General features: G+C 59.7%; 102 protein-coding genes, 5 tRNA genes and 4 rRNA genes (2 of these 111 cut by a window edge). 67 read left to right on the top strand and 44 right to left on the bottom strand.

Annotation, left to right across the window (positions count from 1 at the left end):
* The 11 genes from E2N92_RS10045 to E2N92_RS09995 all read right to left on the bottom strand — a co-directional run.
* Positions 1 to 850 carry the 5' portion of a flippase-like domain-containing protein gene (locus tag E2N92_RS10045; RefSeq protein ID WP_220681037.1) on the bottom strand. It extends 176 nt beyond the left edge of the window, so 850 of the gene's 1,026 nt are visible here — the first part of the coding sequence; its start codon is at positions 848 to 850; its stop codon lies off the left edge, out of view.
* Positions 851 to 994: 144 nt separating this feature from the next.
* Positions 995 to 1,561, bottom strand: coding sequence for a DUF357 domain-containing protein (locus tag E2N92_RS10040; RefSeq protein ID WP_220681036.1), 567 nt, complete (start codon positions 1,559 to 1,561; stop codon positions 995 to 997).
* A complete protein-coding gene (gene dph5, locus E2N92_RS10035) occupies positions 1,558 to 2,307 on the bottom strand; it encodes a diphthine synthase (RefSeq protein WP_220681035.1) in 750 nt (249 codons plus the stop codon). Before dph5 ends, E2N92_RS10040 begins: the two co-directional genes overlap by 4 nt.
* 7 nt (positions 2,308 to 2,314) lie before the next feature.
* The gene (locus tag E2N92_RS10030) at positions 2,315 to 3,490 is read right to left on the bottom strand and encodes a GTP-binding protein (protein WP_220681034.1); all 1,176 of its coding nucleotides are present in this window, start codon (positions 3,488 to 3,490) and stop codon (positions 2,315 to 2,317) included.
* A complete protein-coding gene (locus E2N92_RS10025; RefSeq protein ID WP_220681033.1) occupies positions 3,487 to 4,197 on the bottom strand; it encodes an RAD55 family ATPase in 711 nt (236 codons plus the stop codon). The genes E2N92_RS10030 and E2N92_RS10025 overlap by 4 nt, the downstream gene beginning before the upstream one ends.
* A 1-nt stretch (position 4,198) precedes the next feature.
* Positions 4,199 to 6,055 (bottom strand): ferrous iron transport protein B, encoded by a 1,857-nt coding sequence (gene feoB / locus E2N92_RS10020; protein ID WP_220681032.1) that lies wholly within the window; start codon positions 6,053 to 6,055, stop codon positions 4,199 to 4,201.
* The gene (locus E2N92_RS10015) at positions 6,055 to 6,723 is read right to left on the bottom strand and encodes a metal-dependent transcriptional regulator (protein WP_220681031.1); all 669 of its coding nucleotides are present in this window, start codon (positions 6,721 to 6,723) and stop codon (positions 6,055 to 6,057) included. Before E2N92_RS10015 ends, feoB begins: the two co-directional genes overlap by 1 nt.
* 1,012 nt (positions 6,724 to 7,735) lie before the next feature.
* Positions 7,736 to 8,326 (bottom strand): undecaprenyl diphosphate synthase family protein, encoded by a 591-nt coding sequence (locus tag E2N92_RS10010; protein WP_220681030.1) that lies wholly within the window; start codon positions 8,324 to 8,326, stop codon positions 7,736 to 7,738.
* Positions 8,323 to 10,008, bottom strand: a complete 1,686-nt coding sequence (polX, locus tag E2N92_RS10005; protein ID WP_220681029.1) for a DNA polymerase/3'-5' exonuclease PolX — start codon at positions 10,006 to 10,008, stop codon at positions 8,323 to 8,325. Before polX ends, E2N92_RS10010 begins: the two co-directional genes overlap by 4 nt.
* 395 nt (positions 10,009 to 10,403) lie before the next feature.
* Complete coding sequence (gene uppS / locus E2N92_RS10000) at positions 10,404 to 11,093, bottom strand: polyprenyl diphosphate synthase (protein WP_343222878.1); 690 nt, start codon at positions 11,091 to 11,093, stop codon at positions 10,404 to 10,406.
* Between the two features lie 71 nt (positions 11,094 to 11,164).
* Positions 11,165 to 12,181 carry a radical SAM protein gene (locus E2N92_RS09995; RefSeq protein ID WP_220681028.1) on the bottom strand — a complete coding sequence of 339 codons (1,017 nt, stop codon included), beginning with the start codon at positions 12,179 to 12,181 and terminating at the stop codon, positions 11,165 to 11,167.
* A 108-nt stretch (positions 12,182 to 12,289) separates the two neighbouring features.
* On the opposite strand from E2N92_RS09995, the gene E2N92_RS09990 reads away from it, so the two are divergent.
* From E2N92_RS09990 to E2N92_RS13725, 3 genes are read left to right on the top strand one after another with little or no spacing between them, the layout of a single operon-like run.
* Positions 12,290 to 13,195, top strand: coding sequence for a hypothetical protein (locus E2N92_RS09990; protein ID WP_220681027.1), 906 nt, complete (start codon positions 12,290 to 12,292; stop codon positions 13,193 to 13,195).
* A gap of 11 nt (positions 13,196 to 13,206) precedes the next feature.
* The gene (locus tag E2N92_RS09985; protein ID WP_220681026.1) at positions 13,207 to 14,307 is read left to right on the top strand and encodes a type IV pilin domain-containing protein; all 1,101 of its coding nucleotides are present in this window, start codon (positions 13,207 to 13,209) and stop codon (positions 14,305 to 14,307) included.
* 25 nt (positions 14,308 to 14,332) lie between these two features.
* On the top strand, positions 14,333 to 16,309 hold the full coding sequence (locus tag E2N92_RS13725; protein ID WP_281425775.1) for a PKD domain-containing protein: 1,977 nt from the start codon (positions 14,333 to 14,335) through the stop codon (positions 16,307 to 16,309).
* Between the two features lie 1,409 nt (positions 16,310 to 17,718).
* On the opposite strand, the gene E2N92_RS09970 is transcribed toward E2N92_RS13725, so the two are convergent.
* The 4 genes from E2N92_RS09970 to E2N92_RS09955 form a co-directional block, all read right to left on the bottom strand.
* Positions 17,719 to 18,840: a KamA family radical SAM protein gene (locus E2N92_RS09970; RefSeq protein ID WP_220681025.1), complete on the bottom strand. Its 1,122-nt coding sequence runs from the start codon at positions 18,838 to 18,840 to the stop codon at positions 17,719 to 17,721.
* A 174-nt stretch (positions 18,841 to 19,014) separates the two neighbouring features.
* Entirely contained in the window at positions 19,015 to 19,407 is a 393-nt protein-coding gene (locus E2N92_RS09965; RefSeq protein WP_220681024.1) for a Zn-ribbon domain-containing protein, read from the bottom strand.
* Positions 19,408 to 19,413: 6 nt separating this feature from the next.
* Positions 19,414 to 19,788 carry a DUF2073 domain-containing protein gene (locus E2N92_RS09960; protein ID WP_220681023.1) on the bottom strand — a complete coding sequence of 125 codons (375 nt, stop codon included), beginning with the start codon at positions 19,786 to 19,788 and terminating at the stop codon, positions 19,414 to 19,416.
* Between the two features lie 5 nt (positions 19,789 to 19,793).
* Positions 19,794 to 20,435, bottom strand: a complete 642-nt coding sequence (locus tag E2N92_RS09955; RefSeq protein WP_220681022.1) for an Era-like GTP-binding protein — start codon at positions 20,433 to 20,435, stop codon at positions 19,794 to 19,796.
* Positions 20,436 to 20,642: 207 nt separating this feature from the next.
* Here E2N92_RS09955 and E2N92_RS09950 point away from each other — a divergent pair, with 207 nt between their 5' ends.
* From E2N92_RS09950 to E2N92_RS09790, 33 genes are all read left to right on the top strand, one after another.
* Complete coding sequence (locus tag E2N92_RS09950) at positions 20,643 to 21,206, top strand: CBS domain-containing protein (RefSeq protein WP_246589173.1); 564 nt, start codon at positions 20,643 to 20,645, stop codon at positions 21,204 to 21,206.
* On the top strand, positions 21,203 to 21,961 hold the full coding sequence (locus E2N92_RS09945) for a CBS domain-containing protein (RefSeq protein ID WP_220681021.1): 759 nt from the start codon (positions 21,203 to 21,205) through the stop codon (positions 21,959 to 21,961). The genes E2N92_RS09950 and E2N92_RS09945 overlap by 4 nt, the downstream gene beginning before the upstream one ends.
* A gap of 4 nt (positions 21,962 to 21,965) precedes the next feature.
* Entirely contained in the window at positions 21,966 to 22,907 is a 942-nt protein-coding gene (locus E2N92_RS09940) for a CBS domain-containing protein (protein ID WP_220681020.1), read from the top strand.
* Positions 22,908 to 22,912: 5 nt separating this feature from the next.
* The gene (locus E2N92_RS09935; protein ID WP_220681019.1) at positions 22,913 to 23,752 is read left to right on the top strand and encodes a CBS domain-containing protein; all 840 of its coding nucleotides are present in this window, start codon (positions 22,913 to 22,915) and stop codon (positions 23,750 to 23,752) included.
* Positions 23,749 to 24,537 carry a CBS domain-containing protein gene (locus E2N92_RS09930; RefSeq protein ID WP_220681018.1) on the top strand — a complete coding sequence of 263 codons (789 nt, stop codon included), beginning with the start codon at positions 23,749 to 23,751 and terminating at the stop codon, positions 24,535 to 24,537. The genes E2N92_RS09935 and E2N92_RS09930 overlap by 4 nt, the downstream gene beginning before the upstream one ends.
* A gap of 1,719 nt (positions 24,538 to 26,256) precedes the next feature.
* Positions 26,257 to 26,784, top strand: a complete 528-nt coding sequence (locus E2N92_RS09925; RefSeq protein ID WP_220681017.1) for a hypothetical protein — start codon at positions 26,257 to 26,259, stop codon at positions 26,782 to 26,784.
* 43 nt (positions 26,785 to 26,827) lie between these two features.
* On the top strand, positions 26,828 to 31,150 hold the full coding sequence (locus E2N92_RS09920) for an RHS repeat-associated core domain-containing protein (protein WP_246589172.1): 4,323 nt from the start codon (positions 26,828 to 26,830) through the stop codon (positions 31,148 to 31,150).
* Between the two features lie 71 nt (positions 31,151 to 31,221).
* Positions 31,222 to 31,926 (top strand): hypothetical protein, encoded by a 705-nt coding sequence (locus E2N92_RS09915; protein WP_220681016.1) that lies wholly within the window; start codon positions 31,222 to 31,224, stop codon positions 31,924 to 31,926.
* 50 nt (positions 31,927 to 31,976) lie between these two features.
* Positions 31,977 to 33,257 carry an RHS repeat-associated core domain-containing protein gene (locus E2N92_RS09910; protein WP_246589171.1) on the top strand — a complete coding sequence of 427 codons (1,281 nt, stop codon included), beginning with the start codon at positions 31,977 to 31,979 and terminating at the stop codon, positions 33,255 to 33,257.
* A gap of 555 nt (positions 33,258 to 33,812) precedes the next feature.
* On the top strand, positions 33,813 to 34,787 hold the full coding sequence (locus E2N92_RS09905) for a deoxyhypusine synthase (RefSeq protein WP_220681015.1): 975 nt from the start codon (positions 33,813 to 33,815) through the stop codon (positions 34,785 to 34,787).
* 96 nt (positions 34,788 to 34,883) lie between these two features.
* A tRNA-Ser gene (locus E2N92_RS09900) sits at positions 34,884 to 34,968 on the top strand.
* A 28-nt stretch (positions 34,969 to 34,996) separates the two neighbouring features.
* Positions 34,997 to 35,449: a 30S ribosomal protein S13 gene (locus tag E2N92_RS09895; protein ID WP_220681014.1), complete on the top strand. Its 453-nt coding sequence runs from the start codon at positions 34,997 to 34,999 to the stop codon at positions 35,447 to 35,449.
* A 16-nt stretch (positions 35,450 to 35,465) separates the two neighbouring features.
* Positions 35,466 to 36,005, top strand: coding sequence for a 30S ribosomal protein S4 (locus E2N92_RS09890; protein WP_220681013.1), 540 nt, complete (start codon positions 35,466 to 35,468; stop codon positions 36,003 to 36,005).
* A gap of 2 nt (positions 36,006 to 36,007) precedes the next feature.
* Positions 36,008 to 36,403 (top strand): 30S ribosomal protein S11, encoded by a 396-nt coding sequence (locus E2N92_RS09885; RefSeq protein WP_220681012.1) that lies wholly within the window; start codon positions 36,008 to 36,010, stop codon positions 36,401 to 36,403.
* On the top strand, positions 36,403 to 37,227 hold the full coding sequence (locus E2N92_RS09880) for a DNA-directed RNA polymerase subunit D (RefSeq protein WP_220681011.1): 825 nt from the start codon (positions 36,403 to 36,405) through the stop codon (positions 37,225 to 37,227). Before E2N92_RS09885 ends, E2N92_RS09880 begins: the two co-directional genes overlap by 1 nt.
* A complete protein-coding gene (locus E2N92_RS09875) occupies positions 37,228 to 37,596 on the top strand; it encodes a 50S ribosomal protein L18e (RefSeq protein ID WP_220681010.1) in 369 nt (122 codons plus the stop codon).
* A 5-nt stretch (positions 37,597 to 37,601) separates the two neighbouring features.
* On the top strand, positions 37,602 to 38,024 hold the full coding sequence (locus E2N92_RS09870; protein ID WP_220681009.1) for a 50S ribosomal protein L13: 423 nt from the start codon (positions 37,602 to 37,604) through the stop codon (positions 38,022 to 38,024).
* Between the two features lie 12 nt (positions 38,025 to 38,036).
* Complete coding sequence (locus tag E2N92_RS09865) at positions 38,037 to 38,438, top strand: 30S ribosomal protein S9 (protein WP_220681008.1); 402 nt, start codon at positions 38,037 to 38,039, stop codon at positions 38,436 to 38,438.
* 31 nt (positions 38,439 to 38,469) lie between these two features.
* Positions 38,470 to 38,658, top strand: a complete 189-nt coding sequence (locus E2N92_RS09860; protein WP_220681007.1) for a DNA-directed RNA polymerase subunit N — start codon at positions 38,470 to 38,472, stop codon at positions 38,656 to 38,658.
* Positions 38,659 to 38,733, top strand: a tRNA-Pro gene (locus E2N92_RS09855).
* Positions 38,734 to 38,762: 29 nt separating this feature from the next.
* Positions 38,763 to 38,933, top strand: a complete 171-nt coding sequence (locus E2N92_RS09850; protein WP_220681006.1) for a DNA-directed RNA polymerase subunit K — start codon at positions 38,763 to 38,765, stop codon at positions 38,931 to 38,933.
* A gap of 4 nt (positions 38,934 to 38,937) precedes the next feature.
* Positions 38,938 to 40,125 (top strand): phosphopyruvate hydratase, encoded by a 1,188-nt coding sequence (eno, locus tag E2N92_RS09845; protein ID WP_220681005.1) that lies wholly within the window; start codon positions 38,938 to 38,940, stop codon positions 40,123 to 40,125.
* A gap of 2 nt (positions 40,126 to 40,127) precedes the next feature.
* Positions 40,128 to 40,739, top strand: coding sequence for a 30S ribosomal protein S2 (rpsB, locus tag E2N92_RS09840; RefSeq protein WP_220681004.1), 612 nt, complete (start codon positions 40,128 to 40,130; stop codon positions 40,737 to 40,739).
* Positions 40,740 to 40,752: 13 nt separating this feature from the next.
* The gene (gene amrB / locus E2N92_RS09835) at positions 40,753 to 41,544 is read left to right on the top strand and encodes an AmmeMemoRadiSam system protein B (RefSeq protein WP_220681003.1); all 792 of its coding nucleotides are present in this window, start codon (positions 40,753 to 40,755) and stop codon (positions 41,542 to 41,544) included.
* Position 41,545: 1 nt separating this feature from the next.
* Complete coding sequence (mvk, locus tag E2N92_RS09830; RefSeq protein ID WP_220681002.1) at positions 41,546 to 42,415, top strand: mevalonate kinase; 870 nt, start codon at positions 41,546 to 41,548, stop codon at positions 42,413 to 42,415.
* A complete protein-coding gene (locus E2N92_RS09825) occupies positions 42,408 to 43,163 on the top strand; it encodes an isopentenyl phosphate kinase (RefSeq protein ID WP_220681001.1) in 756 nt (251 codons plus the stop codon). The genes mvk and E2N92_RS09825 overlap by 8 nt, the downstream gene beginning before the upstream one ends.
* 62 nt (positions 43,164 to 43,225) lie before the next feature.
* Complete coding sequence (fni, locus tag E2N92_RS09820; protein WP_220681000.1) at positions 43,226 to 44,260, top strand: type 2 isopentenyl-diphosphate Delta-isomerase; 1,035 nt, start codon at positions 43,226 to 43,228, stop codon at positions 44,258 to 44,260.
* 19 nt (positions 44,261 to 44,279) lie between these two features.
* Entirely contained in the window at positions 44,280 to 45,617 is a 1,338-nt protein-coding gene (locus tag E2N92_RS09815; protein ID WP_220680999.1) for an RNase J family beta-CASP ribonuclease, read from the top strand.
* 17 nt (positions 45,618 to 45,634) lie between these two features.
* Positions 45,635 to 46,609, top strand: coding sequence for a polyprenyl synthetase family protein (locus E2N92_RS09810; protein WP_220680998.1), 975 nt, complete (start codon positions 45,635 to 45,637; stop codon positions 46,607 to 46,609).
* 1 nt (position 46,610) lies between these two features.
* A complete protein-coding gene (locus E2N92_RS09805) occupies positions 46,611 to 48,293 on the top strand; it encodes a glutamate--tRNA ligase (protein ID WP_220680997.1) in 1,683 nt (560 codons plus the stop codon).
* Positions 48,294 to 49,160: 867 nt separating this feature from the next.
* Complete coding sequence (locus tag E2N92_RS09800; protein ID WP_220680996.1) at positions 49,161 to 49,706, top strand: hypothetical protein; 546 nt, start codon at positions 49,161 to 49,163, stop codon at positions 49,704 to 49,706.
* Positions 49,707 to 49,732: 26 nt separating this feature from the next.
* Positions 49,733 to 51,034 (top strand): PEGA domain-containing protein, encoded by a 1,302-nt coding sequence (locus E2N92_RS09795; RefSeq protein WP_220680995.1) that lies wholly within the window; start codon positions 49,733 to 49,735, stop codon positions 51,032 to 51,034.
* Positions 51,035 to 51,180: 146 nt separating this feature from the next.
* Positions 51,181 to 51,498 (top strand): hypothetical protein, encoded by a 318-nt coding sequence (locus E2N92_RS09790; protein WP_220680994.1) that lies wholly within the window; start codon positions 51,181 to 51,183, stop codon positions 51,496 to 51,498.
* A gap of 371 nt (positions 51,499 to 51,869) precedes the next feature.
* On the opposite strand, the gene ppcA is transcribed toward E2N92_RS09790, so the two are convergent.
* The 11 genes from ppcA to E2N92_RS09735 form a co-directional block, all read right to left on the bottom strand.
* Positions 51,870 to 53,306, bottom strand: a complete 1,437-nt coding sequence (gene ppcA / locus E2N92_RS09785) for a phosphoenolpyruvate carboxylase (RefSeq protein ID WP_246589170.1) — start codon at positions 53,304 to 53,306, stop codon at positions 51,870 to 51,872.
* A 183-nt stretch (positions 53,307 to 53,489) separates the two neighbouring features.
* A 5S ribosomal RNA gene (rrf, locus tag E2N92_RS09780) occupies positions 53,490 to 53,611 on the bottom strand.
* Between the two features lie 289 nt (positions 53,612 to 53,900).
* Positions 53,901 to 54,022: ribosomal RNA gene (gene rrf, locus E2N92_RS09775) — 5S ribosomal RNA — on the bottom strand.
* 6 nt (positions 54,023 to 54,028) lie between these two features.
* A tRNA-Cys gene (locus tag E2N92_RS09770) sits at positions 54,029 to 54,100 on the bottom strand.
* Between the two features lie 76 nt (positions 54,101 to 54,176).
* A 23S ribosomal RNA gene (locus E2N92_RS09765) occupies positions 54,177 to 57,094 on the bottom strand.
* Between the two features lie 110 nt (positions 57,095 to 57,204).
* Positions 57,205 to 57,276 (bottom strand) — tRNA-Ala (locus tag E2N92_RS09760).
* 61 nt (positions 57,277 to 57,337) lie between these two features.
* Positions 57,338 to 58,804, bottom strand: a 16S ribosomal RNA gene (locus E2N92_RS09755).
* Together the 16S, 23S and 5S rRNA genes with 2 tRNA genes alongside form the textbook arrangement of a ribosomal RNA operon.
* A 905-nt stretch (positions 58,805 to 59,709) precedes the next feature.
* On the bottom strand, positions 59,710 to 60,192 hold the full coding sequence (gene scpB, locus E2N92_RS09750) for an SMC-Scp complex subunit ScpB (RefSeq protein WP_220680992.1): 483 nt from the start codon (positions 60,190 to 60,192) through the stop codon (positions 59,710 to 59,712).
* On the bottom strand, positions 60,170 to 60,889 hold the full coding sequence (locus E2N92_RS09745; protein ID WP_220680991.1) for a segregation/condensation protein A: 720 nt from the start codon (positions 60,887 to 60,889) through the stop codon (positions 60,170 to 60,172). The genes scpB and E2N92_RS09745 overlap by 23 nt, the downstream gene beginning before the upstream one ends.
* Positions 60,882 to 64,322 carry a chromosome segregation protein SMC gene (smc, locus tag E2N92_RS09740; RefSeq protein WP_220680990.1) on the bottom strand — a complete coding sequence of 1,147 codons (3,441 nt, stop codon included), beginning with the start codon at positions 64,320 to 64,322 and terminating at the stop codon, positions 60,882 to 60,884. Before smc ends, E2N92_RS09745 begins: the two co-directional genes overlap by 8 nt.
* A gap of 11 nt (positions 64,323 to 64,333) precedes the next feature.
* Positions 64,334 to 64,900 (bottom strand): DUF7518 family protein, encoded by a 567-nt coding sequence (locus tag E2N92_RS09735; RefSeq protein ID WP_220680989.1) that lies wholly within the window; start codon positions 64,898 to 64,900, stop codon positions 64,334 to 64,336.
* A 923-nt stretch (positions 64,901 to 65,823) separates the two neighbouring features.
* On the opposite strand from E2N92_RS09735, the gene glyA reads away from it, so the two are divergent.
* Genes glyA through cofE form a run of 4 tightly spaced genes read left to right on the top strand, consistent with a single transcriptional unit; the run spans position 65,824 to position 69,501 of the window.
* Positions 65,824 to 67,068, top strand: coding sequence for a serine hydroxymethyltransferase (gene glyA / locus E2N92_RS09730; protein WP_220680988.1), 1,245 nt, complete (start codon positions 65,824 to 65,826; stop codon positions 67,066 to 67,068).
* Positions 67,065 to 67,910: a bifunctional methylenetetrahydrofolate dehydrogenase/methenyltetrahydrofolate cyclohydrolase FolD gene (gene folD, locus E2N92_RS09725; protein WP_220680987.1), complete on the top strand. Its 846-nt coding sequence runs from the start codon at positions 67,065 to 67,067 to the stop codon at positions 67,908 to 67,910. Before glyA ends, folD begins: the two co-directional genes overlap by 4 nt.
* Entirely contained in the window at positions 67,892 to 68,701 is an 810-nt protein-coding gene (gene folP / locus E2N92_RS09720; RefSeq protein WP_220680986.1) for a dihydropteroate synthase, read from the top strand. The genes folD and folP overlap by 19 nt, the downstream gene beginning before the upstream one ends.
* The gene (gene cofE, locus E2N92_RS09715; protein ID WP_220680985.1) at positions 68,698 to 69,501 is read left to right on the top strand and encodes a coenzyme F420-0:L-glutamate ligase; all 804 of its coding nucleotides are present in this window, start codon (positions 68,698 to 68,700) and stop codon (positions 69,499 to 69,501) included. The genes folP and cofE overlap by 4 nt, the downstream gene beginning before the upstream one ends.
* On the opposite strand, the gene cofC is transcribed toward cofE, so the two are convergent.
* Entirely contained in the window at positions 69,427 to 70,071 is a 645-nt protein-coding gene (cofC, locus tag E2N92_RS09710; RefSeq protein ID WP_220680984.1) for a 2-phospho-L-lactate guanylyltransferase, read from the bottom strand. The two genes, cofE and cofC, sit on opposite strands and share 75 nt — an antisense overlap.
* Before the next feature lie 141 nt (positions 70,072 to 70,212).
* On the opposite strand from cofC, the gene cofG reads away from it, so the two are divergent.
* The 5 genes from cofG to E2N92_RS09685 all read left to right on the top strand — a co-directional run bounded on the left by cofG (position 70,213) and on the right by E2N92_RS09685 (position 73,866).
* Positions 70,213 to 71,196, top strand: a complete 984-nt coding sequence (gene cofG / locus E2N92_RS09705) for a 7,8-didemethyl-8-hydroxy-5-deazariboflavin synthase subunit CofG (protein WP_220680983.1) — start codon at positions 70,213 to 70,215, stop codon at positions 71,194 to 71,196.
* Positions 71,193 to 71,903, top strand: a complete 711-nt coding sequence (gene purC, locus E2N92_RS09700; protein ID WP_220680982.1) for a phosphoribosylaminoimidazolesuccinocarboxamide synthase — start codon at positions 71,193 to 71,195, stop codon at positions 71,901 to 71,903. The genes cofG and purC overlap by 4 nt, the downstream gene beginning before the upstream one ends.
* Positions 71,904 to 71,907: 4 nt before the next feature.
* Positions 71,908 to 72,153, top strand: a complete 246-nt coding sequence (gene purS / locus E2N92_RS09695; RefSeq protein WP_220680981.1) for a phosphoribosylformylglycinamidine synthase subunit PurS — start codon at positions 71,908 to 71,910, stop codon at positions 72,151 to 72,153.
* Positions 72,150 to 72,851 carry a phosphoribosylformylglycinamidine synthase I gene (gene purQ / locus E2N92_RS09690; RefSeq protein ID WP_220680980.1) on the top strand — a complete coding sequence of 234 codons (702 nt, stop codon included), beginning with the start codon at positions 72,150 to 72,152 and terminating at the stop codon, positions 72,849 to 72,851. The genes purS and purQ overlap by 4 nt, the downstream gene beginning before the upstream one ends.
* A 721-nt stretch (positions 72,852 to 73,572) precedes the next feature.
* Positions 73,573 to 73,866: a ferredoxin-thioredoxin reductase catalytic domain-containing protein gene (locus E2N92_RS09685; protein WP_220680979.1), complete on the top strand. Its 294-nt coding sequence runs from the start codon at positions 73,573 to 73,575 to the stop codon at positions 73,864 to 73,866.
* A 322-nt stretch (positions 73,867 to 74,188) separates the two neighbouring features.
* On the opposite strand, the gene E2N92_RS09680 is transcribed toward E2N92_RS09685, so the two are convergent.
* The 7 genes from E2N92_RS09680 to ppsA form a co-directional block, all read right to left on the bottom strand.
* On the bottom strand, positions 74,189 to 75,370 hold the full coding sequence (locus E2N92_RS09680; RefSeq protein WP_220680978.1) for an MFS transporter: 1,182 nt from the start codon (positions 75,368 to 75,370) through the stop codon (positions 74,189 to 74,191).
* Positions 75,364 to 75,981: an METTL5 family protein gene (locus E2N92_RS09675; RefSeq protein WP_220680977.1), complete on the bottom strand. Its 618-nt coding sequence runs from the start codon at positions 75,979 to 75,981 to the stop codon at positions 75,364 to 75,366. The genes E2N92_RS09680 and E2N92_RS09675 overlap by 7 nt, the downstream gene beginning before the upstream one ends.
* Positions 75,982 to 76,041: 60 nt before the next feature.
* Positions 76,042 to 76,434 (bottom strand): hypothetical protein, encoded by a 393-nt coding sequence (locus tag E2N92_RS09670; protein WP_220680976.1) that lies wholly within the window; start codon positions 76,432 to 76,434, stop codon positions 76,042 to 76,044.
* Between the two features lie 99 nt (positions 76,435 to 76,533).
* Positions 76,534 to 77,490 (bottom strand): diphthamide biosynthesis enzyme Dph2, encoded by a 957-nt coding sequence (dph2, locus tag E2N92_RS09665; RefSeq protein ID WP_246589169.1) that lies wholly within the window; start codon positions 77,488 to 77,490, stop codon positions 76,534 to 76,536.
* Entirely contained in the window at positions 77,474 to 78,025 is a 552-nt protein-coding gene (gene hpt / locus E2N92_RS09660; protein ID WP_220680974.1) for a hypoxanthine/guanine phosphoribosyltransferase, read from the bottom strand. Before hpt ends, dph2 begins: the two co-directional genes overlap by 17 nt.
* Entirely contained in the window at positions 78,018 to 79,121 is a 1,104-nt protein-coding gene (gene mfnA, locus E2N92_RS09655) for a tyrosine decarboxylase MfnA (protein ID WP_220680973.1), read from the bottom strand. The genes hpt and mfnA overlap by 8 nt, the downstream gene beginning before the upstream one ends.
* Positions 79,099 to 81,414 carry a phosphoenolpyruvate synthase gene (ppsA, locus tag E2N92_RS09650; protein ID WP_281425774.1) on the bottom strand — a complete coding sequence of 772 codons (2,316 nt, stop codon included), beginning with the start codon at positions 81,412 to 81,414 and terminating at the stop codon, positions 79,099 to 79,101. Before ppsA ends, mfnA begins: the two co-directional genes overlap by 23 nt.
* A gap of 199 nt (positions 81,415 to 81,613) precedes the next feature.
* Here ppsA and serA point away from each other — a divergent pair, with 199 nt between their 5' ends.
* From serA to E2N92_RS09590, 12 genes are all read left to right on the top strand, one after another.
* Positions 81,614 to 83,236 carry a phosphoglycerate dehydrogenase gene (serA, locus tag E2N92_RS09645; protein WP_220680972.1) on the top strand — a complete coding sequence of 541 codons (1,623 nt, stop codon included), beginning with the start codon at positions 81,614 to 81,616 and terminating at the stop codon, positions 83,234 to 83,236.
* 125 nt (positions 83,237 to 83,361) lie between these two features.
* Positions 83,362 to 83,435 (top strand) — tRNA-Val (locus E2N92_RS09640).
* 347 nt (positions 83,436 to 83,782) lie between these two features.
* Positions 83,783 to 84,145 (top strand): NUDIX domain-containing protein, encoded by a 363-nt coding sequence (locus tag E2N92_RS09635; RefSeq protein ID WP_220680971.1) that lies wholly within the window; start codon positions 83,783 to 83,785, stop codon positions 84,143 to 84,145.
* Between the two features lie 413 nt (positions 84,146 to 84,558).
* Positions 84,559 to 85,635, top strand: coding sequence for a YIP1 family protein (locus E2N92_RS09630; protein ID WP_220680970.1), 1,077 nt, complete (start codon positions 84,559 to 84,561; stop codon positions 85,633 to 85,635).
* A 665-nt stretch (positions 85,636 to 86,300) separates the two neighbouring features.
* Entirely contained in the window at positions 86,301 to 86,828 is a 528-nt protein-coding gene (locus E2N92_RS09625) for a hypothetical protein (RefSeq protein WP_220680969.1), read from the top strand.
* A complete protein-coding gene (locus E2N92_RS09620) occupies positions 86,825 to 88,243 on the top strand; it encodes an ABC transporter ATP-binding protein (protein WP_220680968.1) in 1,419 nt (472 codons plus the stop codon). The genes E2N92_RS09625 and E2N92_RS09620 overlap by 4 nt, the downstream gene beginning before the upstream one ends.
* Complete coding sequence (locus tag E2N92_RS09615; protein WP_220680967.1) at positions 88,192 to 88,809, top strand: energy-coupling factor transporter transmembrane component T family protein; 618 nt, start codon at positions 88,192 to 88,194, stop codon at positions 88,807 to 88,809. Before E2N92_RS09620 ends, E2N92_RS09615 begins: the two co-directional genes overlap by 52 nt.
* Before the next feature lie 166 nt (positions 88,810 to 88,975).
* Positions 88,976 to 89,461: a hypothetical protein gene (locus tag E2N92_RS09610; RefSeq protein ID WP_220680966.1), complete on the top strand. Its 486-nt coding sequence runs from the start codon at positions 88,976 to 88,978 to the stop codon at positions 89,459 to 89,461.
* Positions 89,462 to 89,497: 36 nt separating this feature from the next.
* Positions 89,498 to 91,327 (top strand): YgiQ family radical SAM protein, encoded by a 1,830-nt coding sequence (locus E2N92_RS09605; RefSeq protein ID WP_220680965.1) that lies wholly within the window; start codon positions 89,498 to 89,500, stop codon positions 91,325 to 91,327.
* 593 nt (positions 91,328 to 91,920) lie between these two features.
* Positions 91,921 to 92,961 (top strand): DUF2117 domain-containing protein, encoded by a 1,041-nt coding sequence (locus tag E2N92_RS09600; protein ID WP_220680964.1) that lies wholly within the window; start codon positions 91,921 to 91,923, stop codon positions 92,959 to 92,961.
* The gene (locus E2N92_RS09595; protein ID WP_220680963.1) at positions 92,961 to 94,109 is read left to right on the top strand and encodes a hypothetical protein; all 1,149 of its coding nucleotides are present in this window, start codon (positions 92,961 to 92,963) and stop codon (positions 94,107 to 94,109) included. Before E2N92_RS09600 ends, E2N92_RS09595 begins: the two co-directional genes overlap by 1 nt.
* Positions 94,110 to 94,167: 58 nt before the next feature.
* Complete coding sequence (locus E2N92_RS09590) at positions 94,168 to 95,004, top strand: hypothetical protein (protein WP_220680962.1); 837 nt, start codon at positions 94,168 to 94,170, stop codon at positions 95,002 to 95,004.
* On the opposite strand, the gene E2N92_RS09585 is transcribed toward E2N92_RS09590, so the two are convergent.
* Positions 94,991 to 96,631, bottom strand: a complete 1,641-nt coding sequence (locus E2N92_RS09585; RefSeq protein WP_220680961.1) for an ATP-dependent DNA ligase — start codon at positions 96,629 to 96,631, stop codon at positions 94,991 to 94,993. The two genes, E2N92_RS09590 and E2N92_RS09585, sit on opposite strands and share 14 nt — an antisense overlap.
* Positions 96,632 to 96,633: 2 nt before the next feature.
* Complete coding sequence (locus E2N92_RS09580) at positions 96,634 to 97,401, bottom strand: MBL fold metallo-hydrolase (protein ID WP_220680960.1); 768 nt, start codon at positions 97,399 to 97,401, stop codon at positions 96,634 to 96,636.
* Positions 97,402 to 97,944: 543 nt separating this feature from the next.
* Here E2N92_RS09580 and E2N92_RS09575 point away from each other — a divergent pair.
* The 6 genes from E2N92_RS09575 to E2N92_RS09550 all read left to right on the top strand — a co-directional run bounded on the left by E2N92_RS09575 (position 97,945) and on the right by E2N92_RS09550 (position 104,874).
* Positions 97,945 to 100,155, top strand: a complete 2,211-nt coding sequence (locus tag E2N92_RS09575; protein WP_220680959.1) for an ABC transporter substrate-binding protein — start codon at positions 97,945 to 97,947, stop codon at positions 100,153 to 100,155.
* 79 nt (positions 100,156 to 100,234) lie between these two features.
* Positions 100,235 to 101,239 (top strand): radical SAM protein, encoded by a 1,005-nt coding sequence (locus E2N92_RS09570; RefSeq protein WP_220680958.1) that lies wholly within the window; start codon positions 100,235 to 100,237, stop codon positions 101,237 to 101,239.
* The gene (locus E2N92_RS09565) at positions 101,236 to 102,396 is read left to right on the top strand and encodes a hypothetical protein (protein WP_220680957.1); all 1,161 of its coding nucleotides are present in this window, start codon (positions 101,236 to 101,238) and stop codon (positions 102,394 to 102,396) included. The genes E2N92_RS09570 and E2N92_RS09565 overlap by 4 nt, the downstream gene beginning before the upstream one ends.
* The gene (locus E2N92_RS09560) at positions 102,393 to 103,049 is read left to right on the top strand and encodes a class I SAM-dependent methyltransferase (RefSeq protein ID WP_220680956.1); all 657 of its coding nucleotides are present in this window, start codon (positions 102,393 to 102,395) and stop codon (positions 103,047 to 103,049) included. The genes E2N92_RS09565 and E2N92_RS09560 overlap by 4 nt, the downstream gene beginning before the upstream one ends.
* On the top strand, positions 103,046 to 104,092 hold the full coding sequence (locus E2N92_RS09555) for a FecCD family ABC transporter permease (protein ID WP_246589168.1): 1,047 nt from the start codon (positions 103,046 to 103,048) through the stop codon (positions 104,090 to 104,092). Before E2N92_RS09560 ends, E2N92_RS09555 begins: the two co-directional genes overlap by 4 nt.
* The gene (locus tag E2N92_RS09550; RefSeq protein ID WP_220680955.1) at positions 104,089 to 104,874 is read left to right on the top strand and encodes an ABC transporter ATP-binding protein; all 786 of its coding nucleotides are present in this window, start codon (positions 104,089 to 104,091) and stop codon (positions 104,872 to 104,874) included. Before E2N92_RS09555 ends, E2N92_RS09550 begins: the two co-directional genes overlap by 4 nt.
* Positions 104,875 to 105,670: 796 nt before the next feature.
* Here the strand turns inward: E2N92_RS09550 and E2N92_RS09545 are convergent.
* Positions 105,671 to 106,483, bottom strand: a complete 813-nt coding sequence (locus E2N92_RS09545; RefSeq protein ID WP_220680954.1) for an amino acid kinase family protein — start codon at positions 106,481 to 106,483, stop codon at positions 105,671 to 105,673.
* Positions 106,484 to 106,570: 87 nt separating this feature from the next.
* On the opposite strand from E2N92_RS09545, the gene E2N92_RS09540 reads away from it, so the two are divergent.
* Entirely contained in the window at positions 106,571 to 106,804 is a 234-nt protein-coding gene (locus E2N92_RS09540; protein WP_220682991.1) for a hypothetical protein, read from the top strand.
* An 18-nt stretch (positions 106,805 to 106,822) separates the two neighbouring features.
* Here the strand turns inward: E2N92_RS09540 and E2N92_RS09535 are convergent, their stop codons facing one another.
* Positions 106,823 to 107,587 (bottom strand): amino acid kinase family protein, encoded by a 765-nt coding sequence (locus tag E2N92_RS09535; protein WP_246589167.1) that lies wholly within the window; start codon positions 107,585 to 107,587, stop codon positions 106,823 to 106,825.
* Positions 107,588 to 107,725: 138 nt separating this feature from the next.
* On the opposite strand from E2N92_RS09535, the gene E2N92_RS09530 reads away from it, so the two are divergent.
* Together E2N92_RS09530 and E2N92_RS09525 are read left to right on the top strand one after the other, a co-directional pair.
* Positions 107,726 to 107,950: a hypothetical protein gene (locus E2N92_RS09530; RefSeq protein ID WP_220680953.1), complete on the top strand. Its 225-nt coding sequence runs from the start codon at positions 107,726 to 107,728 to the stop codon at positions 107,948 to 107,950.
* Between the two features lie 16 nt (positions 107,951 to 107,966).
* Positions 107,967 to 108,317: a hypothetical protein gene (locus E2N92_RS09525; protein ID WP_220680952.1), complete on the top strand. Its 351-nt coding sequence runs from the start codon at positions 107,967 to 107,969 to the stop codon at positions 108,315 to 108,317.
* 219 nt (positions 108,318 to 108,536) lie between these two features.
* Here the strand turns inward: E2N92_RS09525 and wtpC are convergent, their stop codons facing one another.
* From wtpC to modA, 4 genes are read right to left on the bottom strand one after another with little or no spacing between them, the layout of a single operon-like run.
* A complete protein-coding gene (wtpC, locus tag E2N92_RS09520; RefSeq protein WP_220680951.1) occupies positions 108,537 to 109,583 on the bottom strand; it encodes a tungstate ABC transporter ATP-binding protein WtpC in 1,047 nt (348 codons plus the stop codon).
* A gap of 11 nt (positions 109,584 to 109,594) precedes the next feature.
* Positions 109,595 to 110,431, bottom strand: a complete 837-nt coding sequence (locus E2N92_RS09515) for an ABC transporter permease (RefSeq protein ID WP_246589165.1) — start codon at positions 110,429 to 110,431, stop codon at positions 109,595 to 109,597.
* On the bottom strand, positions 110,380 to 110,916 hold the full coding sequence (gene tsaA / locus E2N92_RS09510) for a tRNA (N6-threonylcarbamoyladenosine(37)-N6)-methyltransferase TrmO (RefSeq protein WP_220680949.1): 537 nt from the start codon (positions 110,914 to 110,916) through the stop codon (positions 110,380 to 110,382). The genes E2N92_RS09515 and tsaA overlap by 52 nt, the downstream gene beginning before the upstream one ends.
* 47 nt (positions 110,917 to 110,963) lie before the next feature.
* Positions 110,964 to 111,770: a molybdate ABC transporter substrate-binding protein gene (modA, locus tag E2N92_RS09505; protein ID WP_220680948.1), complete on the bottom strand. Its 807-nt coding sequence runs from the start codon at positions 111,768 to 111,770 to the stop codon at positions 110,964 to 110,966.
* 111 nt (positions 111,771 to 111,881) lie between these two features.
* On the opposite strand from modA, the gene E2N92_RS09500 reads away from it, so the two are divergent.
* Positions 111,882 to 113,018, top strand: coding sequence for a putative sulfate/molybdate transporter (locus tag E2N92_RS09500; RefSeq protein WP_220680947.1), 1,137 nt, complete (start codon positions 111,882 to 111,884; stop codon positions 113,016 to 113,018).
* 813 nt (positions 113,019 to 113,831) lie between these two features.
* On the opposite strand, the gene E2N92_RS09495 is transcribed toward E2N92_RS09500, so the two are convergent.
* Both E2N92_RS09495 and E2N92_RS09490 read right to left on the bottom strand, forming a co-directional pair.
* Positions 113,832 to 114,914 (bottom strand): ABC transporter ATP-binding protein, encoded by a 1,083-nt coding sequence (locus tag E2N92_RS09495; RefSeq protein ID WP_220680946.1) that lies wholly within the window; start codon positions 114,912 to 114,914, stop codon positions 113,832 to 113,834.
* Between the two features lie 5 nt (positions 114,915 to 114,919).
* On the bottom strand, positions 114,920 to 115,343 hold the 3' portion of the coding sequence (locus E2N92_RS09490; protein WP_220680945.1) for an ABC transporter permease. It continues 299 nt past the right edge of the window; the window shows 424 of its 723 coding nt (coding positions 300-723); the start codon falls outside the window, past its right edge — the gene reads right to left on this strand; it ends in the stop codon at positions 114,920 to 114,922.

Here is a 115,343-nt window from a genome sequence, read left to right as displayed (position 1 = left end):
GCGTGAGCGGGATCATCATCAGGAGGGCGATGAGGATCTGGGCGATGAACGATTCCACAAAGTACGGCTGCTCCCCCAGACCCATCAGGATGACCGAGGCGATGACGAACTCGATGATCCAGAAGAGTGCGGTGCAGACCATCCCCAGGAAAAGCCCGAACTTCCCGCGGCTGACAAACATGCCCAGACTCCCGTGGAAGTTGTCGACCTCGCTGTCGATCTTGCCAAGAAACGCGGCCAGTTTTTCGGCATTCCGTTTTCTCTTCCTCTTATCAAGCCAGAGCGAGATCCTCTTCAGCCACTCCTTCAGCACATGGGGGTTTCTGAACAGATAGAGCAGGAGCAGGACAAAGGCGGCGATGAGCACCCACGACGCATAGATCAGACCTGCCTGGCCCGAACCGATACTCTGCCACTGCTGGCCCAGCAGGACCATCGAGACAATGCTGATGGCCACCAGCACCACAGCGTCCAGGATCCGTTCCATGATCACCACCGCCGTGGCATCGCCAAGTTTGACGCCTGAACGGTAGAGTTCGTGAACACGCACCGGTTCGCCGCCTGCCTGTGAGGGGGTAATCCCCGCAATGAGCAGGTTTGCGAAGACGGCGTTGAGACATCCGAACAATCCGACCCGATATCCAAGCGAACGGGAGAGGAGTTTCATCCTGAGTGCCCAGATCCCGAGGGCCGCGATGTGGGCAACCAGAGCAAGGGCGAGATACCAGGGGTTGAGCCTGGAGAGATAGGTCAGTGTCCTCTCGTCAAAGGTGAAGTAGAGAACCAGAATGAGTACGATACTGCTGAACCCAAGCGAAACGGCAAGCCACTTCCACTGCGATCTCTTCATCTGGCACCCTTGCACCCGGCGGAGGACCGGGTGCGTTCTGTTCCACTAAGGTTATGGACCATAGTATAAACCCTTTGAGTATCGGGAATAGGAAGAAGAGGAGATATGAATATATTCTCTCGAAAAAATGGGGAAAAAGCCTATTCAGACCGTAAAAATATCCCGTCTCCCCACAATTCCAAAAACTCCGGCCTGAACCCCGGCGTCAAGCCAGCCGTAGCCGTACGAATACCAGCCGAGCGCCTCTTCCAGCTGCAGGTCGGCGGCACACTCCTGTCCCCGTACCAGCGCGGCCCGGCCCTCATCGGCGATCCGGCATGCCGCCCGGTACATCGGGGTCTCGGGATCGGGTGCCGGGGAGACCGACGCGGTCGCCTCGGCCAGGAGCCGTTCGTACCGGGCCGTCTTCTCCTCCAGATGGGCGCGGAGGTCCGGGCCGGTCGAGGCGGAGAGGTCATAGTCGCCCGGAACCGTCCTGCCATGATAGAGCCCGAGGAAGGCGCCGGCGTCCAGCCACCCGTAGGCATAGGCAAAACTGGCATGGGCATTGACCAGATCGCCCCCATCGGCAAAGACCGTCCCGTCAGAGAGATAGGACGAGACCATCCGCAGGACACAGGCACAGACCCCTGCAAGGGCCGAACCCTCCGGAGGAGCGGGAGCGACCGCGGAGAGATCGGCGGCAAGGGCGTCGCGGAGCGGCAGTGTCATAGGCCGGCAAAGGTCTCAAGATATTCCCGTTCCATATGGTGCAGGTCGGCGGGCACGACAAGAATATGAAGCGGCCCGCCGAAGTCCACGGTCGCCAGGTCGCCGGCGGTCCCGGCCGCGACCATCGGTTCGGCCGACCCGGCCCTGGCCACCCCCACATAGACCGGGACCGAGAGACCGCGTTCGGCGGCCATCTCCTCGAGGAGCGCCACCGCTTCAGGAACCCGCATGTACCGGTCAGGCTGGATGTCCAGATAGACGAGAGTGTGCAGGTTCTCGGCCATGTTGTGCTCGATCACCTCGATCGGAGTCTTCGGCGCCCATTTCCCATACGGGAACGGAAGAGAGCACGACTTCCCGAACCGGTAGTTCTGCAAACCGGTAAGGCCGCAGACCGCACTCACGATCGAGGCTCCATGGATGATCTCCGTCCTGACCCCCATGCCCGCGGCCCTGATCCGCAGGTCGATATGGGTCGTCGAGACCATGGGATCGCCCGCGGTGAGAAACGCCACGTCCGAATCTTTTGCAAGCCCGAGAAAATCTTCAGGATGCCCCTCGACGTCGTCCCGGCCAAGCGTCTTCACTTCCTTCCCGAAGAACTCCTCCATCCGTTCAATGGTCGTCCCGGTCAGGACCGAGGTATAGCATTCAAGAAACACATGGTCGGCCCGCCGGATCCGCTCCAGCCCCTTGACCGATACGTCGTTCTCATCAAAGAGACCAAGTCCGATAAATGTCAGCATCACTCGTTCACTCCGTAGATTGTCCGTGGACGATCAGTCCCACGAGGGCGTCGACCACCGCCGTCGCCTCGTCCCGCTTCCGGGCCGAGAACGAGATGACCGGCACCCCTTCAGGGATCCCGATCCTCTCCCGCACCACTTCTTCGCCGATCTCCCCGGGGCGGTCCTTTCGATTCACACCCACGACAAAGGGGACGTCCAGGGCCAGCACATGCGCCAGCATCCCCTGCGCCCCATCGAGGCCCCTGGCGCTGGAACCGTCCACCATGAAGACCACCCCCGTCGCATTGGTGAGCAGGTGCCTGATGATCGGCCCGAAGTGTTCCTGTCCGGGCGTGCCGAAGAGATTGATCTCAAAACCACTGCAGGTAACCGCAGGATTTCCAAAGTCCATCGCGACCGTCGTCGGGGTGCCTGAAAGCCCTTCATGATCCGAGGAGACCCACATCTTCGAGACTGTCCTGATGAAGGTGGTCTTGCCGGCGTCCATCGGCCCGGTGACGACGATCTTCGGGATCTGAGGGACGAGACGGCCGTCTTCATGGACCACGAAGGGGAGAGGACGGGACGGGATATCCATCCATGATACCTGTTCCACCCTGAAATAGTTCAGGAACATATGGTTCCCGAACCCCTCGCCGGCCGTCACCACCAGGTCGAAGGGGACGGTGGCCCTGATCTCCTCGAGATGGCGGTCGTCATAGAGGTTGAGATACTCCACAAAGAGTGTCACGCCTCGCGCTGCGCAAAGATCGACAAAGAGCCGGAGGGCCCGGCATGTCCCGAGAGCGTCACAGAGACGGTTGGAGTACAGGAAGACCGCGTCGATGGCATGCTCCTCCAACACCGTATCGACCCGTTCCTCCCAGATCCCGGCCTCGCTCTCCGGGGTGGCGGCGCGTCCGGCGTCGATCTCCTCGAAGACCGAAGCGTCAAAGAACTCGATCCCCGTTCCCGCCTCGACACGGTACGGTGTCCCGGCAAACCCGGCAAGGAACGCATCTCTGGTAGCGTGGGGAACCACCACCAGGCAACGTCGTTCCTGCCGCCTGGCGCTCTTGAGGGCGCTGAAGAGAAACTGCTGCCCTTCCACCCCAAGCCCCAGCGAGAAGAGGGCCCCTTTTCCCTTCGGTACGCCCCCCCCGATCATTCTGTCGAACGCAAGGATACCGGTCCGGATCATGGTTCCACCACAAGTTCGTTTCCTGCAATGTGGTAGCGGACGTCCCGAACGACGACACCACCCTTCGTCCTGAGGTCCAGCGATCTCACCCCGTCGCCGCGGTCATCAGCCGAGACCTCGATGACCCCGTTCATCAACTGTTCAAGGGTCGAGATGGTCTTCTCGTCGACCGCGGTGGGGTTGAGCAGATAGACGGCAAACCCGTTCATCCGCCTGACCCTGGCGGAGAGAATATGGAAGAACCGGTAAATCGCCTCGAGTTTTGAATAGATGAGAAAACTCGAGAGAGAGTTGACACAGAACCGCACCCGCGGCACCCCGCCGGTGCCCCCGGCCGCTTCTTCAGCCTTGATCTCCTCCAGGATCCTGGTGAACTTGATCCCCATGCCAGTCAGGTCCACCGGACTCGCCACGTACTTCACCCGGTCGCTGTCGGTAGCGGTGGGCTCCATCGTCCTGGTGATGCAGTCGATGATCCAGAGGCGGCGGCGTTCCTCTTCAGAGAGATCGAATGAATCCTCGACATCCAGCGCATCGCCGTCGGCAGAGATGACGACCGTATAGTCGCTCTCTCCGGGCTGGGCCAGATGATATGCCAGACGATCGGCACCGGCAAAGGGAGGAGCAAGAAGAAGCAGATTGGAAGCCGGAGGGATCCCTCCTGTGGTCTCGTCGATCGCCTGGATGCCTGTCTTGAACGGATCCATATCAGACCATACCTGTGATCAGGTGTATGATCCCGCCCACCAAAAAACCGAGCATGATCGTGTATGCCGAAACGGCAAGCGTGATCTTTGTCCCCACCTGTTTGAGGAGGACGGCGATGGTGGATATGCAGGGAACGAAGAGAACGCTGATCACGGCGAAGGTGTAGAGCTGGACCGCGGTCATCGCCGATCCAAGGTCGGTGGTCCCGGCCAGGACGGCGAGGGTCTCGAAGGCCATCTCCTTCCTGAGGATCCCGAAGAGGAGGGCGGTGGAGGCGTAGGCGGGGAGGCCGAGCAGCCCTTCGGAGATAGGGGCGACCGCCCGGGAAAAGGCTTCCACGTAGCCGAAATAGTCCAGCGCGCCCAGGACGACGCTGCCGACCAGAAGGAGCGGCATGGCGATGAAGAGAAACTCCTTGATCCGTTCCCATGACTTGCGTAGCACCAGGACCGGGTCAGGGCGGCGCAGGGGGGCCATCTCCAGGATCATGCCGTACTGTCCTCCGGGAACGTACCTGGCAATGACATACCCGGTGAGCAGGATGAGAGCGAGGACGATGAGGTACACCGAGAGGGCCGCGCCGATCCCCACAAACGCAGCGACGATCCCGGCGATGATCACCGTTCTGGCCGAGCAGGGGACCATCGTGATGAGGAAGGCGGCGATGGTCCGTTCCCTGCCGCTCCGCATCTGCCCGGTCGCCATGACGGCAGGGACATTGCACCCGAACGCCATCACCATCGGGATGAGGGCCCCGCCGTGGAGGCCGAGGTGATGCATTGAGCGGTCGGCGAGGAAGGCGGCCCGGGTCATATAGCCGGTGTCTTCGATGATCGAGAGGAGGATGTAGAAGATGAAGACGAACGGGAAGGCGATCCCGAGCCCTGCCACCACCGCAAGGAGCGCGGCGTGACCGAGGGTCTCGGCAAGCGGATGGAGGGAGAGGGCCAGGAAGGGTTCGATGATATAGAGGTTGAAGTTCTCGACGATCAGTTCTTCGAGAAACGAGCCGGCGATGAAGACGGTGACCAGCATCGAGAGGAGGACCAGCGCGAGGATCGGGATACCGGGGAAGGCCCGGGTCAGGAGGCGGTCAAGAGAGAACCGGTGGTCCGGTTCCTGGGCACCGATGACGGCCTCGATGATCCGCCGGGCACAGAGATAGCGGTTGGCGGCGACGATCTGGTGGGGGGCCATATGATTCCTGGCCTCGATCTCTTCCGCGATCGTCTGGGCCCCTTCGAGGAGTTCGGCATCGTCGCCGATCCCCTGCAGGGCCTGGAGAGCCCGGAGCCTGGAGGCACCATAGAGTTTCTCCAGACTCCTGATCCCGGCCTCGACCTGGGGGTTGTACGGGACCGAGAGCGTCGCGGTCTTCGTCGCGGTCAGGACCGCCGGGATGATCTCGCCGATATTCTGTCCCTGGGAGGCGGCGGTCTCGATCACCGGCAGGCCGAGGAGTTCGGCGAGGCGTTCGCGGTCGATGGCGATCCCCTGGGCCGCCGCTTCGTCGATCATATTCAGGACGACGACGGTCGGGATCCCATACTCGGCCACCTGGAGGAGAAGGTAGAGGTTGCGCTCAAGCCGGGTGGCGTCGAGGACTGCAACGATGACTTCCGGCGCATCGGTCATCAGGTACGTCCGGACCAGTTCCTCTTCGGCCGAATCGCCGTCCAGAGAATAGATGCCAGGGAGGTCGACGACCTCAATCGAGGAACGCTGGTAACAGAGCGTCCCCTGCATCAACTCGACGGTCGTGCCAGGATAGTTGCTCACCTCGACGCCGAGGCCGGTGAGCTGGTTGAAGATGAGCGACTTGCCGACGCTCGGGTTCCCGACAAGCGCGCACCTCATCAAGTCCTCTCCACAAAGATGATCGATGCGATCTCTGGAGAGAGTGCGATGTCGGCACCCATCACGCCGACCACCAGGGCGTTGTTATGGAGCTTGCGCCGGATCGTGATCTCTCTGCCCGGAAGGATCCCGAGGTCGATGAGCCGACGGTTCCGGCCGATGCACCGGATCATCGCGACCTTCACCGTCGCCCCTTCGGAAAAGTCCAGGAGCGGGCGGTGGCCGTTGTGGATGGGATCCATCGGGCAGTCGGCCGGGGGAGCGCCATGTCGCCGCAGCCCTCCCCGTCCCCGTGCCCGGCTGCGAGGGTTCCCCATATAACTGGAGAGCCGATCGATGGCTTCGTCCGAGACGGTATGTTCAAGGATGCAGGCCTCTTTCGAGGCGGTGTTCTCGTCCATCCCGAGCATCTCATGCAGGAAACACTCGAGCACGCGGTGCTTCCTTAAAACAGCCTCTGCTGCACTTCTCCCCCGAGGCGTCAGCAGATATCCTCCGTCCTCACCCCTGAGGCACCCTTCCTCGACCAGCGCCTGGACCGATGTCGTGACCTCGGACGCGGTTGCCTCCACCGCTTCGCCGATCTCCATGGCGCTGACCGGGCGCTCGTGCTCCTGCACCAGGGTCAGGATCGCCTCAAGACAGTCTTCCCGGACGGAAGAACTCATACCTACATTGTTTGGGGTTTCCAGTCTTATGGATTTGGTTCCCTGCAGACCGCGACGGGTCCGCCCTTCCCCCGGACTCTCCTTTAATGAGGATCGGCGAGGACAGCACTCCCTTCTTCACGCTCATCTCCTTGCCTTCCCGTTACGACGGCTCTCCCCCAAATACGGCCATATCGCCGCCGGATCCCGGGACAGACCCCCCGATCCGGGCCCGTATCGGGCGTCTTTGGGGATATAGGCATAGAGACCGTATTTACCTCAATGCATGGAAGAAACCGGGCCTCTCAAGGGCCGCTGAGCGTCGGTATGACCCAAGGTAATATGATGGGGCCATGAACTCCAGGTACGCCCCTGAAAAGGGCGGAAGAGAAGCCCAAATCGAGGGGCAATTTATGGGGCGCACACCGTGTAGAATTGCTCATGAGGTGAAAGCACGCCTCAAGCACACGGGATGAACATTTTCCGTCGCTTGTTTTCTCTCTCTTTTCAAGACAGAAGAATCGGTGGAGACTTCGTTCAACCGCCGCCCCTGCCTATCCTCGCCGTGGGGGGGGTTCGGGGGCAACGCCCCCCGGCGCGAGACGACGGTGAAGATTCAACGATTGGAGGCGGCCGATCACTCTGAAGAATGTTCTATCATCTGTGTATCATCTTCAAAGAGATCTGGTGAGTGCACATTCTCATGCAAACCCGGAGAGATAATCTTCGGGATCATTTTCATGGAGGTCATCCCAAAACTCCCCTGGCCCTGACAGGTGAGGGGAATGAAGGCTCTGAAGTACGGTTTCGTTCAAGAGCGTGCTGCCGCCCCACCCCTATCTTCGTCGTGGGGGTCCAGGGGCAACGTCCCCGGCGTGAGCATGAAGGAAGGCGATGGATTCGCGGTTCACAGGGGGGTTGAGATGATGAAAAGGGGGATGCTTTCTACAGGGCCCGATTTTGCCTTTCCGGCCCAATCGCCATCCCGGGGATCCGGGGCACCCCCCGGCAACCCTGCCGCCCCGCGCCCTGTTCAGGTCCCGAACCGACGCGCCCTGGACTGGTAGTCCCTGAGGGCCCTGAGAAAGTCGACTTTCCTGAACCACTTCCAGTTCACATCAAGGAAAAAGAGTTCAGAGTAGACGGACTGCCAGATGAGAAAGTCGGTGAGATAGTTGCCGCCGGTCTTGATCACCAGGTCGGGCATGCACCTGAAGGTGAGGTGGCGCTCGATCGTCTCCTCGTCGATCTCCGCAGGGTCGACCCCTTCTTCGGCGATCTTTCTGATACATGCGGCGATCTCCTCCCGGCCGCTCTTTCCGACGGCAACGGTCACCTCCATCCCCTCGCCGGCCGTCTCGACGTTCTCGGCATAGTAGAGGTTGAGGCTGGCGATGTCTCCGACCTTCCGGATCGCCGGGAGACATGCCCTGATCTCGTCCGGCCGATCGGTCGAGATATGGAAGGTCGCCCCGCTGAGCCCGACCTCCCGGCACCACTCCGTCGTCTCGACGATCTGGCGGGGCGCTTCGATCATGTCCTCGCCGGTGATCATGAAACAGACATGGTGAGGGAGTTTATCCAGGTTCCTGAGGAGGAGCCGCTCGTAGAGCCAGTGGATCATCCGTGCCGCCCCGTCAGGTCCGCAAGTGACCGGGTATTGAGAATGTCGCCGGGCCCGCACCACCCCCGGCGTGCGAGGGCGAGACCATATCTGATATTCGCGAGTTCAGAGGGGGCGTGGGCATCTGTTCCGATTGCAAGTCTCACGCCCCTTTCATGGGCCTGCTTAATATAAATATCATCCAGATCCAGGCGGCCGGGGGAGGCGTTGATCTCCAGGGCCGTTCTGTTTTCGGCTGCGGCGCCGATGACTCGCTCCATGTCGACGGCCACCGGCGGCCGCCGGCCGATGATCCGCCCGGTCGGATGGCCGATGATATCGACGCGGCGGTTCTCGATGGCGGCGATCACCCGCCGGGTCATCACGTCTTCGTCCTGGCCGAAGGCCGAGTGGACCGATGCGATGACCAGGTCACAGCCCTCCAACGCCTCGTCGGGGAGGCCGAGCCTCCCGTCGGCAATGATGTCCACCTCCACCCCGGCAAGGAGCGTGCACCCTGCAGTGCGGTTCACCTGCTCGATCGCCGCCTGTTGCCGTGCAAGCCCCGGGGCGTCGAGGCCGCGGGCGATCCCGAGGCTTGCCGAGTGGTCGCTGACCAGGACATACTCGTAGCCCCTCGCCTCCCCGGCGGCGGCGATCTCCTCCAGGCTCATCGAGCCGTCGCTCCAATCTGAGTGGACATGGAGGTCGCCCCTGACCTCCTGCACGTCCACGAGGGAAGGAAGAGCCCCTTCGAGGGCCAGTTCCACCTCTCCCCGGTCCTCACGCAGTTCCGGCGGGACCGGACTCATCCCAAGCGCCGCAAAAACCTCATCTTCGGTCCTGAACCGCCTGAGTCCGCCGGTCTCCTGGTCGGTCAGCCCGTACTCGTTCAGGCGCATGCCAGCGGACCGGGCGACCTCCCTGAGCCTGATGTTGAAGGCCTTCGAGCCGGTGAGATACAGGAGCATCGCCCCGATCTCGTCGGGAGCGGTGAACCTGACGTCGGCCCGCCGTCCGCCGATCCTGACCGAGACCTTCTTCTCCCCGGCGTCAATGACCTCGTCGGCGACCCCGGCCAGGGCCAGGGCGGTCTCGGCGGCTGGTGCGAGGGTGACGATATCGATGTCGCCGATGGTGGACCGGCCGCGCCGGAGGCTGCCGGCCACCCGTGCCTCCCCGGGGATGGCGGCGAGCAGCAGGTCTGCCAGCGGTTCGGCCTCGGTCAGGCTCATCCGTTCGGAACCCCTCCTGGCGACGCCGACCGCCCTGAGGATCTCATGCTCCTTCTTCTCGCCAAAGCCCCTGAGCGTCCGGATCCGGTGCCCCCGTGCCGCGGCCTCGAGGTCGTCGAGCCCACCGACCCCGAGATCTTTCCAGAGTCTGCGGACGGTCTTTGGGCCTACACCCTGGAGGTCCAGCAGCGCCGGTAACCCGGGCGGCATCGCCTCGCGGAGACGTTCCCGTTCCCTGCAGGTGCCGGTCTCGACGATCTCGGTGATCTTCTCTGCAATTGCCTTCCCGATCCCGGGAAGCACCTCGAGTTCGTCTCTGTCCATCCCCGCGACCGACCGGCCCAGGTGCCCGACCACCTCGGCGGCCCTCGCATAGGCCCGCACCTTGAAGGGGTTCTCGCCAAGGATCTCGAGCAGGGCGCCGATCTCCGCAAGCACCTCTGCAACCTGCCGGTTGGTCGCGTCCATAGATGGGAGTTGTGTCCTCGATATTTATCGGTGTGGGGCTCCGGAAAAATTGTATCGGAAAAAGCCCTGGAGTATCGAGCACGAAGCAGAAACACGCTTCAGGTCCTATTATGATAATGATCCAGAATGTCGGCCTCCGCGATTATAATGGGGATTCGGGCTTTGTTGCAATCATCTGGATTGCTCTCTCTGCGGGGGGCTTTGCCCCCCGGACCCCCCACGACGAAGATAGCCGAGGGGCGGCATGGTGCTTGACTTCGATTCACTCCTCGAACGCAAGGATGAAGGTCAAGAATCGATCCAGATCTGATCTGATATTTTCATCCCGTATGCTTGAGGCGGGCGTTCGCCTCATGCAAAATTCTACACAGCCACCATTCAGGACCAGGAAAAGGTTACCGGCGTCTCCGCACCCGCTGGTCGTACACCCGGATCGCCCGCAGCAGGTCGATCTTCCTGAAGACCGGCCAGTACGGGGCGCAGAAGTACACCGCACACTCGTTCCCGTTTGCCATCCAGGGCAGGAAGTTCGAGGTCCGCCGCTCGTTCCCGGTCCGCACGATGAGGTCGACCGGGGGGAGATGGATCCCGTCGTACAGGTAGTACTCGACCGTCTTGGGGGTGATCGCGTCGGCCTTCACCGTACCCTCTCTCACCCCTGCCACGACTCCCCGGGCGGCATGGACGATCTCGTTGCGCCCGCCGTACGCCAGGGCGATGTTGAGGAAGTACCGGCTATAGTGGCGGGTGGCGTCCTCCGCAGCCTCGATGATCTCGAGGAGATCATGGGGTAGCATCGAACGGTCGCCGATCATCTGGACCCTGATCTGGTTCCGGTGCACCCGGTCGTCCTCACGGATCTCCGCAAACTTCCTCTTGAAGAGTTCGAAGAGATAGTCGACCTCGGCAGGATCGCGCTTAAAGTTCTCGGTTGAGAAGGAGTACAGGGTGATCGTCCTTATCCCGAGATCCTGCGCCCACTCCAGGACGCGCTGGGTGGTCTCCGCACCCGCCCGATGCCCGTCTATGGTGCCGACGTTGTTGAGCCTTGCATATCGCCGGTTGCCGTCCTGGATGATGGCGATATGGGCAGGAATATGTTTGCACTGCCAGTTGAGATAGCGCTCGTAAAGCGGTTCAATCTGGCCTCTGAGATTCAGAGTGGCGTCACCTCCAGGACTATCCCGCCATTGGGATACCGCTCCACGACATATTTGCGCCCGGGCAACTGGTCTCGCATCTCAGCAAGCATCCACCACGCCATCTCGACCTGATTACCAGAGACTTCGATCTCATATATATTTTCCTGAAGGAGCAGCGGAAGATCGCCGTCTTCCAGTTCGAGAACCCCATATACGACCGTTCCGTCTTCGGTAATCTCATCGAAAGGTCTGGCCGTGTTGGCCGCGATTCTTTTGAGCCTTTCCCGCAGCTGGACCGAGTCCTTGAAGGCCGAGGAGCAGAAGTGGACCTTCGGGTCGTCAAGAAGAGGAGCGGCCCAGGCCTCTGCCCCGCCGACGGCATTGTGGAGACCGTCCTCAAGGTCGAGGTTCCGTTCCCGCATGGCCACGGCATTGGTCTCGCTCCACTCGAGTTCGTTGATGTTGAGAAAATCGAGTTCAGGCAGGATCGCGGCGAGGGCTTCGATGCCCGGGAGAGACGGAACCTCGATCCCGATGGAAAACCCGAGATCGCGGGCGGTCCGCACCGAGGCAGCGTACGGACCGGCCAGGATATCGGCCCAGTGTTCCTGCGGCGGGTGGAGACGGACCTCGTCCACGAGCCCGCGGAGAGGTTCGAGCTGCGCCTTCGTGGGGGCGATCCCGGTATAGAGGTGGATATGATGGTCGGGCCCGAAATGCTCCTTGAGAAGACGGCAGTACGAGACGACCTCGTCCAGCACCAGGAAGGGTTCGCCGCCGGTGACGCCGGTGCCGAGCGCGCTCATCATCTCGGCCTCCTCAACGATGTCGTCTGGGCTCTTCACCAGTCGGTCGTTCGCGTAGACCACCTCCCGTCCCCGGCGCGTCTCGGAGAGCGGACAGTACCAGCAGTCTCTCCCGCACACCCCGGTCACGAAAAGAACCATCTTCGCCCCCTCATAGCAGAGGACACACCCATCAGAGAGATGCGGCCCGCAGCCGCCGGTACGACCCGTTTCGTCTGTGTTCATAGAACCCGTCCACCGTATATGTACGTACGGTCATCCTTAACCATATCCTAGACGGCATGGCAGGCCCATTTGAAAAACATAAATATCGCACCGATGTACATCGGTACCATGATTCGGGCACAGGACGATGAAGGACTCTCTGAAGTAGTGGGTTTTGTCCTCCTCCTCGGCGTCCTCGTGCTTGCACTCTCGGTTTATCAACTCTATGCGGTGCCGGCAGCAGGGCGGGAGAACGAGATCGCGCATATGAACCAGGTGAAAGACCGGTTCACCGACTACAAGATCGCGCTCGATTCGCTCTGGGTGAACCACCTGAACGGCGTCACTCTCTCGACGGCCTTCGACCTCGGGTCGGGCACGGCGGCGACTGAGGGCGGAGGGATCGCTCTTCCCGTCCTCGCGCCGGTGGGGTCGTCGGGCGCGGTCGAGGTCAGGTCCGACGCAGGGGCCGTCACCATCGCCACCGGCGACAACCCCGGCGGGGTGAGGATCCCCCTGGGCCTGGTGCAGTACGTCTCCGGGAACAACTACTGGGTCGATCAGACCTGGACCTACCAGATGGGTGCGGTCTTCCTGACACAGGAGGGGGGAACGACCGTCCGGGTGGCCCCCCCGCTCTCGGTCTACAACATCAACAATACCACGGCCGCCGTGCGGTTCACCCCGGTGAACATCACCGGTTCGGCCCTCTTCGCCGGGTCAGGTCCGGTGCGGATCGAGTCGCGGCTGCGGGACATGCCGCCGTACGACCTTGACGGCCTCTACGAGAATGTGACGATCACCGTTGAGACCGGAGATGCCGGGAAAGCGCAGGCCCTTAAACAGGTCTTCCGTGAGGCGACCAGAAACGGCGGCGTGCCCGCGGAGTGGTACTCGGTCGGCACCGACGCCGGGGGAACAGTATCCATCCGGGTCGACGGCCCCGGGCCTGAAGGAACCCCCGACGTCGCCCTCAGTGTCACGACGGCAGATTATGCAGTGACGGTCTTCAATGCGGCATCCCTGATCGAGTGAGGCGAACAACGATGGCATACCTGCAAAGACCAGACGAGGAAGGCGTCTCTGAGATCATCGGGAGCGTCCTGTTGATCGCTCTGGTGGTGCTTGCGGTGGCGATCGTGGTGGTGACGCTCTTCTCCCAACCCCATGTGGCAGAGGTGCCGCACGCGAGCATCGTCGCGGGAAACTCCAGCAACGGTTCATTTATCCTTTTCCATGAAGGCGGCGATCCCCTTGCCGAGGGGAAGTACCGGGTCTATGTCGATACCGGCGCCGGACTTGAGGACAGAACGGCCGCGTTCAACCTCACCGGGAACGACAGCCTCTGGTCGATCGGCGAGACCCTCACCTATACGGGCCAGGGCAGACCCGAAAGGGTCGTTGTCTCGGCCGTCGATACCAGAGGCGGCGAGATTGTCATTGCCGAACCCTCCTACCAGAGAGATCGAGGCGGGGCGGACGGCGGGGGGTCACAGGCGGACGCCGGGGGTTCGGGCACGGTACCGACCGTGAGACCAACGACGATCCCGACCACGACGCCGACGACAATCCCGACGACGATCCCGACCACAATACCGACAACGCCGCACCCCGTCACAGGCCACGACATCACCCTCATAACAGAGCACCCGAAAGAGGGGGTAATCAACGGCGGCGGCACCTTTGCATTCAGGGTCACCGGTCTGTGGTCCTCCATCAACGTCGACGGACAGTATCAGGCCCTCTCCCCTGGCGACCGGGTCGAAATCACGTTCTTAAGCGACCAGAAAGGCCTCATCCATATCGGCATATCTTCGATCAGTACCTTTGAGTTTCCTGACGTCAGGGTCAGCGTCAACGGCGAACTCCTCGGCGAGGGTGCGATCGGTTTCGGCGACATCTGGATCGGCGGCTACGACGACCTGAACTCCACTCTCACTCTCTCGGTCGAGCCGAAGAACAAATGGACCTACTTCGAAGTCGACGACGAGGTCGTCGTCGAGGACTGGAAAGACAGGAGCGGGTTTGTCCTCACCCACCTCATCCCCGACTCATTCGGTGTGATGAACCTCGACCTCATCAGCATCAGCCATGTTGGCAAATCCGTGTACTATGACGGCGGGGCGGAGAGTTACACCATCCTCTAGCCAGAGAAACAATAAGGACAGAACGATGCAGACCGACACCGCCGCCAGCGAACTCGTCGCCGTCATGGCCCTCATCGCCATCTTCGTAACCGCGGCGGCGGTCGTCGGCGTCGCCATCCTCTCCCACCCTCCAGGCGATCTGCCCCCCGCGATGCTCGCCCACATCGAGACCGAGGACGAGACCGTCTCCGTCTACCACGACGGCGGCGACCCTCTCGAACGCGGCCATTTTCTGATCCTCATCAACGGTGTTGACCGGACGGGCGACGCCGTCCTCATCAACGCCTCAGGCGTCGAGGAGCACGACTGGACGTCATGGGCGACCGGACAGACCCTCGTCCTCCGCGACGTACCGGCAACCGAGAGTCCCGACATCCGGATCGTCGCCGAAGGTGTGGAGGGCACCGGCACCGATTGGCTTCTCCACGACCTCGGGAACGGCACGGCGATCGAACCGACGGTGACACCGACCGCCGACCCGACGACCATACCGACGACCGAACCCACCCCGGAGCCCCTCACGGCAGACTTCACCGCCGAGCCGACGACAGGCACCGCACCCCTCACCGTCCGGTTCACCGACCGTTCCGTCGGCGGCCCGACTGCATGGTCCTGGGACTTCGGCGACGGCACGCACTCGACCGAGCGGCACCCCCTCCATACCTATACTGAGCCGGGGATCTACACCGTCAGCCTCACCATAGCCAATTCCGGCGGCTCCGACGATCTCACCAGGACCGGATACATCATGGTCTACCGGTGTTCCTCCCCGGGCATCACAGGAACCTATTACCCGACCAGAGACTTTACCGGCACGTCAGTCCAGAGACTCGACCGGAGGATCTGGTTTGCAGACCGGAAAGCCAACACGACACCCTGGATCCGGGCCGAGACCGACGAATATGACTGGCCCCAGTCAACGCTCGGGAAACAAGACCAGTTCAGTGTGATCTACGAGGGATACCTCGTCGTGCCGGCAGACGACACATATACGTTCTACCTGTCCTCTGACGACGGTTCGAAACTCTGGGTGGATGCAGTCGCAGAGAGCAACGAACCCCTGATCGACAACTGGGGCTACCACAAGGTACAGGAGAAGACAACATCGGTCCATCTCACTGCAGGGCCCCACCCGATCCGGGCAACCATGTTCGAGAACGAAGGGGAGGCCGTCTTCCACCTGGAGTGGTCCTCCTCCGCCTTTGAAAGACGGCCCGTCGAATCCTTCTGCCAGGGCCCACCCGCGATCGAGACCAACTTCACCGCCGATCAGACATCAGGAGAGGTACCCCTCACCGTCCGGTTCACCGACCGCTCCGTCGGCGACCCGACCGCATGGTCCTGGGACTTCGGCGATGGTGAGACCTCGACCGAGCAAAACCCGGCACACACCTACGACGCACCGGGCACCTACACGGTCAGCCTCACCGCCACCAACCTCTTCGGCTCACACACGACAGCCAAGACAGACTATATCACCGTCACATCCCCTCCGACGGGATACGAGGTCAGGCTCAACACGGCAAACGGCAAAGCCGGCCATCTCATCCCGGGTACGTACCTGGAATTCAGAGTAACAGGGGCCGACTCCTCTGTGAACATTCAGAATGAACACTACGATCTCGAGATCGGCGACATGGTGCGACTTGAAATCAGAGAGAATGGTTATGGCCACATCGATATCAACGGTCCGATGATCTCACAATTCGACTACGACGATGTGACGCTGTACATCAACGGAGACGAGAAACAAAGAGGAAATATCAGAGGGATCTATATCAGGAGCCATGACTCCCTCACCTCGACCCTGACACTGAACGTCCCGTCAAAACAAAAGTGGACAGATCTCAGAGTGGATGACAGATCCATTGTCTATGGAACAGACAGCCAGGAGATTGTCCTCTACAACCTGGTGCCGGCACAGGACGGCAGAATGAATCTGAACAACCCATCCAACAGCATCTGGTTCACCGGATCGGTCAGCCATTACTCCCTCCGCTGATTCTCTCCGGGGGCTTGAACATCCCTTCGAACCGAAGTGCTTTTTTTTCTGGGCTTGTAGAATTGGACATGAGGTGAGAGGACGCCTCAAGCATACCACATGAAAAGTTTTTCATGGTAATTCACCATAACCCCCAGTTCAAGCATACGCGATGAAAATTTCATACCAAATTTGATCAATTCTTGACCCTCATCCTTCCGTTCGAGGGGTGAATCGAAGTCGAACATCGTGCCGCCCCTCCGCTATCTTCGTCGTAGGGGTCCGACGGGTGCAACCCCCCGGTGCGAGACGACAGTGGAAGTTCTACAATGAGAGCGGCATGTCGGATCATCATGCCTTCCCATACCATACGCGCCTGGGGCCCTGCCCCCGGATCCCCGGGATGAAGATTGGGGTGGAAGGCGGAGCAATGAATATGAAAGGGGGGTTGCAGTCCCCCGCCTATCGCTCGCGCGGGGGGTTCGGGGGGCGGCACGCTCCCCGTCGAAGAGAACCATCAAGATGATTTACCATGAAAATAATCCTGACGATCCTCTCTTCAGGTTTTCATGAGAGTTTGAACTTGCCATATCCCGTTGAAGCCGATACGCAGAGGATAGAATATTCTTCTGATGGATCGGCCGCCCCCATCGACGAGATTTCCCTGCCATCTCGCGCCGGGGGGAAACCCCCCGGACCCCCCACGACGAAGATAGCCGGGGGGCGGCGATGGAACACGATCCCCCCAGATTCTCCTGTCTTGAATAGAGAGAGAGAGCAAACGACGAGAAATGTTCATCCCGTATGCTTGAGCCCAGGGTTCATGCCCGATTCTACAAAGCCGAAAAAATCATTTATTCTCTCTGCGGGCGGCACGTCAGATCGGTCTGCCTTCCTCCATCAATCACGCCGGGATCGCCGGCACCGAAACCCCCAGGATGGCGATTGAAGCGGCGAAGGAAGAGAAATGGCCGGGAAGACTCTTGATCCTGAGGATTGATCGAGACCAGAATACTTTCGGGATATGCTCAGAGGTCATTCCAAAACTCTCCGGCCTTGCTATGTGACCTGAAGATTTTTCTGAAGTACGGCTTCGTTCAAGAGATTGCTGCCGCCCCGTCCCTATCTTCGTCGTGGGGGGACCCGGCGGGTCTCCCCCCGGCGCGAGAGAGCAAGGAAACACTCTTTATCTCTCTGTGGGCGGCAGATCGATCATCATGCCTTCCTCCATTCATCACAATGGGGGCAGCGCCCCAGGAATCCCCGGGATTGTGATTGAAGCGAGGAAGGCAGAGGAATAATGGCTGAGAAGAGTCTCGATCTCTCGATCGATCGAGCCCCGGATACATTTGGGATATGCTCATGGTAATCGCTCTTGAGGCGAAAGGACGCCTCATGCCCAATTCTACAAAGCCCAAAAAAGAGAACGATCAGATCGGACAGGTCAGTCCCGGCAGATCGACACGCTCCTTCACCGGTTCGGTGTAGTCATCGAACCAGAGTGCGGCCGGATTGCGCTTGAACGCCATGAACCGCCCGATATTTGCCGGGTCGGCCGCCTGATGATACTTGAAATACACACACTCGTCGGTCAGACCCGCAATCTCGATCTTCCCGCTCATATGGGACATCACCAGCTTCGCCCGCTTTGCAAGCCCCGAGACCTGTGCCTTTGCTTCCTCAAAGATCTCATAGGTCTCCTCGATCGGGACCTGAAACATCCCGTTCCCTCGCGTCGGACGGCACTGGAAGACATAGTACGGCGGCACCCCGATGAACGAAAGTTTTTTGAACAATTTCGCGAGCACCTCCGGGTCGTCGTTGACCCCGCGCAACAGAGGCGTCTGGTTCACCACCACCGCCCCGGCCTCCATCAGAAGAGAGAGCGCTTCCACCGCCTGGGTGGTGAGCTCACGCGGGTGGTTGAACTGGGCCATGATATAAATCCGCTTCTCCGGTGTCGAGTAACGCCGGATCATCTCCAGCAACGCAGGGTCCTCCGTGATCCTGAACGGATTGAAGGCCGGCATCTTGGACCCGATTCTGATGATCTTCACATGCTCGATCGCCCGCACCGCGCGCACGATCGGTTCGAGCTTCGACGTGGACATGATCAGCGGGTCTCCTCCGGTCAGGAGGACGTTCGTGACCTCAGGATGGTCCCTGATATAGGCAAGTTCCTCGGTCACGTCCCGCGTCACCTCGGCGCCCCTCTCGATGAACAACCGTTTTCTGAAGCAAAATCGACAGAACGACCCACAGACATCCGAGACCAGGAGCAGGGCTGTCTCCCGGTACTTATGCTGGAGTCCCCTGGCCACCGTGTAATTCTTCTCCTGCGAAGGGTCGAGGACGCCCCGATCATCCAGCTCCATCGGGTCGGGAACCGCGATCCTCCGGATCGGATCCACCGGGTCATCCCAGTCGATGAGAGAGAGATAATATTCGTTTGAGCGGAAGGCAAACGTATCTTCGACCTTCTTGAGGCGGGTCTTTTCTTCAACATTCAGGGCATCGATCTGGTCAACTCGTGTCAGGTATCGTGGTTTCATCTCCATTCACCTCCGTTTACCCGGATCTGTCCTGGACCAGCCAGGAAAGGTACATTTCACTCAAAAAACCGGGCTCGGACAGCATAGAGCACCCCCATACTCATGCCGTCCGGGTATAGCACAAGATCCTATACCCCCGATGATATAAAAAGATATAGACAATCGGAAAGATGGTTAGTCCTTCCAAAAACGTCGTTTCCGACGCTCTCGACCCATAGAGAGGATATCGACCATGTACTTCCCTTCATTCCCCAGACCGACCACCATATCATCGCTCTGGGCGAGTTTCTCGATATTCAGTTCATAAGACCCAGGGCCGACGATACGGATCGACTCGACGCGCTCATAACAGTCTACCGGCCCGGGCGCCTCGTCCCTGACCTCAAGCGCCTCTTCACCGGTTTCTTCGGCGATCTCTTCGACCGACTTCTCCTCCAGCACATCATCGTGCCGTCGCTCATCCCTGACATAGAGGAACTTCTTGCCTCCACAACTGGGACAGCCCTTCAGGATCTCGGTCGAACCGTCTTCAAATTCCCGTCCGCACCTGGTACACTTATGTGGCATTTCACCTCACCGTGAGGAGACCCATGCACTGATCAGGCCCTCGTCCTTTTTCAAGGTTTTGAGCTGGTTTGCCGGCCCGATCACCGTGAGCCTGGACTCTTCAGGTTTCCTCCCTACAAACCTGGATAAAAAGCCTCCGAACCCTTCGCCCCCATCCTTCGCCGGATAGGTCTCGATTTCTATCCCTGCAAAACCACCGGGACTGATCTCCATCATCGTCACTTCGATAAGCTTGCTCTGCTCCTCAGGGGCAAGCCCGCGCTCGAGCACGACGATCCGGCCGGCCCTGACATTGTCGAGGATCAGCCTGATCTTCTCCATCACCCCCAATCTCTCCATTCTATCCGCAGAGACAAAATCGATCTGGACTCCCTGGATCATCTGAATCACCCGAAGACCTGAGTCATCGTTTCATAGAGCGATTCGACATTCTTCCCCTCCATCCCTGAGATCTGCACCACCGGGTGCTGGGGGAAGGCGGACCTGATCCGTTGCGGCGCAGCGTCCGGGAGATCGATCTTGTTGGCGACGATCACGACCGGGAGTTTCCTGCTCTCGACGATCCCGATCATCATGATGTTCACCTGCATGAAGGGATCCTGCGTGGAGTCGAGCATATAGATGACGCCGTCGAGATCGCCGCGGAGCCAGTGCATCGCCTCAGCGACACCTTCGGTCGCTTCCCTGGCCCGCCTGACCGCCTCGTCCTTCTCCAGGCCATACTCCAGGAACTCATGATAGTCGATCTTGGTCGTCACGCCGGGGGTATCGACGATATCGATTGAGATTGAACTCCCGTTCGTCCCGGTGATCGTGATGTCCTCTTTGCGACGGGCCCGCCGGGTCTCGTGGGGTATCTCGCTCACCGGCCCGACCGCGTCGCCGCTCCAGTCTCTCACGATTCTATTGGCAAGCGTGGTCTTCCCTGCGTTGGGAGGGCCATAAATCCCGATCCGTGAGTGTTTCTTTCCGAAGAACGTCCGGAAGAATTTAGATGCCTTCGCTTTTGCCCGAAACAGAAAATTCATTACTCCATCCCCTATACAAAAATTACCATCTATTCATTAGAAGATTGCTCACCTCGGTATAAATAATACCCTATATTGGCGAAGATATCACCGAGGAGCATACGAACACGATTTCCGAAATATCCTCCAGTATTCTTTTATAGGGGAATCTCATAGTAGTGTTTTGTCTGGAATTATCCAGAGAACAGCGACCCTCGGGGTGAACTCATGTCAAATGGACGAGACACGATGTACCTTGAAACAAGAGTTCCACTGAAGGAAATAATGAGGGTCAACCCCACCACCATCGAGGCTGAGGCAACGGTCGCAAAAGCCGCAGCCCACATGTGCCGTGATGAGGTCGGGAGTTGCATCGTTCTTTCAGGGAACATTCCCACCGGAATCGTCACCGAGCAGGACATCAACTGCAAGGTCGTCGCAAAGGATCTCAAACCCAGTTCAGTGTATGTCAAGGAGATCATGAGCACGCCTCTGATCACTATCGAGACCAGACAAACGGTTGGGGAAGCTGCACAGATGATGATTCAGCACCGGGTGAGAAGACTGCCGGTGGTCGAAGACGGGAAAGTGACCGGGATCGTCACGGTCAGGGACCTGCTTTCCGTTGCAAACGAACTCAACGAGGTGATGTCCGACCTGATCGTCATCAACCGCGACGAGAACTTTGCCATGGGCGTCTGCGACCGGTGCGGGCAAATGAGCGACAACCTTATACAGGTGGACTCAATGCTGCTGTGTGAAGACTGTCGGGAGGAGGAGCGCTTGAGATGAAGGTGGCTGAAGATATGATGGTGAAGACCCCGGTCCTCACCACAGGCGACCCCATGACCAGGGCACGCCAGGTGCTGCGCGACGATATCTTCCGTGAGATCCCGATCACCAATGCCAGAGGGCGTTATGTCGGGTATATCGACATCACCGATGTGCTGAAGATCACCGAGACAAAGTCCGATGTGCTCATCGAGGGTTTTGTCCGCGAAGGGACCACGGTCCCATCCGACCTGCCTCTCATCCGGGTCGCCCAGGCGATCCGGGAGAACGGGACCGACACTGCCACCGTCGTAGACGATGATCGGAACGTGCTGGGAAGTGTGATGCTCTCAGAGATCTTTCCGGTTCTCTGCACGCGTGAGAACCTCCGCGGCGAGATCGGAGACTATATGCTCCGACCCCCGCCGGTCTGCGAGGCCTCGGAAACCGTCGGCAGGGTCTATGCACAGATGCTCGACAGAAACATCACCGCCTTCGCAGTGATGAAGAACAATACCCTCACCGGGATCATCTCGAGGAGGGACATCTTAAATAACGGCAGGGTACGAAAAAGCCTTGAACGGGGGGGGAAGGTGCCGGTCGAGAGCGTCATGGTGACGCCGCCCATCACGATCGACATTGCAGAGCAGATCAGAGCAGCAGCAGAGCGCATGGTCGAGCACGATCTATCGCAGATGCCGGTCATGGACGGCAAAAACCTTGTCGGGATGATCGACAGGCATGGCGTATTGAAAGGGCTCAACGTGAAGGAATGATGCTATGCACCAGAACTGGCAGAACACAAAGCAGGGCGACAAACTCTTGAAAATGCCCGGAAAACTGGACCGCGGCCCGATCGATTTCAAGTCTCGCGTCTTTGAGACCGATGGAGAAGTGATGGGCGTCGCGACCAGAGATGTGATCTCGGCCCCACCAACCACCCGCATCATCGATGCCGTCGAGATGATGACAAGTTACGGGTTCCGCAGGCTTCCGATCACCGACGCCGGAACCCACCGTCTGCGCGGGATCGTCACCGCACGGGACATCATCGACCTCCTCGGCGGAGGAGACCACTACAACCTCGTGCGGGTCAAACACCACGGTAACCTCATCGCCGCGATCAACGAGAGCGTCCGGTCGATCATGACCCAGCGGGTCAGGACCATCCCGGACTCGGCCTCGGTCGCCGAGGTCACCGAGACGATCGTCACTCAGAAGATCGGTGGTCTGCCGATCGTGAACGACGAGGAGGTTGTCGTCGGGATCGTCACCGAGCGCGATGTCATGAAGGCACTCGCCACCGAGGAGACCGACGTCGTGGTCGAAGAGGTGATGAGCGCCGGCCTGCGGGTCACCGGTCCCGACACACCCATCGGTACCGTCACCAGGGAGATGATCGCACACGGGTTCAGGCGTCTTCCCATCGTCTCCGACGACGTCCTTTTCGGGATTGTTACGGCATCGGACATCATGAAATATCTCGGGAACGGCGAGATTTTCAACAGACTCTCCACCGGCGACGTGGGTGAAGTGATGGCCCTGCCGGTTCGCACGCTCGTCTCAGGCGACCTGTACACCACGGTCCCTGAGACCAACATCAATGATGCGGCACTGAAGATGCTGCAGAAAAAGGTCGGTGCACTCCCGGTCATCGAAGACGGGAAACTGATCGGCCTGATTACCGAATTTGATCTGGTAAAAGCGTTTTCCCAGGAGTGAATGAGATGAAGGCGGAGGAGGTGATGTCATCACCGGTCAGAGTGGTCGCGCCAGATGACACGGCCGCGTATGCGAGAAACCTGATGATCAAACACAAGATCTCTCGCCTTCCGGTCATGGAAGGGGACCACATCGTGGGGATCATCACCAAAAAGGATCTTGGCCATCGCCTCCGTCAGACCGAACCGGTCTGGCGGAGAAGGCCGATCGACCGCATCCCGGTCTCCATTCTGATGACCCACGAGCCCATGACCATCGGGCCGGAGACCGGGATCCGGGACGTCGCCGCCATCATGATCGACCGGATGGTCAGCGGCCTGCCGGTGGTCAAAGAGGGAGAACTCCTCGGTATCGTTACCAAGGCAGATGTCCTCAGGTCGGAGGCGGCGGGCACCCTCAGCGTGCCGGTCACCGGTCTGATGGAGGAGGCCGTGATCGTGAACCGTTATCACTCCCTCGACCACATCATCGACCTCCTCTCAGAGCGGGATGAAAAACTGGTTGTTATCAACAACAACGGAACCCTCGCGGGTATCATCACCGAAACCAACCTCGCATTCTTCGAATACGCGAACGAGTCCGGGGGCATACCCGAAAAAGATATAAAAATGCTGAGGAAAGAAGCATCTGGTGGAAGAAAGGCATTCAGGTATGTAGCTGAAGTCTCGGCAATCGCGGAGGACTTCATGACCCACCCGGTCCTGACCGCTCCCCCCGAGACCACCGCCGCCGAGGCGGTGCAAATGATGGTCGACCACCGCATCAACAGCGTGGTCATTACTCGAGGAAACGAAATCCTCGGTATCGTGAAACGGGACAATATCTTACAGGAAGTGGCAAAATGAGCGAAGACATGTACATCTACATCAAGGACGTGATGACCAAACCAGTCACCATCGCCAAGTCCGCACCCATCACCGATGCTCTCGAAAAGATGCTGGACGAGAATGTCGACCCCCTCATCGTCACCGACAACGGGTCGGTGATCGGCATCATCTCACGGGAGGCGATCGCCGACAAACTCGGGAAGAAACGGAACTCCGACATTTCACCCACCAAGATCCACGTCGCAAACACCGTTTCAGTCGAGTACACTGCCGCCTACCCGGACCAGGGCATCGAAGTCCTCCCCGCCCTCCTGCAGCACGCAAAGATCGTGGTGGTCTTCGATAGCGACCACAAACTCATCGGCCAGGTGAGTTACGGCGATCTCCTGCGGGTTCTCCAGCCCTCGACTTCTCTCAAGGAGGTGACCGAACCGGTCTTCTCCATCAACGCCGAGGAGCGGGTCGTCCATCTCCGCCGCCGGATGGTGGACGAGGGACTCTCCAGGTTCATCGTCTCCGACGAGAACGGCGACCCGATCGGGATCGTCACCGAGACCGATGTGGCCAGGTCGATGCAGGCTTTCCGTCAGCTCGTCGAGGGGAAATATCAGGACCACCGGATCCGGAACCTCCTGGTCCGCGACATCATGTCCGCACCCCTCATCTCGGTCGGCTCAGAGCAGTCGCTCTCTGCGATCATCGACCTGATGCTCAAGAAGAAGATCAGTTCGGTGGTCATCTCCGACGGGAACAACCGGGTCGCCGGCGTCGTCACTCGTTCGTCGCTGATCCGGGCGCTCTGAGAAAACAATAATTGTACCCTTTTTTTTCGTAACTTTATGAGGCATCAAGAACGAAAGGTCGGCACAGGAGAGCAACCTGGCTGACAGAACTCTCTTCCGCCTTCCCGCCTCAATCTTCATCCCGGGGTTTCGGGGACGGCGCCCCGGCACCGAGGTTTGGGAAGGCATGGTGGAATGATCAGGTGTGCCGCCCCCAATTGCAGAATCTTTCCTGTCATCTCGCGCCGGGGGGCTGCACCCCCCGGACCCCCCACGACGAGGATAGCCGAGGGGCGGCAATGAAGTGGCGGTCCCATGTGGTTCATGCTCCGAAGAGGGAACAAGAATCCACCCACCAGAGACCACCAGGAAATTTTCATCCCATATGCATGAGGCAAGAGCCCCATGCTGAACCGATGAAAACCTACACATTGAATTCTATTTCTGATTTCAATGGGGTTTTCATGGAAATATGATCCCGATGATCGGCTTTCCACGTCTGGATGATGACTTACCCTCTTCAGGATCCCTCAAGGACGATACGCAGAGAAGAAATACACCCTCTGAATGATTCTGTCTTCTGCCTTCCCGGCCCAATCGCAATCCCGGGGGTTCCGGGGGCAGAGCCCCCGGCGTGAAGATGTGGGAAGGCGTGATGATCCGACGTGCCGCCCCGATCATAGAATCTTCCCTGCCATCTCGCGCCGGGGGGCCGCGCCCCCCGGACCCCCTCGGACAGAAGATAGGTGGGGGCGGCGATGGGGTGAGGTTTCCACGGGTTCTCCTGTCTTGAAAAGAGAGCGATCAAGCGACGAGAAATTTTCATCACGTATGCTTGAACCTGGGGTTCATGAAAAATTACCATGAAAATCGTCCCGGAGATCCGGCGCGTATGGTGTGAGAAGGCGTGATGATCAGACGTGCCGCCCTCAATTGCAGAAACTTCCCTGCCGTCTCGCGCCGGGGGCTCTGCCCCCGGACCCCCCACGACGAGGATAGGGGGGCGGCGATGAAGCGACGAGAAATTTTTCATCCCATATACTTGAGCCCAAGGTTCATGCCCGATTCTACAGAGCCCAAAAAACTGTTTTTTCCGATGATGCACCTTTGAGAAAACACCTTTCTCTCATATGAAGAGGAGGGCGTCAATTCTGTTAAAAGGAAATCAACCATGCGTACACTCCGTACCTCTTTGAACTCAGAGTGATACTCGGTAATACGCTGATTTTGAAACGGAGGGCGCCGCCACCCCGTCGCCGGAGTGATGTTCCCGGGCTGCGAGGTCTCGTACCGGCCGTTTTGATTTGATCCGGAACTCCGCAAGATGGGCGATGCCGTTGAACGGTTACTCCCGCTGAATTGAGGCGTTCAAGATGATTCTCCCGGGCATGAACGCTCTGAGTCCTCATTCTTTGGCCTGATCACCCGGCATGCACCATGATGGTCCAGTGAATTATGGGATGAGCTCGCTATAAAGGGGGGTCGGGCGGTCCGTTCCGGATGAGCGGTCATGTCGCGGACGACACTTTTACACCAACGGTCGTGAGGCGACGCCTTCACAGATCGTAAAATTAAATTAATTTGAGATATAACAAAACAAATTGTTGACGAGTCCGCCACGGCATCATACACCGGAGGCGATTATCAGCCCCCAGACAGTTATCCCGCACCATAATGCCAGAACGGACAGTCCGTTCGGATTCGCATGCCAGATCAGCAAAAAATTGGAGGAAGTACATAATGAAAAAAGCAATGTTGCCGGCACTGCCACCCATCCTGCCAGCGGGAGCGGCAGGAAGCTGCCCGCAGATCGGGCAGTTCGTGACCTACGATAATGATCTACAGGAGGAAACCCACGTTTCTAACTGTGAAGAGTATCCTTGTTGCAATCACCAACGTCTTTTCAGTGCCGATCTCAGGAAGACAACGATACCTTCAACCGACATACGTCTTCGAGGGACTCGTCCAACGGGGGACTCGATCGATGAATTCAAACATGCCACTGATGTGGTCATATCCCTTACTACCAGGCCTTATCCCATTATGGGTAGCACCTTGAATTTCCGGGTCCCGTCCGATATTATAGGGAAGGAGGGGTGCCCTGTATCGCTGCCGGCGCGCTGTGCACTCGCCACCGAGAAGGCGACGGGAAAACTGACCTGGCAACAACGTGCATCGCCATCTGAGATCCTAGCATCGCCTAAGGTGCAGCGTAGGATTGCAATACTGCGTGACCAGAACGATGAGGAGTGTGAGGGCGATGATTGAGGGGTCAGATAGGGCCAGGGGGGAGGATGCCCCGCGGGCCCTTATGCTCGATCACTACGCCACAATTGCAACAACGCTTCTTATAGCACTTCTTCTGGCGATTACTCCTGTTTCTGCTGTTTCCTTTTGGGACCACGAGAGTCTTATTTATGATCCTGATAAGGGCGCCACTTACTATACTGTCCCGGCTCCAGGTTATTACAACAAGTTTACTGTTCAACACTCTATGGTGGCTGTTAACGTTGATTCTGGGATCAACCCGTATCTCACTGACGATGGTTGGGTGTACGGTCCTTCAGGGCTGGGTGGTCAGAGTATGGTGGAGTGGGCGGCGTATTCGGAGACCAGTGACTCTATGCCATATTCTGAGTTTGTTGATTGGTTGGTAGCGGTGTATGATCTGGATCCCTTTGTTGTTCATCAGAATTCTGTGCAGTTGCAGGCGTGGTACGATGCGTTTACGGCTGCTGGTACAGGTCAACTGTGGTATGATGAGACTCATTATTCACTTAACGGTGGATGGTTCATCGATGCCGGTCATCCCAATGGACCTCCTCAGGGCAAGTATCTGATAGGCGATGGTTTGCCTATTGGTGGGCGATCTATTCCGCTTGAACTTTATGATGACGGTTTTGGCTTGTATAGTTACTTCTGCAAGTTCGAGATTGGTAATACGGTATCTTCCGGGACGTATACGTATGTTATAGGTAACTCCGCCTGGGAAGAGTATATTGCCGACCTGCAGAATCAATCGTCAATATTACCAATATTCGAAAATCTTACTGAGTCGTGTTTACTGAATATGAGCACTTCCGGCACTCCAGGATCCAACCCATATGTCGCTTATTCCTTTGAGCCGGTAAATCTCGCAACCGGGAATTATGTTTACCAGTATCAGGATCTCTTCATTGAGGGGCGTGGACTACCCCTGGCAATTACCCGTTCTTACAATTCTCTGAATCCCCTGAGCGGGCCATTCGGTTCCGGTTGGACATTTAATTACAACGTGAAACTGGCAGGAATCAACGGCAGTGAAGATATACTGGTGATCAGGGAAGACAGTCGCACGGATGTGTATAATGCCAGTTCCAACGGCACCTATTCTCCACCCCCGGGAATCTTCGATATATTGACCAGGAATGCAGATGGTTCCTACACTCTTGAACGAAAAGATCACATAACGTATCTCTTTACCCCGACAGGTCAGCTGATCAATATCGCGGATACCAATGGGAATCAAATAAATCTTACGTATACCGGCAATAATCTCACTCAGGTGACAGATCCCTCCGGGAGAGAACTGACCTTCACCTATGATGCAGCAGGACGGATCATTTCAATCACCGATCCCATAGGCAGGATTTTGAGGTATACCTATGATGCGGATGATAATCTGGTCCGGTATACCAATCCTGATGGCGGAAATTTCGATTATACGTACGATGAGAACCACTGGCTGACCTCAATAACAAATCCCAGAGAAATCCAGATCGTGACCAATACGTATGATGGCAATGGGCGCGTTGTCAGCCAGAGCAATGCTCTGGATGCGGCAACCACGTTCAGTTATGATACAAAGAACCGGATAACGACCGAAACCGACCCGTTAGGAAGGAGTACCCTGTACACCTATAACGACCTCTTCTGGGAGCTCAATGAGACTGATGCACTGGGCAATATCATTTCTTACGCATATGACGGGAACGGAAACAGGATCAGCGCAACCGATGCGAATGGCCATACCACTACATCCTCCTATGATGCGAACGGGAACATCATCCAGGTTACCGATCCATCAGGTCACAGCTCCACCCATACCTACGATTCAAAGAATAACCTCCTGAGCAGCACGGATGCATTGGGGCGCCAGGAAACATTCGACTACGACGCAAACAACAATCCCGTTCAGATTACCGATGCGTTGGGATCTGTTACGACTTTTACGTATGACCAGTACGGACAGGTGATAAATGCCCAGGATGCCAACGGGCATGGTACCACCCATACCTATGACACCTATGGCAATCCGATTGACATCACCGATGCCGTTGGGAATACAGAAACATTCTCCTATGATCTTGTCGGGCGCCAGGTTGGTGCAACCGATGCCAGAGGCAAGACCAGTTCGTTCAGTTACGATGCACTCGACCGGCTTCTCAGTATTACCGATCCATTAGGCCATAGCGCGACCTCTAGCTATGATGGTGTCGGGAACCGGATCAGCTCTACCGATGCCATGGGGAGCACGACACGTTACACCTATGATCCCCTCAACCATCTCACTGAAGTCACCGATCCCCTGAGCGGGACGGTGAGTTACACCTATGACTCCGTGGATAACCTCGTTTCGATGAACGACGCGAACGGCCACACCACGCAATACACGTATGATCCCGTGCACCGCCTGACCGCCGTTACTGATCCCCTGGGACATATCACGAATTACAACTACGATGCAGCCGGCAATACGATCAGTTCCACGGACAATAATGGAGACACAACCCACCTCACGTATGATTCGTTAAACCGGCTCACCGGAATAACGTACCACGACCTGACAACGGTTCGTTATACCTATGACGCTGTCGGGAACCGGCTGGCGATGACTGACAGTTCCGGGACGACGCGTTACGCATATGACGAGCTCAACCGGCTGACAGGCGTTACCGGTCCCGGCGGTCAGCTTGTGGAATACGGCTATGACCCTGTCGGCAACCGGATCGGGATGACGTATCCCGATGGCAGGACGGTTTCGTACGCATATGATAACGTTGACAGGCTGAGTGGCGTGACCGACTGGACCGGCAACACGACCAGTTATGGTTACGATGCGAACGACAATGTGGTGAACATGATGTATCCCAACGGGAGAGAGACGGGATACACGTATGATAACGGCAACCGTTTGATTAACCTGGTCAATAAGGATGGAGCGAGTGTAGTCTCCGGGTACGCGTATACGCTGGATGCCGTCGGGAACCGCCTGCAGGTCACGGAAACCGGGCCGGACAACTCATCCCTGACTACCGCATACGAGTATGATGTACTGAACCGCCTGCACACGGTGACGTACCCCGGTACAACAGTGACCTACACGTACGATCCCATGGGCAACCGCCTGAGTATGGCCACAAATGCCGGTAACGCGAGCTCGACAATTTCCTACACGTACGATGCAGGTGACCGGTTGCTGAGTGCCGGCGGGACCACCTACACCTATGACAACAACGGCAACCGTATTGAAAAGAATGAAGCCAATGGGACAACGTCGTATGGGTATGATGCTGCCGGCAGACTGGCCAGCGTATCAGTGCCGGGAAGTACCTCACTTACCTTTGCATACGACGGAGATGGCAACCGTCTCAGCAAAACCGTCACCAGCGGGAATACAACAGAAAGTAACCAGTATGTATGGGACGTCAGCGCTGGCCTGCCACAGGTTCTTACCGAAACCGATGGACAGGGTACATCTCTTTCCCTGTATGGCCTGCAACGGATCTCCACGACTGATCCTCCGGGAGGACAGATCTATTATCAGTACGATGGGCTGGTAAGCGTACGCGATCTGAGTGACAGCAGTGGATCCACCGTAAATTCGTATTCGTACGATGCCTTTGGCGAACCGGATCTTACAACCGATCCGGTGGATAACGATTTCCTGTTCACCGGCGAACAGATGGATCCTGAAACCGGATTGATCTATCTCAGGGCACGGTATTATGATCCGGAAACCGGGCGGTTTATTTCAAAGGATCCGTTCACCGGGTTTGCTTCAGTCCCCGCGAGCCTGAACAGGTACACGTACGTTCACAATAATCCTGTCCGGTTTACGGATCCGAGCGGAAAAGTGGTCTGGTGGGTCCCGGGTGTTGCCGGCGCTGCTGTTAACGATGCATGGTATATAGGGGGGGTGATCGGAACCTATGCAGCAACTGGTGAAAACACGTTTAGTTGGTGCACATTAGCAGGTCGTACAGCGGGTGGATTTGCCGGGGGATCGGCGGCTGCACTCGCAGCGGGATCATTAAACCCCGTTGCTGTTGGTGCTGCATGGGGTGCAGTTGAGTATGGTGTTGATACTTATACACAAAACAAGCTTTCTTCAATAGGAGTTCCAGGAAGTACGGAAGAATTCTCCTGGGAAGGTCTTGCAGTTTCTACCGGTGGTGGTGCGATTTCAGGAGGAGTGGGAAAGAAAATATTTTCTCCAAACGTGGGAAGAAATCCAAAATCCTTAATCCCAGCACTGACCGGAAGACAAATGCAGAAGGAAATACAAAAAAGTCGCTTTGGAAACATCGTTAATGCCGGCCTAGGAATAGGCGTTGATAGCACCCTGGAACACATTGCAAACGGTGGAAAGTGATCGGGTTATCGAACGGATTCAATGAAGAGGGACTAAAAACTCAATAGAATTTTTATGAGGTGTTGTCAAAGATGATGGAGAGAAAGGAAATCGTACGTTACGTATTGTTGATTCTCTGCGCTTTTGTCCTTTTTGCTATTCCCTGGGCATCGGTTATCGGCATACAAGACCCGGGTCTTATTGAAACAATCAGATTATTTCAACGTATTGCGGGCGTGGGAATTTTAACGTATATTGTTATAACAATTATTTATCAAATCTATCAAAAATCACTGGCACAGGAGATGAAGGAAGAAGAGATCAAGGAGGCCGATCAGGAAGATACCCGACAATCGCTTTTCAAGCCAACAATTGGAGTATTAATATTTTTTATGATATTTACATTCAGTCCTGCATTTGATATCATCTATTCCTTGATTAAAAATGAAGTGGATTTCAATCATACTAGTTGCTCATTTGTAGTGATTACAATTTTTATCTTGATGTGGTACATAACGCCTGTTTTCATCTTTAAAGAGGATTCAGTGCAGATTAAATCATTTCTGTTTTACTTTTTTCGTATTGACTGGAAAACCGTGATAAAATATACGGATATCATAGCAGTGAAACCTGCTCCGAAAGGAAAAGTAGGTGAAGAATTCCGCAGATATAGGCTTGAGATAGTTATGAATGGAAAAAAGAAGATAAATATCCTTACGTTTTATAATAGCGACATAGTCGCAAAGATCTATTTGCGGTTCAGGGAAAAACTGGGGGATAAGGTAAAATTGGAATGACGTATCCTTTTTTCCGCCATTCGCACACGGTGACGTACCCGGGTACAACGGTGGCCTACACGTACGATCCCATGGGCAACCGCCTGAACATGGCCACGAATGCTGGTAACGCGAGCTCGACAATTTCCTACACGTACGATGCAGGTGACCGGTTGCTGAGTGCCGGCGGGACCACCTACACCTATGACAACAACGGCAACCGTATTGAAAAGAATGAAGCCAATGGGACAACGTCGTATGGGTATGATGCTGCCGGCAGACTGACCGGCGTATCATTGCCGGGAAGTACCTCACTTACCTTTGCATATGACGGAGATGGCAACCGTGTCGGCAAATCCGTAACCAGCGGGAATACAACAGAAAGTAACCAGTATGTATGGGATGTCAATGGCGGCCTGCCACAGGTTCTTACCGAATCTAATGGACAGGGTACATCTCTTTCCTTATATGGCCTGCAACGTATCTCCATGACCAATTCGTCGGGAGAACAGATCTATTACCAGTACGACGGGCTGGGAAGCGTACGCAGCCTGAGTGACAGTGGCGGAATCACCGTAAATACGTATTCTTACGATGCCTTCGGCAAGCCGGATCTGATAACCGGTCAGGAGGATAACGACTTCCTTTTCACCGGGGAACAGATGGATCCTGAAACCGGACTGATCTATCTCAGGGCACGGTATTATGATCCGGAAACCGGGCGGTTTATTTCAAAGGATCCTTTCACCGGGTTTGCTTCCGTCCCCCCGAGCCTGAACAGGTACACGTACGTTCACAATAATCCTGTCCGGTTTACGGATCCGAGCGGGAAAGTGGTCTGGTGGGTCCCGGGTGCTGCCGGCGCTGCTGTTAACGATGCATGGTATATAGGAGAGGTGATCGGGACCTATGCGGCAACAGGTGAAAACACTTTTAGTTGGTGCACATTAGCAGGTCGGACAGCAGGAGGATTTGCCGGGGGATCGGCGGCTGCACTCGCAGCGGGATCATTAAACCCCGTTGCTGTTGGTGCTGCATGGGGAGCAGTTGAGTATGGTGTTGATACTTATACACAAAACAAGCTTTCTTCAATAGGAGTTCCAGGAAGTACGGAAGAATTCTCCTGGGAAGGTCTTGCAGTTTCTACCGGAGGTGGCGCGATTTCAGGAGGAGTGGGAAAGAAAATATTTTCTCCAAACGTGGGAAGAAATCCAAAATCCTTAATCACGGCACTGACCGGAAGACAAATGCAGAAAGAAATGCAACGACGTCTTTTCGGAAACATAATTAATAACGGCCTGGGAATAGGCGTTGATAGCACCCTGGAACACATTGCAAACGGCGGAAAGTGATTGGTTTATCGAACGGATTCAATGAAGAGGAACTAAAAAAATTAATTCTTTAGAAAGATTCACGTACGGTTCTTAGAAGGGGAGGGTCAGGCAACTTGCTCTCCCTATTCGACACTATGAAAATGATCCTGAATATCATCTCTTCGGATTTTTATGAGAGTTTGAACCCATCAAATCCCATTGAGGCCGATACACAGAGGAGAGAAACTTCCTCAGAGATATCGGCCGCCCCCAATCGTCGAATCTTCCCCGCCGTCTCGCGCCGGGGGAAACCCCCCGGAACCCCCCACGACGAGGATATGCGGGGGCGGCAATTGAGTGAGGTCTCCACCGATTCTTCGGTCTTGAAATGAGACCGCAAGCGACGAGAAATTTTCATCCCGTATGTTTGAGGCGTGCTTTCGTTTCATGAGTGATTCTACAAAACCAACCCCACAACAGTCAGAGAAAAACCCGACACGACCCCTATAAGGTACTCTCCTGACGCCCCGCCCGCCAGGAACAGATCAATGTGTTCTTCACTTCTTCCTACGAGTATATTTCAGGAGAAGAGCCATGGAACTCAACCCACGCCAACCGGTCCGCCCGAACAGCGACGTTCCATCACTCGTACGCGCCATGAGTATGACCGGGTTCCAGGGCAGGAAACTGGGAGAATCGGCCAGAGTCTGGTCAGAGATGATCCAGGACCCTGACTGCACCATCATCCTCGGTCTCTCCGGGGCCATGGTCCCGGCCGGTATGCAGGAATGTCTCATCGAACTGATCGCCCACCGATACGTCGACGCCATCGTCTCCACCGGCGCAAACATCTTCCACGACATCGCCGAGCACCTCAGTATCCATCACTATCTGGGCCACCACTGCGTCGACGACGCGGCCCTGTACGACAAGGGGATCGACCGGATCTACGACGTCTTTGCGTATGAGACCGAATTCAGAAGCGTGGACTTCCGCGTCGCCGCCTTCGCCGAGAGCCTCGCCCCCTACCACGCCTCCTCGGCAGATTTCATCCGTCGCCTTGCCGGACATATCACCGATCTCGCACCCGACGGCAGGTCGTTCACCGCCACCGCTGTGCAGGCCGGCGTCCCGATCTTTGTCCCGGCCCTCTGCGACTCGTCGCTCGGCATCGCCCTCACCGTCGCCCGCCGACGGGGGGCGGAGGTCGCGATCGACCAGATCGCCGACGCCGACGAACTGACGGCGATCGTCGAGGGCGCCCGAAAAACCGGCGTCGTCTATGTCGGCGGCGGCGTCCCGAAGAACTTCATCCAGCAGACTCAGGTGATCGCTTCGATGCACGACAACGAACTCGGCGGCCATGCTTATGCCGTCCAGTACACCTCCGACGCCCCCCACTGGGGCGGACTCTCCGGGTGTACCTTTGAAGAGGCGATCTCGTGGGGAAAAGAGTCTCCTGAGACCAGAAGCGTCCAGTGCTTCTGCGACGCCACCATCGCCCTGCCGATCGTCACATCGGCCCTCCTCGGGAGCGGGCTTGTACGGGCCCGCCCGGGCCAGGGCTAACCACAACCATTATTAAGAATTCAAACGAATACTACTGAACACCATTCATGGAGCAGCGCTCTGCGTTGCGAGTATCCAAGGATGCGCAATTCGAATGTTGAGGTAGCCAAGCCTGGTATGGCGCAGGTTTGCTAAACCTGTGTCCCCCTGGGACTCGAGGGTTCAAATCCCTCCCTCAGCGCTTTGACCAGATCTGACGAGGCGATCAGATGGATCAAGAAGAAGAAATCAAGTACTTCGTCCGGGTCAGAGACACCGACCTGGACGGCACGAAGATGGCGCTCATCGCCCTCACCGGGATCAAAGGGATCGGGCGGCACGCTGCAAAGATCATCACGCAGCAGGCCGAGATCAACCCGCGTGCGATCCTCGGCAAGATGGGTGACGACGAGATCGAACGGATCCGTACCGCAGTTGACAACTACACGTCAAGCGTCCCTACCTGGATGCTGAACCGTCCCATCGACGTCCTTTCCGGCAAGCCCAGGCACCTCATGGCCAGCGAAGTTTCGCTCACCCTGGAAGAGGACATCAACACGATGCGCAAGGTCCGCAGTTACCGCGGGATCCGCCACGAGACCGGCCAGAAGGTCCGCGGCCAGCGCACCAAGTCCACCGGCAGGACTGGCACGACCGTCGGTGTGAGAAGAAAGAAGGCCTGAGTGAGGAGGCAGAAAGATGGGATATCCAGGCAAGAATCATAAGACCTACTCCACCCCGAAGCGCCGGTTCGAGAAGACCCGCATCGAGGAGGAAGTGAAGATCGTCATCGAGTACGGCCTCAGGAACAAGAAGGAACTCTGGAAGGCCCAGAGCGCCCTGCGCAAGTACCGCAAGGCCACTCGTGAAATCCTCGCCCTCGAATCCGCGGGCACCGACCCCGCACGGGCCGAGACCAAGAAGCAGCAGCTCCTCAACCGTCTCGAGCGCTACGGCATGGTCGGCAGCGAGGCCGACATCGACGACGTCCTCGCCCTCAAGACCGAGCAGGAACTCGAGCGCCGACTGCAGACCATCGTCTACAGGAAGGGGCTCGCCCGTTCACCCAAACAAGCCCGCCAGTTCATCACTCACGGCCACATCGCCATCGGCGGTCGCAAGGTCACCATCCCCGGCTACATGGTTCCCAGGGAACAGGAAGGCCAGGTCGAATATTACGGGCACTCTCCGCTCGCCACCGAGTCGCACGCTGAGCGCTCCAGGATCAGCGGGAGGTAATCATGGCAAACGAGAAGGAAAAATGGGGTGTCGCACACATCTTCGCCTCGTTCAACAACACCATCATCACGGTCACCGACCTCTCCGGTGCGGAGACCATCACCAAGAGCAGCGGTGGGATGGTCGTCAAGCAGGACCGCAACGAGAGCTCGCCCTATGCGGCAATGCAGATGGCCAACAACGTTGCCAACACCATGAAGGAAAAGGGCATCATCGGGCTCCATGTGAAAGTCCGCGCTCCGGGCCAGGGCAAGCAGCGCAGCCCCGGGCCAGGCGCCCAGGCAGCCATCAGAGCACTTGCCCGTGCAGGCATGCGTATCGGTAAGATCGAGGACGTAACCCCGGTCCCGCACGATTCGATCCGTCAAAAGGGTGGGAGACGCGGAAGGAGAGTCTGATGCAGATCGAATTTGCCAGAATTGATGATGACGCCGCTCGCTTTGTGTTGAGCGACGCCACCCCAGCGTTCGCCAATGCCCTGCGCCGTGCCATGATCGGTGAGGTGCCGACGCTCGCCATCGAAGATATCAGGATCTATGATAACTCCAGCGTACTCTTCGATGAGATTCTGGCACACAGGCTCGGATTAATCCCGATAAAGACTGACCTGTCCCGTTTTGTTCTCCAGAGCGAATGTTCCTGCGGCGGCGAAGGGTGCCCCCTCTGCATGGTGAACTTCACCATGAGCGTCGAGGGACCCAGGACCGTCCTCTCCAGCGACCTCATCTCAGACGACCCGGACACCAAACTGGTCCATGATGACATCCCCATCGTCAAACTCTTCGAGGGGCAGAAGGTCGTCCTTGAGGCTCGCGCCGTCCTGGGCATCGGGAAGCACCACGCCAAGTGGCAGCCGACCAATGCCTGCGGGTACAAAGAGTACCCGGTCATCACCGTCTCTGAGAACTGCGACGGGTGCGGCATGTGCATCGACGAGTGCCCACGCGGGGTACTCGAACTGAAGGGCCGGACGATGGGCGTGGTCGAAGGCAAACTTGAGGAGTGCTCGCTCTGCAGACTCTGCGAGAAAGCCTGCCTGACCACCGGCATCGGCGAAGAGCCCGCAGTCACGGTCACCGCAGACAGCTCACGGTTCATCTTTGTCGTGGAAAGCGACGGGTCCATACCTGTTCTGACAATAATCGAAAAAGGACTGGAATTCATCAGGAATCAGTCGACGGATCTCTCAGATACATTGAGTGAGATAGCCGGAGTGAATTAGATGGCAAAGAGGACTAACCAGAAGACGAACCCGCGCCTGACGCACCTCATCGCGACGCTCAAAGATACCGCGCGCGAGAACGACGCGAAGGTCTGGCGGGCCATCGCACAAAATCTGGAGTCACCCAGCAGAAACTACGCTGAGGTGAACATCGGAAAGATCAATCGGTACGCCCAGGACGGCGAGACGATCCTGGTGCCCGGCAAGGTGCTCGGGAGCGGCGTGCTCAACCAGAAAGTATCGGTCGCAGCGCTGACCTTCTCCGAGTCGGCGGTCAGCAAGATCACCGGCCTTGACGGCAGCTGCATGACCATCGAAGAACTGATCCAGGCAAACCCGAAGGGCTCTGGCGTGAGGATTCTGAGGTGAGAGCAATGGTGACGATTATCGACGCAGAAGGAAACCTGCTCGGACGACTTGCGAGCAACGTCGCAAAGCGCTCACTTCAGGGCGAAGAGTTCGTGATCGTGAACGCCGAGAAGGCGATCGTCTCAGGCAAGCGTGCCATGGTGCTGGCCAACTACGAGCAGAAGCACCAGCGCGGCTCAGTCGAAGGCGGCCCGTTCTTCCCGCGGCGTCCCGACCTCATTATGAAGCGGACCATTCGCGGCATGCTCCCGTACAAGCGCCAGCGCGGCGCCGATGCCCTGAAGAATATCATGGTCTACACCGGCGTGCCGGCCCAGTTCCAGGGCAAGGAATTCGAGACCATCGAGACCGCAGGGATCGAGCGGCTGAACAACCCGAAGTATGTCACGCTCGGCGAGATCAGCAAGATCCTTGGTTCCAAGTTCTGAGGTGATGGAGAGATGGTAAAGGTCATTAACACGAGTGGAAAAAGGAAGACCGCGATCGCACGGGCAACCCTCAAGGAAGGAAAGGGCCGGGTTCGGATCAACGCCGTGCCCCTCGAGATCTACGGGACCGAACTGGCCCGCATGAAGATCTCCGAGCCTCTCTTCCTCGCACCGAACGCAATCGAGGACATCGACGTGACGATCGAAGTCAACGGCGGCGGGTTCATGGGCCAGGCCGAGGCAGTCAGGACCGCACTCGCCCGCGGCATCGTCAAGTGGCACAACGACCCGAAGATCAAAGACATCTTCGTCACCTACGACCGCACCCTCCTGGTCAACGATTCACGCCAGAAGGAAGCAAAGAAGCCGCACGGTCGTGGAGCACGGGCAAAGTTCCAAAAGTCTTATCGTTAAGCTGGACAAAAGAAATGGAGGTAATCGAGATATGATCCCGGTACGTTGCGTAACATGCGGCAAGGTGATCTCCCCCGCATGGGAAGAATTCAAACAGCGACGGGAGGCAGGCGAGGATCCCAAAGAGATCCTCGATGATCTCGGTTTGAAGCGGTACTGCTGCAGACGGATGCTGCTCACTCACAAAGAGATTGTGGAGGACATCAATCCGTACCAGTGAGGGGTCGTGGGGTAGCCTGGACTATCCTATGGCGTTCGGGACGCTGTGACCTGAGTTCGAATCTCAGCGACCCCATTATCTATTATGAGTTTTGAGGGTGAATGATGGACCCATATACTCGCTATGAAAAAGCACGGATTATTGGAGCACGAGCGCTCCAGGTCTCCATGGGTGCCCCAGTCCTGATTCAAACCACCAGTGTCGATCCCCTCAGCATCGCACTCGAAGAATTCGAGAACGATCGGATCCCTATTACCGTAAAGAGAAAGGCGTGATCTGATGACTGAGATTGAGAAAATTGTACTGAGGACGATCCAGGACAGTCGGGGCAACCCGACCGTTGAGGCGGAGATCTACACTGCGTTTGGTTTTGGCCGGGCGGCAGCGCCGAGCGGGGCGTCGACCGGCACCTGGGAAGCAAAGGTGCGGCCGCCCCGCGAGGCGATCGCAGCAGCACGCGAGCACCTCCTGCCCGAACTCGTCGGCAGAGACGCCGCCGATCAGGCGGGCTTCGACGCCATTCTCCATGAGATCGACGGGACGCCCGACTTCTCGAACATCGGTGCGAACGTCGCGGTTGCACTCTCCCTGGCCTCTGCCAAGGCTGCAGCAGATGCAATCGGGGCCGACCTCTTCAGGTACCTCGGCGGGGCCTTCGCCCAGAAGACACCCCTGCCCCTGGGCAATGTCATCGGCGGCGGGGCACACGCGGCCAATGCCACCGACATCCAGGAGTTCCTGATCGTACCGACCGGTGCGTCCTGTGCGGACGAGGCGGTCTTCGCCAATGCCGCGGTGCACAAGAAGGTGAAAGAGCTCCTGGTCGCAGCCGGCAAGGGCTGCGGCAAGGGCGACGAAGGGGCATGGGCACCCAGGATCCAGGACATCGAGGCATTCGAACTGCTTCAGGAAGCCGTGGGTGCGGTCTCCGACGAACTGAACTTTGCGATCAGCATGGGTGTCGATGTTGCGGCCTCGGAACTCTGGGACGGCGAGACCTACACATACAAGGACGCAAAGCGGTCGACGGAAGACCAGATAGCCTATATTGCCGACCTGGTCGACCGGTACAACCTGGTCTATGTCGAAGACCCCCTCCAGGAGGAGGACTTCGAGGGCTTTGCCGAGCTCACCAGCCAGGTCGGGGACCGGTGCCTCATCTGTGGCGACGACCTCTATGTCACCAACACCGAGCGGATCACCAGAGGCATCGAGACCGAGGCGTCCAACTGTGTGCTCATCAAACCCAACCAGATCGGGACCCTGACCGACACGTACGAAGCGGTGCACCTCGCCCATACCCATGGTATGGAGACGGTGATGAGCCACCGCTCAGGTGAAACAACTGACGAGACCATCGCCCATCTCGCCACCGCGTTCGAGTGTATCTTCCTCAAGTGCGGGGTCGTAGGCGGCGAGCGGATAGCAAAACTGAATGAACTGTTACGCATTGAGGAGCTGATCTAAATATGGCTGAAGCAAATGAGATGGAGATCGTGCTGGACGAGCCCCTCGCGCCGGTGGAAGACTACCTCGCCGCGGGCGTCCACATCGGCACGCAGCAGAAGAGCCAGGACATGAAGAAGTTCATCTACCGCGTGCGCGGGGATGGACTGTATATCCTTGACATCAGGTCGACCGACGAGAGGATCAAGACCGCAGCAAAGTTCCTTTCGCAGTACGACGCCCCGAAGATCCTGGTCGTGGCCTCGAGACAGTACGCCCAGTACCCGGCGCGGAAGTTCGCCGAGAGCATCGGCGGGACGTCGGCCATCGGCCGGTACATCCCGGGAACCCTGACCAACCCGAACTTCAGGGGCTACATCGAGCCCGACGTCGTCGTGGTCACCGACCCGATGGGCGATGTCCAGGCTGTCAAGGAAGCAATCCAGAACGGGCTTCCGGTTGTCGGGCTCTGCGACACCAACAACATGACGAAGTACCTCGATCTGGTCATCCCGACGAACAACAAAGGGAGAAAGGCACTCTCGCTCATCTACTACCTGCTCACCAAGGAGATGCTCAGGATCCGCGGTGTTTCCACCTCCCTTACTCCCGAGGACTTCGAGACCGAGCTGTAAGGAGGGGGCATGGATGGAGACGAGAAAATGCAGCGTCTCTGGCATGTATTACCCGGGCGACCCGGCTCACCTTGAGCAGTTCCTCGGGATGGTCTTCCAGGAGGCCGGAGAACCCGACATGCCCGATGCCTCCGGCATCGTCTCCCCCCACGCAGGCTACCCCTATTCAGGGGCCGTGGCGGCCCGAGCATTCGCCGCCATTTCATCCTCTTTTGACGGGACATTTATCGTCATCGGCCCGAGTCATGAAGGATTCATGACCTGTGCCTCGAAACTTCCCTGGGAGACCCCTCTCGGGATCGTCGATACCGACACCGAGCTCGTCGAGGCGATCGGGGTGCCGGTGGACGAGCGGGCCCATGCCGGCGAACACTCGATCGAGGTGCAGGTGCCCTTCATCAAGTACCGCTTCCCACGGGCACGGATCGCTCCCATCATGATGGGAGACCAGAGCATGGAGAGCGCCAAGGCGCTGGCGTCGGCGATCGTGCGCGCCGTTCAGGAGACCGGACGGGAGGTGCGGGTCGTGGCATCGAGTGACTTCTCGCACTATGTCCCCCAGGACCTTGCCAGGCACGTGGACCTGCAGGCGATCGAGGCGCTGGAGAGTCTGGACGTCCCCGAGTTTTACCGGCGGATCAAATTCCTGAACGTCAGCGCCTGCGGGTACGGACCGATCGCAACGATGGTCCTTGCGGCCAGAGCCCTGGGTGCGACCAGAGGAAAACTGCTCTCTTATACCACGAGCGGAAACATTACCGGAGATCCGATCGTCGTCGGGTACGCGGCGGTAGCGGCGGTGTAGCGTGGCTACCTGGAGCGCACCCGGCAAGGTCTTCCTTTTTGGCGAGCATGCCGTCGTCTACGGGAAACCGGGGGTGGCAATGGCCATCAAGCCCCGGGTCACCGTGACGGTCAGGAAGCACCGTCATCCCCCGCGGGTGCGTTCACCCTATATCGAGGAGTGTTTCAGGTCGACCGGCGTGAAGGGGAGCGTGTACATCAGGTCCCAGATCCCCTCGTCTTCGGGCCTGGGATCGTCGGCCGCCGTGACCACCGCGACCCTCGCCGCGATCTCAGATGAGTTCGGACTCAATTTTTCAAAAGAAGAGATTGCACGCCGCGCCTTTGCCATCGAGAAGAAGGTCCAGAAGGGGCGGGCGAGCCCGACCGACACCTATGTCACGACCTTCGGCGGGATCGTCCTGATCACCGGAGACTCGAAACGTCGCCTGCCACCACAAAACCTCCACCTGGTCATCGGAAACTCCCAGATCTCTCATTCAACCGCGAAGATGGTGGAGCATGTGGCAAAGGAACGGCAGCACAACCCCGAGATCGTGGACCCCATCCTGGACGCCATCGGCGCGGTGACGACGCAGGCGATCAAGTCGATGAACAAACCGCAACAGCTCGGCAAGTGCATGGACATCAACCACGCCCTCCTCGAGGCCCTCGGCGTCGGCCATCCGGTGCTCTCCAAACTCGTGCTCTCTTCCAGGGCGGCCGGGGCCTTCGGCGCAAAGTTGACCGGGGCCGGTGGCGGCGGGTGTATGGTTGCGCTCTGTCCAAAACACGCGAAGAGCAGAGTTGCAGGTGCGATTGATGCGATGGGGGCACGTTCGATCATCACGACAATCGACACCAAAGGCATACGCAAAGAGAAAGATGGATAACAGAATCACACTGCTCAAACTCGGCGGGAGCATCGTCACCGACAAGGCCGGCACCGGGGGCGTCGAGTATGCGCGCCTAGCGACGCTCGCCGGAGTGATCGCGGCCAGGCCCGATCTCCGGCTGGTCCTGGTCCATGGTGCGGGGTCCTGCGGGCACCCGGAGGCGAAGGAGTACCACATCCAGGACGGCGTCGGCCCTGCGAACAAAGCAGGGATCGCCGTCACCCACGAGGCGGTCGCCGGGCTCAACCGGGCGGTGGTGGCGGCACTGCGTGCACACGGCGTGGACGCGATCGGTGTCCACCCCCTCGCCGCGTGCCGTGCCCAGAGCGGACAACTCATATCCTGTGAGTGCATACCTATAGCTCAACTGGTGCGGCTGGGCATCACCCCGGTCCTTCATGGGGACGTGGTGATGGACGCACGCCGCGGTGCCTGTATCATTTCAGGTGACCAGATCATCCGGTACCTCGCCATCGCGCTCGAGGCGGGACGGGTCGGGCTTGCAACCGACGTCCCGGGCGTCCTCGACGAGGGAGCGGTCGTACCGGAGATCACAAGGGACACAGTCGGACGTCTGTCTATCGGGTGTTCAGGGAACACCGACGTCACCGGCGGCATGAAAGGGAAGATCACCGAACTGCTCGCACTTGCCGACGCGGGAGTGGAGTCGCATATATTCCATATATCCCGGATCGAGGACTTCCTCGACGAAAAAGATCACGGCGGAACGATAGTCAGAAGGTGAGAGCCAGAGAGTACGGCAGGCACACCCAGATACATTTCGGAGGGATTGAGATCAGAAAAGATATGCAGACACCCTCCCGCAAACTCGACCACCTCCAGATCTGCTGCAACACACAGGTCGAGGCAGGAAGAGCCGGGTTCGAGGACGTCAGGCTCGCGCACGCGGCCCTCCCCGAACTCGACCTTGAGGGGATCAGACTGCAGACGCGTTTCCTGGGAGCAGAGCTTGGCTCCCCGCTCTTTATCGCCGCCATGACCGGTGGCCACCCGGCGACCACCGAGGTGAACCGGCGACTTGCACGGGTTGCCGAGGAGTTCAGACTCGGGATGGGGGTCGGTTCCCAGCGGGCCGCCCTCGAACACCCCGAACTCGAGGAGAGTTTCACGGTGGTCAGAGACGAGGCGCCGCACGCCTTCCTCTGCGCCAACCTGGGGGCGGTGCAGCTCCGCGACCACGGCGCCGAATGGGCCGAGCGGGCGGTCGAGATGATCGAGGCGGACGCCCTCTGTATCCACCTCAACTTCCTCCAGGAAGCGACCCAGCCCGAAGGCGACCACGATGCCCGCGGGTGCCTTGCCGCGATCGCAGACCTCTGCAGGGACTTCAGGACCCCGGTGATCCTCAAGGAGACCGGAGCCGGGATCACGGCGGAGACCGCACGTCTCATCTGGGGTGCGGGCGCGGCGGCGATCGACCTCGGCGGTGCGGGCGGCACCTCGTGGGCGGCGGTCGAAGTGGAGCGGACCGGCGGGGACGAAGCACTGAAGGCTCTCGGCCAGCGTTTCCTCGGATGGGGAATCCCGACCGTGGTAAGCCTCTGCGAGGTGGCCGGCAGCGGGCCGGTGATCGCCACCGGCGGCGTGAGAAGCGGGATCGATATCGCCAGGGCCCTCGCGCTCGGTGCAGACCTCGGGGGCATGGCCCTCCCCCTCCTCAAACCGGCAATGGAGAGCGAAGACGCGCTTGAACAGACAGTCAGGGCGTTCCTCCGGGAACTGCGGGTCGCAATGTTTCTGACCGGCTCGGGCAGTGTCCGGGACCTTGCACAGGTGCGGACCTATATCACCGGGACGACCAGGCAGATGCTCTGTGAATAAAGACACAAGGAGAAAGAAAATGGATATTGAGATCGTTGCAGTGGGCGGCTATAACGAAGTCGGCCGAAACATGACCGCCGTCCGCTGCGGAAAGGAGATCGTCGTCTTCGATATGGGGCTGCGGCTCGACCAGATCATGATCCACGAGGATGCAGAACTCGAAAACATGCATTCCCTGGACCTGATCGAGATGAAGGCCATCCCTGACGACACCATGATGAACACCGTCGAGGGGACGGTGAAAGCGATCGTGTGTACGCACGGTCACCTGGACCATATCGGTGCGATCCCCAAACTCGCCCACCGATACAATGCTCCCATCATCGGGACGCCGTATACCATCGAACTGATCAAGCAGCAGATCCAGGGCGAACAGAAGTTCGGGGTGAACAACAAACTCCAGGTGCTGCGGTCAGGCAACCGGTACCGCATCTCCCAGAACCTCACCCTCGAGTTTGTGCGGATGCAGCACTCGATCATCGACACGGTGATGGCGGTGCTCCACACCAAGCGCGGGGCGGTGGTGTACGCCAACGACTTCAAACTCGACCGGACGCCGGTGCTCGGCGACCCGCCCGACTTCGCGCGGCTGCGCCAGATCGGGAAGGAGGGCGTCGTCGCCCTCGTGGTGGAGTCCACCAACATCGACCGGAAAGGGCGGGCGCCGAGCGAGCGAATCGCAAAAGAACTGGTCAGGGACACGATGACCAGTTACGAGGACGACAAGAGTGCGATCATTGTCTCGACCTTCTCGTCCCATATCTCAAGGATCAAGACCATCGCCGAATGTGCGTATGAGATCGGGAGAAAGCCGGTCCTTCTCGGTCGGTCGATGGAGCGCTACTCGACGACGGCGGAGCAGCTCAAACTCGTCGCCTTCCCCAAGAACCTCTCGGTCTTCGGAAACCGGCGGACGGTCGACCGGACATTCCGCCAGATCATGAAGAACGGGAAGGACAAGTATGTCCCGATCGTCACCGGCCACCAGGGCGAGCCCGGGGCGATCCTGACCAGGATGGCCCACGGCGACACGCCGTTCAAGATGTCCAAGGGAGACAAGGTGCTCTTCTCGGCGAAGGTCATCCCGAACCCGATGAACTATGGGCAGCGCCATCTGGTCGAGACGCTCCTGCGGATGCAGGGGGCACGGATCTTCGATGACCTCCATGTGAGCGGGCACGCCTACCGGGAAGACCACTATGAACTGATCCACCTCCTCAACCCGCAACACATCATCCCCTCCCACGGGGACATCGATATGACCGGCGGGTACCTGAGGTTCGCGGAGGGGTGCGGTTACACCCTGAACAACGACATCCATATCCTGAGAAACGGGCAGAGAGTGTTGATCAAATAAGAGAAGAACTGGTTCGTATGAGCGAAGATCTCAAAGATTATCTGGAGAGAACCGCCGAGCAGGTCGACTTGATGCTCGATCGGTATTTCGGTGACGCCTTTGGTGAACTCTTTAAGGCAAGTGCGCATCTGCTCCTCGCAGGCGGGAAACGCCTGCGGCCGGCGGTGCTCCTTCTCTCGGCCGAGTCGGTGCGCCCCGGATCCTCCGACGACCTGATGCACGCAGCGGTCGCCCTGGAGATGACGCACACCTTCACCCTCATCCATGACGATATCATGGACGGGGACGCGACGCGGCGAGGTGCCCCGACGGTCCACGTGAAATGGGACGAGCCGACGGCCATTCTGGCAGGCGATGTCCTCTATGCAAAGGCCTTCGAGTTCATCACCCACGCGATCGCCGACGACCGGGCGCGGGTGAAGGCGGTGGCGATGCTGGCACGGACATGCGCCGAGATCTGTGAGGGGCAACACCAGGATATGGCCTTCGAGACGGCCGAACGGGAGATCGAGGGCTTTGAATATATCGAGATGGCCGGGAAGAAGACCGGAGCGCTGTATGCGGCTTCGGCGGCCATCGGCGGGATTCTGGCCGGAGGGAACGCTGTCCAGGTCGATGCTCTCTACCAGTACGGGATGAACGCCGGGATCGCCTTCCAGATCCAGGACGACCTCATCGACCTCCTCGCACCTCCCGAGAAGAGCGGGAAGGACCGCGGTTCAGACCTGCGCGAGGGGAAGCAGACGCTCATCGCGATCACGGCTCGGGAGAAGGGGCTTGATCTCGCTCAGTACCGCCGGTCCGACCTCACCCCCGAGGAACTGGACCGGGCGATCGCCGAACTGGAAGAGGCCGGTGTGGTCGACGCGGTCCGCGAGATCGCAGAAGAAAAAGTGGCGACGGCCAGGCGCGCCCTCTCGGTCCTGCCCGAGTGCACGGAACGCCAGCACCTGGACGACCTCGTGGAGTTCTTCATCAGCAGGAGCTTCTAAGATGGACGCGGCGCTCAGACGGATCCTCTACATCTACGCGCTCGAGAACGCGGCAAAGCACGGCAGCGTTCCCAGGGCAAAGGCGGTGATGGGCAAGGTGCTCGGTACCCACCCCGAACTCAGGCCGCACGCAAAAGAACTCCCGGCCGCCCTCGAGGAGGTGCTGGCCGAGGTGGCGACGATGGCGCCGGAGGCATGGAAGGCGAAGCTTGCCGAACTCGCCCCCGAGGTCGTCGACGAGATGGACGCCGGGAAGAAGAAGGAGACCAAAAAAGAACTTCCCCCCCTGGAAGAGGCCGAGGACGGCGTGGTGATGCGGTTCGCCCCGAACCCCTCAGGCCCGCTCCATCTGGGCCACGCCCGCGCGGCGTTTCTCAACGACGCCTATGTGAAGCGGTACGGCGGGCGGTATGTCCTGCGGATCGAAGATACCGACCCGCGCCGGGTGGACCCTGACGCCTACCGGATGGTCCAGGAGGATATCGAGTGGATGGGACTCGGGGTGACCGATATCGTCTACCAGTCCGACCGGATGGATATCTACTATGACCTGTGCAGGAAGCTCATCGAGATCGGCGGGGCCTATGTCTGCACCTGCGACGCGGGGCGGTTCAGGGAATTGAAACTGGCAAAGAAGGCTTGCCCGTGCCGGGCCCATACGGTGGAGGAGAACCTGGAGCTCTGGGAGCAGATGCTCTCGGGCGGGTTTGCCGAGGGGCAGGTGACGGTACGGGTGAAGACTGATCTGGAACACCCTGACCCGGCGATCCGGGACTTCTCCATCTTCAGGATCGTCGATTCGCCAGCACACCCGCGGATCGAGGCGAAGGTCTACCCGCTGATGAATTTCTCGGTGGTGGTCGACGACCATCTCCTCGGGATCACCCATGTGATCAGGGGCAAGGACCATATCGCCAACACCAGACGGCAGCGCTATATCTTCGACTACTTCGGGTGGAAGCCGCCGGTATACCGTCATTATGGGCGGATGTCCATCGAGGGGCTGGTCCTTTCGACCTCCTCAATGCACCAGGGGATCGACGAGGGCACGTACACCGGGTGGGACGACGTCCACCTGGGGACCCTGCGGGCGATCGCACGCCGGGGGATCCAGCCCGAAGCGGTGCGCCGGGCGATGGTCGATCTCGGGACCGGCGACACGGACATCTCGTTCTCGTGGGAGAACCTGTATGCCCAGAACAAGGCGGTCATCGACGAGACTTCGGACCGGTTCTTCTTTGTCCCGAACCCCGTACGCTACGAGGTGGAGGGGGCGCCCGAACAGAGGGCACGGGTGCCGCTTTACCCCGGCGACGAGAAGAGAGGCGTGCGCGAACTCGCCTTCACCAGTGCGGTCGTCCTCCCGGCGGCCGAAGTGGAGGGGGCGGGGATGGTCCGCCTCAAAGACCTCTTCAACATCGAACTGAAAGGAGAAGGGCAGGCGGCCTATGCCGGCGACGACCTCGCGGCGGCCCGCGAGGCGAAGGCCCCGATCATCCAGTGGCTGCCGGCGGAATACGGGATCCCGTGCACCCTCCGCACGCCTGAGGGCGATATCGCCGGGGTCTGCGAGCCCGAGGTGACAGAGCACGTCGGCGGGACGGTCCAGTTCGAGCGGGTGGGCTTTGCCAGGATCGACCGGGTCGAGGACGGCCGGGTCGTCGCGTTCTTCGCTCACCGCTGAGCGGGATCTGCGTTTTTCTTTTTTTGGCTTTGTAGAATCGGGCATGAGCCTCGGGCTCAAGCATACGGGATGAAAATTTTCTGAGCTGCGCTACGGCGTGTGGGCGGGAACCCAATCCTCGCGACAGGATCTTTGGAAGATCTAGTTTCATCGCCGCCCCGGCTATCCTCGTCGTGGGGGGCCGGGGGCAGAGCCCCCGGCGCGAGATTGCGGGAAAGATTTGACGATTACGGGCGGCCGATCCATCAGAGAGATTCTCTATCCTCTGCGTATCGGCTTCAACGTGATATGAAAAGTTCAAACGCTCATGCAAACCTGAAGAGAGGATCGTCTGGATCATTTTCATGGTAAATCGTCTTGATGGTTCTCTTCGACGGGGGGCGTGCCGCCCCCAGAACCCCCCGCACGAAGAGAGGCGGGAGACTGCAACCCCTCTTTCATGGTCATTGCTCCGCTTTCCGCCCCAATCTTCATCCTGGGAGTCCGGGGGCAAAGCCCCCGCGCAAGCATGAGGGAAGGCGATGGATGAAGGTCACAAGGGGGTTGAGGTGATGAAAAGAGGATGTTTTCTACAGAGCCCTTTTTTTTTTTGCTTTTTAGAATAGGGTATGAACCTGCGTTTCAAGCATACGCGATAAAAATTTCTCGTCGCTTGATCGCTCTCTTCAAGACAGGAGAACCGATGGGGATTGTGTTCCATCGCCGCCCACAATCGCAAAATTTTTACCGCCAGTTCTTCAGTCTTAAAAAAAGAGAGACCAAGCGACGAGACATTTGAGCTCAACAAAGCTGTCCCATGCAGTCGGTCTGAGGCAGGTTCCCGCGCTCCCCTACCTTCTTATATCACCACTCCCATCACCCCCACTCATGGTGCGCCCTGTATCCTACCTCGTGGTCGCCCTGGTCGTCCTCCTCCTCGCCGGAGGAGCAGGGGCTGAGACGACAGAGATGATCAATATCGACGCGGTCGAGGCCGACGCGCCGGGAAGCCTGACGATCACCGGGACGACAAACATCGCCCCGGGAAATACGCTGCAGGTCGAAGTGACCTCTTCGGCCTTCGAGCCGACGGCTAAAGATACCGAGGCGCCGTTCTATGGGGTGAGCGGGACGGCGATCGTCGAGGCGGGAGAGCCGCTGAACACCTGGGAGCTCACGACCGATGCCGATCTCCCGCCTGATGAGTACACCATCACCGTCGAATGGGTGGAGGGGGATGCACAGGCAAGCACCACCTTTACCGTCACCGCAGAGGAGGAGGTGACCGGGACGGTCACCCCCACGACATCGGTACCTGAGACCCCGGTCACCTCACCGACCGCCCCGACGACGACGCCGACCGAGGCGTCGGTCAGTGGAGCCGCAGCGGCACTCGGACTGATCGGTGCGATGCTCTTCATCCGCCGGAGATAAATAGAAGGACCGAGAGATCCCCCCTCATGACACAGAACAAAGCATGGGCGACGGTCGTCCTGGCCGTTGCCCTCTCTCTCCTCTGCGGCATAGTGGTCGCAGAAGAGGCCTCCCTTGACTGGACCTACGAGACCGGTGCAACGGTGCGCGGGGTCTCGGTCTCTGCCGACGGCACGGCGGTGGCGGCAGGGGGAGACGATGGGAAGGTCACGCTCCTTGGACGCGATGGAGCGGTGCTCTGGGAGAAGAAGGCACAGGCGAACGTGAACAGCGTCTCGGTCGCACCGAACGGGAGCGCGGTGGGCGCGGCCTCCTCCGACAACCATGTCTATCTCTATGAGATCAACGGCGAGAGGCGCTGGAGTTATCTCCTGCCGGGAAGAGGGTTTGCCGTCGCGGTCGCCGACGGCGGGGCATATGTGGCCGCCGGAGGGTCGGACGACCGGGTCTACCTCCTGGACGGAGATGGAGAGGTCCTCTGGAAATATTATGTCGGATCCGACGTCCTCGCCACGGCCGTCACTCCAGACGGATCGCTGGTCGCCGCAGGGTCGACCGACGAACAGCTCTATCTCTTCAACGCCTCGGGAAAACTTCTCTGGTCCACCCCGGTCTTCAGTGATGTGCTGGGGGTCTCGTGTTCCCCCGATAGCCAGTATATCGTTGCAGGCACCTCTGAGGGTCGGGCATATCTCTTCTCCGTCGACGGCGAAAAAATATGGGAGTTTCGGGCCGGCGGATCGGTCACGTCGGTCTCCATGACCGAAGACGCCCGGAGTGTCGCAGCCGGTTCGCTTGACAGAACATTCTCGATCCTTGACCGGAACGGTGAGAGCATCCTGTCCGAAGAGACCGGAACGGCGGTCAGGGGTGTTGCCCTCACCGCCGACGGCCTCACGCTGGTGACCGGTAGCGGTGACCACATGGTGCGAGCCTATACGCTCTCCCTCGCAGAACCGCAGGAGACACCGACGGCCGTCCCGCCGCCGCTCACCACGGCAGAACCCACGCCGGCGACGGGTGCCATGACCGTCTCCTCCAATCCTCCAGGCGCCGCAGTCTATATGGACAACCTCCTCGTCGGCAAGACGCCGGTCACCGTCCCCGACCTCGAGCCCGGCAACCACACCGTCACGCTCGAACTCGAGGGCTATGAGCCCTGGACCGGAGATTTCCGCGTTCTGGCCGGAACGACGGTGACGGTCAACGGCACACTTATGCAACGTCCGGAAACGACGCAGACGCAGGCAGGGACGCCGATCCCGGTCATGGCCATTTTCGGGGCCATGTTCGCTGTGGTCGTCATCGGCCTGAAGAAAAAGGACTAGAGAGTTCCAGAGCCAGGAACCTATTTTTTCGGCTCTGGAGAATCAGACATGAACCAGGGGTCATGCCTGATTTTACAAGGCCGGGCCTTATGGTTGTGTAGAAAAAGGCATACGTCGAGAAAAGCACACTTCATGATGCATACCGGATGAAAATGTCGCTTGAGACCGGGACCTTATCTCCCCTGAAGAGGGTCGACCAGCCCACGTCCTATCTCACGATAGCAAAGATGTACAGAGTAGACGATGAATATAGCGAGGAAGATCCATCCGAAGCCATCTTTGAGGGAGAATATTCCACCAGGGCCGGCCCCGAGGGAGAGCGCACCTCTATCTATGCGTTCACCCCGGAGCAACTGGCGAGAGCAGATGTCGAGTACTCTTCTGATCCTCAAGACGAGATGGATGAGGCCTGCATCCCACAGGATCCATCCGCCAGTGGGGATCGAAAACAGTCTGATCTATAAGGTCAGGTATGATTCAACCGCCTTCCCGGTTGAAATTCTGCAATGAAGGCGGCACATTCTGACCATCCCACCTTCCCGCCCACTCGCACCGGGACGCACCCGCCTGACTCCCACAGAGACACCTATCCTCAGGTCTTTCCTCACCAAAAAAAAAAGATTTTTTGGGCCCTGTAGAATCAGGCACGATCCTTGGGCTCAAGCATACGCGATGAAAATTTCTTGTCGCTTGATCTCTCATTTTCAAGACCAAAAAACCGGCGGCGATCTTGTTCCATCGCCGCCCCCCGCTCATCCTCGTCGTGGGGGTTTCGGGGGGCGGCAAGTCCCCCGGAGAAGAGAACGATCAAGATGATTTCTTTAGAGCCATTTTTTCATCCCAGGAAATGCCTGATGTTCGCCGCCCTCAAGATCCCGGACCTGACATCCGCAGTCCGACCTTCCTTCAGGGCCAGGCGGACCTCGGCCGCGCACTCGAGGTGCTCCGGGTCAGGTTCGACGTCGACGAGGTCGCAGACCATCTTCGTCAGGGATGTCGGGACATACTCGGACTCGGGATCGAAGTACCGCACTGCGTCGACCAGATCAGCGTCGAAGTTCACATAGACCTCGCGCAGGAACTCGATGTCGTCGGACGCAAGGGCGTCGAGGCCGAGAAGTTCGGGGGGAAGACCGATCGAGTACAGCGCCGAGGTGAAGGCGATCGCCCTGGGAAGGGTGACCCCGCCCATGCTCCGGGAGTAGCCAAAGAGCCCGATATGGAGTTTGCGCATTCTCCGACTGGGTCCAAAGGCGGCGACCCGGTTGATGAGGTCGGAAAGCGCAGTGACGCTTTCCATGTACCGCGCCGTGCACTTCCCGACCACCGGGAGCACTTCTTCTTCTCTGATCTCCATCGGGGTCGCGACCTCGCGCGCCTCGAGGGTTGCCACCGCACGGCGGACCGTGTCCTGGGGATAGTCGTACTTGAATGCCGACTGGACTGTGAAAGTATGAACACTCGGGTACTCGGCGGTACATCGATCCACGGTTTCGGGACCGAGATTTCCCCTGAACGGGGCGGACCCGACACCGATGATCGGATAGACCGGGACGCCCGTCTCCTCGGCCAGGATATGAAGGCGGAAGAGCGCAACTTTGTTGAGGAGAATCGCACCCACCATCCCGTAGTTCATCGCCGGGTCCGAACGCGCGAGGAAGACCCGCTGGTAGGCGAGGTCTTTGTCCTCCATGTAACGACCGACAATGCCGGCGGCATTGAGCATGCTCGGTTGGTCTTCAAAGAGCGGGATCACGTCGATCTTTTCCGGGTAAAACCGCCCGATCCAATCGGCAATTGTTTTCTCGCGTCCACCGAGCCGTTTGTATTGCTGACCGACCACAAAGTCGCGGTAATACTGATAGATGTTATCGATGGCAGGGTACGATGACGCCATCGGGAGGATGACCTGGAAGATCGGAGGGATCGTGTTCCCTGAGAAGAGATGGGCAACATCATAGGAGCGCGGGATACTCTCCAGGGTCTCAAGAAGGACCTTCGCCTCCGCCTTCTCCACCTCAGGGTTCGGTACCCTGAGCGTCAGAAAGACGTCTTTTCCGAGGGGATGTTCATCAAAATATGAACCATACCTGGAGAGGAGTTTCTTGACGACGAAGTTGTCGACTTCTTTTCCTTCACAGTCCCACATCTGCTCCCTGCACCCAAGATGGGAGTAAGCATAGTAGGCCTCCCTGACTTCATCTTCTCCACCAAGTTGCGCATTCTCGGCGAAAAACGGAATGTGAACATTGTCAGGATGTTGTGTACTCATACACTTCGGGATATCCGGGATATCATTCATGGCAAATGCTCCATGGGGACCGAGATATCAGAATGATCCCAATATCTACACTATGAAGATGAAGTTATATATCATTTCGGAGAGAACGGCACAAAACAATCATAAATTGAAGAAATATACCCAAAAATAGAACTATACCATTGCATAAGGGATGAATAGCAGCGCACTGCCGTTCCCAAGTGCTCGCGCAACTCAGTACAGGGCAATACGTTAACGGGCTTAACTGCTGGGTTCGGAAAGAGTCCAGGTGTTTCCCCGCTGCTCTGGCCGCTATACGCTATAATAGTCAGCCTCAATGAGATATAAGGGTATGCACACCGGCCCGTCCATTCAGATCTGAAACCTGAAATCCTGGGATCACACCGGGGAAGAAATATATCAAACAAAACGAGTGATGGCAACTGAACTCTCAATGAATCGATCTTCCTGCAGGATAACCCCAGGACGGCTCATTACGTGAAAGAGAAAGACATTATTTCAGCGACAGAGAATCTATGCTGAAGCAAGCTCAGTAAAACACAGAATAAATAAACTCAAAGAATAACAGTCTAATAATAAGGAAGGGGATAGCAGCTCACTACCGTTCCCAAGTGCTCGCGCAACTCAGTACAGGGCAATACGTTAACGGGCTTAACTGCTGGGTTCGGAAAGAGTCCAGGTGTTTCCCCGTTGCTATGGCCGCTATCACCCAAAGCCAAGGCCCGGATTTGAACCGGGGTGTAGTTGATCTGCAGTCAACCGCGTGGCCGCTCCGCCACCTTGGCAGCCGTGATAGTTCTCTATGATGTTAGACATCATAGAATTTAAGGGTATGCACATCGGATTTCGTCTGGGTTCAACGGAAGACTGGATTTGGACGTTAGTACTTGCGGACTGAACACGTCGTTACCTCCGTGCTTACATCCCAAGCCTATCAAGCGGGTCTTTTACCCATGTCCTCAACGGAGTCTCTTTTTGGGCCGGGTTTCAAGCTTAGATGCTTTCAGCTTTTACCCCTTATCGCGTAGCTGCCCGGCACTGCCTTGTCAGACAACCGGTCGACCAGAGGCGACGAAAGAAAGTTCCTCTCGTACTATTTCTTTCTTACCCTCAGACTCCAAACACCCCAAATAGATAGTAACCGACCTGTCTCACGACGGTCTAAACCCAGCTCACGATCCCCTTTAATAGGCGAACAACCTCACCCTTGGCTGCTGCTGCACAGCCAGGATGGAAAGAACCGACATCGAGGTAGCAAGCCGCCGGGTCGATATGTGCTCTTGCCGGCGACGACTCTGTTATCCCCGGGGTAGCTTTTCTGTCGTCAATAGCCCTCATCAAAAAGGCGTATTGGTTCGTTAGACCCGAGTTTCCTCTCGCGATTCCTTGCTATTCGGAATCGCGTCAGGCCAACTTTTGCTCTTGACACTCTTCTGTGAGTTTCTGACTCACATGAGTTGACCTTAGGGCACCCTTGATATCTTTTCGAGGGTGTGGCGCCCCACCCAAACTGCCTACCTATCGTTGTCCTCAAGAGAGTTAGTGCTACAGTAAACCAAGGATGGTGTCTCATCGTTGGCTCCCCGCCCCCCACAAGGGACGGATCGACGCCTCCCATCTACACTGCGCAAGGAATACCGTAACACAGCGACAGGCTGCAGTAAAGCTCCACGGGGTCTTCACTTCCCATTTGGGGTCCCTGGCCTCTGCACCAGGATAAAAGGTTCAACGGATTCGTGTTTGGGACAGTAGGGCTCTCGTTAATCCATTCATGCAAGTCGCCAATTAAGCGACAAGGTACTACGCTACCTTAAGAGGGTCATAGTTACCCCCGCCGTTTACGAGTCCTTCGTCCGGTTGAAACCAGTGTTCAGATACTCGCACTGGGCAGGAATCACCGACTATACTAGTCCTTACGGAGTTGCAGTCAGCTATGTTGTTATTAGACAGTCAGAGCCCCCTGGTCACTGCGACCTGCCTGATCACCAGGCAGGCACCCCTTCTTCCGAAGTTACGGGGCCAATTTGCCGAGTTCCCTAAACACGATTTATCCGACACGCCTTAGCCTTTTCAGCTAGGGGCACCTGTGTCAGTTCTCGGTACGGACATTTGGTCACCTTTTCATGGACTCCAGGAATTTGCCGAGTTACCCCATCACACTTTCACCCGGTTCTCACCATAACGGTACTCCCCGGACTTAGATGCTTAGACAAGGCGACAACCTTGCTTGGCATATCCCAAAGTGTCAGTGCTTTCGCAAAGACCAAATGGTACAGGAATATTAACCTGTTTCCCTTTCGCTGCACTCGCGTTACGGTGCAACTTAGGACCGACTAACCCTCGGCTGACGAACATTGCCGAGGAAACCTAGCCCCTCCGGCGGATGGGATTCTCACCCATCTTTGCTTCTACTACTGCCAGAATTCTCATTCCTACACGGTCCACAGGAACTTACGACCCTGCTTCTTCCCATGCAGGACGCCTTCCTACTAGATCACCTTGCGGTGCTCCGTGGTCTCTGTAGTAGGCTTTAGCCCCGTCCATTTTCAGTGCCCTAAACCTAGACTGGTAAGCTGTTACGCACTTTTTGAAGGGTAGCTGCTTCTAAGCTCACCTCCCAGTTGTTTTTGGCCTAGGACGCCTTTCAGTATTGACACTTAGCCTACATTGAGGGACATTAACCACGGTCTGGGTTGTTTCCCTTACGCATTACAAGCTTACCCCGTAATGCGGACTTCCAGCCATCCACGACGTCGGGGAGTTTGGAGTTTGACAGGAGAGCGAGGAATTTCTTCCCCGGGATCCCCAATCAGTGCTCTACCTCACCGACTATCTCCGGCCAGGTCATGCTACGGCATGTTTCGGAAGGAACCAGCGGATGCCGGGTTCGATGAATCTTTCACTCCTATACACAGGTCACGAGAATGATTTGTATATCAAAACCTCATGCGGTCCTCCACGCAACTTTCGTCACGCTTCAACCTGCCCACGCATAGATCACCCGGCTTCGGGTCTAGCCCCATTGACTCCACGCACTTTTAATACGCCGTCCCACACCCGAAGGCTACGGACTTGTTGCTTTCGCTCCGGCTTCCCTCTACGGTTAACCTTCGCCAACGAGACTAACTCTCTGGCCCATTCTTCAAAACGTAAGTTATGACACTGGCAACTGCACCCGTACTACCGCCTCGCGACGGGTTCCTTCATGCAGAAGATCCTTTCGCGCCATAACACACTGTAACCTGTCAGTTTCAGGCACTTTTAACCACCTTTTCAGGGTTACTTTTCAGCCTTCGCTCACGCTACTACTACGCTATCGGTTTCGAGTTGTATTTAGTTTTGGAGGTTGATGACCCCCAGATTCCCGCGAGAATTCCAACCCACGGTACTCAGGACACTACCAGGACGAATTAGCTTACGTGTACGGGACTATCACCCTCTCTGGTACCTCTTTCCAGAGGACTTCCACTTCACTGCATCATCCAGACGGTAGGCCTACCACACCACATGTCCCCGAAGGGATTCGGTTTGAACTATGTCGCTTTCAATCGCCTTTACTCACGACATCTCGGTTGATTTCTTTTCCTGCCCCTACTGAGATGTTTCAATTCGGGGCGTTCCCGATCCTTACGGATCAACACCGAAATGTTGGGATGTCCCATTAGGGAATCTCCGGATCGTAGATTCCTTGCCTCTCCCCGGAGCTTATCGCAGCTTGGCACGCCCTTCTTCGGCACTCGAACCGAGCCATCCACTGACAGGCGTGGTTCCAGCGTTCCGCTGAACCCATTTGACGCCCGATGTGCATTCCCTTTACACGGCTTCTTCAGGTCATTGGCTTGACCTTCAGCCCTTCCCTGGTGACTTGCGTCTCCAGGTGCATTGAAAGTGGACTCAGGGGGATTTGAACCCTCGGCCTCCGCCTCGCAAAGGCGGCGATCTACCACTGATCTATGAGCCCGCTCCCTTCTTGACACTAGCAACTTTACGGTCTATCTAACAACCGCGAACCCGATTTCGTTAGGAGGTGATCCAGCCGCAGATTCCCCTACGGCTACCTTGTTACGACTTAACCCCCCTTGCGGAACCTAGATTCGACTGTGGCAACGACCACAGCCTCACCCAAACCCCACTCGGGTGGTTTGACGGGCGGTGTGTGCAAGGAGCAGGGACAGATTCACCGCGCTATCTTGAAACGCGATTACTACGGATTCCAGCTTCATGTGGGCGAGTTGCAGCCCACAATCCGAACTAAGGACAGGTTTAGGGGATTGCCTTCACCTTTCGGTGTCGGAACCCATTGTCCTGACCATTGTAGCCCGCGTGTAGCCCGGGTAATTCGGGGCATGCTGACCTACCGTTGCCCATTCCTTCCTCCTCTTTAGCAGAGGCGGTCCCAACAGTGTCCCCATCAGTCCAGAGACCATGCTGGCAACTGTTGGCGTGGGTCTCGCTCGTTGCCTGACTTAACAGGATGCTTCACAGTACGAACTGACGACGGCCATGCACCTCCTCTCAGCTGATCAAGCAGAGTCTTCAGCCCGGCTATCATTTCGCTGTCCTACCCGGTGAGCTGCCCGGCGTTGAGTCCAATTAAACCGCAGGCTCCACCCGTTGTGGTGCTCCCCCGCCAATTCCTTTAAGTTTCAGCCTTGCGACCGTACTTCCCAGGCGGCGCGTTTCACGGTTTCCCTTCGGCACCTCGGTAACTCGTGGTCACCGATACACCTAACACGCATCGTTTACGGCTGGGACTACCCGGGTATCTAATCCGGTTTGCTCCCCCAGCTTTCGTCCCTCACTGTCGGAGTCGTTCTGGTGAGACGCCTTCGCCACAGGTGGTCCCCTAAGGATTACAGGATTTCACTCCTACCCCCAGAGTACCTCTCACCTCTCCCGATCCCTAGGTAGCCAGTATCTCTTAGACGCCTTTCGGTTAAGCCGGAAGATTTCCCAAGAGACTTAACTACCCAGCTACGGACGCTTTAAGCCCAGTAATAGTGGCCACCACTCGAGCCGCCGGTATTACCGCGGCGGCTGGCACCGGTCTTGCCCGGCCCTTTCTCTAGGTGTTTTTTACGCACCTGAACAGCCCGTCCATACGGGCACTCGGGGTTCCCTTATCACAGTTTCCTGCATTGTAAAGTTTCCGCTCCTGCTGCGCCCCGTAGGGCCTGGATTCGTGTCTCAGAATCCATCTCCGGGCTCTTGCTCCCACAACCCGTACCGATTACAGGCTTGTTGGGCCTTTACCCCAACAACTACCTAATCGGCCGCAGACCCATCCTAAGGCGGCTGACCTTTGACCTACAGAGCATTCCAGCATCTGTAAACTATGAGGTATTATCCCCAGTTTCCCGGGGTTATCCCTCACCTTAGGGCAGGTTGTCCACGTGTTACTGAGCAGTACGCCGAGGGCCGAACCCTCTCGACTCGCATGGATTAGTCGAACCCCGATAGCAGTGGCCTCTGGCAGGATCAACCAGAATTTGAAGTAAGCACACTTATATCTTAAAGGGATTAGCGGTTGCTAGATAGATTTCCGCATTGCTAGTGCCAACGTCAGAACCAACACTGACCATTTTCAGTGATTTTGATTCTCCATCGAAACACAGGACCGAGCCCTGTGTCCCTTGTCAGGGGCGAACTTTATCGCACCCGAGTGACTTCTTGGGGATACAGTATTAGACTTCAGAGGTTATAAACCTTTGGAGTCACTGTCTCGAACCAATTACTTGGCTCGAGGTCACCCTTGAGGCATATTATGTTTCACTTCTGAGAATATAAACCTTCGCCCCGCCGAAGCGGAGAAAGAAAACATCTCAGAACTGCCCGACGCCGATTCCGGGAGACCGGATTCGTCGGCGCCTGTCACCTTGCGTGCTAACAACATTGGACGTCATGGCATATAAACCTTTTCTGCCACGAAGTTCCCACATTGTTTGCTCGTTGAGAGATAACAGTATTGGGCGATCCAGGATATAAACCTTCGCAGTCACACCCCCAGAGGGATGCGTTAAAGGAAGATCATACCTGATGCCTCAGGTTCCATCAAGGCTCGATTCCGAACTCGCCGGATTCATCGAACCCCAGTCACTTTGTGAGGTAACAATATTGGACGTTTTCAGATATAAACCTTCGCAGTCACACCCCCGGAGGGATGCGTTAAAGGAAGATCATCCGAAGACAAGAACCAATTTCGGACCGATTGCGTTGCAACCCGCCCGAGCCACCTTGTGCGTCAATCATGTTGATCTTCGACGCATATATACCCTTCGACTCCAGCCCGAGGCCAGAATCAAGAATATAATCCCCAGAGAACTACCACACGAGCGGTTCTCTGGAAACCGTCTCAGACACGACCTTACAATGTTGTAAGGCCCGACATAAATACCTACCTGAGGTCCAGGTGTTCTTGCACCCCGGAGAGTGCTGCCGTTTTAAAATAACGCGAGAATTCAGGGGTCGTCTGGAGCTCATAACTCCGCCCGCTCCGCTGGCGCGCCACCAGTCCCCGCTCCAGAAGCTCCTCCACATGCGCATACGCCCCGCTCCCGCGCACCTCGACGAGGTCGCTCTGGAGAATCGGTTGTCGGTATGCGATCACCGAAAGCGTGCGCAAAACCGCCCGGGAGATCTCCGGGCGCATCAGAGGATAGACAAACTCGCTGTATTCCTCTTTCAGAACCATATAGACTGTTTCACCCGAATCAAGAACCTCAAGAGGAGCTGCGCGCCCCTCACACTGCTTTTGAAGTTCTGAAGCAAGCGCAGACACTTCCTCGCGCCGCACCCCGAGCATCTTTGCTACGTCCCCGTACTCGACCGGCGCATCGGCCACAAAAAGGATGGCCTCAAGCATCGCCACTCTGTCCATTCGCATTCCTCCTCACGTACACATCGCCAAAGTATTCTTCCTGCCAGAGTGCCACAACCCCTTCCAGCGCGAGGAAGAGGAGCGGGATATAGACCTCTATCGTTCCCCTCTCAAGAGACATGCAGAGGGCACGCACCGTCACCGTCTCTCCCTCAGGAGCGAGAACGTCATAACACCCGAGCACGGCCTCAGTCGCACCCTTATAGTCCTCATCATGGGCCACCGCCACCACGTCGCTCGCGCGTATCGGAGGCTCCTCCTCCTGCTGCGCGCGCTTCCGATGGCGGCGACGCTCCTCTTTCTCTGCGGCCTTCAACTCCGTGATCAGTTCATAGAGCGTGACCGGCCTGCGCCGTACCTTTTTCCGTCCGATCCGCCGCTGGATCTCCCGCTCAAGCCGCTCGATCGGTTCGGCCTCATCGGCAAGCCCGAAGTCGTCCTCGTCATCCTCAGAGATTTCCAGAACCTCCCCTTCATCCAGTTCCTCAAACGGGTCTGCCGTGAGGCACTCGGACTTCATCCGCAGCAGCGTCGCCGCAAAAAAGAGGGTGCGTCCGGAGATCCTGAGGTCGAGTTCACGGCGCCGCTCGAGTTCGGTGAGAAAGCGATCCGTTACATCGACAATATCGATGTTCCAGGGATCGATCTCGCCCCGCTCCGCGAGCTGGACCAGGATCTCAACAGGCTCCTCATGCATGGTTCTCGACACCGGTCACCAGCGTGCTCTTGTCCGGGCGAATCGTCACACCCATAATCCGGTCTGCCCGCTCGATCATCGGCTTGCGCAGCGAGACCGAGATGAACTGGGCATTTCTGGAAAGTTCCCTGATCATGGCGGCGACCTGCTCGACATTCGACCCGTCGAGGAACATATCCACCTCATCGAAGGCATAGAACGGCGCAGGCATGTACTTCTGGATCGAGAAGAGGAAGGCCAGCGTGGTCAGCGACTTCTCACCCCCCGAAAGCGCGGAGAGGAGCTGGACCTTCTTGCCGCGCGGCTGGACCGCAAACGTCAGCCCCCCCGAGAAGGGATCCTCCTCGTTCTCAAGGTTCAGGTTGCCGCTTCCCGCCGTCAGACGGGCAAAGACCTCCCGGAAGTTCGCATCGATCGCCCTGAAGGCCTCCATGAAAGAGTCGTACTTCAGGGTATCGAAGTGCTCGATCCGCTCGAGGATCGACGTCCTCTCCGCAGAGAGCACATCCTTCTTCCCGGTCCGCTCCTCGATACGGTCACATACCCGCCCATATTCCTCGATGGCCAGCATGTTCACCGCTCCGATCGCGCGCAGGTTCCGTTCCGCCTCAGCGATCCCGTCCTCGATCTCGGTGAGGGAGAGGTCAGTCCCTTCACCCGCCTGTTCGCGCAGCCCCTCGATCTCTGCCGCCAGCCCCGCGGCCTTCTCCTGGTAGGAGACGATCAGCAGACGGATCCGGTCGGCCTTTGCATTCAGCCCGGCACACCGCTTCTCGGCCCCGGCGATTGCTTCAGCAACCTCTTCACGTTTTTTCCGCAGTTCGTCGAGTTCGGCGGAGAACGCCTTCTGCCGCTCCTCAAGCCCGGCGATCTCGGCCCGGGCCGATTCGATCTCCGCCTCCGCCCCCATGACCTCGGCATCGATCCCGGCATTCTTCCCGGCAAGCCGCTCGCGTTCGGCGGCGAGTTCTTCCACCCGCCGCTCGAAGTACTGCCGCTCGCGCTGGGCATCGGCGATATCGGCCTCCTTGTTCCGGAGGCGGCGCTCGATCCCCTCGCACTCACGACGCTTCTGCCCCAACTCCTCGGTGAGCCTGGGGATCTCGGTGTCCTCCAGTCTCTGCTTGAGGGCCGCGACCTGCCGGTCGAGGGCGGCAAGGTCGTCCCCCACGCCGTCGAGCGCGGCCTCGACTGAGGCAAGTTCGCCGGCACTCTCCTCCACCTCGGCCCTGAGCGCGGCAAGCGAGGCGACAAGTTCCTCTTCATCGCCCTGCCTGGAGGCCGCCCGCCGCTCATACTCCTCGAGGACCATCGCATACCGCGCCGCCTCCTGCTCGATCCCGGACCGCTGCTTCCGCAGGTCCTCGGCTTCCGAGGTGAGGCGGGCGACCGAACGCTCGAACTCTGTGGCCTCCTCCCGTTTCTCCGCGAGAGACATCGACAACCGTGCAATTTCGTCCTCGACCGCCGCGCCGAACCCTCCCTGCTGCTTCTTCTTCAGGTACCCACCGGTCATGGCCCCGGACCGCTCCAGCAGTTCGCCCTCCAGCGTAACCATCCGGTACCGGCCCATCAGCCGCCGAGCATTCTCCAGGGTATCGACGACCACGGTCGAACCAAAGACCTGTTGGAAGGCGAGGTCATACTCAGGGTCGAAGGAGAGGAGATCCTTTGCATACCCAATCACGCCGGGCTCGCGCACCGGAGGATACTCTCGCCCTTTCAGTTTGTTCATCGGCAGGAACGTGAGCCGCCCGAGCCGCTGCTCCTTGAGGTATCGGATCGCCTCCGAAGCCACGCCGTCGCTCTCGGCGACGACATAGCGCAGCTTCCCGCCGGCTGCAACATCCAGCGCGGTGGCATACTCGGGCGGCGTCCTGCCGAGCTGCGCCACCGTCCCACAGACCCCATCCATTCCGAGGACCGCCTCGAGCGCGGGGCCCCCCACCCCGCCGCGCGACTGCTGCTGCGCCTCGAGCCGCATCAACTCCCGCTCGGCATCCTGGACCTCCTTGCGGATACATTCCAGAGACGAACGCCTGGCAAAAAGGGCACTCTCGGCCTTCGAGAGGTCGCGGTCAAGGGCACCCTTCTTCTCCACCAGGTCGGCCGACGCCTTCTGCGCCTTCTCGATCTCGGCAGCAAGACTCTCGCCTCCTGACCGCACCTCGGTAAGGCGACCCTGGAGCCGTTCGATCTCAGACGTCCGCATCCGGCTCTTCTCGATCAGGAGATCCTGCCGATGAAGATACTCCGAGCGCGTTCCCTTCTTCTCTTCGACCTCGCGGATCAGCGAGAAGAGGTGCTCCTTCAGGTCTTCCGCCGCCTTCCCCCCGCGTGCGATCTCGGCCTCCAGGTTCCCGACCGACGCCTGCACCCCCGCGAGTTCCATCGAGAGGTTGGCCCGGTCGACCGAGAGGGTCCGAACCTGCGTGGTACATTCCTGGACCCGTTCCGAAGCCCGCTTCTCGTCAAGGAACGCACGGTTGATCCCCTCGAGGTTCCCCTCTTTCTCTTTCTTCAACCGCACGATCGTCGCTTCCGCGACCTTGATCCTGCCCCTGGCACCTTCCAGGGCCGAGATCATCTTCAGGTACTCGCTCCCGCTCTTCTCATTGATCTCGGCATCGACCTCTTTGAGGTCGCCGCGCAGGTACTCAAGGTCGTTCTGCTCGATCCCGAGATCGGATAGCGCCCGTTCAAGATCGGTCTCGGCCTCCGCAGTCTTTGAAAGAATGGACGCGTGCTCTTTCTCCATATCGCGCAGCTGCGCCGCGGCGCGGCAACTCTTGAAGTGCTCGAATTCTTCCTGCCAGTGCCGATATGCCAGTGCCTGCTCGCGCTCGTGCTTCAGTTCCTCGAGCCTCGCGTTGAGCTCAAAGAGCACCACCTCTTCCCGCTCGATCCGCTCGCGCACCACCTCGAGTTCGTCGAGGGCGCGGACCTTCTTCCCCTCGAACTCCGCGACACCGGCGATCTCGTCGATGATCTTGCGACGCTCGAAGTCGCTCATCTCCATGATCCTGGTGATGTCGCCCTGCATCACCACATTATATCCTTCGGGTTTGACCCCGAACTTCGCGAGGAAGTCGACGATATCGTTCTGCTTGACGAGTTTGCCGTTGAGATAGTTGTATGAATAATAGTTCGACGCCGTTCGTTTGATCCGCCGCCTGATCTCGGTCCCGTCAGAGAAGGTGATCGCAACTTCGGCGGTGTTTTTGCCAGAATTGAGGTTGATAAGGTCGGTCAGTTTCTCGGCCCGCAGGCCGCGCGAGTTGGAGAGGGCCAGGGCGAAGAGGAGACTGTCGATAATATTGCTTTTTCCAGAACCGTTCGGGCCGGAGATGACAGAAAACCCCTCTAAAAAAGGGATTCTGGTCTTTTTTGCAAAAGACTTGAAGTTATCGATCTCAATCCCGGTAATGTACACCCGACAGCCCCTTATTTGGTGATGGAGTCGTCTTCTTCAGCGAAGATGATGTCCCCGCCCTTTCTGCCGGACTTGCGGGATGTCTCCCCCTTCCGTCCACCGATGAGGCTCGGGGGGGCCTGGTAGCGCGTGGGGGCGATGATATAGTCCGAACCATGCCGCCGTTCACGCTTGAGAGTGCCGTCTGTCTGCATGATCAGGTCCAGATCGCCCTCGTCCTCTTCGCGGACCGCGGGCCTCTCTTTCACCGGTGGCTGCACCGGTACCGGGGCCGGTGCAGGCTGCACCTTCTTCTCCTCGGGCTGTTCCTCCACCATAACCCTGGGCCTGGGCTTCTCGGCGGCCTTCGTCTCATAGGCCCGATAGAGTTTCATTGTGATGGTCTTGAGGTCCAGCACCTCCTCGGTCAACCCCTTGACCAGGGCTTCAAGATCCCTCACACGCTGCTCGAGCCGGTAGATCCGCTCGTCTTCCTGGTTGACAAAAGTCTTCTCCGCGCCCTGCATGGATACTATCTCCCGCTCCCTCTCTTCAAGTTGATGCTCAAGAAATTTTACTTTTGCATCTTTTTTGAGCATATTGTCCCTCGAGATAATGATGATTGTATTGACCTATAATCCTTGTGCTCTTATCCTCCGGCATTCCTGCAACAAATGCGAGATAAGAGATAAACCGGCCCTTTGCAGATCAATCCTGATACCCGATCGAGTTGCACCCCAGGAACACACCTGAAAGAGAGCCCCCACTCGCCGCGCATGAAGAAGGCGTCGGGAACGATACCATTCTCTTCATAATCCCCTCTCTGCCCCCCGTCCCAATCCAGGACGGTGCAGTATCGAGCACAAACCCAGGGAGGTCAAGCATACGGGATGAAAATTTCTCGTCGTTTGCTCTCTCTATTCAAGACAGGAGAATCTGGGGGGGATCGTGCTCCATCGCCGCCCCCATCTATCTTCGTCGTGGGGGTCCGGGGGTGAAACCCCCGGCGCGAGAGAGAGCAAGGAAACACGCTTTATTCTCTCTGTGGGCGGCACATCGGATCATCATGTCTCCCTCCGTTCATCACATCGGCGGCAACGCCCCCGGAATCCCCGGGATGGTGATTAAAGTGACGGAGGCAGAGGAACAATCGCTGAGAAGAATCTCGATCTCGTGATTGATCGAGCCCCGGCTACTTTGGAGATATGCTCCATGATAAACGTTTCATGTGGCATGCCTGAAGCATGCTCTCGGCTCATGCCTGATTCTACAAAGCCTGTTTGCACGACGAAGAGGGGGGGATCTCTCCACCATCAGTCGTCGCCCTTCTTTACGAGGGCTGGACCGGAGAGTGCACCTGGATGACCTCATGATAAACCCATGCAAACGAGGACAACCATGATACTTCTACAGCCCCGGGACGTACCTCCCCGATGCCGGGCCGCCCCCTGTTCCCGCCCTCAAACATCCCCCGATGCAACCGGACGAAGACATAATACCTAGCAATACAACTTTCTTGTACATGTCTAGTCTTGCCAATACCGATCCTGAAATCGCAGCGCTCATCGAGAAAGAGCGCCTGCGCCAGACAAACGGGCTCGAACTGATCGCATCCGAGAACGTTGTCTCGAAGGCCGTCCTCGAGACCGCCGGTTCGATCCTGACCAACAAATATGCAGAAGGCTACCCTGGCAAGCGCTACTACGGGGGTTGCGAGTATTACGACATCATCGAGAACCTCGCAAAAGACCGACTCTGCAAACTCTTCGGTGCCGAGTACGCCAACGTACAGCCCCACTCGGGTTCAGGCGCCAACATGGCAGTCTACTTCTCTACCATCAACTACGGCGACAAGATCATGTCCATGAAGCTCTCCGAGGGCGGCCACCTCTCCCACGGTTCGCCGGTGAGTTTCTCAGGCAAGATGTACGACGTCGTCCAGTACGGCGTCGACCATGAGACCGAGGTCATCGACTACGCGGCCCTCGCCGATATGGCCAGGAAAGAGAAACCCCAGATGATCGTCTGCGGCGCCTCGGCCTACCCGCGCGAGATCGACTTCAAGGCCTTCGGCGAGATCGCCGAAGATGTCGGGTCATCCTGTGTGGCCGACATCGCCCACATCGCGGGCCTCGTCGCCACCGGCCTCCACAACTCACCGATCGACGTCCTCCCCTTCACCACCACCACCACCCACAAGACTCTCCGCGGTCCTCGCGGCGGTGCGATCATGTGCCGTGAAGAGTTCGGGCAGGCCATCAACAAGGCGGTCTTCCCCGGTCTGCAGGGCGGTCCGCTGATGCACATCATCGCCGCCAAGGCGGTCTGCTTCAAGGAAGCCCTGTCGCAGTCGTACAAGGACTACTGCAAACAGGTCGTCAACAACGCACAGACCCTCGCCGCCACTCTCGACAGCGAAGGCTACCGCCTGGTCTCCGGCGGCACCGACAACCACCTGATGCTCCTCGACCTCTCCGACAAGGGACTCACCGGACTTCAGGCCGAGAACGCACTCCACGACGCCGGGATCACCGTCAACAAGAACACCATCCCGCGCGAGACCCTCTCGCCCTTCGTGACGAGCGGTCTGCGGATCGGCACCCCGGCCGTCACCTCACGGGGCATGAAAGAAGAAGAGATGAAAGCCATCGGGCACTTCATCGCCACCGTCCTCAACGACATCGAGAACAAGGAGAAGATCGCAGAGGTGAGGACCGAGGTCGAAGCGCTCGCAAGCAAGTTCGCCATCTACGCGGTAACAGAATGATACTCAATGGCAAGACGCTCTCTGAGAAGAGGCTGAACCTCCTCAAAGAAGAGATCGAGGAGTCGGGCATCCACCCCTCCCTCGCCACCGTGCTGGTCGGGGAGGATCCCGCATCCCAGATGTACGTCAGGATGAAGCACAAGGCCTGCGAGAAGGTCGGGATCACCTCGGTCCGTGCAGAACTCCCTGCCGAGGCGACGACGGCCGAGGTGCTGGCGACCGTGCAGAAGCTCAACGATGACCCGGACGTCTCCGGGATCCTGGTGCAACTTCCACTCCCGCCGCAGGTCGACACCCAGGCAGTGATCGACGCCGTCTCCCCTGAAAAGGACGTGGACGGGTTCCACCCGGTCAGCATCGGCCGCCTTTATTCAGGCCATCCCGAACTCGTCCCCTGCACCCCGCAGGGGATCATGACGATGCTCGCCGAGTACGGGATCGAGATCGCCGGAAAGAACGCCGTCGTGGTGGGGCGGAGTGTGGATGTCGGACGGCCGATGGCCGCCCTGCTCCTCAACGCCGACGCAACGGTGACGATCTGCCACTCCAGGACCCGCGACCTCACCCGGATCATGCAGCAGGCCGACATCCTGGTCTCAGGGATCGGCAAGGCACGATTCGTGACCGGAGAGATGGTCAAAGAGGGCGCCGTGGTCATCGACGTCGGGATCAACCACGACGAGAACGGCAAACTCTGCGGAGATGTGGACTTTGACTCGGTGGTCGGGAAGGCATCGGCCATCACCCCGGTACCCGGCGGTGTCGGGCCGATGACCATCGCCACCCTGATGGAGAATACTCTCAAGGCGGCCCGGGCGAGGTCATGCAACCCTGCACAATAAACGGGATGCAGGTCGGGGGCGGCGCACCGGTCCGCCTGATGGGCGTGATCAACTGCAGCCCCGAATCTTTTTTTTCCGGTTCATATGTACCTGAAACGACGGTGCGCGAACGCGCCTTCCAGATGATCGACGCCGGTGCCGACCTCATCGACCTTGGTGCGCGGTCCACGGCCCCGCACTCGGTCCCGATCACCGTCAGAGAAGAGGTCGACCGGATCACGGCCGCGCTCGCGGCCCTCGACGGGTCAGGGGTCACCCTCTCGGTGGACACGATGTACCCCGGGGTGCTGGAGGCCTGCCTCCGCCACGACGTCCATGTGATCAACGACATCGGCGGACTTGCAGACCCTGCGTACGCAACCGTCGCCGCCGACTCCGGCCTCCCGGTCATCGGGATGGCGGCCCTGCACCGGCCCGGCGACCCGCGCGGGACGGAGGCGACCCTCGACGCCCTCAGAGAAGTGAGCGCGCGGGCCGAGCGTGCCGGGATCATCGACCTCATCCTCGACCCGGCCGTCGGGAACTGGACGGCTGAACGGACCTTCGACGACGACTGGGACCTCTGCCGCCACTTCGACCGATTTCAGGAACTCGGCCGACCGATCCTCATCGCCATCTCAAGAAAGTCCTACCTCGGCGACCTCGTCGGCCGACCTTCAGAGGAGCGTCTGGCCGCCACCCTCGCGGTCACGGCCAGGCTCCTGCCGCACGCCGACATGGTGAGGGCGCACGACGTGGCCGCGACGAGAGACACGATCCTGGTGGTCGAGAAGATGGAGATGAACGGATGAGCCGGTGGTATGCGGTCTATGCCCTGGAGACCGGACTGATCCGGGAGGGCGACGACGTCGCGGAGAAGGTCGTCGCGGCCGCAGAGGCCGCAGCGTGTGGAGGGATCAGAGACGGCGACATCCTCCTGCTCGCCGAGTCCGCGGTGGCGACGGCCGAGGGGAGGACAGTCCGTCTCGACGAGGTCGTCCCCTCCGACGAAGCGCGTCGCCTTGCCGAGCGCTATGCCATCGACCCGGCGATCACCGAGGTGGTCCTCCGCGAGAGCGACCGGGTGGTCGGCGGGATCCCCGGATTTTTGCTCACGCTCAAGAACGGCACCCTCCTCCCGAACGCCGGCGCGGATCACTCGAACGCCCCTGACGGGACGGTCGTCCCCCTCCCCCGAGACCCCGACGCCTCGGCCGGACGGGTGCGGGCGGCGGTGCGCGCACGACTCGGCGTGAACACCGGGGTGCTCGTCATCGACTCGCGCACCCATGCGATGCGTCTCGGATGCAGTGGCGTCGCCATCGGATGCGCGGGGCTCTCGGCCGTCGTCGACGAGTCGGGCAGACGCGACCTCTTCGGCCGCGAACTCGAGGTGACCAAGCGCGCCGTCGGGGACTGCCTGGCCTCGGCGGCCGAACTCCTGATGGGCGAGGCGGACGAGTGCGTCCCGGCCGTGCTGGTGCGCGGCACGGGGATCGAACTCAACGAAGAATATGGGATCCCCACGATCGACGCGTCAGAGTGTCTCTTTATGGGTGCGGCGCTCCACGCCGACCCGGCCGCGTTCGATGGAGAGGGCAAACCCGAGTGACTCGAGGCACCTGCACGCGGCAGAACCCTGCCCGTGGATCAGGACCTCGACGAGATCTTCTTTTTCGTCGACGTCGGTGTGAAGCCTGAACGAGTCGGTGACCTCGCAGGAGAGGCCTGCCTCCGCGGCGATCGCCATGTGCTTGCAGAAACTCGCGCCATAATAGTCCACATGGTACCGGGAAGGCTCTTTCACGAAGATCGCGTTGGTCCCGCCGCCCAGGCCGGGGGCGATCGCCATCGAGGCATCGGTGCCGACCATCCGGGCGACCGCCTCGGGGGTGGCGAGAGGGAGGTCTGCCATGATGATGAGGACCGGATTGTGCGCGGCGGCAAGGACGCGGTTGAGGGACTCGTTGAGTCCCGCCGGGTCCTCGACGACGGCGGCGTCGGGGTGCTCGAAGGGGCCGGTGCTGAGAAGAGTGGGGGCGCAGCCTGCAGCACGGACGGCGGCGAGGACGTCCGAGAGCATGGCGCGTGCGAACGCCTCCCGCTCCTCCTGTTCCAGGATGCAGGAGAGGCGGGTCTTGGGGTTCTTCGGCTTGAACGGTATGATCGCGTCTATGGCCATTTCAGAGAGAGTTGGCCAGATAGATGCAAAAAGCAATCGGAACGGGAGTACCCAGAAACCCGGGCCATTCTCACCCCTTCCGCGATGGGCAGGCACCCAATCGCGAAGGTTACAAGAAGGTGGAAGGGAAATGGTACCTGCATGCACCGCAAGGTGATCACCTATTCACGCAACGTCTTCCTTCCCCTCACCCACGTCTGCCAGAACGCCTGCGGCTATTGCTGCTTCAGGCAGGCTACGGGGGCGGGGTGCGTGCTGCCGCCTGACGAGGCGCACCGGACCATCGACACCGGCGCCCGCCTCGGCTGCACGGAGGCCCTCTTCACCTTCGGGGAACGGCCCGGGGAGGTGCCCGGCTTCTCTGACCACCTTGCCGCGCTCGGCTATGCCGATATTCTTGACTATTGTTACGACCTCTGCCTGTATGCCATCAGGGCCGGCGTCCTGCCGCACACCAACGCGGGCATCCTCACCGCCGCTGAACTCGAACGGTTCAGGGAGGTGAATGCGAGCATGGGACTGATGCTTGAGACGACGGCGGATGTCCCGGCCCACCGCCACTCGCCGGGCAAGGATCCGGCGGTGCGGATCGAGATGATCGAGGAGGCGGGCAGGCTCAGGATCCCGTTCACCACCGGTCTGCTCATCGGGATCGGCGAGACTCCGGCCGACCGCGAGGAGTCGCTCGAGGTGATCGCCGACCTGCAGAGACGGTACGGGCACATCCAGGAGGTCATCATCCAGAACTTCTGCCCGAAGGAGGGGACGGACATGGGGAACGCCGCCCCGGCATCGAGCGAGGAGATGGCCGGGACGATCTCCCTTGCCCGCGAGATCCTTCCCCGGGAAGTTGCCGTCCAGATCCCCCCGAACCTTGCCGATGCAGAGCGGCTCATCAGGTGTGGGGTCGACGACCTCGGCGGGGTCTCGCCGCTCACTATCGACTACGTCAACCCCGAGCACCCCTGGCCCCAGATCGAGGGGCTCAAAAAGATCGTCGGGGATGCAGCCCTGCGCGAGCGGCTCTGTATCTATCCGAGGTTCATCGAGATGGGCTGGTACTCCGATACCATCGCCCCTCTCATCCACAGACTCCAGAAAGAAATTGAGGAGAGGTCATTGTGACTGAACAGGAACCCATCTACCGCGGAAAGGCGAAGTCCATCTTCCGCTCTGAAAACCCCGACGAACTGATCGTGAAGTTCAGGGACGATATCACCGCCTTTGACGGTGCAAAGAAAGACGAACTCTCTTCCAAGGGAGTCTACAACGCGAAGGTCTCGGCGTACCTCTTCAGGTACCTGGAGGAGAACGGCGTTAGGAGCCACTTCGTCAGGATGGAGGACGAGCGGACGATGATCGTCAGGCCGCTGGAGATGATCCCGGTCGAGGTGATCGTCCGCAACATCGCCGCCGGTTCGCTGGTCCGCAACTACCCCATCGAGGAGGGCACACCCCTCGACCCGCCGGTGATCGTCCTGGACTACAAGGACGACGAGCGGCACGACCCGATGATCAACGACGAGATCATCGTGGCGCTCGGCTTCATGACGGCCGAGGAGATCGAGGCCGTGAAACAGACGGCCCTGAAGATCAACGACCTGCTCAAGGGAAAGGTCGATGCAATCGGGCTCGACCTCGTCGACTTCAAACTCGAGTTCGGTCGGCACGGCGACGAGATCCTGCTGGGAGACGAGATCTCGATGGACTCGATGCGTCTCTGGGACAAGCAGACCCATGCCTCGATGGACAAGGACGTCTACCGCTTCGACAAGGGCGACGTGATGACCACCTATGCCGAGGTGGCAAAGAGACTCGCAGGGGAGGAGTAAAAGCATGAAATTCACCGCAAAAGTTACGATTGGACTCAAGGAAGGGATGCTCGATCCCGAGGCGCGTGCGATCCAGCACGCCCTCGCCAACATCGGGTTTGCGACCGAAGGACTTTCCACGGCCAGGGTGTTTACCATCACGCTGGAGGCGGAGGACCGGGCGGCCGCAGAGGCGCAGGTCGAGCAGATGTGCGAACGGCTCCTTGCCAACCCGGTCATCCACCGCTACGAGGTCGAGGTACTGGCATGAAGTTCGCGGTGGTCCAGTTCGGGGGGAGCAACTGCGACCGCGACGTCCAGTACGTCATCTCAGAGGTCTGCGGGGTCGACTGCGATCTTGTCTGGTACAAGGACGGACTCAAAGAGGACTACGACGCGATCGTCCTCCCCGGCGGATTCAGCTACGGTGACTATCTCAGGGCCGGGGCGATCGCCGCACGGACCGGGGTCATGGACGCGGTGGTCAGGCATGCGCAGGCCGGCGGACTGGTCCTCGGGATCTGCAACGGCGCACAGATCGGGGCGGAGAGCGGGATGGTGCCGGGCATCTTCACGATAAATGCCAGCCCGACCTTCATCTGCAAACCGGTCTGCCTGCGTGTCGAGGAGAACACCTCGCCGTTCACCCGTCTCTTCAAGAAGGGCGAGGTGGTCAGGATCCCGATCGCCCACAAGGAAGGCCGGTACGTCGCCTCACCTGAAGAACTCGCCAGGCTCAACGCCGAGGAGAGAGTGGCGTTCCGTTTCTGCGACGAGCAGGGCGAGGTGACCCCGGCCGTGAACCCGAACGGCGCCGCGGAAAACATCACCGGGGTCCTCGGCGGGCCTGCCCGCAATGTCCTCTGCATGATGCCCCACCCGGAGCGGGCCTCAGAGGAGGTGCTCGGATCGGCCGACGGGAAGAAGGTCTTCCTCGGGATGATCAAGAGCATCGAAGAGCGCGAGTGAGCAAAAAATCCTGAAATACTTTTTTTGATCGAGGGCCGTGGAGATTCGGCCGTGAACCCCGGGCTCAAGCATCCTGCATGAACATTGTTCAGAGCAATGTTTCGAGGTGTAGAGGAATCGATCCTTTATCAATTGCGACAGGGCATCGGGACAACATCTCTCAGGTGCAGCCACCCGGCTATCTTCGTCATGGGGGGTCCGGTGGGAGCGACCGAAGGGAGCTTGAGAATATCTTTGATTTTCGAATCTCCCCCCCCCGGCGCGAGATGGCAGTGAAGATTCTACGATGAGGGCGGCACTCTGATCATCACACCTTTCCACCCCTCTGAGAGATCGGCGACAAACAACCTTCATGCGGTAATGCCGGACCCCCGGAAATTCGCCCCCGATCCTTGCTCCGTTCCCACCCTTTTCACCGGCGTACCGGGTGGCCACGAGGGTTAACATTACTCGCAATCATACCGGCCCTCTGAGGGCCGGGTGAGGCCCGGTTTCCGCACCGCGTTACACGAAAGAACGTCCTTCTGGCCCGCCCCCAAACGGAGCCCAATACAGCCACGGATCGGGGACGCTGTCCTTGAAACGGATGGCAATATGGCCATATTCCGGGGCGGGGCGATCTCCCCTCCTGGCGAGGGAGATATCCCAGACAGACTGATCCCTCCAGAAGTTTCCGACACCACCGGGAAAACCTAAAACCCGGAACCGACAAGGTGATGATATGACTGAACCGACGCAGGAAGAACTCGAAGAGCAGATCCTCACCTGGGCAAAAGATTATGCGCAGAAGAACGGGTGGACCCTGAACCCGGACGACAAACAACTGCGCACCGTGATCAAGGGGCTTGCGCGCAACACGCTCAGGTTCGGGGAACAGTATTGTCCCTGCCGGCTCAGGAGCGGCGATGCCGAAGAGGACAAAAAGATCATCTGCCCCTGCATCTATCACCGCGACGAGGTCGAAGGGGACGGCAACTGCCACTGCCGGCTTTTCTTCAAAAAAGACGCGGACTAAGAGAATTCGACATGAGGCGAGATCACGCCTCAAGCATACGGGATGAAAATTTCATAGTGCTGGTTTCCGGGGTGTGAGATGATCCTTGATCCTTCTCCTCGTGATAGGGGAACGACCAGAGATCTCTTGACCCGCCGCCCCTCGGCTATCTTCGTCCGTGGGGGGTCCGGGGGGCACGGCCCCCCGGCGCGAGACGGCGAGGTAGATTTTGCAATTGAGGGCGGCACGTCGGATCATTCCATCACGTCTTCTCACACTCTCCCATCGGAGGGGGAGGGCGGCACCGGATCATGAGGTCACGAAAAAAAGTATCAGAGCCAGGTCACCGCGCCCCCGACCTCACCCTCCGCCCGAACGAGGCCCACGGATAGGGGACGAAGAGGGTGAGGAGGGCGGCGGCAATGATGGGAAGGAGCAGGGTGGCGAGAGCGGTGTTCAGGGTGAAGGCGTCGGCGACCACCCCGCTCACGATCACTCCCAGACCTCCCGCCCCGACGGCCAGGCCAAGCATCAGTCCTGAGGCGAGGCCCGCCCTTCCCGGCATCACTTCCTGGCCCATCGCCACGGTCACGGAGAAGGTGGACCAGAGGAGGAAGCCGAAGAGGAGGAGGGCGGCATAAGAGAGAAGGCCACCTGTGGTGAGGAAGAGCACGAAGGGCGGGACCGACGCGGCGAGGCCGAGGAAGGTGTATTCTTTTCGCCCGTAGGTATCGGAGAGAGCGCCGCCGACATACTGCCCGACGACTCCGGCAACGAGCATCAGGGAGACGAGGGTGTTGGCGGTGATCAGGTCGACCTCGAGGGCGGTGTGGAGATAGGTCGGGAGGAACGCGACGGCGGCAAAGATCGCCCACGACCTCAACGCCCCGACGCCGACGACCATCGCGATCGGCCTGAACGAGACCGGTCCCTCCGCCTCTGCTTCCTCTTCCGTTCTCTTCATCGGTCCGGTCTCTTCGGCAGGCAGGAGGAAGTTGAAGAGGCCCGCCATCAGGAGACCGGGTACGGCAAGGAAGATGAGGCCCTGGAGACCGAAGGCGCCGACGGCCAGACCTGCGAGAACCGGCCCCAGGGCAAAGCCCAGGTTACCGCCGATGACGAAGATCGAAGTCAACCGCCCGCGGTTCTCCGTCCTGGTCAGGCGGTTGACCATCGCCATCGCCGACGGATGGAAGAGCGCCGCGCCGAAGGCCGCAAGACAGGCGCAGAGCAGCAGGACCGGATAACTCCCGATGAACCCGAAGACACCAATACAAACTGATGCGATGAGAAAGGGGACCGGGAAGGGGACGGCGACGCCGCGCCGGTCCGCAAGCCACCCGACAAAGGGCTGGAGGAACGAGGAGGTGATGTTGAACCCCGCGACCAGGAGACCGGCGACGGCATACGACCACCCGTGCGTCGCGATGAGCAGAGGGAGGACCGCCGGGATGACCGGCGAGTAGACGTCGATGACGAAGTGACCCCAGGAGAGGGCGAGGACCGACCTGAGTTCCTTCAGCATCCTTCAGTCCTCTCGATCCTGAGGATCTCGACCGGGATCTCCATCCGGTCCTTCCGGTGGAAGGCAAAAGTCCTCGGGATCGCGAACGAGCCCTCGACCGCTCCGGTGACCTCGCCCCGCCCTTCCACGTACTTCTCGACAAAGTCCAGCGAGCCCGCATTGAAGATCCCATAGACGACCGGCGCCGCCATGAGAGCGCAGTCGATGAAGGGCCTATCGGCATGTTTCTTCTGCGCCCCAAAGGGAGGGTTCATCACGACGGTCTCGAAGGTGTCGGGACGGATCGGAAAAGTGGTGCCGACCTGGCCGCGGACGAGGTCAAGGTCCACCTCGAGGTCATCCGCATTGCTCCGGGCGGCCTGCAGGGCCCCGAGGTCCAGGTCGATCCCGACGACCTCCCCGGCACCGAGGAGGGCCGCACCGCAGGCAAGGACACCGGTCCCGCACCCGAGGTCGAGGACCCGCCGGCCCCCGATCGCACCCTCGGTCGAGGCATGGTACAGGAGGCGGGCGGCGACGTCGGCGGGCGTCGCGTATTGCTCCAGTACCGGCCGCGGGGCGGGAAAACCCTTCAGCCGCTGGAGTTTCATCTCCAGGTGTTTCAGCCTCATATTCTGCAGTACGCGTTGGCGAGGAGAGCGGATGAAGGTGCCGGGGGATACTTCGGCACCTCACCCCCTGACGACTGCGACAGAGAAATACGAACCCTCATACTCGACAAACGTCGGAGAGATCTTTCCAAGGAGCGCACGGTCTTCGAGACGGGTGATGAGACGAGGGCTCCATCCTTCCATCAGATTCTCATGCCACCACATGATTCCTGAATAGGTGAAGGGTGAAGGGCGGAGGACTTTCTCACCCTTTATCACCAGGTCGTACAGTGCCGGACAGGCGAGAACGTCGTTCTCAGAGAGGTGAACGACCGCACTGTCCGCCCCCGGTTCGGCCGGGTGGGCGACGTAGTACCCGCCATAGTGCGGATACAGGAGGAGAGCGACAAGCACGATGGAAAATACGACGGCCAGACCGAGAAGAGGAAGGCCGCGCTCGCCTGGAGGCCACATAAATTCAGCCTCGCCGTGAAAGTTCATCAATCTTGCGAAACACGGCCGGGCAGGCGGGAAGGGTCGGGGTCACAGACCCGGGAACCTCTCCCCGGCGCCTCACACGATCTCGTCGACCTCGTACTCCTCCCAGGCCCGCACCCCGACCAGAACCTCGAACTCCTGTGGGGTGAGGAGCGGCACCGGGAAGCGGACCTGGTCGTCGTAGGCCAGGCGGGGACAGGCGGTGTTCACGTAGGCCCCGCACCCGAAGTTGACCATCTCGGCCGCCGAGACCTCGCGCATCGTGATCACCACCGCCTTCTCGGAGAGCGCGGCCAGGCGCGCCGCGAGGGCGGGCCGTGCCTGCCCGCTCTTGGTGGAGAGGATGATCCCGACGCATTCGGCCGACCGCGCCTTCTCGATGAGGGCGAAGCGCCGGCGGAGCAGGCGGTCGGCGTCCCCCGAGACCTCGCGCACCTCGCCGGAGTACGGATCGAGAGCGACGACATGCTTGCCGGTGGCAAGGGCGACGCCGATGGCATGAAAGACGCCGGTCCCGACATACAGGATCTCTGGGGCCGAGAGGGCGCGGGCATTCGCATAACTGCACCCGAGCACCTGGCCCGGGAGCGGGGTCCGCCCATCGCCCGGTCCGACCTCGGCCCTGATCCCGTGTGTGGCCAGGACTTCCGTGACTTCCTTGAGAAGATGAACGTGCTGGACGGTGGTGACCAGGCCCACCTCGGTGCCGTTGAGGAGGGGGAGGGCCGCTGCCACCGCGGCGGGGTCGAAGTCGAAGGAGAGGTACTCGTACAGCACCCCCTCCCGCTCCTCGACCGGCGCATGCCCGATATGGACCAGGAGGTCGGCCCCGGTCAGGGCGACGGTGTCCAGGGCCAGGTCGCAGGCCCCATAACACGGATCGCCGGCGACGGCCGCGACCTCGATCCCTTCCGCTCCGAGCGCCCGGACCAGAGCGGGGGCCCGGCGCTTCAGCCCGTCCGGGAGCTGGAGGACGATCCGCCGCGCTCCCGCCGCCCGCACCCTGTCCGCCAGTTCAGCGGCAGGTATCAATGACCCTGACTCCGTCGGCATCCACATCAATCGTGACTAAGGGAGTGTACGCCCGTCCGAGCTCGGGCTCGCCGCGCTGGATCACCACGCAGACATCGACGATCTCGGCCCCTGCATTCTCGAGGGCGGCAAGCACCGCCTTCAGCGTCCCGCCGGTGGAGATCACGTCGTCGATCACGACCACCCGGTCTCCCTTCTCGATCCCGTTCAGGTACAGCTGTCCGGTCGAGTACCCGGTCGACTGATGGACGGCAATCTCCCCGGGCAAGGAATAGGAACGCTTGCGCAGGATGTTCAACGGGATGTCGGTCATCAGCGAGAGCGCGGTCCCGATATGGATCCCCATCGCCTCGGCGGTGACGATCTTGTCCACGCCGTGGAGGTCCATGACCGTGACCATCGCGCACGCCACATCGCGCAGCAGGGCCGGGTCGAGAAGCGGGACCCCGTCGGTGATCGGGTGGATAAAGTAGTGGTAGTCTCCCCGTTGCACCATCGGCGCGGCTTCCAGTGATTCAATCAGACGTTCAAGCATCCATCTCACCAATCTCTCGTAAGAACTCCTCGATCACGTCCCTGGTCACATGGGGCATCATGACCGTGCGCATGTGGCCGCGCCTGGTCCATGAGACCCGCCATCCGGGCGGGACGGTGCCGGTGCCAGCCTCGAAGGTCGCCACGTTCAGGTCGGGCGTGACCGCACGCCGGTAGCCGTAGGTCTCCATCCCCTCGATCAACCGGCGGGTATTCTTCATGCATCCTTCGACGACCGCCTTCATCCCGTTCATCCCCAGATATTCGAGGACCGCAAAGGCACTGACGACCGCACCTCCGGACCTGGTCCCGGCCAGGGTGCACTCCTGCTTCACCGTCAGGTACGGGGTCTCCACATTGAGGAGGCCGAACCACGAGGGCTCGCGGACCAGCAGACTCCCGCATGGGATGGTGCTCATCCCCATCTTGTGCGGATCCACCGCAATGGAGGAGACGCCGGGCAGGGCGAAGTCGAAGGGGATCTCCGGGTCAAGGAAGGGTATCACCAGACCGCCGAAGGCGGCGTCCACATGGAGGGGGACACCGGCATCGTGGGTGATCTCCGAGACCGCTTTGATCGGGTCGATGACGCCGTACTCGGTCGTTCCGGCGATGGCGACGACACAGCAGGTGTTCTCGTCCATCCGTTCCTGGAGGGCGTCGACACCCATCCTGAAGGTCTCGTCAGACGGGACGGTCCGCATCTCGAGCGAGAGAATATCGCAGGCCTTCTCGAACGAAAAATGCGCGGACTCGGGGACCACCACGTTCGGCCGCCTCGAACCCTTCATCTTGGCAAAGATCCGCAGCGCCTGGAGGTTGGACTCGGTCCCGCCCGAGGTGGCATACCCGCCGGCCTCCGGGTGGTGGAAGAGCGTGCCCAACCGTTCGATAAGGAGTTCCTCGATCGAAGCCGTCCCCACGAAGAGACCCGGGTCGCCGAGGTTTGCCTCGACGAACATCTGATGCGCCCGCACCGCGATCGGGTGGGGGATGGTGCACATCGAACTCAGCACGTGATGATAGTTCGAATCCTCGTCTTTCTTCAAAGAGAGGAAGGAAAAAAGTTCCTCTTCAGAGATTCCGTTCTTCTGCATTCCTGGATCTCACTGCGTCGAGGATCATCCGCTTCTCTGTCCGTGCCGCCGTCTCCCTGATCTTGGGGACGGCATCGATGTTTGCAGATACGCTGGTGATCCCGTTTCTTATCAACCACTCGACCATCTTGGGGTCCGAACCGGCCTGGCCGCAGATGGAGCACTCCACATCGTACTCACGGCAGACGGCGATGGCGTCGTGGATCAGCTTAAGCACCGCCGGGTGCTTGGGCCAGTACATGGGGGTGACCAGCTGGTTGTTCCGGTCGATGGCGATGGTGTACTGGATCAGGTCGTTGGTCCCGAAGGAGGCAAACGAGATGCCCGCCTTGCAGAAGTCCTCGATGAGGATGGCGCACGCCGGGATCTCGATCATGATGCCGAGGTCGACGGCGTCGACGTCCACGCCCCAGCCGGCGAGGAGCTCTTTCGCCCTGACGAACTGGTCGGGGTGGGAGACGAGTGGGAACATCAGGCCCAGGTTGTCGTAGCCCTGGTCCCAGAGCCGCTTGAAGGTCTCGACCTGCATCCTGAACTGGGCCTCGCTCTGGAGGTCGCGGCGGATCCCGCGCCAGCCGAGCATCGGGTTGTGCTCCTCAGGTTCGTCCTCGCCGCCGAGCATGTTCCTGAACTCGTCGGTGGGGGCGTCGAGGGTTCTGACCCAGACCGGCTTGCCCGGGAAGGCGTCGAGGACGGTCTTGATCCCGGTATAGAGTTCGGAGATGAACTCCTCTTCCTTGCCGTTCTTGATGAACCAGCCGGGGGTCTTGTTCAGGCCGAGGATGAGGTGTTCGATCCGCAGGAGTCCGACGCCGTCTGCACCGGAATTTGCAGCCCGCGTGGCGGCCTCGGGCATGGAGACGTTCACCTTGATGCTCGTGGCGGTGATGATCGGGGCCTGCGCGACGGCCGCACCGACCATCTGGGCTGCGGGCACCGCCTGGGCGCCGGCCGGAACTGCGGCCGCACCTTCGAAGACCAGGCCTTTCTCGCCGTCGATGGTGACGACCTGCCCGTTCTTCAATGTCTTTGTGGCCGTCTTCGTCCCGACGACCGCCGGGGTGCCGAGTTCCCTCGAGACGATCGCTGCGTGGCAGGTCATCCCGCCCTCATCGGTGACGATGCCGGAGACCTTGCGCATCGCCGGAACCATATCGGGGTTCGTCATCTTCGCCACGAGGATGTCGCCGTCCCTGACTTTGCCGAGGTCCTTGACGTCGTGGACGATGATCACCGGGCCGCTTGCCACGCCCGGAGAGGCACCGTTGCCTTCCAGGATGATCGCACCCAGTTCGCCGGCCGGCGCGGCGGCGGGCGCGGCCTTGTGAGCGTTCACCCCGATGGTGGTGATCGGCCTGGACTGGAGGATATAGATGGTGTCCCCGACGGTCCCCCACTCGAGGTCCTGGGGGACGCCGTAGTGCTCCTCGGAGATCCGGCCGAACTCCGCGAGGCGCTCGACCTCCGTGTCGGTGAGGACCGGTTCGTCCTGGCGGTCCTTGGGGATCTCCACCAGTTCGGTGCCGTGCTCCCCGACCGGGACGATCATGTATTCTTTGTTTGAGATGAGGCGGTCGACGACCCGCTTGAGCCGGCGGTCGTAGACATACTTGTCGGGTGAGACGCTGCCGGAGACCACTGCCTCTCCAAGTCCCCAGGAACCCTCGATGATGGTGAGGGGTTCGCCGCTCACCGGGTGCGATGAGAACATCACGCCAGACTTTTCAGAGCCGATGAGCTGCTGGACCACGACTGCGATGTTGACGGTCCGGTCGTCGAAGCCCTGTTTCGCCCGGTAGTATATGGCACGGGCACCGTACAGGGACGCCCAGCACATCTGGACGGCCTCGATCACATCGGCCTCGCCCTTGATATTCAGGTAGGTCTCCTGCTGCCCGGCAAAGCTGGCGTCAGGGAGGTCTTCGGCCGTGGCACTGGAACGGACGGCGACCACCATCTCTCCGTCACCCATCGAGGCATAGGCGGCAAGAACTTCCTCTTTTATTCCTTCGGGCATCTTCGCGCCAAGGACAAGATCTTTGACGCTCTGGGAGACTTCTTCAAGCGCTTCGTTGTTGTCGACATCAAGGTCTGAGAGGAGGGTAAAGATGGAATCCTCAAGCCCGGTCTCTACAAGGAATTTTCTGAAGGCCTGAGCGGTCACAACGAATGCTTTCGGTACAGGCAGCCCTACCGAAGTCATTTCACCGAGGGAGGCCCCTTTTCCCCCTACGGACGGAATATCATCCTTTGAAATCTCGTCGAGCCACAAAACGTTGGGCATTTCGGTCATTATCGCACCACCTATATGGTAGGCGTAACGAATATTATAGATTCTCCCTGTACGCCTCTACCCTTTTTTTGAGATGGATGAATTCGGACAGAAGAAAGGATCGCCCTCTTCTCCCCCGGCCCGGAAGATCTGCGGATCAGGGCGTGCTGACCGGGTCCCGAGTCCGACGCGGCGGCGGGATTCCGGGCGATAAAAAAACATGAATACCTGTAGGGGAGTATATATTCTGGGGTTTACATTGCAATTCAAGGTCCTTGTCAGCGACCCGCTGGCTGAAGAAGGCGTAGCGATATTGCGGGAGACGTGCGACGTCGACGTCCGCACCGATCTCACGGAAGAGCAGTTGATCGAGGCGATCAAAGACTACGATGCGATCCTTGTTCGGAGCGGCACCCAGGTCACGACCGAGGTGATCGAGGCCGGTGAGAAGTTGAAGTTCATCGGCAGGGCAGGAGCGGGTGTCGACAATATCGATACCGAGGCGGCGACCCGCCGGGGCATCCCGGTGGCCAACGCACCGTCGGGCAACACCCTTGCGGCGACCGAGCATACCATCGCCATGATGTGCTCCCTTGCACGGAACATCCCACAGGCGACGGCGTCCCTGAAGAAGAAGGAGTGGAAGCGTTCGAAGTTCATGGGGGTCGAACTGAACGAGAAGACGCTCGGGATTGTCGGGCTCGGCCGGATCGGCCGGGAGATCGCAAAGCGTGCACAGGCTATGGAGATGAAGATCGTCGGGTTCGACCCGTTCGTCACCAAGGAGCACGCTGCCCAGATCGGGGTCGAGTTGATGGAGGTCGACGACCTGGTGAAGGTCGCCGACTTCATCACGGTGCACACGCCGCTGACGCCTGAGACGACGCACCTGATCAATGCCGAGCGGATCGCCACCATGAAGGACGGCGTGCGGATGATCAACTGCGCTCGCGGCGGGATCATCGACGAGCAGGCGATGTACGACGGCCTGGTCTCGGGCAAGATCGCCGGCGCCGCCCTGGACGTCTTCGAGAGCGAGCCGCCTTTCGAGTCGCCGCTCCTCGCCCTCGACAACGTGATCGTCACCCCGCACCTGGGGGCGAGCACGGTCGAGGCGCAGAAGAACGTCGCGGTCTCGGTGGCGAAGCAGTGCCTCGCGGTCTTCGCCGGCGAACCGGCAAAGTACGCGGTGAATGTCCCGATGGTCCCGCCGGACCGGCAGGAACAGATCCCGCCCTTCGCCTTCCTGGGCGAGAAGATGGGCAAGCTCATCGGGCAGCTCGTCGACGGCCGGATCGAGGCGATCGAGATCACCTATGGCGGCGAGCTCTCTGAGAACCGCACCAACCATTTCATCACCAGGAGCATCCTCAAGGGTCTGCTCGACCCGATCCTCCGCGAGCCGGTGAACTTCGTCAATGCCGAGTATGTCACGAAGGAGCGCGGGATCCGGGTGGCCGAGACGGTCACCAAGGCGGACGCGGGCTTCAAGAACCTCATCACCCTCAAGGTGACGACCGACCAGATGGAAGAGACGGTCAGCGGCACGGTCTTCTCCAAGGACCGGATCCGGATCGTCTCCATCGGCGGCTACACGATGGACATGGTCCCTGAGGGTTCGGTGATCATCTCGCGCCACCTCGACAAACCGGGCGTCATCGGCCGGGCCTCCACCATCCTGGGCGAGGCCGAGATCAACATCGCCGGGATGCAGGTCGGCCGGGTCAAGCCGGGCGAGGAAGCGATCATGGTCCTGAACGTCGATGCCGATGTCCCTGCTCCGGTCATGGACGAGATCAGGGCAAAGGTCGGGATCTTCTCGGCGCGGTTTGCAAAGCTCTGAAAAATAGGGGATCGCGCGGGGGCATCCCACCCCCCTGCCTCCCTCATCTCAAATGCCCGTCTCCCAACAAAGTTTATATGAGACGAGGTTCAATCTATAGAGAGTCTGATTGTTCAGGCATCAAAGGGCTCGTGGTCTAGCTGGTTATGACGTCGCCTTGACATGGCGGAGGTCCTGAGTTCGAATCTCAGCGGGCCCATTGTCTTCTTTTCGTGAAATTATGTATTGAAGAGCGGAGTGTCCGTTTTTCGCACTGAGAATTAAGAACTCTATACATCGCGACGCGTCTGAGACAGATTCCTGTACGAATTCATACGCTTCCTAGGAGAGCGTGATCTGCAGGGGGATGCGTTTCTGCGTATGGTTTGTGGTCATGATCTCTCCTCACTTTATGGGACTATCTCACTGAAGAGAAGCATATACTCGCCGGGGCCATCCAGCCACAGAAAAAAACAGGAGAAAGATTTTCCTATGGGATGAATTTGGTACTGGCCCACTAAATATCAAAACAAAAGATAGAAAGAAGATAATAAATTAGAATCCACTATGCCGAGTGCATATGGTCGACGGAGAGGCACTGCAATCATCGAAACCGAAAAAGGAATTCTTGTCGTTGCTCAGAGTCATAGAGCGTACCTTCTCCCTGGCGGGGGAGCCCGACCTGATGAACTTCAGATCCAATCTGCAATCCGAGAACTTAGAGAAGAGACCGGCCTGTACCCAATAGAAGTGAAATATCTCTTCAAACACATGGCCGCAAAAATTTTTCTCATGAAAGTAAAAGGTACGCCTCGACCCAGAAACGAGATTATCAGAATTGCATATTATCAACCAGGAAATGGAATAAAGGTCTCACCCAACACGAAAAAGATCATAGACCAATATTATTCACTCTATGCTTCAAAGTAAGAACTTTGGGCCATGTAGAAAACCTTGATCACTCCCCTCACGACAAAACACCGGACACGAACTCCACTCAATCGCTGTCCCCGCCTATCTTCTCTCCGGGGGGTCCGAGGGGTCTCTCCCCGGCGCGAGACAGCGGTAAAGATTCTGCCATGAGAGCGGCACGCCTGATCATCACACCTTCCCACATCTTCACACGGGGGCGCTGCCCCCGGATCCCCCGGGAAGAGGATGACCAACCCCCAGCAAAAACGATCAATCCAGAGGGCATCTCCAGAGCCACTCCGACATTTCGAGATCCACGCGGAATCCCAACAAATATCACATAAATCAGTGAAAATTTCCCCCTTAACGCCCTGAAACAAATTTCAACACCGAAACGGCAACCCTATATTATCCCCCTCCAATGATACCAGGTGTCATATTCATTCGTCCAGAAAATAACAGGCATCCTTTTCAGGCCGGCACAGACCTTCCGGAACCTGGAAGATGAACATCCTGGGACTGCACTGATCCATTTTCTCAAGCTCTCGGTCCTCTTCTCCACACTCATGACCGCCGCCTTATACACCCTCCCCCATCTGCTCACGCCGAAGAAATGGGCGATGGCTTCCCAGGCCTTCCAGCCCCTGGACTTCTTCGCGGTCCTGGCCGCCATCACCATCAGTGTTCCCCTGCTCGTCGGGATCTGGCTGCACCTCTGGGTCTTTCTCTTCGGAGGACGCGGGGGGATCGGGCAGACCCTCAAGACGACGATGTACTCGTACACCCCGTTTTTCGTCATCGTCTGGATCCCGGTCATCGGCCTCTTCGGCGGGGCGCTCTCGACGCTGTATCCCCAGGCGATCGGCATCAGGGAACTCCACCACCTCTCCTCGCGCCGGGCAAACAGTGCCGTCGTCGCCGCGGCATTTTTTCCGGCCGTCGCCCTCGTCGGGGTCCTGATCATGGCCATCTTTGCGCCGGCCACGCTGCTTCCCTTCCTGTCGGGCGGGACCGGGTCGCCGGCGGTCCCCGACTGCCCGTACCTCCTGAACCAGTCTGACCTGCCTGCAGAGATCACCTACTTCTCTGCACACGAAGTCGACGAAAAGATCATCATGCGGGATGCCAGAGATCTCGGGTGCCTGAAGGAGTATACCGAGACCTATGCTGAAGAAAAACCCTCTTCGGCCAGCTCCAGGAGGATTACTCATTTTGTTCTGATCTTCCCGCCGGGCAATGCCGTGAAGATGGTGCAGGAGGACGACGCCTTCTATAGCGGGCTGGTGCCACCGCGAGATGCCGAGAAACTGCCGGCCCCGGATCTCGGAGACCTCTGCATCAGTTACCGGACACCGGGTATTGGGTCGGGGACCAATGGAACGTACGACAGTTACTGCATCGCCTTTGCGAAGGGCGAGGTCTACGAGCGGTTCATCACCATCGGCCCGGATCCCGACTATGACCTCCTCAAGGATCTCGCGCAACGCGCCGCGGCAAAGATCCCATAATTATTCACAATATTTTTTCCCCGACCGATTTTCTGGAAGACAGACCCTCTCGATGGATCCTGATCAAAAATACATCATCCTCAAGGGGGCATCATTCCTCCATGAACCCCCTCGATCTTCCGGCACAAAACGCCCCCATCACCGCCGGCCGGATCCGCGATTTAATTCCAGGACATATTATCCTTCGACCAGGATATTATCGCCATAAGGCGCAGGGATCAGATTTATAAATCCGGAGATATCACCAGAAATTATGTCCAAGTCTTGGGAAAAGACGATCAGAAAACAGATGAAAAATCTGGATTTGGACGCCCGGAATAGACGCCACGACTACGAAGACTATGATGACGAGCTCGATCCGTACGATCGCGTTGAGAGGAAGAGAAGGAGAAGATAAGTAGATTCATCGAGATCTGCGGATCCGCAACCGGTCCCCCGACCAAATAGATACCGTCCTCTTTTTTGACAGTCCTCCCTCCACGCCCAGAGGTATTATATATCATAAAGTCCATTTTTGTACTGCAATGAACACATCAGAACATCGAACCACAATATTGTGCAAAGCCCGGCCATCCACCTCCTCCATCGTTTCCTGGCGCTGGTGACCCCTTCTTTTCTCACACCAGCACCGCCCTCAGAATATCATCTCACAAAAAACCGATATCATGAAATCACGCAACATTGCCATTGCAGGTATCCTGCTTGCCACCGGCGCCATCGTGCGCTATATCTCCCTGGTGATCCCAGGCCCGATCGTCTCGAACCTGGTCATCGCCTTCTACTGCCTTGCGATCATCCTCATCGTCCCGGTCTTCGGTGAAGCCGTCGGCATCGGCGTCGTCGCCGGGATCCTCTGCGCCCTCATCAGTCACTCGGTCTTCCCGCCCGCAAACCTGATCTCCGAACCGGTCGGAGCGGTCGTCTGTCTCCTCGCGTATACCGTGCTGAGGGGGCGGACCGGCATCGCACCGGGAGCCGCCACCCTCGTTGCGACCCTTGCCTCGGGGACGGCCTTCGTCGCCGTTGCGATCCTCGGCATCGCCCCGGTGATCCTCACGAAGTACGCCTCCATCGGGGTCTTTGCCATGACCACGATCCCGATCGTCGTCATCACCGCCCTTGTGAACGCCGTCATCGCCCAGGCGCTCTATGTCCCGGCGTCACGGGTCCTGACACGGGGGAGGGAGGGATGATCCGGATCGAGGGCCTCGTCTACACCTATCCGGGCGCGGAGGCCCCGGCCCTGCGAGGAGTCGACCTCCTGGTCAGGGCGGGCGAGATCGTGCTCGTCACCGGGCCGACCGGTGCGGGCAAGACCACCCTCTGCAAGGCGGCCGGCGGGGTGCTCGCCCACGAGTACGGCGGCACCCTCGAAGGTTCGGTCAGGCTTGGCGGAGAGGCGATCGAGGACTACGCCGGCATGGCGGCGATCGCCCGGGTCGCCGGGATCGCCTTCGACGACGCCGACGCCCAGCTCATCTTCTCGACCGTCGAGGAGGAGATCAGGACGGCCTCCCCCGATGAGGAGAGGACCGAAGAGGTCCTCGAGATGATGGGGCTCCTGCACCTGAGAGACCGCGCCCCGCACACCCTCTCAGGCGGAGAGAAACAGCGGACCGTCCTCGGCACCGTCATCGCCGGCGATCCTTCGGTTCTCATTCTCGACGAACCGGCCGCGGAACTCGACCCCGGTCATGCCGAGAAGGTTGCGGAGATCCTCGCGGCCCTGAAGAAAAAGGGGACGGCAGTTCTCATCGTGGAGAACACCCCCGGTCCCTTCGCCGCCGTCGCCGACCGCGTCGTCAGGCTCGAAGCGGGACAGATCGTCGCCCGCCCGGCCATCGACCCTGAACCGGTCGCCGCCCATCCCGGAACAGGCGATACGGGCGAACCGGCGATTACGATCAGAGGACTCACCCATGCCTACGACGGAGGGTTCGCCCTCAGGGGGATCGACCTTCTGGTCAGGGCCGGGGAGTGCGTGGCGATCACCGGCGAGAACGGGTCCGGGAAGACCACGCTCATCAAACATCTCAACGGCCTGCTGCGTCCGCAACAGGGGAGCGTCGAGGTCTGCGGCATGGACACCCGCCGCCACCCGGTCCCGGCCCTTGCCAGGAAGGTGGGGCTCGTCTTCCAGAACCCGGACACCATGCTCTTCGAGGAGACCGTGGAAAAAGAAGTGCTCTTCGGGGCGAGGAACACCGGGGTGCCCGACCCCGACGGCGCAGCCACCGCAGCCCTCGCCGCCGTCGGGCTCCTCGAGAAGAAAGCCGTTTATCCCCGCCACCTCAGCAGAGGGGAACGGCAGCGCCTCGCCATCGCCTGTGCCCTTGCCATGGACCCGGCGGTGATCGTCCTCGACGAACCGACCACCGGGCTTGCCCCCGACGAGGCCGGGCCGGTGATGGACCTGCTGCAGGATCTGGGCAGGCAGGGGAAGGCGGTGGTCATGGTCACCCACGACCACGGGCTTGCCCGGCGCTATGCCGGCCGGATCATCAGGATGGAGACAGGGAGGATCGTCGAAGACATGACACCAGGAGATGAGGAGCTATGCAGGAGATCTTCCAGTACAGGAGCGGCGACAGTTTCTTCCACCGCGTGAACCCGCTCGCCAAGATCGCGGGGGTCGCGGGGGTCGTGGTCGTCGCCGTCCTCACGAGCGATCCAATCGTCCTCGGCGGGATGGTGCTCGCCATCACGGCGCTCGCTGCCTTCGCGGGGATGGGGAGGGAGGTGATGCAGCAGGTTCCCCTCCTCCTCGTTCTCGGCGGGTTCCTGATCGCCGTCACCTGGCTCACCATCCCGGAGATCGGCATCGCATTCGGCCTCACGCTGACGCTCCGTTTCTGCGCGATGGTCTTCGCCTTCCAGCTCCTCGTCTCCACGACGATGCCGACCGCCCTCGTCCGTGCCCTCAGGAGGCTCAGGTTCCCGGCAGACTATGCGCTGATGGCCCTGATCGCCCTGCGGTTCATCCCTCACCTGCAGAACGAGGGGAAAAAGATCCAGGAGGCCCAGGCGGCACGGGGTTTCTCCCCGGGCGGCGGGATCGGAGGGAAGGTCCGCGGCGCCGTACCGGTCCTCGTTCCCCTCATCACCAATGCCCTCGGAAAGGCCGAGGTGATCGGCATGACGATCGACCTGCGCCGGTTGCGCGAACGCCTCTGAAATGGAAGAGATTTTATCTTTCTTTTGAATTTCGAGAGATTAAATGGTCAAAAAAATAATAAATTGATTCCGATATTCAAAAATTCCCACCCGATCGATATAGAATGATAAATCTGAGTTTCATTCAATACGCTGAAATAAAAGGAGATGGAGATGATCTCCCATTATGAAAGGAGAGACAGCCTTCGCGATCATCGCCGTCGCGGCCTCCCTCTTCATCGCCGTCTTCCTTCTTACCTTCCACGGGGCATGCGGCGAGGAACAGGCCGTTCCAACCCCTGCCGTGCCGGTGGAGACTCCGGGGCCGGCACCGATCCAGACGCTCGAGACCGTCGAGACGACCCCGGCACCCGAAACCGCCGCCGACCCGGTCGTCGGGCGATGGATCTTCGACCAGACCTACACCGAGGAACTTCTTCTCCAGGCCGACGGGAGCGGAAGCCTCCTCACGACCTACCCGACCTCGGTGAATGCTTCAGGCCCCTGGAATGTCACCTGGACCGCTGACCCGGGCAGGAGCGGGCAGAGGATGCGCGCCTACCATCTGACCGTCGAAGACGCGGGGGTCGAACTGCTCTTCTTCGACGAGAACAAGGGCGACCTGCGGCGGCACGGCGAGGACGGGATCGTCTTTTACACCCGTGCCCCATGACACATCTATATCCAGCCTAAGGGCCGATATGCTGTGATGACCCCGCAACCCCCTTTCCTTCCGATGACGACGAGGGAGGCAGAGGACCTCGGTATCGAGCAGTTCGATGTCGTCCTCATCACCGGCGACGCTTACGTCGACCACCCTTCCTTCGGGACCGCCCTCCTCGGGCGGGTGCTCTGGGACGCCGGGTATACCGTCGGGGTCATCGCTCAGCCAGACTGGAAACAGCCCGACGACTTCCTCCGCCTCGGCCGCCCGCGCCTCTTCTTCGGGATCTCCTCGGGGAACGTCGACTCCATGGTCAACGCCTTCACCCCGAACAAAAAGAGACGGAGCACCGATGCCTACTCGCCGGGCGGAGTCCCGCACCGGCCCGACCGGGCACTCATCGTCTATGCGAACATGGTCAGGTCGCTCTTCCCCGAAACTCCCATCATCCTCGGCGGGATCGAGGCGAGCCTCAGGCGCTTCGCCCACTATGACTACTGGTCCGACCGGGTCCGGCAGTCAGTCCTGGCCGACGCCCCGGCGGCCCTCCTGGTCTACGGGATGGGAGAGAGGCAGGTGGTCGAGGCCGCCGCACGGTGTGCGGCCGGGGAGGACCTTCACGGGATCAGGGGGACCGCCGCGACCATCACGGTGGCGGACTGGCGGGAGGCGGAGCCTGGCGAGGACGTCGTCGTCATCCCGGGATTCCCTGAGGTGAAAGACGACCCGCAGGCCTATGCCCGGGCCTTCGCCCTCCACGCCCGCGAGCAGGACCCGGTGCGCGGCCGGACGGTCGTCCAGCCCCACCCAAAGACCGTGGTCGTCCAGTACCCGCCGGCCCGCCCCCTCTCCACTCCCGAACTCGATCGGGTCTACGACCTCCCCTATGCCCGCGCCGCCCATCCCTCCTATACCCAACCTATCCCGGCCCTCGAACCGGTGCGGTTCTCGATCACTACCCACCGCGGCTGCTTCGGGTCCTGCTCCTTCTGCGCCCTCACCCACCACCAGGGACGGATCGTGCAGAGCAGGAGCCAGGCGTCGATCCTCGCGGAGGCCGAACGCCTCGCCGCGATGCCGGAGTTCAAAGGCGTGATCCAGGACGTCGGCGGCCCGACGGCAGATATGTACGGGCTCACCTGCCCGCAGTGGGAGACGCACGGGGCATGCCCGGACCGGCGGTGCAGCCCGGACTGCCCGAACCTGCAGACCTCCCACACGGTGCAGGTCGAACTCCTCAGGCGCCTGCGGGCGATCCCGGGTGTGCGGCATGTCCACGTTTCCTCAGGGATCAGGTTCGACCTCGCCCTGGCCGACGAGGAGTATATCAGAGAACTCGCCGCCCACCACGTCTCCGGCCACCTCAAGGTCGCCCCCGAGCATATCGCCCGCCGGGTCACCGACCGGATGAACAAACCCGGGCGCGAGATCTTCGACCGGTTCAGGGAACGCTTCGCCAGCGCGAGCAGGGCCGCCGGGAAAAAGCAGTACATCCTCCCGTACTTCATGTCCGGCCACCCGGGCGCCACGCTCGAGGACGCCGTCGAACTTGCCGAATATATCAGGGACCACCACCTGTACACCGAGCAGGTCCAGGACTTCACCCCCACCCCGATGACCAGGTCCACCTGCATGTACGCCACCGGGATCGATCCCATCACCATGGAGCAGGTCCATGTGCCCACCGGCCGGGAGAAACAGATCCAGCGGGCCCTCCTCCAGTACAGAGATCCGAAAAACCGGCGGCTCGTCGAGGAAGGACTTCGGGCCGCCGGCAGGGAGGATCTCATCGGGACCGGGTGGGCGTGTCTGGTCAGGCCGCAGCGTGGGAGAGAGCAAGGGGAACGAACGCGGCGGCCCGACCGGAGACGGTGAGGGGCTGAACTTCTTTATTCCGTCCATCTGCCCGCCCTCACCTATTGCGTAGGGGAAGAGTTCTGACGAAATCTTTGATCCCTCTGCCACCATGAGAGGACAGGCCGGTATTTCTCATCTCTCCCTGTTCAGGCGCCGTCCCCCCCGTCGAATCTGTTCTGCCTTTTCGCGAGAGGAGAGGATGGGGGACGGCATGGGACGCGTGCTCTCTGTTGGATCAGGATCGTCCTTCACCCAACCCGGTTCTATCTTCGGGGTCATGTCGGTGGGACGGGGTGGTGATCAGATGTGCCGTCCCCTCATCGTCGAATATTTTCTGCCGCCTCGCGAGAGTATTGGACGGGGGACGGCACGGGGCGGTGTGGGTCCACGTTCGTTTCTGTTGTTATCCCATGAGTCGAGACATGAGGATCTCCAGGGCACCCCTCCCACTCTATTCTTTATCTCCGGGTTCCATGAGGTTGCTGCGATCGAAAGGCGCATGAGAACCACGAGGTAGTTCGAGGATCTGCCCCTCTGTTCCCGAACTCGATCGCAACAGACGATGCCGGTGCCCGTGCCTTTTTGGGGAGAGAAGGCAAGAATGTGATCAGATGAGTCAGAGAGTTCCTCTCACCATGGTCGTCCACGGCCCCGAACCCTTCGACTGCGGGGATGTCAGGACCGTCCTCTCGGCGATGGGGCCGGTCAGAGTGCTCGTGGCTGGCGTAATGGGCCGGACCGCCGCAGAGGAGTTTGGGCTGCCGGTCGAGTGCTGCGGCGCCCCGCCGAGCACGGTGTTCAACGCCGAGGAAGGGCCCATCTTCCTCCTCAACCACGGCAAGACCGGGGAGTCGGGCCGGGCCTTCGGCGAGATCGTCGCGGGCAGACTCAGGCGCGGCGGCCTGGTCCATGTGGAGTGCGCCGCCGAGACGGTGTACCTCTGGAAGAACGGGGACGCCGACCTCGCCGAGAAGGTTGCCGCCGTCTTCGGGTATCAGATCGAGCGCGCAGCACCTCTCCCCCGGGAGAATGGGACGACCAGGACGGTGCGGGGATGTCTCCCGGGTGAACCGGTCTGCGTGAACGGGACCGTCATCGGTATCGCGACGTCGGAGCGGGTGGTCCTGGGCGAAGAGGACGGTCGGGTGGTCCCGGTGGCCGGGCTTTCTCCCAAACCCCACGGGCTCGAGAAATTGCACCGGAACGGCCCGGTCTCGCTGGCAAACGCGTGGTGCAAGAGCGGCGAGATCAGGAAAAGCCGCGCGGTCACCGCCAGGCATTGCCGCCCTGAGAAGGGACGGGTCGTGCTCATCGACCACTGCGGCCACCACTTCTACGACCTGGTCACCCCGGAGACCTGCGGCGTGCTCGCCGTCGGGGACGACACCACGGCAGTCGCCGGCCACATCGCCCTCCACCTCGGCCTGCCGGTGCTCGGCATCACCGACGGCGACCTCGACGGGGTGGTCGGCCAGGGCTTCCCTGCAGGTTCGGTGGTCCTCGAGGTGACCGAGGGACGGGACGACGACCTCGGCCTCGAACTCGCCGGGACCATCCCCGACGCTCCGGTTTCATGGCGGACCTGGCTCTCCACCGCGATCGCAGGCGTGGAGGACCGGACGCGGGTGGCCCTGGACCTGCGGGAGGAATGATGGTGCGCTGCGCCGAGTGCAAGGGCCGCCTCCTCTGCGGGCTGCCGCGGTGCCCGATCATGAGCCGGTTCCATGCCCAGGTCACCACCGCCGCGCGCGGCACCAGCTACATGGGCACCGCCCCGTCGGTCTTTGTCGGGAGTTACGGTTACCCCGAGGTCTCGGCCGGACCGCTCATGACCACCGACGCCGACGCCCCCCCCACATGGGTGGCACAGGGCCTTTCCATCGAGGATATCGTCGGGATCAGGGCGCGGACCATCAGGGGTTCGGCCCCCACTCCATCGGTGAGCGGGCAGATCCAGGAGATCGCCCTCTCCTCAAGCCCGCTCGATGTCGAGGCCGCCTTCGAACGCCCGGTCAGGTTCGACCTCAGGTTCGACGGGACTGTCACACCGGTCGGCCTCTCCGGGAGCATCAGGCACCTTGACGTCATCGACAATGCGAAGGTCAGCCGCGTCGTCGACCGGATCACCTCGGACGACGACCTCCCGGCGACCGAGGCCTGCGAAAACCTCGGGTCCGAGGGGGTGGACGTCTACCAGATCGCACAGTTGATGAGCGCCGGCCTACTGGGAAAACGGCGGCGGGTCGTGCCGACCAAGTGGGCGATCACCGCCGTGGACGACACAGTCGGCAGCGGCCTGAAAAAAGCGGTCTTTCGGTTCGCTCCCCTCGAAGAGGTGGAGTTCTTTGCCGCAACCCTTTACGGGAACACCATGGCCGTCATCCTGGTGCCGGGGGACTGGAAGTTCGAGATGATCGAGGTCTGGGGCCGCCGCTCTCTCTGGGCCGGCGAGGAGGAGACCGTCATCTGCGACCTCGAGGGCAGGAAGCAGGGGCGGTACTCCCCGATCGGCGGGGCCTACTACGCCGCCCGCCTGGCCGTGGCCGAATATCTCACGAAGAAACAGCGGTCTGCCCGGGCCATCGTGGTCAGGCACGTCAACAGCGAGTACTGGGCCCCGCTTGGGTCCTGGGTGATCAGGGAGGCGACGCGGGGGGCCATGCAGGGCACGCCGGCGCGGTGCACCGACCTCCGGGACGCTGCCGTACGGATGGACACCGCCCTTGGGTACTCACACTGGCGGGAGAGGAGCAGACTCCTCCCTGAACTCGCATCTCAGAGAACCCTATTTGAATTTTAGTATTTGGTGCAGAGAAAAATAGACAAATATATCTATTTTTCAGCACACATATCAGAGCATGCGCATCGTGTGGCTCTTCGGGAAAATCACCGATCGTTCTGTCAGGAGCATCTCCTGCATTTTCTCTGCCCTTCTCCTCTTTGCGTACCTCGTCCCGACGGTTGCAGCGACAAATATGGCCGCGAAGGCCGCCGAGTCGTCCAATCAGGACCTGTTCACCCTCTTCATCGCTGGCGTCATCTACATCAACGTCCTCGCCGTGGTCATCTCCCTGATCCTGCGGCGCGGCAAGCGGGTCAAGGGGCGGTCGACCCTCGTGCGGGTTACGGGTGTCTCGGCCGGCATCCTCTCCGTCGCCGCCGGCAGCATCTTCATGATCTCCGCGATCTTTGTCGCCCTCGGCCACTTCGGCGGCGTCACCCTCTTCGCCTGGACCTGGGACTTCCTCGGGTACCTGATCACCGACGTGGTCCCGGCGACGACCGGCGTGATCATTCCCTCGATGACCGTCGCCCTCCTCATCATCGGAGCAGCAGGCGTTCTCGTCTTCCTCCTCGGGACGATGCTCATCGTGCGCTATGGCGGCGAAGAGATCTTTTCAGAGGTTGCGACGCCGACCAGGAGCGGGGCGAGTATGCAGCACGGGGGAGTCGACAAAATTCCGGAACCCCTCAACCCGGTCCTCTCATTCAAAGTCGACATCAGAAGGACCGACGAACCCGCAGCCGATATGAAGGTGGTCCTCAGGCACAGGAACGGCCTCAATGTCAGGAGCAAATTCACCGACTACAACGGCGAGGTCTCCTTCACCAATGTGGAAGGTTTCGGCTCGGACTATTACGCCTATGTAGAAGGGGACGAGAACCGGGAGATCTACCGGGTCATACGGACGTGAACTGCTGTTCGTACCGGGCGGCCACCCCGCCCAGCGTCTCGATCTCGGCCACACTCTTGTCCTCCCGCAATCTGACAAAGCGCGGGAACCTGAGGGCATACCCGCTCACATAGTTCGGGCTCTTCTGGACCTCGGCGTACCCGACCTCGAAGACGGCCTTGGGTTCGAGGACGATCTCCTTCCCTTTTTCCGCGACAACAAACTCCTTAAGGTGCCGGTAGATGAAGGCGAGATCCTCGTCCGAGAGCCCGGTCGCCACCTTCCCGACCGGGAGGAGTTCGCCGCTTTCATCCTGGCAGGCGAGGAGGAAGGAGCCGAAGAGGTGGGCACGCCGCCCTTCGCCCCACTCGGCCCCGACCACCGCGAGGTCGATGGTGTCGACCGCAGGTTTGACCTTGATCCAGTTCCTGCCCCGCACGCCCGGGGTGTAAGCGGCCCCGCGCGTCTTGACCATCACGCCCTCGTGCCCCGCGTCCAGGGCGTCCTGGTAGACCGCCTCGAGGGCGCCGGTGTCGTCGCTCACCCACTGGGGGGCGACGTACTCCGAGAGTATCTCTGTCAGCACCTCGCGCCGCTCCGAGAAGGGGCGGTCGATGAGGGTCTCGCCGTCGAGGTACAGGACATCGAAGACGTTCGGGACAAGTTCAATCTTCTCCATCGCCGCCTCGACCTCGTGCTTCCGCCTGAACCGTCTGAGCACGAACTGGAAGGGCCGGGGCCGGCCCTCGCTGACCGCGATCACCTCGCCGTCCAGGATCACGTCGTGGGTCGTCGCGGTGCAGAGTTGCTCGATCACGTCCGGAACCGCGCCGGTGACCTCCTCGAGCCGGCGCGAGTACATCCTGCACTCGTCCCCGACCTTGTGGAACTGGAACCTGGTGCCGTCGTACTTGTACTCCACCGCAACCGCGCCATGGTCCTCGACCATCCCGGCGATCGTCCCCTGCTGTGCGAGCATCATCTTCACCGGCCTGAAGGGTGCGATATGCACGTCCTGCAGGGCCGCCGCGCCGGTACGCGCCAGCAGCGCGACCTCGCCGAGGTCGTTGAGGGCCTGGTGCGCATGGGCGACGAGGGCAGCATCGACGTCGAAGGCCCCGGCGATCGCGTCGCGCACATTCCCTTCGCCGACACCGATCCGCAGTTCTTCAAGGAGGAGACGGGAGAGATACCGTCCCTCAAGGGCGCCTGCGTTGCCGAGGAGCCCCTTGATGATCTTGAGTTTCTCCCGCTGCGAACGGCTCCCGTCGGTCCTGGCGATCCTGGTGAAGTCGGCGTAGACGCCGGCCAGGGAAAGAGGTTCGACGAAGAACGAGGTCTGGGACTTGGTGGCGAGGAGTTGTTCGACGGCACACCCGACGTCCCCGGTCTCGTTGACCGCGGCGACGACCTCGGCCTTCTTCCTCCCGGCGACATACCCGATCGCCTCGTACAGGAGGTTGGGGCCGATGCCGAGTTTCTGGGGGCTCCAGTCAGGGAAGACCCGACCCATCACGAACCTGACAAAGATGGGGAGTTCTTCGTCCGGGAGGGTGGGGAGGACGGAGGCGATGAGGTCGATCATCTCGAGCCTCCCGCTCAGCCCTTCGAGTTGCTCGCAGACCCGCGAAAATGCTGCAAACTCCATGGTCAGATCCTCACGGTCTCCGAGACCGTGTGCTGGTCGCCGATGATCAGGTGCTCGATCTCGTCGTGGAAGGCACCTTTTGCGGTCTCTTCCGCCTTCTCTGCGGTGTTGTTCACCTCGGAGAGGTGGGCGAGCATCACCGCCGCGAGGTCGTCCCCGATGTCTGAGAGGCAGGTCGCCGCGGCGTTGTTGGAGAGGTGCCCGAGTTTCGACCTGATCCGCGCCTTGAGAAACGCAGGATAGGGCCCTTCGTCAAGCATCCTGGGACAGTGGTTGCTCTCCAGGACAACGACGTCACAGCATCCGAGGGCCCGTTCGATCCTGGGAGTGACGATCCCGGTGTCCAGGCAGCAGCCGACGCGGACGCCGTCGGCCTCCAGACAGTAGCCGCAGGGTTCGGCGGCGTCGTGGGCCGTGGGAAAGGGGCGGACCGAGAAGCCGGAGATCGTGAATGCGTCCCCTGTCGAGATCCGCCGGGTCGTCACCGTTTTCGTTGAGGTCCGTGCACGCATAAATCCTTCCAGTGTCCCTCCGGTTCCGAACACCGGGACCTCGAACTTTCTGGAAAGGACGTCGGCCCCCTTGATATGGTCGGTGTGTTCATGGGTGACCAGGATCCCCCGCAGGTCGCGCTCGTCCCCGCCGGCCTCGCCGATCCGTTTCCTGACCTCCCGGGCGGAGAGCCCGGCGTCGATGAGGAGGGATCCCTCCTCGCCCTCCACATAGATGGCATTGCCCTTGCTCCCACTTGCAAGGATGGTGACCTTCATTGCTGTGTACTGGGCGCCGGGCGGTATTAGTGATTGTGACTTTGTCGAATCAGGCATGATTCGAGAGCACGCCTCAGGCATACTATGAGGTAATCCCAGAACTCCCGGATCATGGTTTGTGGCCGGAAGAAGGATCTAAAGTATGGCGTTGTTCAGGAGATTGCTGCCGGTCCGTCATTCTCATCGTTGTGAGAGAGTCCGGGGGCATCTCCACGGGGGGGAGAGAGCAAGGAAACACTCTTTATTCCCTTTGCGGCGGCACGGACGGGGGGCCGACGGCGCGTGACAATGTGCGTGACACGTTCTCATAACAAATATATGGATCGTATGAATAATTTCAGGCAGCCATTTTATTCTCTGATAGTCATTCTTCCCAAAATGGAGGGAGAGCAGACGCCTGGAGGGGAGAGGGAGAGTTAAACAGGTTAATTTAATTAACAGCGACAATCAGATAAAAACATTTTTCGGGCATTCAGAAAAACTCTTTTTTGAACCCAATTATGGGTTTCATTGGATTAAATTATTTTAATCCGGAGATGAACCATGGATCGAACACTAACCGCTATCTTACTCGTAGCAGCCGCCGTTGCCGCTGTGGTTGCTGGTGCGGCCATCTTTGCACCTGCCGGGCAGCAGCCGGATCAGCCGCAGACGCCAACTCAGCAGAGTACAGACTCTCAACAGGGCAGTAGCACAGCCGCTCCTGAATCGCACCCGACCCACACAGTCGTACCGACCGTCTCTCCGACAAACGAGACGCCGGTCCCGACCCCAACGCCGGAAAACACCACCGCCCCTGAAGTGACGGCCACGGTCACCGAAACCACCCCTGCATCGTCGTCTTCAGACTGGGATGATTCCGGCAGCGACAGTTCGACGCCATCCTACAGGACCGTCACCGACATGAACGGCGACAGCGTCAGGATACCCTACACCACCCATCGCGTCGTGACCCTTTACACCCCTGCGGCCGCGATGGTCATGGCGATCGACGGCGATGCCGAACGTCTCGCAGGCGTCGATTACTTTGCCTCCATCGACGAAGGCTTCCAGACCATCGACCCATCCATCTCAGAGATCCCGGTCGTCAGCGGGACCGGCATCGAGGTGAACAAGGAAGCGATCCTCGCCGTTCACCCCGACGTGATCATCGCCGGCTCCTGGTCCAGCGGAGGTCTCGGGGAGATCGGTGTACCGGTCGTCTACCTCAACACGAACGGTTTCGACGATGTCACCGGTGCCCTCACCGTCATCGGCGATGTCCTGAACAAGAACGAACGCGCCGGAGAACTGGCCTCGTATCTTGACGACAAATGTTCAGACCTTGTCGAGATGACCGGCGAGATCCCGGAGGCCGACCAGGACAACGCCTACATCACCTGGAGGTCGCCGCTTCACACCTTCGCCGGCGGCGAGTTCCACTCCCAGTGGGCACATGACGCGGGATGCCGCTTCGCCTCCGAAGAACTCCAGGGTCACCGCCAGGAAGTGAACTTCGAGCAGGTCGCCACCTGGAACCCCGACGTGATCATCCTCAGCAACAACGGCGACCCGCAGGCCCTCCTCACCGACCCCGCCTGGCAGGAGATCGAGGCCGTAAAGCACGGCAAGGTCTACCGTATCCCGCGCTTTGTCGGCGACTGGGGCAGCCCCGTCCCCGAGGCCGTCCTCGGTATGGAATGGCTTGCAAACGGCACCTACCCCGACACCGTCGACCTCGATATGGTCGCCGAGGCACAGGACTTCTACAGCCTCTTCTACGACTACGACCTCTCCGAAGAGGAAGCACGCGAGGTCATGGGTCCGACTCCCGCTCCCCATGTCAGGACCGTCACCGTAACCGACGGTCTCGGACGCGCGGTCGAAGTCGAACTCCCGGTCGAACGTGTGGCGACCGGTTACGGGATTGCACAAAAGATGATTACGACCCTTGGAGCCGAAGATCGCATTGTCGGTGCCAACAACCCTGGATTCAATGTTGAGGAAGTGCTGGCACTGGACCCTGATCTGATCGTCATCGCAGGATGGGACAGAAACACGCTCAACGCCCTTGAAGGCTGTGACGTACCGGTCTTCGGAGTCATTGCTGAGAATATTGATCAACTCACCGACTCCATGACCAATCTCGGAGAGGCCCTCGAAGAGAAAGAGACTGCAGAGCGGTTCTGTGAGATCTATGCCGACAACATCGCACTTGTACAGGACAGAACCTCCGACCTTTCGGCCGCGGAACGTCCTGTGGTCTATCTGGTCGGCCCTGCGGGCGTGGCGAACACCTGTACCGGCGAGATGTACCAGAGCGATCTCATTGAGATTGCAGGAGGGAAAAATGCCGCTGAAAGCGAGAGCGGCACCCGCTGGGTCGACATCGACGCAGAAAAGATCGTCGAATACAACCCCGACATCATCCTGATCGTCCAGTACCAGTCCCAGGTCACGCCTACGGATATCATCAACGACGAGCGTTTCAAGGACATTACAGCCGTAAAGAACCGTCAGGTCTATGTGTTCCCATCGAACGTCTGTCCCTGGGATTATCCGTCGCCTGAAGCGGTGCTCGGCATCAAATGGCTCGCAAAGGCTCTCCACCCCGACCTCTTCGCCGACGTCGACGTGACTGCAGATGCAGACGCCTTCTACGAAGAGTTCTATGGCACCACCTTCACTGAACTTGGCGGGACACTGCCGGCAACCAATTTCCCCGGCAATGCAGCGGCTGCATCCGCTCCGGCGCCGATGCAGGCCACCGTCTGAGTTCTATGAACACGGGGGAGGGATCCCCCACCCATTTTGACGCAGACTGCCGGCCTGAACGGTCCGCAGGAGAAAAATAATGAAATGTCATTACTGTGAACGGAGGTGCGATCTCTCGGACGAGCGGATCGGCTTCTGCAGAATGTATTCCCTCAATGAGGGGACGATCACGGAACGTTTTCCCCACCGCTGGTCGTCATATCAGGTAACGCACATCGAGTCCCTCCCATTCTTTCACGCCTATCCGGGTGCACGCACCCTCCAGGTGGGAACAGCAGGGTGCAACCTCACATGCAGTTACTGCTCCAATGCCTTTGTGGCGAGGACAGACCCGGCAACCGTTGAACTCTTCCATGTTTCTCCCGAGCGCCTGGTCCAGATCGCAGAAGAGACAGGGTGCCATACGATCGTCTTCGGGGTCAACGAACCGACGGTCTCGGTCCCCTCGCTCCTCGATCTCGCAGCACAGGCACACACGCGGGGAATACCCATCGGTTGCCTCACAAACGGCTACATGACCGAAGAGTCAGCGCACACGATCGCAGAGCACCTTTCGTTCGTGAACGTCAGCCTGAAATCGCTGTCGTCGGCATTCTACCAGAAACATGCCGGCGTCGAGAGCGTGGACCCTGTGCTCAGAACCATCGGTATCCTTGCGGAACACTGTCATGTGGAGGTGACCACCCCCATCGTGCAGGGCGAGAACGATCATGAGATCAAAGAGATTGCCCGGTTCATCGCCGGAATCGATCCTTCCATCCCCTGGCACGTCTTCCGCCTCCTCCCCGAACACCGGATGGCCGGGGAAAGGGCACCCGACATCAGGCATATCGACGCCCTCCTCGAACCCGCACGGGAGATGCTCCCCTATGTGTACTTCAGCAACTTTGTCGGATCCAACCGCCTGAACACCGTATGCCCTGCATGCGGCCGTACGGTCGTCGAACGGATCAACCCCGGCGGGTGCGGTGGAAAGATCGTCCGCTCCCTCCTCGAAGACGGGAGATGTCCGTTCTGTGGGGAGACGATCCCCATCCATGGGGAACGTGTCATGTGGGATTCCATGGAGGTCGACGACCGATGATCGGCGTTATCGACGTCACCGACTGGCAGACCACGGTCGACCTCAGGACCGGCAGAGGCACCGTCGCGGACGGCCCTCTGGTCAGGATTGCACGCAAGGTACAGGCCGATCATCACTATCCCGGCGACCGGAAACCGGAGAGTGTCTCATGGGTCACCGATACGGCACTGGACCTCTGCCGCCGCTCAACGCCTGGCCTGATGGTGCTCAGTTACGCATATCCCTACCTCACCCGCCTCTTTACCGCGCCCTCGCCGACCGAATGGCAGGATATCGTCGAAAAGACGTTGTGTGCGGTCGATCGCTTCACAGAAGCCTCCGGGATGACTCCGGTGATCGTCGGCACCGGTGACATGGTTCCTGTACAGGAAAGGATCGATCTGAGCGGACTGGCATGTCTCACGGCCACCGGCGGGGCGGCACCGCGCTATGCCGGACTCTACAACCCTTCGAAAGACGACCTTGAATCTCTCGCCGACCATCCGGGCGTACGGGGTCTGATCAAACGTGAGGATGCTTTCAAGGCTGATCTCTTCTGTGCCGGCGCACAGCGTCGTTTTCCCGACTATCTCGTTGCTGCCAGACCTGGTTATCTCTTCAGAGGGTTCGGAGGTGTCCCGCGGCCGTTGGTCCATCTGCCTGCATGCAACGAGTCGGTCCCCCTGGTCTCCGACATCGGACGGGCAGAAGAGATCACCGGCATCAGAGGGATGATCGAGGAGCACCTTGCAGAAGGGGAACGGATCGCGCTCATCATCGTCGAAGGCGTCGGGTTCGCCGATCTGGACCGTCCCGCGTATGCCTGCAGAAACACCTGGCGCTGGCACACGTACTCGCCGGGCGAAGGACAATATGCAGCCATCCTGGCCGGGCAGCATCTCCCGGAACAGCCCTATCCTCCCGGCTTCCGTTATTACCCTGAGGACGGCGAGGGGAGGGAGTACCCCTTCGCCGGTCCGTACGGTGTGATGCCCGAAGACACCCTCGGCACGGCATATGCCGGAAGGAGTGCGGCGGTCGGGAGCAGGAGCACCATGACTCACGTCTATGCCGGCACCGACATCGCCATAGAGTGTTTTGCCAGGAATCTCTACAATTACGGGACGATGGCGGCGGTCCGCAGCAGCAAGAATGAACTCTGGAGCGGGATCCGATGAAAAAAGGGGATCAAAAAGGAGTTTTTACCGACAAAAAATCGGCAGAAGAGTTCAACCGCCTCGCCCGCACGGTCTTCGCCCCGGTCAACGCCGCCGTCGCCCGCCAGATCGTGCAGGAGTGTGGAGTCGGCAGTGGCACGGCCGTCGATATCGGGAGCGGGCCGGGCCACCTTGCAATCGAACTGGCGCGGATCACCGACCTGACGATCGTTTCCCTCGACATCTCGCCGTGCGTGCGTCCGGTGGCGGTCGAGAACATCAGGGCCGCCGGGCTTTCCGACCGGATCACGGCCGTCACCGGCGACGCCGCACAGATCCCTCTCTCCGACGCCTCGGTCGACCTCGCCGTCAGCAAGGGTTCCGTCTTCTTCTGGCCCGAACCGGCGGCAGCATTCAGGGAGATCAGGCGGGTGCTCAGGCGCGGCGGAGAGGCCTGGATCGGCGGAGGATTCGGAAGCTCCGCTATTCTTCAGGGGGTCGGAGAGCAGATGGACCGGTTCGATCCGACATGGATCGACGGGGTGCGGGAGCGCCTCGGGGACCGGACGGCAGAACGGTTCAGAGAGGAACTGAACGACGCCGGCATTGAGGAGTATACCATCCTCCATGACCCCTGGCAACTCTGGATCCGTTTCCAGGGAGGAAAAGGATGAACGCGATGCGATCGGCCCGGAAATGGACGACCATCGGGTTTCTTGTCGGCCTCCCACTTTTTTTGTTTGTGGTCTCATTCTTTCTCGGACGGTATGCTATCGATCCCGTCACCGCCATTCAGATCATCGTAGCGGCGATCATCGAAGCCATCCCGGCCTGCCCCATCTCGATCCCCCACACCTGGCCGACGGTGATGGACACCGTCGTCCTCAAGATCAGGCTCCCTCGCATCTGCGCGGCCATGCTGGTGGGTGCCGGACTTGCCATATCGGGTGCGGCCTTTCAGGGACTCTTCAGAAACCCGCTGGTCTCCCCTCACATCCTCGGTGTTGCCTCGGGTGCGGGGTTCGGGGCGGCGCTGGGCATCCTGATCTCAGGATCCATGTTCGTGGTCCAGAGCCTCGCCTTCACCTTCGGGATCGTCGCCGTCGTGGCAACTTACCTGCTGGCGCGGGTCTATCGCACCACCCCCACCCTCGTCCTCGTTCTCGCCGGTATCATCGTCAGCGCCTTCTTCCAGGCGATGATCTCGCTCACGAAATATGTCGCCGACCCCTATGAGAAACTCCCTGCCATCGTCTTCTGGATGATGGGGAGTCTCGCAGACGTCAGGGTCAGCGACCTGTATATCATCGGCCCCCTGATCATCGTATGTATCATTATTCTTCTCCTGATCAGATGGCGGATCAACATCCTCTCGGTAGGAGACGAGGAAGCAAAGGCGCTCGGCATCAACACCACCAGAATGACCCAGATCATCATCGTCTGCGCCACCGTCATCACCGCGATGGCCGTCTGCATCAGCGGTATCATCGGATGGGTGGGACTCGTCGTCCCCCATATCGCCCGGATGATCGTCGGCCCTGACTACAAGAAGATCCTGCCGGTCTCGGTGGTGATCGGGGCGTGCTATCTTCTCGTCGTCGACGACATCGCCCGGACCCTCACCGCCGCCGAGATCCCGCTCGGCATCCTCACCGCCGTGATCGGGGCACCGGTCTTTGCGTACTTGCTGAAGTTCAGGAAGGTGGGATGGGAATGATCCTGACGGTCGGAGACGCCGCGTTCTCGTATGACGGGACACGGACGATCTTTGAGGGGGTTTCTTTCTCCGTCGACCGGGGCGAGTGCCTCTGCATCCTCGGCCCGAACGGCACCGGCAAGTCCACCCTGATCAAGTGCCTCATCAACGTCCTGCCGCTGGACGCCGGCACCATCGAACTCGATGGCAGGGAGATCACCTCGCTTTCCAGAACCGAGGTGGCCCGACAGATCGCCTATGTGCCGCAGGCCCATCAGATCGTCTTCCCCTTCGATGTCATCGATTTTGTGCTGATGGGGCGGGCGCCTCACCTCTCCCTCTTCGCCTCGCCGGGACGGGCAGACCGGAAGGTTGCAGAGGAAGCCCTGGTCACCGTGGGGATCGACCACCTTGCCCATCGCCCGGTCTCGGAGATCAGCGGCGGCGAATTACAACTTGCCCTCATCGCACGGGCACTGGCACAGCAACCTGCCGTGATGGTCCTCGACGAACCGACATCCCATCTCGATTTCGGGAATCAGGTACGGGTTCTCCGCCTCATCGAACGGCTTGCGAAGGAAGGGATCGCCGTGGTGATGACCTCCCACTTCCCTGACCACAGTTTCATCATCCCGCAGCATGTGGCGATCATGAAGGACGGCGGGTTCATCGCCGTGGGTCCGGCAGAAGAGGTTCTGACTCCCGGACACCTCGGCACGGCCTATGGGATCGATGTGACGATCACCTATGTCGAAGAGGCCGGACGAATGGTCTGCATCCCCTCGGTCTGCCGGACTCCATGAAAACCAATTTTTGGCTCTGTAGAAAACATCCTCTTTTCATCACCTCAACCCCTCTGTGACCTTCATCCATCGCCTTCCCTCATGCTCACGCCGGGGGGAGAGTCCCCGGACTCCCAGGATGAAGATTGGGGCGGAAGGCGGAGCAATGACCCTGAAAGAGGGGTTGCAGTCTCCCACCTATCTTCGTGCGGGGGGTTCGGGGGGCGGCAAGCCCCCCGTCGAAGAGAACCATCAAGATGATTTACCATGAAAATGATCCTGACGATCCTCTCTTCAGGTTTTCATGAGAGTTTGAACTCACCATATCCCTTTGAAGCCTATACGCAGAGGATAGAAAATTCCTCTGATGGATCGGCCGCCCCGAATCGTCAAATCTTTCCCGCAATCTCGCGCCGGGGGAAACCCCCGGACCCCCACGACGAAGATAGGTGGGGGCGGCGATGGAACACGATCCCCCCAGATTCTCCTGTCTTGAATAGAGAGAGAGCAAACGACGAGAAATTTTCATCCCGTATGCTTGAGCCAGGGGTTCATGCCTGATTCTACAAAGCCCAATTTTTGGCTCTGTAGAATTCGGGATGAGGCGAGATGATGCCTCAAGTATATGGGATGAAAATTCCTGTGGGTCTCAAGGGTGTACACGAATCTTTTCTTTCCCCTGGAGCCTGAAAACAGGTGGGAACATCCCTTCATCGCCGCCCCTCGGCTATCTTCGCCGTGGGGGGTTCCGGGGGGCTCGGGGGACAATCAGCCTTCCGCCGGAGAGAGCCATCAAGACGATTTCTACAAAGCCACATTACCTCCTGATCAACGTCCCGACCCGCTCCCCATTCACCGCCTTCGTGATATTACCCGGCACATGCCCGTTGACCACCTTGATCTCCTTCACATGCTTGGTATTGAGGAGGAGTTCGACCGCCCGGCGCTCCAGCACCAGGTCTTCGAGGTCCATGGCAAGGAGATCCTCTGCCGAGATCTCAGCGATCAACTCGGCACCAGGGTTGACCCTCGGATCTTCGGTGAACTGCCCGTCGACATTCTTCGCCAGGATACAGTTCTTCGCGCCCATCACCTCGGCGATGAGCACCGCACCGGTGTCGGTCCGGTTCGGCGGGATCGATCCCACCTCGGCGGGCTGCTCGTACAGTCCGTACGGCGGCGTGCCGTGGGTCACCGGCAAAAGGCCGAGGGCGATGATCGTCGGGAGTTCGAGGAGGTCGGCGGTGTGGACTCGCACTCCCCCGTGTGAGGAGAGGAGGACGGTCATCATGATCGCGTTCTGCTCGCTGATCTTGCCGGCAAGTTCGGCAAGCACCCCCGTCGGCATCCCGAGGTCGATGCCGATGTCCATGATATGCCGCACCCGCCCGCCGCCGCCGGTCACCACCAGCACCTTTTCTCCGGCCTCCTTGAGGGCCCCGATCTCTTCCACGATCGGGAAGACCACTTGCCTGCCATAATCGATGGTGCCGTGCCCACCGAACTTGATCACGTTCAGGTCGGGCATGATCCTGATCTGCGGGATCTCATCGATCTTCCGCATCAGTCCTTTCCGTACCAGCGTCTCTCCTCGCAGCCCCGACTCCAGTTCATATCGACCTGATCTCATAGGGTCACCTGGCGAACACTATATAGTGTCAGATATATAGTGGTGACACCATGGTCCGGCACGGACCAGAGGGGGAGAGAGAAGATGTTGAAACTCTATGCGCGAGAGCGGCAGAAGGTCGGCAGCGGTGTCAAGCAACCGAAGTACCGCGTCGTCGCCGTCACCGGCGGGAAGGGGGACGAGGGACACCTCAAGGTCGAGGCGACCCATTTCAGGAAGACCGAACTTGAGCAGATCGCCGCGGATGTCGGGGCCGAGATCATCTGGCTCGAAGCGATGCCCGAGGAAAAACGCGGCGAGATGAAAGTCGCCACCAGATAAAAATATGCGAGAAGGAGTTCAGGCCCGGATCAGGGTCCCGATCTCCTCACCTTTTACCGCTTTTGTAATGTTGCCAGGCACATGGCCGTTGACCACCCTGATCTCTCTCACATGCTTGGTGTGAAGGAGGAGTTCGACCGCCTTCTTCTCGAGGACCATGTCCTCCATGTCCCTTGCAAGGAGTTCTTCCGCCGTGATCTCAGAGATCAGTTCGGCCTCAGGGTCGAGGCGCGGGTCGTCGGTGAAGAGGCCGTCGACGTTCTTGCAAAGGATACAGTTCTTCGCGCCCATCACCTCAGCAATCAGCACCGCACCGGTGTCGGTCCGGTTCGGCGGGATCGATCCCATCTCCGGAGGTTGTTCATAGAGCCCGTACGGGGGCGTGCCATGGGTCACCGGCAGGAGGCCCAGCGACGCGAGGGTGGGGAGTTCGAGGAGGTCGTCCGACGACACCTGCGTCCCGCCGTATGGGGAGAGGAGGAGGGCCATCATCAGGGCGTTCTGTTCGCTGATCTTGCCGGCGAGTTCGGCGAGCACGCCGGTCGGCATCCCGAGGTTGATCCCGATGTCCATGATATGCCGCACCCTGACGCCGCCGCCGGTCACCAGGAGCACCTTCTCCCCGGCCTCCTTGAGGGCACCGATCTCCTCCACGATCGGGAAGACCACCTCGCGCCCGAAGTCGATGGTGCCATGCCCGCCGATCTTGATCACGTTCAGGTCGGGCATGATCCTGATCTGCGGGATCTCGTCGATCTGCCGCATCAGTCCCTTTCTGACCATAGTCTCACCTCTGAGCCCTGAATTCAGTTCGAACCGTTTTGCCGTGATGGTATCACCTGTGAAGAGAATATTTATACGCAATGAGATATAACAGGGCGTATACCAGTTGGTATACCAATTGGATGTCAGGTGATTCCCATGAAGATCTATGTCCGTGAACGTAATAAGGTCGGCAGCGGCGTCAGGCAGCCGAAGTTCCGTATCGTCGCCGTAACCGGGGACAACAACTCCAGAAGACTCTGGGTGGAGTCCAAGCACTTCAGAAAGAACGAGATTGAGCTCATCGCCGCAGACCTCGGTGCCGAGATCGTCTGGCTCGAACCGATGCCAGAGAGCGAGCACCATAAGAAGAAAGACGAATAAGGTTCATACCTGCGTTATGTCTGCACTGACCTCAAGTGAGATTCTTACAGCGGTTGCACGGATTCTCATCTCTGAGGACCGTGCCATCACATTTCTCTGCACCGAGGACGAGATCAGCATCAGGTTCCCGAAGACCAGACGTCTTGCCGCCTATCTCTCGGTCCCCCATTACTATGTCATCCCCGTCCTTGCCGCCATGGAAGGGGAGGGCCTGGTCACCCGCACCGAACGGGTCGGCGTCTCGACCAATGCAAAAGGGACCGCACTTCTCTTCTCCAGGATTATGGACGAGTATCCTGAAGAGGTCGAAGAGATCCTCGGGCCCGACCTCCTCCAGGCGATCAGGGGGAGGATCTTTAGCGCGTGAGACGCCCCCCTTGGCGGGGGGTCGTCCTCTGACTTTAGACCAGAAGGTCATCCCAAAACTCTCCGGCCATGATATGTGACCGGAGGACGTTTCTGAAGTACGGTGTCGTTCAAGAGATCGCTGCCGCCCCGAACCGGGGAAGGCAGGGTGAACGGTCCGGAACATCCGGCCTCATCGCCACCTGACGCTTCCCCTTCGCGTGCACCCCCGGGGCGTCTTTCAAAAGACCTGGACTGACGAGGCCTTGAAGGCCACAGAGACGGTGTCCCCTTCGGCAAGACCCATCTCAAGATATCCTTGCCTGGTGATCAGCACCACCAGCGGGATCCCGCAGTCGACCGTGATCCTGACCGTCGCCCCATGATCAGCGATCTCTTCGACCGTCCCGGAATACCGGTTTCGTGCACTGGACTCGATCGGCCGGGGCGAGATCAGGATCTCCTCCGGACGTATCGAGACACAGACTGTATCACCGTCACCAGAGGCCGTCGAGATCATTCTGACTCCATCGACGGTGACCTCGGAGACCCCGTCCTTCCGGACGCAGGTGCCTTTGAAGAGGTTCTCCACACCGACAAAATTCGCCACGAACTCGCAGTTCGGTTTTCTGAAAACCTCGTGCGGTTCGCCGACCTGCACGATCTCGCCGCCCCGGATCACGGCCACGCGGTCCGCGAGGGAGAAGACCTCCTCGAAGTTGTGGGTGACATGGATCACCGTGATCCCGTAGAGGTCGTGGAGACGACGCAGTTCCCGCCTGAGTTTCTCCCGTGTCCGGCCGTCCAGTGCGCTCAACGGTTCGTCGAGGAGGAGGAGCGCGGGTTCCATAACGATCGCCCGGGCGATGGCCGCCCGCTGCTGCTCGCCGCCGGAAAGCGTCTCTGGATGGCGATGGAGGAGGTGATCGATACCGAGGAACCGAGCGGCTTCCCGCACTTTTGCTTCGATCTCCGCCGGGTCCACTTTCTGGTTCTTCAACCCGAAACCGATGTTCTCCTCGACCGTGAGGTGGGGGAAGAGCATGTAGTCCTGGTAGACCATGCTGATCCGCCGCTCCCGCGGGGGCGCATCGGTGATGTCCCGACCATCGAGGATCATCCGGCCGCTGTCGGGAGGATAGATCCCTGCCAGGGTCTCGAGGAGGATGGTCTTGCCGGCGCCGGTCGGTCCGATGATCACCAGATATTCGCCGTCGTTTACCTGGAGGGAGGCGTCTTTGAGGACGAACTCCCCCATGTCTTTGGATACGTGTTCAATCTGCAGCATTCATCCCCCTCCTACAACCTGGCGCTCCCGCCATAGCGTTCGAAGACATAGAGCGAGGCGACCGAGATGACGATCAGGATCGTCGCCGCCGAGATGGCCAGTTCCAGTTCGCCGCAGGACATGTTGAGGAAGAGCGAGATCGGCAGCGTCTCGGTCTTCATCCGCGTCGCACCGGCAAGCATCAGCGCGGCCCCGAACTCGCCGATCCCCTTTGCCCAGGTGATCACCCCGCCGGCGATGAGACCGCTCGTCGCCATCGGGAGGGTGACCCGCCAGAGGGCCTGGATGTCGGTGCACCCCAGGGTCTTTGCTACGTACTCGTAGCGCGGACTGATCGACTCGAAGGTCGAGCGCATGATCCTGAGCATGAACGGGAAGTTCACGAAGACCTGCGCCACCACGATCCCGAGGGGCGTGAAGATGAAGACCAGGCCCGCTTCGGCGAGCGCCTTTCCGATCGGCGTGGTCCCGAAGAAGAGGAGAAGTCCCACACCCGCGACGAGCGGCGGGAGGGCGAGCGGCATGTCGACGACGGTGTTCACCGCATTTTTGCCGAAGAAATCATATCGGGCCAGGGCGTAGGCCGAGGGCACGGCGATCAGGATGCAGATCGCGGTCGACGCTATCGAGGTGACGATCGAGAGGTAGACGGCAAACTGGATCTCCCGCGAGGTGATGGAGGAGAGGAGTGCGGCGGGGGATGGATGGGTGACGACGAGGAGCAGCAGGACGATGATGAAGGCGGTGAGGAGGGTGGCGACACCGATCGTCACCGCCTTCAGGGGATTGGGGGCATTCACAGATTCACCCGGTCGCGCCGCCTGAGGGCCTCGGGGGTGCTGTTCCACTCCCTGACATCGTCCACGTGCTGGTCGTCCACCCATCCGCTCCTGACCTCCTCGCGGTGGTCGAACTGGTGGACATAGGGCTTGACGTCGAGGAGCGGCGTGCCGTCGAGAGTGTCCACGCCGCAGACGTCGAGGACGTTGCCGCGCACGCCCTTCAACTCCACGATCGAGATCCCGATCGGGTTGGGGCGGTTGAAGTGGCGGATGGCAAAGATGCCGCGTTCCTTCTGGAGGTCAAGGAACGGTTTCTGGCGGAGCATGGTGCCGTTCGCCCGGTGGAAATGGTAGATGAGGAAGAGGTGCGAGAAGGTCTCGATATCCAGCAGTCCTTCCTCATATTCAGGGAACAACTCGACGGTACCGCATGCCTTGTTGAATATCCCCTGGATGGGAGTGTTCTTCTGCTCGGTAAAGGGTGTTCTGATGATGCCGATGGGCCGGTAGGTGACCGGCTGTTTTGTGGGGTCGGTTGGTTCCGAATGCATGGGAATTCCTCGTCGGTGATGAAGAAAGGGAACGAGCCCTGAAGGGCTCAGGCCTCGTACTTCGGGTCAGGGTAGACAATGTATCCGTGCTTCACAAAGACTGCCTTCCCTTCGTCGGAAGCGACGAAGTCGGCGAACTTCTGTGCCTCAGTCGGGTTCTCGGAGAACATGAGCGTGCCGATGGGGATCACCTTGATGTCGTTCTGGGCCTTCGGGATCTCGACGAGGTCCATCTTGTCGGGCACATAGAGGTCGTACCAGATGACGGTTGCATCTGCCGTACCCATGCAGATATCGACGACCAGTTCGTTGACGGTCGCCCGCGTGGCCGCGGCGTTCTCGGAAACATCGTCCCAGAGGCCGCTCCTATTCAGCAGTTTCTTGGTGCTCTTCCCGATCGCCGGGCCGGTGGGGTCGCCGACGACGACGGTCAGGTCGTCACGCGCCAGGTCCTCGATGCAGGTCACGTTCTTCGGGTTGCCCTTGGCGACGGCGACCACCGGGATGTGGTAGACGACCTTTTTGGTGGTGTTCACATACCCTTTCTCGGCCGCTTTCTCGATGTAGGCGGTGGCGCCCGGCATGTAGAGGTCGCCCTGTTGCACCAGTTCCATCTGGCTCAGGAGGGCGGCGGAGTTGCCGAAGCTGAACTTGATCAGGGTGCCGGTCTCATTCTCGTAGAGGGCAGCGACCTCCTCCATCGGTTCCCTGATGCCGGCGCCGCAGTAGACCATCAGGGTCTTCTCTTCCGACACCTGTGGTGTCGTTGTTGTCTGTTCGGTGGTGCACCCGCAGACGGCGCAGGCAGCGCCGACCACGAGCATCAGGATCAGCATGATCGGGAACGATTTCATATAGAGAGCGTTAATTAACAACGTAAATAAATCCCCATGATTTTACTCTGGGAGGGAAATCTTTCTCCTGCATCAGAGCCGAAACAATCGTCACAGAAGGGACGCAACCGGATGACGGAAATTGGAGACGCAGACGAACAGAACGGGCCGAGACCGCTCAGATTTACCATCGGTGAGTTCGCCGGATCGGTCGGCGACTTCGGGACCATCCTCCCGATTGTCCTGGGTGTCGCCCTGGTCTGCGAGGTGAACCTCGCGCAGATTTTTCTCTTCTTCGCCCTGTGGTACGTTCTTTCAGGGATCTACTACCGGCTCCCCATCCCGATCGAACCCCTCAAGGCCGTCGGGGCGATCGCCATCGCCGAAGGACTGACCGCCGGGGAGATCGCCGGGGCCGGGATGATCATCGGCGTCATCTTCCTCGCCCTCGGGTGTTGCGGGAGTATGACCTGGCTCAGGGACCGGATCCCGGTCTCCGTCATCAGGGGAGTGCAGGCCGGCCTCGCCCTCGTGCTGATCAGGACGGCCCTCGGCTTCCTCGAGTCGGACCCGCTCTTTGCCGGAATATCGATTGCGGTGATCGTGCTCTTCTTCCTCGCGGCGTTGCGCTGGAAGATCAACGATATCTCGGCACTCGTCGTCCTGGCCATCGGGATCGGCGCCGGGATCCTCACCGCCGGCATCCCCCCGATCTCGATGATCCCCCTGCCCTCCCTCGTCTTCCCCGACATCGCCGACCTCGTCTACGCGGGACTCTACCTCGTCCCGCCGCAGTTCCCGCTTACTCTCACCAACGCCATTCTCGCCACCGCCCTCCTCACTCACGACCTCTTCAAGACCGACGTCCCCCCGGACCGCCTCTCCCGGACGATCGGGATCATGAACCTGGTCTCGGTGCCCTTCGGCGGGTTCCCGATGTGCCATGGCGCCGGCGGACTTGCCGCCCAGCACCGTTTCGGCGCCAGGACCGGCGGGGCGAACGTGATCGCAGGGGCGATCTTCCTCGGCTTCGCCCTCTTCTTCGCCTCGCCGGAGAGCCTCGCCCTCATCCCGCTCGGCGTCTTCGGCGGTCTGCTCATCTTCGCCGCCGTCGAACTCGGTAAACACAGTCTCAAGACCGACTCGTATCTCGTCACCGGCGTCATCGCCGTCCTCGCCCTCCTGGTGAACATCACCGTCGGGTTCGTCGTGGGCCTCGTCCTGGCATATGTGCTGGAGGCGAGGAAGAAGAAAGCATCGGGCGTGTAAGGTCAGGCAATCGATCCCGGGTTCACGCATCGCAATTGAAACTCTGATCGGTGCGGCACATCCGAACATATCACGCCTTCCCGTTGCATGATCCCGGGGATAGGCCGAGACGAGAAAGAGCCGATCTTTTTCAGAGGAATCACGCGACGTGCCGTCCTCCGGTCCTATCCTCTCGCGAGACGGCAGAACAGATCCCGGCAACGAGGAACGGCATGTTCTGATCATTGCGCTGTCCTGTCATCCTGACCCCGGAGATAGAACCAGGACGGGATGGGCTGATCATGATTCCGGGGAGCACCCTGTCGTGTGCCGTCCTCCAGTCCTATCTTCTCGCGAGGCGGCAGAACAGATCATGTGATGAGGGGATGGCATGTTTCGATCATCATGTCGTCACGTCGTCATGACCCCGAAGATAGAACCTGGACGGGAGAGGGCCGATCTTTTTTCGGAGGGAACACGCGCCCCGTGCCGTCCCCCGTCCTATCTTCTCGCGAGATGGCAGAACAGATTCAGGGATGAGGGGACGGCATGTTTCGATCATCACACTCCACCTCGTCGCAACCCCGAAGATAGAACCTGGACGGCAGAGAGTTGATCTTTTTTCGGAGGGATCACACGTGATGCCACCCTCCGCCCGTCTTCGTCGCGGAATGTACCCCCCCGACCCCCCGACGCTGAGGATAGACGGGGGCGGCGATGGGACACGATCCTCACCGGTTCTTCAGTCTTGAAAAGAAAGATCAAACGACGAGAAATATTCAACCGTATATGCCTGAGGCGTGATCTCGCCTCATGCCGAATTCTACAGAGCCATTATTCAAAATCTTCAACCACATGAACCGCGCTCGCCTTGAACGAGAGACGCACCCTTGTTCCCACCCTGATATCCAGGTCTTCCGCCGACTTCCAGGTAATCAGGGCGGCGAAGGGGATCCCGCAGTCGATGGTGAGATGGTTGAGCGGCCCGTAGGCCTTCATCTCCGTGACCGTCCCGTTCAGGACATTGCGGGCGCTGATCCGGCTGCCGTCCACGAGGTAAAGGGTGATGTCCTCGGGCTTGATGCAGGCGCAGACGCGGGTGCCCACCGGGAACGGGGCGACGGCCTGGACACTCACCCCTCCACCCGCATCGATGGTGACGACCCCATCGGAGGTGGCGGTGATCTCGCCTGAGAGGACATTCTCGATCCCGACAAACCTGGCAACATGCTTGTTCTTCGGCGTCGCAAAGACCTCCCGCGGCGTTCCCACCTGGGAGAAGACTCCGTCCATCAAGACCCCGATGCGGTGAGCAAGCCGCTGGCCCTGGCGCATGTCGTGCGTGGAGATGATCACCGTCTGGCCCTGCTCGCGATTGATCCGCACCACCAGTTCCTCGATCGCCGCCGTCGAGACCGGGTCGAGGTTGGCGGTCGGTTCGTCCATCAGAAGGACCGTCGGAGAGGTGACCACCGCACGGGCCAGCGCGACCCGCTGCATCTCGCCGCCCGAGAGGGTCCGGGCCTGCCGCGTCCCGTATCCCGAGAGCCCGATCACCTCCAGCGCCCATCCCACCTTCTCCCTGATCTCCTTTTCTGGGATATGCCTGAGCCTGAGGCCGTAGGCAATGTTTTCATAGACGCTCATATTGAAGACCGCCGGCCGCTGGAAGACCATCGCCATTCTCCTCCTGAACTCCAGCGGGTGCGAGTCTTCGCCATGGATGTCGGTGCCGTCAAGGAGGATCCGGCCCGAGGTGGGACTGTCGAGGAGGTTGATCATCCGCAGGAGCGTGGACTTGCCCGAGCCCGACGGCCCGATCACCGCAAAGATCTCCCCGTCCTGGATGACGGCGTTCACGTCGCGCAGGACCGTGGTGCCGTCGAACGATTTTGCAATATGCCGGAGCTCGATCATGAAATTCACCGTTGCTGTACAAGGTTCATCAGGACGTTCACGACCAGTGCGATGGAGAGGAGGATGATCCCCAGCGCGATGGAGAGGGCGATGTCCCCTCGTCCGGTCTCCAGGGTGATGGCGGTCGTCAGGATCCTGGTCGAACTCCAGAACGAACTGGCCTGGATATTCCCGCCGATGATGATCGCCGCACCGACCTCGGAGATCGCCCGGCCGAAGGCCATGGCCACGGCGGCAACGATCGCAAACCTTGCTTCTTTGAGCACCGAGAAGAAGAACTGGACCTTTGTCGCTCCGAGAGAGATGATGGTGTCCCTGATGGTGGTGTCCACCGCGATCAGCGCCGAGATGGTCAGGCCGATGATGATGGGCAGGACCAGGATCGTCTGGCCGATGATCATCCCGCCCGGAGTGAAAAGGAGGCCGAGG

It is taken from the genome of Methanofollis formosanus, assembly GCF_019633745.1.
GTDB lineage: Archaea > Halobacteriota > Methanomicrobia > Methanomicrobiales > Methanofollaceae > Methanofollis > Methanofollis formosanus.
This window is presented reverse-complemented; position numbering and strand designations above follow the sequence as displayed.

What these genes read in the sequence shown, in the direction of transcription:
- E2N92_RS10040 (WP_220681036.1), bottom strand. Translation starts at nt 1,561, where the DNA reads ATGACACTGCCGCTCCGCGACGCCCTTGCCGCCGATCTCTCCGCGGTC.
- dph5 (WP_220681035.1), bottom strand. Translation starts at nt 2,307, where the DNA reads ATGCTGACATTTATCGGACTTGGTCTCTTTGATGAGAACGACGTATCG.
- E2N92_RS10030 (WP_220681034.1), bottom strand. Translation starts at nt 3,490, where the DNA reads ATGATCCGGACCGGTATCCTTGCGTTCGACAGAATGATCGGGGGGGGC.
- E2N92_RS10025 (WP_220681033.1), bottom strand. Translation starts at nt 4,197, where the DNA reads ATGGATCCGTTCAAGACAGGCATCCAGGCGATCGACGAGACCACAGGA.
- feoB (WP_220681032.1), bottom strand. Translation starts at nt 6,055, where the DNA reads ATGAGGTGCGCGCTTGTCGGGAACCCGAGCGTCGGCAAGTCGCTCATC.
- E2N92_RS10015 (WP_220681031.1), bottom strand. Translation starts at nt 6,723, where the DNA reads ATGAGTTCTTCCGTCCGGGAAGACTGTCTTGAGGCGATCCTGACCCTG.
- E2N92_RS10010 (WP_220681030.1), bottom strand. Translation starts at nt 8,326, where the DNA reads ATGATCCACTGGCTCTACGAGCGGCTCCTCCTCAGGAACCTGGATAAA.
- polX (WP_220681029.1), bottom strand. Translation starts at nt 10,008, where the DNA reads ATGGACGCGACCAACCGGCAGGTTGCAGAGGTGCTTGCGGAGATCGGC.
- E2N92_RS09995 (WP_220681028.1), bottom strand. Translation starts at nt 12,181, where the DNA reads ATGAACACAGACGAAACGGGTCGTACCGGCGGCTGCGGGCCGCATCTC.
- E2N92_RS09990 (WP_220681027.1), top strand. Translation starts at nt 12,290, where the DNA reads ATGATTCGGGCACAGGACGATGAAGGACTCTCTGAAGTAGTGGGTTTT.
- E2N92_RS09985 (WP_220681026.1), top strand. Translation starts at nt 13,207, where the DNA reads ATGGCATACCTGCAAAGACCAGACGAGGAAGGCGTCTCTGAGATCATC.
- E2N92_RS13725 (WP_281425775.1), top strand. Translation starts at nt 14,333, where the DNA reads ATGCAGACCGACACCGCCGCCAGCGAACTCGTCGCCGTCATGGCCCTC.
- E2N92_RS09970 (WP_220681025.1), bottom strand. Translation starts at nt 18,840, where the DNA reads ATGAAACCACGATACCTGACACGAGTTGACCAGATCGATGCCCTGAAT.
- E2N92_RS09965 (WP_220681024.1), bottom strand. Translation starts at nt 19,407, where the DNA reads ATGCCACATAAGTGTACCAGGTGCGGACGGGAATTTGAAGACGGTTCG.
- E2N92_RS09960 (WP_220681023.1), bottom strand. Translation starts at nt 19,788, where the DNA reads ATGATCCAGGGAGTCCAGATCGATTTTGTCTCTGCGGATAGAATGGAG.
- E2N92_RS09955 (WP_220681022.1), bottom strand. Translation starts at nt 20,435, where the DNA reads ATGAATTTTCTGTTTCGGGCAAAAGCGAAGGCATCTAAATTCTTCCGG.
- E2N92_RS09950 (WP_246589173.1), top strand. Translation starts at nt 20,643, where the DNA reads ATGTCAAATGGACGAGACACGATGTACCTTGAAACAAGAGTTCCACTG.
- E2N92_RS09945 (WP_220681021.1), top strand. Translation starts at nt 21,203, where the DNA reads ATGAAGGTGGCTGAAGATATGATGGTGAAGACCCCGGTCCTCACCACA.
- E2N92_RS09940 (WP_220681020.1), top strand. Translation starts at nt 21,966, where the DNA reads ATGCACCAGAACTGGCAGAACACAAAGCAGGGCGACAAACTCTTGAAA.
- E2N92_RS09935 (WP_220681019.1), top strand. Translation starts at nt 22,913, where the DNA reads ATGAAGGCGGAGGAGGTGATGTCATCACCGGTCAGAGTGGTCGCGCCA.
- E2N92_RS09930 (WP_220681018.1), top strand. Translation starts at nt 23,749, where the DNA reads ATGAGCGAAGACATGTACATCTACATCAAGGACGTGATGACCAAACCA.
- E2N92_RS09925 (WP_220681017.1), top strand. Translation starts at nt 26,257, where the DNA reads ATGAAAAAAGCAATGTTGCCGGCACTGCCACCCATCCTGCCAGCGGGA.
- E2N92_RS09920 (WP_246589172.1), top strand. Translation starts at nt 26,828, where the DNA reads ATGCTCGATCACTACGCCACAATTGCAACAACGCTTCTTATAGCACTT.
- E2N92_RS09915 (WP_220681016.1), top strand. Translation starts at nt 31,222, where the DNA reads ATGATGGAGAGAAAGGAAATCGTACGTTACGTATTGTTGATTCTCTGC.
- E2N92_RS09905 (WP_220681015.1), top strand. Translation starts at nt 33,813, where the DNA reads ATGGAACTCAACCCACGCCAACCGGTCCGCCCGAACAGCGACGTTCCA.
- E2N92_RS09895 (WP_220681014.1), top strand. Translation starts at nt 34,997, where the DNA reads ATGGATCAAGAAGAAGAAATCAAGTACTTCGTCCGGGTCAGAGACACC.
- E2N92_RS09890 (WP_220681013.1), top strand. Translation starts at nt 35,466, where the DNA reads ATGGGATATCCAGGCAAGAATCATAAGACCTACTCCACCCCGAAGCGC.
- E2N92_RS09885 (WP_220681012.1), top strand. Translation starts at nt 36,008, where the DNA reads ATGGCAAACGAGAAGGAAAAATGGGGTGTCGCACACATCTTCGCCTCG.
- E2N92_RS09880 (WP_220681011.1), top strand. Translation starts at nt 36,403, where the DNA reads ATGCAGATCGAATTTGCCAGAATTGATGATGACGCCGCTCGCTTTGTG.
- E2N92_RS09875 (WP_220681010.1), top strand. Translation starts at nt 37,228, where the DNA reads ATGGCAAAGAGGACTAACCAGAAGACGAACCCGCGCCTGACGCACCTC.
- E2N92_RS09870 (WP_220681009.1), top strand. Translation starts at nt 37,602, where the DNA reads ATGGTGACGATTATCGACGCAGAAGGAAACCTGCTCGGACGACTTGCG.
- E2N92_RS09865 (WP_220681008.1), top strand. Translation starts at nt 38,037, where the DNA reads ATGGTAAAGGTCATTAACACGAGTGGAAAAAGGAAGACCGCGATCGCA.
- E2N92_RS09860 (WP_220681007.1), top strand. Translation starts at nt 38,470, where the DNA reads ATGATCCCGGTACGTTGCGTAACATGCGGCAAGGTGATCTCCCCCGCA.
- E2N92_RS09850 (WP_220681006.1), top strand. Translation starts at nt 38,763, where the DNA reads ATGGACCCATATACTCGCTATGAAAAAGCACGGATTATTGGAGCACGA.
- eno (WP_220681005.1), top strand. Translation starts at nt 38,938, where the DNA reads ATGACTGAGATTGAGAAAATTGTACTGAGGACGATCCAGGACAGTCGG.
- rpsB (WP_220681004.1), top strand. Translation starts at nt 40,128, where the DNA reads ATGGCTGAAGCAAATGAGATGGAGATCGTGCTGGACGAGCCCCTCGCG.
- amrB (WP_220681003.1), top strand. Translation starts at nt 40,753, where the DNA reads ATGGAGACGAGAAAATGCAGCGTCTCTGGCATGTATTACCCGGGCGAC.
- E2N92_RS09825 (WP_220681001.1), top strand. Translation starts at nt 42,408, where the DNA reads ATGGATAACAGAATCACACTGCTCAAACTCGGCGGGAGCATCGTCACC.
- fni (WP_220681000.1), top strand. Translation starts at nt 43,226, where the DNA reads ATGCAGACACCCTCCCGCAAACTCGACCACCTCCAGATCTGCTGCAAC.
- E2N92_RS09815 (WP_220680999.1), top strand. Translation starts at nt 44,280, where the DNA reads ATGGATATTGAGATCGTTGCAGTGGGCGGCTATAACGAAGTCGGCCGA.
- E2N92_RS09810 (WP_220680998.1), top strand. Translation starts at nt 45,635, where the DNA reads ATGAGCGAAGATCTCAAAGATTATCTGGAGAGAACCGCCGAGCAGGTC.
- E2N92_RS09805 (WP_220680997.1), top strand. Translation starts at nt 46,611, where the DNA reads ATGGACGCGGCGCTCAGACGGATCCTCTACATCTACGCGCTCGAGAAC.
- E2N92_RS09800 (WP_220680996.1), top strand. Translation starts at nt 49,161, where the DNA reads ATGGTGCGCCCTGTATCCTACCTCGTGGTCGCCCTGGTCGTCCTCCTC.
- E2N92_RS09795 (WP_220680995.1), top strand. Translation starts at nt 49,733, where the DNA reads ATGACACAGAACAAAGCATGGGCGACGGTCGTCCTGGCCGTTGCCCTC.
- E2N92_RS09790 (WP_220680994.1), top strand. Translation starts at nt 51,181, where the DNA reads ATGAAAATGTCGCTTGAGACCGGGACCTTATCTCCCCTGAAGAGGGTC.
- ppcA (WP_246589170.1), bottom strand. Translation starts at nt 53,306, where the DNA reads ATGAGTACACAACATCCTGACAATGTTCACATTCCGTTTTTCGCCGAG.
- scpB (WP_220680992.1), bottom strand. Translation starts at nt 60,192, where the DNA reads ATGGACAGAGTGGCGATGCTTGAGGCCATCCTTTTTGTGGCCGATGCG.
- E2N92_RS09745 (WP_220680991.1), bottom strand. Translation starts at nt 60,889, where the DNA reads ATGCATGAGGAGCCTGTTGAGATCCTGGTCCAGCTCGCGGAGCGGGGC.
- E2N92_RS09735 (WP_220680989.1), bottom strand. Translation starts at nt 64,900, where the DNA reads ATGCTCAAAAAAGATGCAAAAGTAAAATTTCTTGAGCATCAACTTGAA.
- glyA (WP_220680988.1), top strand. Translation starts at nt 65,824, where the DNA reads ATGTCTAGTCTTGCCAATACCGATCCTGAAATCGCAGCGCTCATCGAG.
- folD (WP_220680987.1), top strand. Translation starts at nt 67,065, where the DNA reads ATGATACTCAATGGCAAGACGCTCTCTGAGAAGAGGCTGAACCTCCTC.
- folP (WP_220680986.1), top strand. Translation starts at nt 67,892, where the DNA reads ATGCAACCCTGCACAATAAACGGGATGCAGGTCGGGGGCGGCGCACCG.
- cofE (WP_220680985.1), top strand. Translation starts at nt 68,698, where the DNA reads ATGAGCCGGTGGTATGCGGTCTATGCCCTGGAGACCGGACTGATCCGG.
- cofC (WP_220680984.1), bottom strand. Translation starts at nt 70,071, where the DNA reads ATGGCCATAGACGCGATCATACCGTTCAAGCCGAAGAACCCCAAGACC.
- cofG (WP_220680983.1), top strand. Translation starts at nt 70,213, where the DNA reads ATGCACCGCAAGGTGATCACCTATTCACGCAACGTCTTCCTTCCCCTC.
- purS (WP_220680981.1), top strand. Translation starts at nt 71,908, where the DNA reads ATGAAATTCACCGCAAAAGTTACGATTGGACTCAAGGAAGGGATGCTC.
- purQ (WP_220680980.1), top strand. Translation starts at nt 72,150, where the DNA reads ATGAAGTTCGCGGTGGTCCAGTTCGGGGGGAGCAACTGCGACCGCGAC.
- E2N92_RS09685 (WP_220680979.1), top strand. Translation starts at nt 73,573, where the DNA reads ATGACTGAACCGACGCAGGAAGAACTCGAAGAGCAGATCCTCACCTGG.
- E2N92_RS09680 (WP_220680978.1), bottom strand. Translation starts at nt 75,370, where the DNA reads ATGCTGAAGGAACTCAGGTCGGTCCTCGCCCTCTCCTGGGGTCACTTC.
- E2N92_RS09675 (WP_220680977.1), bottom strand. Translation starts at nt 75,981, where the DNA reads ATGAGGCTGAAACACCTGGAGATGAAACTCCAGCGGCTGAAGGGTTTT.
- E2N92_RS09670 (WP_220680976.1), bottom strand. Translation starts at nt 76,434, where the DNA reads ATGTGGCCTCCAGGCGAGCGCGGCCTTCCTCTTCTCGGTCTGGCCGTC.
- hpt (WP_220680974.1), bottom strand. Translation starts at nt 78,025, where the DNA reads ATGCTTGAACGTCTGATTGAATCACTGGAAGCCGCGCCGATGGTGCAA.
- mfnA (WP_220680973.1), bottom strand. Translation starts at nt 79,121, where the DNA reads ATGCAGAAGAACGGAATCTCTGAAGAGGAACTTTTTTCCTTCCTCTCT.
- ppsA (WP_281425774.1), bottom strand. Translation starts at nt 81,414, where the DNA reads ATGACCGAAATGCCCAACGTTTTGTGGCTCGACGAGATTTCAAAGGAT.
- serA (WP_220680972.1), top strand. Translation starts at nt 81,614, where the DNA reads ATGAATACCTGTAGGGGAGTATATATTCTGGGGTTTACATTGCAATTC.
- E2N92_RS09635 (WP_220680971.1), top strand. Translation starts at nt 83,783, where the DNA reads ATGCCGAGTGCATATGGTCGACGGAGAGGCACTGCAATCATCGAAACC.
- E2N92_RS09625 (WP_220680969.1), top strand. Translation starts at nt 86,301, where the DNA reads ATGAAATCACGCAACATTGCCATTGCAGGTATCCTGCTTGCCACCGGC.
- E2N92_RS09620 (WP_220680968.1), top strand. Translation starts at nt 86,825, where the DNA reads ATGATCCGGATCGAGGGCCTCGTCTACACCTATCCGGGCGCGGAGGCC.
- E2N92_RS09615 (WP_220680967.1), top strand. Translation starts at nt 88,192, where the DNA reads ATGCAGGAGATCTTCCAGTACAGGAGCGGCGACAGTTTCTTCCACCGC.
- E2N92_RS09610 (WP_220680966.1), top strand. Translation starts at nt 88,976, where the DNA reads ATGAAAGGAGAGACAGCCTTCGCGATCATCGCCGTCGCGGCCTCCCTC.
- E2N92_RS09605 (WP_220680965.1), top strand. Translation starts at nt 89,498, where the DNA reads ATGACCCCGCAACCCCCTTTCCTTCCGATGACGACGAGGGAGGCAGAG.
- E2N92_RS09600 (WP_220680964.1), top strand. Translation starts at nt 91,921, where the DNA reads ATGAGTCAGAGAGTTCCTCTCACCATGGTCGTCCACGGCCCCGAACCC.
- E2N92_RS09595 (WP_220680963.1), top strand. Translation starts at nt 92,961, where the DNA reads ATGGTGCGCTGCGCCGAGTGCAAGGGCCGCCTCCTCTGCGGGCTGCCG.
- E2N92_RS09590 (WP_220680962.1), top strand. Translation starts at nt 94,168, where the DNA reads ATGCGCATCGTGTGGCTCTTCGGGAAAATCACCGATCGTTCTGTCAGG.
- E2N92_RS09585 (WP_220680961.1), bottom strand. Translation starts at nt 96,631, where the DNA reads ATGGAGTTTGCAGCATTTTCGCGGGTCTGCGAGCAACTCGAAGGGCTG.
- E2N92_RS09580 (WP_220680960.1), bottom strand. Translation starts at nt 97,401, where the DNA reads ATGAAGGTCACCATCCTTGCAAGTGGGAGCAAGGGCAATGCCATCTAT.
- E2N92_RS09575 (WP_220680959.1), top strand. Translation starts at nt 97,945, where the DNA reads ATGGATCGAACACTAACCGCTATCTTACTCGTAGCAGCCGCCGTTGCC.
- E2N92_RS09570 (WP_220680958.1), top strand. Translation starts at nt 100,235, where the DNA reads ATGAAATGTCATTACTGTGAACGGAGGTGCGATCTCTCGGACGAGCGG.
- E2N92_RS09565 (WP_220680957.1), top strand. Translation starts at nt 101,236, where the DNA reads ATGATCGGCGTTATCGACGTCACCGACTGGCAGACCACGGTCGACCTC.
- E2N92_RS09560 (WP_220680956.1), top strand. Translation starts at nt 102,393, where the DNA reads ATGAAAAAAGGGGATCAAAAAGGAGTTTTTACCGACAAAAAATCGGCA.
- E2N92_RS09555 (WP_246589168.1), top strand. Translation starts at nt 103,046, where the DNA reads ATGAACGCGATGCGATCGGCCCGGAAATGGACGACCATCGGGTTTCTT.
- E2N92_RS09550 (WP_220680955.1), top strand. Translation starts at nt 104,089, where the DNA reads ATGATCCTGACGGTCGGAGACGCCGCGTTCTCGTATGACGGGACACGG.
- E2N92_RS09545 (WP_220680954.1), bottom strand. Translation starts at nt 106,483, where the DNA reads ATGAGATCAGGTCGATATGAACTGGAGTCGGGGCTGCGAGGAGAGACG.
- E2N92_RS09535 (WP_246589167.1), bottom strand. Translation starts at nt 107,587, where the DNA reads ATGGTCAGAAAGGGACTGATGCGGCAGATCGACGAGATCCCGCAGATC.
- E2N92_RS09530 (WP_220680953.1), top strand. Translation starts at nt 107,726, where the DNA reads ATGAAGATCTATGTCCGTGAACGTAATAAGGTCGGCAGCGGCGTCAGG.
- E2N92_RS09525 (WP_220680952.1), top strand. Translation starts at nt 107,967, where the DNA reads ATGTCTGCACTGACCTCAAGTGAGATTCTTACAGCGGTTGCACGGATT.
- wtpC (WP_220680951.1), bottom strand. Translation starts at nt 109,583, where the DNA reads ATGCTGCAGATTGAACACGTATCCAAAGACATGGGGGAGTTCGTCCTC.
- tsaA (WP_220680949.1), bottom strand. Translation starts at nt 110,916, where the DNA reads ATGCATTCGGAACCAACCGACCCCACAAAACAGCCGGTCACCTACCGG.
- modA (WP_220680948.1), bottom strand. Translation starts at nt 111,770, where the DNA reads ATGAAATCGTTCCCGATCATGCTGATCCTGATGCTCGTGGTCGGCGCT.
- E2N92_RS09500 (WP_220680947.1), top strand. Translation starts at nt 111,882, where the DNA reads ATGACGGAAATTGGAGACGCAGACGAACAGAACGGGCCGAGACCGCTC.
- E2N92_RS09495 (WP_220680946.1), bottom strand. Translation starts at nt 114,914, where the DNA reads ATGATCGAGCTCCGGCATATTGCAAAATCGTTCGACGGCACCACGGTC.